The sequence below is a fragment of the Nocardioides sp. P5_E3 genome (assembly GCF_054049275.1).
This window is the reverse complement of sequence record NZ_JBFUMR010000012.1, coordinates 1-109533: the sequence shown is the minus strand read 5'-3', so window position 1 is coordinate 109533 and position 109533 is coordinate 1. Positions and strand designations below refer to the sequence as shown.

The window sequence follows — 109533 nt, the reverse complement described above, 5'->3', positions numbered from 1 at the left end:
GAGGCCGCGCTCCAGTGGGAGGCCCTCGCCCAGCCGATGACGCTCGCGACCGCCGACCTGCAGGAGGGCATCGCGGCCGCGAAGGAGAAGCGGTCCCCGGAGTTCCGCGGACGCTGACCCGCGCGAGGCCCCCGGCGGGGGAACGAAGAAGGGGCCCCGCAGCCCTCCGACGCCTGCCTTCCCCAGCTGGCGTCGAGGAGCCGTGGGGCCCTTCTGGCCGCAAACCTAGGGCCGGCCACCCGCGCGGTCAACGGGTGGGTGTCCACCCCTGTGGACAGGCCTGTGGAGACGGTGTGCACCGCGGTCCCTCGGGCGTGGACGAAGCCGTCGCGCGTGGGGAGGACCCTGTGCGCGACACGCCCGGCGCGATCGCCGTACTGTGCGGGTGACCAGCGGTTTCACCCGCGACGGGGCTGTGGAGGAGAAGAAGTTGGGCGAGGAGTCGACGGCGGGCACCCACCGCGGCCCCGTGGCGACCCTGCGACGCATCGCGTTCCTGATGGAGCGCCAGCGCGAGGAGACCCGCCGGATCGAGGCCTTCCGCAAGGCGGCGCGCACGATCCTGCCGCTGCCCGAGGACGAGGTACGCCGTCGCGCGGCCGACGGGACGCTCACCGAGCTGACCGGCATCGGCCCCAGCACCGCCGCCGCCATCACCGACGCGTGCAACGGGGTCGTCCCCGAGCGCCTCGTGAAGCTCGAGGCGACCGCCGGGCCCCTGGCGCGTGGCGGGGAGGAGCTGCGGGCGAGGCTGCGGGGCGACCTGCACTCCCACTCCGACTGGTCCGACGGCGGCTCGCCGCTGGAGGAGATGGCGATGACGGCCATGGAGCTGGGCCACGACTACCTCGTGCTCACCGACCACAGCCCACGGCTGCGGGTGGCCAACGGGCTGAGCGCCGAGCGGCTGACGCGCCAGCTCGGGGTCGTGGACGCCGTCAACGAGCACCTCGGCGGGTCGTTCACCCTGCTGAAGGGGATCGAGGTGGACATCCTCGACGACGGGTCGCTCGACCAGACCCCGGAGATGCTGGGCCGGCTCGACGTCCGCGTCGCCTCGGTGCACTCCAAGCTCAAGATGGACGCCGCCCCGATGACGAAGCGGATGGTCGCCGCCGTCCGCAATCCGCACACCAACGTCCTCGGCCACTGCACCGGCCGCCTGGTGACCGGCAACCGGGGCGTGCGGCCGCAGAGCCAGTTCGACGCGAAGGCGGTGTTCACCGCCTGCGCGGAGGAGGGCGTGGCCGTGGAGATCAACTCGCGGCCCGAGCGCCGCGACCCGCCCACCAGGCTGCTCGAGCTCGCCCGCGACCTCGGGTGCCTGTTCTCCATCGACTCCGACGCCCATGCGCCCGGCCAGCTCGACATGCTCGACTACGGCGCCGTCCGCGCCACCGAGGCCGGGATCGACCCCGATCGGATCGTCACCACCTGGGAGCGCGACCGGCTGCTGGAGTGGGCCGCGGCCCGGCTCTGAGCGTGGCTCCGCCCCCGCGAGTCCACCCCCGGGTGTGGGTGGCGGGGGCTAGGTTCGGCACATGAGCACCCCGGCCAGCCCGCCCGACGTGGAGGTGCGCCGCTCGCGCCGCCGCCGCCGGACGGTCTCGGCCTACCGCGACGGCGACCGCATCGTCGTGCTCATCCCGGCCGCCATGAGCAAGCGCGACGAGGCGACGTGGGTCGCCGACATGGTCGCGCGCATCGAGCGGCAGGAGAAGCGCCGGCTGCGCTCCGACGACGACCTGGTGGCCCGCGCCGCCAAGCTCAACGACCTCTACCTCGGGGGCCTCGCGGTCCCTGCCTCGGTGCGCTGGGTGACCAACCAGAACGCCCGCTGGGGCTCGTGCACCCCCGGCGACCGCACCATCCGGCTCAGCGACCGGCTGCAGAGGGTGCCCGGCTGGGTCGTGGACTACGTGCTGGTGCACGAGCTGGCCCACCTGCTGGAGTCGGGCCACACGCCGGCGTTCTGGGCGTGGGTCGACCGCTACCCCCGTGCGGACAAGGCCAAGGGCTACCTCGAGGGCTACTCCGCAGCCGCCCGGCTCGAGCCGCCCCCGGGCGTCGACGAGGACTGAGCCGAGGACTGACGCACCCGCGCGACTGCGGCCTCGATGAGGACGTACATGTCGTCGAACGTCGCCGGCAACGCGTCGACCGGCCACCAGCGCACGTCGAGCGACTCCTCGCTCGTGGCGTGTGCGGCGTCCGGCTCGGCGGTGGCCAGGAACCGCACGTCGAGGTGGTGGACGGTGCCGCGGTCGGAGCAGAACTCGACCGCGTGCTCGTCGAGCGACAGCGGCGCCTCGTCGAAGTCGAACGACGTCAGCCCGGACTCCTCGACCAGCTCGCGCCGGGCGCCGCCGGCCAGCGAGGCGTCGCCGGGCTCGAGGTGGCCGCCGAAGGCCAGCCACGCGTCGGCCTTGCGGTGGTGGTTGAGGAGCACCGCGCCTGCGTCGGGGGAGACGACGATCGCGCCAGCGGTGAGGTGGTCGGGGAAGCACGCCTTGGCCAGGCCGTCGGGGTGCGCGGCCAGGTGGGCGAGGTAGCGGTCGCGGAGTGCGCCCTGCTCAGGCGTCGGCGCGACCCAGTCCGACAGCGTGGCGACGGCGTTCGCGTGGAGCGTCACTCGGCGGGGCGGGTGCCGCTGTCGCCGCCGTCGAGCAGGTCGCGCAGGCCGGCGTCGAACTCCTCCTCGGACAGCTCGCCGGGCGTCACCGAGTCCTCCCGGAAGCCCAGCGGGTCGTCGAGGTCGGCGGCGGTGGGCAGCAGGTGCGGCGACATCCAGACGCCGTCGCGAGCCTCGGCGCCCTGGCGCGTGCGGAGCGAGCCCCAGAGGACCGACGCGTCCCGGAGTCGGCGGGGCCGCAGCTCGAGGCCGACGAGGGTGGCGAAGGTCTGCTCGGCCGGTCCGCCCGCGGCGCGCCGGCGGCGTACGGTCTCCTGCAGCTTGGCCGCGGCGGGCATCCGCTCGGCCGTGGCCTGGCTGACGACCTCGTCGACCCAGCCCTCCACGAGCGCGAGGGTCACCTCGAGCTTCTCCAGCGCGGCCTTCTGCGCGGCCGACGGCTCGGGGTCGAAGAGCCCGCCCGCGAGGGCGTCCTGCATGGCCTCGGGGTTGGTCATGTCGACCTCGCGCAGCTTGGTCTCCATCCCGGAGGTGTCGAAGTCCATGCCTGCGCCGTACTCCGATACCGCCCCGATGAGGTGGTCGCGCAGCCACGGCACGCCGGCGAACAGCCGCTGGTGGGCGGCCTCGCGGAGCGCGAGGTAGAGCAGCACGTCGTCGGCGGAGACATCGGGCAGCTCCTCGGCGAACGCCGCGACGTTGGTGGGGAGCAGTGCGGCCTTCCCGGTCGGGCCGAGGGGCAGGCCGATGTCGGAGGCGCTGAGCACGTCACCGGCGAGCGCGCCCAGGCCGCTGCCGACCTGGGAGGCGACCATCGCGCCGCTCGCCTTGCCGAGCATCGCCATGAGGGGGCCGGCGAGCTGCTTCATCTCCTCGGGCATCGCCTGGCCCAGGGCCTGGGTGGCGGAGCCGGCGATCGGCTCCACGAGCACCTTCCAGACCGGGATCGTCTCGACGATCCACTCGGCCCGCGACCACGCGGCGGTGGTGGTCACGCCCGAGGGGAACTCGGTGGTGGTGTCGAGCCAGTGGTCGGCGAGGCGCACGGCGTCGGCGACCGCGCCCGACTGCGCGGGGCTGACGGTCGGGTCGGGCTCCTGGGCCGCGGCCCGGCGGGCCAGGTCGGTGACCGTCTCCCAGTTGACCGGTCCGTCGTGCGGCGCGAAGAAGGACTGCATCTGCGCCATCAGCGAGTTGAGGTCGGGCAGCCCGCCTCCCGGGCCGAACCCGCCCATCTGGGAGAAGATCTGCTCGAAGGGCGTGCCCTTGAAGGGGTTGTTGTCGTCGGGACCCTGACCGGACGATCCGGGACCACCGGGGGTGTCACTCATGGCGTCCACGGTACCCACCGCGCCCAGCAGCGGCACCCCTAGACTCGGCCGGGTGAGCCACCCCTCGTCCGATGCCGTGCGCCTCGTCGCCATCCGCGACACCCCGCTCGACGTGACCGAGGTCCTCGACGCGCTCGGCGACGACGGTGCCGGTGGCCTCACCCTGTTCGTGGGCCAGGTCCGCGACCACGACGGCGGGAAGGGCGTCACGGCGCTCGACTACTCCGCGCACCCGACCGCTCTGGCCCGGCTCGAGGACGTCTGCCGGCAGGTGGCCGCCGACCACGACGTCCGGGGCGTCGCGGCCGTGCACCGGGTGGGCGAGCTGCGGATCGGGGACCTCGCGGTCGTCGTCGCCACGACCGCGGCCCACCGCGGCGACGCCTTCGCGGCCTCGCGCGCCCTCATCGACACGTTGAAGGCCGAGGTGCCGATCTGGAAGCACCAGGTCTTCGACGACAAGACAGAGGAGTGGGTCGGCACGCCGTAGGGCCTCCCGGTCCGGACCCTTCGCGGCCCCTACCCTCGACGTGTGGAGATCCTGCTGTGGCTCGTGCCGTCGGCCGTCGTGGCCGTCGCGGCGATGGTGTGGGTGTCGTGGGCCGGGCGGGACGGCCGCGGCGAGGTCGACCGCGACGTCGCCGTCGAGCGCCTCGGCCGGGCCCTCACCAAGGAGCCGCCGGCGGGCACACGTCGTACGTCGGCACGGGTGCGCGACCGCAGCACCGGCATCGCTGTGCGGCCCAGCCACGGGGCCGGCCCGGGCGACGGCGCCACCCGACGCGCCTCCTGAGCGACGCGCGTTGCCGCGGAGTTGCCGCCGTTTGAGAGAGTTGCGCCCATGACTCAGCGGACCAGGGCGGGATTGCTCGCGCTGTGCCTGCTGGCAGTGCTCTGGGCGACGGCTGCGTTCGTGCCCCTGCCATACGTCACCTACTACCCAGGACCGACCGTCGACATACTCGCCAAGAACGCCGGCAACGAGATCGTCGAGGTCGCCGGCCACAAGGCCTACTACGACGACGGCGAGCTGCGGATGACGACCGTATACGTCAGCACGCCGCAGGAGGACGTGAGCCTCCCCGAGCTCCTGCGCGCCTACTTCGACCCCGACGCCGCGGTCTGGCCGCGCTCCTCGATCTATGCCCCCGAGGAGACCGACGAGTCGAGCGACCGCCAGTCCGAGGCCGCGATGGTGTCCTCCCAGGACACCGCGGTCGCAGCGGCGCTGACCCAGCTCGGCGAGAAGGTCGACCCGCTCGTGGAGGTCCTCGACGTGACCCCGGGCCTGCCGGCCGACGGCAAGCTCGAGGTGCGCGACGTGCTGCTGCGGGTGGGTGGCACCAAGGTCACCGGGCCCGAGGACGTCGTCGACGCCGTCGACGCCGCGTCGCCCGGTGAGCCGGTCGCGTTCGTCGTACGCCGTGGGAAGAAGGAGGTGGCCGTCGACGTGACCCCTGAGAAGGTCGACGGTGACCTCCGCATCGGCATCACGCCGGGCGTCGGCTTCGACTTCCCCTTCCAGGTCAGCGTCGACATCGCCGACAACATCGGCGGGCCCAGCGCCGGGCTGATGATGTCGCTGGCCATCTACGACACCCTCACCCCGGGCTCGCTGACCGGTGGCGCCGACATCGCCGGCACCGGCACCATCACGCCGGCCGGCAAGGTCGGACCGATCGGCGGCATCCAGCAAAAGATCGCCGCCGCCCGCGACGCCGGCGCGGAGCTGTTCCTCGTCCCGGCCGACAACTGCGACGCCATCGGGGGAGTGGATCCCGGCGACATGCGCCTGGCGAAGGCCACCACGATGGACGGTGCCGTGAAGACCCTGGACGACTGGGTCGCCGACCCCGACGCCGTCCTCCCCAGCTGCGAGGAGACCGCCTCATGACGAGCCCCACCGACCCGACCCCCGACGCCGTCCCCGACCCCGGCGCTCCCGACGCGCTCCCCGAGGACCCGGCCCTGGCGGCGGCGGTCCTCGAGATCGAGGCGCACGTCGCCCAGGAGGGGTGGGACCAGCCGGCCCGGCTGTACGCCCTCGTCGACACCGCGACGCTCGTGGCCCAGGAGCCGGCGCTCGCCGCCGCGATGGCGATCGACGGCCCCGGCGCCGACGGGTCGTTCACGCCCATCGAGCAGGACGGGCTGCCACCCGGCCAGGTGCTCGAGGACGCGCTGCACACCATCGCCTGGCCCGAGAGCGTCGCCGGGTGCGCCGCCGTCATCGAGCGGCTCGTGCTCCCGCCCGCCATCGATGACGAGATCCCCGACGAGCCCACCGCGGCGGAGCTGTTCGCACGCGAGCACCCCGATCGCCAGGAGGTGCGGATGGTCGCCGGCGTGACCCGCGCCGGGGCGTCGTACTGCGCCCTGCGCCTGCGCGCTCACGACGACGAGCAGTCGGTGGTCAACGGCACCGAGCTGGTCCCCGGTCTCCTCGACCTCCTCCACGCGACGTTGCACGACCCGTCCCACGACCTCGCGCACGACACCCAGCCCCGCCCCGACGAGAACCCCTGAGGCCATGAGCAATCCCTTCGACCGACCCAGCGGACCCACCGGACCCGACGGCCCCCAGCGGCCCGGGGGCAACGGAGGATCGGGCGGCGCGCGTCCGGCGACCGCGTCACGCCGACCCGGCGCGCTGGTCATCACCGCCATCGTCCTCGTCCTCGCCTTCATGCTGCTCAGCGCCTTCGCGTCCTTCTGGACCGAGCGGCTGTGGTTCGGTTCCGTCGGCTACCAGGAGGTCTTCACGACGCTCCTGCTCACCCGCATCGGGCTGTTCTTCGTCTTCGCCGGGCTGATGGCCGCCGTCGTCGCGGTGGCGATGGCGATGGCCTACCGCTACCGGCCCGTCCTGTGGCCCGGCATGCCGGGGATGCCCGACGACGGGATGGACCGGTACCGCCAGCTCCTCGCGCCGCGCATGGGCTGGGTCATCGGTGTGGCTGCCGCCGTGATGGGCCTCTTCGCCGGTGCGTCGGCGTCGGGTCAGTGGCGCAGCTACTCCCTGTGGCGGCACAGCAAGGAGTTCGGCACGACCGACCCCTACTTCAACAAGGACGTCGGCTTCTACGTCTTCGACCTGCCGTTCTGGCACTACCTCATCGACTTCGTGATGGCCCTGGCCGTCGTCGGCCTCATCGCCTCGCTGCTGATGAACTACCTGTTCGGCGGCATCCGGCTCTCCGCCCGTCCCGGCGAGCGGCTCACCAGCGCCGCGCAGATCCAGGTCTCCGCGCTGCTGGCGCTCTTCGTGCTGGCCAAGGCCGTGGACTACTGGCTCGACCGCTTCGACCTGGTCACCAACTCCGGCTCGATCTTCACCGGCATGGGCTACACCGACGACAAGGCCGTGCTGCCCGCCAAGGAGATCCTCGCCGGCATCGCGATCGTCTGCGCCCTGCTGTTCCTCGCCAACATCTGGCGGCGCACGTGGCTGCTGCCGTCGGTCGGCGTCGCCCTGTTCGCGCTCTCCGCGATCATCCTCGGCCTGATCGTCCCGACGCTCGTCCAGGCGATCCGGGTCAACCCCAACGTGCCGGACCGCGAGGGCCCCTACATCAAGGCCAACATCGACGCGACCCGCGCGGCCTACCAGCTCGACCAGATCGATGTCCGCGACGTGGGCGGCACGGCCGTCACCGGTGACGACGAGCTCGAGGTGCTCGACGACACGACGGACGGCATCCCCCTGGTCGACCCGCAGATCGTGAGCGAGATCTTCGAGCAGCAGCAGCAGGTCCGCGCGTACTACTCGGTTCCCAACGTGCTCGACGTGGACCGCTACGAGTTCGACGGCAAGGACCGCGCCGTGGTGCTGGGCGTGCGCGAGCTCGACCAGAGCGGACTCGCCGAGGGCGACCAGAACTGGTCGAACCTCCACACCGCCTACACCCACGGCAACGGTGTGATCGCGGCCTACGCCAACCAGCGACCCGAGGACGACTCGGTCCAGCAGACCGGTATCCAGTGGGCCGAGGGCCAGGAGGCCGACGAGGACGCGCTGACCCGCCTCGCGGGCGAGGACGGCTACGAGACGCGCGTCTACTTCGGCGAGCAGAGCCCCAGCTACAGCATCGTCGGCCAACGTCCTGGCGGGGCGCCGGTCGAGTTCGACCTGCCGCGCGGGGACCGCAGCGAGGACGAGGTCGCGACGACGTACGACGGCAAGGCCGGCGTCCCGATCGGCAACATCTTCAGCCAGCTGCTCTACGCGGTGCGCTTCAGCGAGCCCAACCTGCTGCTGTCGAGCCGCGTGCACGAGAACTCGAAGATCCTCTATGACCGCAACCCGCGCCAGATGGTCGAGAAGGTCGCCCCGTGGCTGACCGTCGACTCCGACCCCTACCCGGCCGTGGTGGACGGGCGGATCCAGTGGATCCTCGACGGCTACACGGTCACCGACAAGTACCCGCTCTCCCAGCGCGAGTCGCTGGAGGAGATGACCGACGACTCCCTGCAGGAGAACACCGGCTTCCAGACGCTGCCGACCGACGAGATCAACTACCTCCGCAACTCGGTGAAGGCCACGGTCGACGCCTACGACGGCACGGTGACGCTCTACGAGTGGGACGAGGAGGACCCGATCCTGCAGGCGTGGGAGGAGGTCTTCCCCGACGTCGTCCAGCCGAAGGAGGACATCCCCGACGCGCTGACCGAGCACCTGCGCTACCCCGAGGACTTCTTCAAGGCCCAGCGCTTCCAGTTCCAGCGCTACCACGAGACCTCGGCGTCGGCGTGGTTCGAGGGCTCGAGCCGCTGGGAGGTCCCGAGCGACCCGCAGCGCACCACCCGCCTGCAGCCGCCGTACCGCCTCTTCACCGACACCGGCGACGGCGAGACGTGGTCGCTGACGTCCGTCTACGTGCCGCGGCGCAAGGAGAACAACCTCGCGGCCTACATGGCGGTCAACAGCGACGCGACCAGCTCCGACTACGGCAAGGTCTCGGTGCTGCAGCTGCCCAACGAGCCGTCGGGTGGTCCGCTGCAGATCGCCAACACGTTCGCCACCAACGAGGACGTCAGCCAGGCGCTCCTGCCCTACACGACCGGCGACGCCGACCGCGTGCCCGGCAACCTGCTGACGCTGCCGATCGGCGACACGTTCATGTACGTGCAACCGGTCTACACGCGCCGAGCCGGCGAGTCGAACTTCCCGATCCTGCGCTTCGTGCTGGTCTCCTACGAGGGCAACGTCGGCATCGGCGAGACCCTGCGCGGAGCAATTGCCGACTCGCTGATCTTCGCCGACGACGGCGGACGGGACCAGAACCAGTCCCCGCAACCCACGGACGAGCCCAGCCCGACCGACGGGCCCAGCGCCGAGCCGTCGCAGTCGCCGGGCTCGCAGCCGACACAACAGCCCGGGGGAGAGGCCACCGTCGCGGAGCTGCTGCAGGAGGCGAAGGACAAGTTCGCCCAGGCTGACGAGGCCCAGCGCCAGGGGGACACGGTGCGGTGGGCCCGGCTGATGGAGCAGGGACGCCGGCTCGTCGACCAGGCTGTGCGCCAGATCGGCTGACCCCGATTTGGGCGCGGCCGCCCACCCCTGTAATGTTCTGTTCACCGACGCGGGGTGGAGCAGCTCGGTAGCTCGCTGGGCTCATAACCCAGAGGTCGCAGGTTCAAATCCTGCCCCCGCTACAAAGTTTCAGGCTCGGAGATCAATGATCTCCGAGCCTGAAAGCATTTGAGACTTGATCCAGCTGGCACAAGCCCGCCAGAAACCCCTCGGCCAGGCACTGGTGAGCCGCCACAGCGAGCAGCACGCTCAACTGGCGCACCGACGGCAGGGGCCCATGCGCATGAGAGCGTGCGTGCAGCGGGAATGAGTGCAGGTGGGGTGTCGTTGCGCGAGCATCGACCCTAGGAGTGATGAAGATGGCTTCGGACCCGCAGCGGAACAAGGAGAACGTCCAGGCGTTCTACGACCTCATGTTCAATCAGTGCCGTCCACGCGAGGCCATCGAGCGGTACGCGGGCGAGGACTACCGGCAGCACAACCCTCACGTTGCGGACGGCAAGGAAGCGTTCATCGAATACTTCGAGCGCATGGCCGAGGAGTATCCCGGCAAGCACGTTGACTTCGTTCGGTCCGTCGCAGAAGGCGATCACGTAGTGCTTCACTGCCACCAGACTTGGCCGGGCTCGGATGACTACGCGGGCATCGACATCTTCAGGCTCGACGCAGACGGCAAGGTCGTCGAGCACTGGGATGTACTGCAGGTGCTTCCCGACGCATCAGCCAACGACAACGGAATGTTCTGACGACCGCCATGTCTGATCCGAACCAGCTGAACTGCCTCTGCTATTGGACTGGGGAGCCTGGGGCCTCCTGGCGTCGCCGGGCGTGGCAGACATTGAGAGCGCGGGCTCACCGCCTCAGGCATGACCGGCAGCGCCGTCACGACGCCTAGATCTACCCGCTCATCGACAGGTCCGGATGTCCCCTCCCGACAGGCGGCGCGATGACGCAGCCCGGTCAGTAGCCCCCGCCGCCCGTTCCGCCGCCACCATTGCCTCCGCTGTAAACCGCCAGCAGCACGATGACGACGGCGACGAGAACTGCCGCCGCGACCACGATCCATCGAGTGCTCGACTTCATAGGCTCCCTCCATCGCGAAGAGCGTAGGTCGATCCGAGCTGAAACAGCGGACTGCTCTTCACCTTCCTTGAGCCACTTACGCGTGCCTCAGTGTGCCCACTCAGCCCCTCGCCTCCCCGGTGCTGTGCCGTCGCCAAGATGCCGTCGCCGCAAGGTCAGCGCCGGGAGGCGGCGGTGTGGCTCAACTTCAAGCGCGCGGATCGAGTCAGCGGAGATCAGTTGCTAGCCAATTTCTTGCCGCTACGTGGCCCGCGCCCTCCGTCGCCTGATGGAAACACGGCCGCAGCTGCTTGGCGGAGCATGGGAGCGATGCCCAGCGGATGTTCGCCCTGGAGCCTCTACTGCAAGAGGAGATGGTGCAATTCTGCGGCGAACCGTTCAGGGGCGCTCTCATCCGGCGCGTTGTGATCGGCATCCTTCAGCGTGAGATGGCGCGCCTGCGGGATGACCGCACTCAACTGTTCCAAGACGCCGGTGAGATAGCCGGGCGACACTGTCCCCGAGACCAGGAACGTGTTCGCTGTGATCGTGGCGAAGTCCGAGCCGTCGCCGTCCGAGAGAGCGACCTCGTCCAGCTCGGCTGGGGTGGTCGACATCAGGTCCCGCATCTCGCTACGGCGGCCGACCAGTAGCCAGGCGAGGACCCAGCACACCGGGTAGGGCGTCCACGGGAGCGGGATCAACCGCGTTGCATGGAGAAACAATGCCATCGCCCGGACGTGCTTGCCCCGCGTGAGCAGACTCCGGAACTCCGAACGGAAGGAAAGGTCAAACGACCCGTTGATAGAGATCCCCGGTTCGTAGACCACTAGCCGGTCGATGTCGGGGTTCGACCGTGCGGCGGTGAGCGCGATGAGGCCGCCGTAGCTGTGTCCGAACAACATCCGTGCGCCAACGGCGTCCGCGACCGCTTGGAGGTCATCGACTTCCCGGTCCATCGAATACCCAGGCCCTTGAGGACCGCTGTTCCCCCTGCCGCGGCGCTCGATGACGCAGACCGAGAACCCGTCCACCAACGCTGCGGCCAGCCGGTCGTAGTTGTGCGCCATGCGGTTGTTGCCCGGCACGATCACCAGCGCGGGACCCGTCCCCGTCAAGCGGTACTCGATGGTGGTGCCGTCTGCAGAGTCGATGATGTGCGTGACGGCGCTCATGCCCTCGATAGTCCATCATGGCGCCTTCACGACGCGACAGAGCCCGCAGCGCACTTCTGGCCCCGACTCCGCGCGGGGTCGAGGCCAGAAGTACCGCTTCAGGCGCCGTGGTCAGGCGTGGTGGTCAGGTGCCGTGGTCAGGCGACTGATGGGTGCCTGGTGCGGTCGAGCTCACCTTCCGCGTCGCTGCGGGTGCTGTGCTGGGCGGCGTCGAGTCCGGCGAGGTAGCCGAAGACCAGGCCGAGGGAGATGGTCCCGCCGGCGCCTCCGTAGAAGCCCTTGGTGGGGGCACCGCCGGCGTTGCCGGCCGCGTAGAGCCCGGCGATGGCGCGGCCGTCGGTGCTGAGTGCGCGGCCGCGGGCATCGGTCCGGGGCCCGCCGACCGTGCCGAGCGCGCTGGCGTGGACCTCCAGGGAGTAGAAGGGCGCCTCGTCGACGGGGCCGAGGACGCTGGACCTCGGGCTGTCGAGCACGGGGCGGATGATCCGCGCCAGCGGCCCGACCACGACCGAGCGCAGCTTCTCGGGGTTGTTGCTCCGCGCGGCGCGCCCGGCGAGCTTGTTGACGACGGGACCGATCAGTGCGGCGAGCCGCTGGCGGGCCTTCGCGGTGGCGGCGGGGAACCGTGCGTCGGGCGAGTAGCTGCCCAGGCGGGGGTAGTAGGCGCCGAAGTAGCGGTCGAACAGGGTCTCGCCGCGCTGGAACTCAGGGTCGTGGCCCTGCCGTGCGCTGGAGTTGAAGCGCTTGACGCTCGCCCGCAGCGCTGCCTCGTCCACGCCGATGTCGTTCGCGAGCTCGGACAGGGTGTCGGCTCGGTGGAGGTAGTCCGGCGCCTCGCCTCCGGGGGTGATGCCGAAGATGCCGAACTTGTCCCAGTAGGTCTGGTCGAAGATCAGCCACGCCGTGGCGTTGGGCATGGTCCCGGTCTCGGGGTCGACCTCGCGCATGATGGCGCCGAACTGGTCGTAGGCCAGGGCCTCGTTGGCGAACCGCTCGCCCTTGCTGTTGACCATGATGCTGTGCGGGAGGGCGCGTTCGCCGAGGAACACGCGGCTCAGCGGCCGGCCTTCGAGCTCCTCGCCCGGCAGCTGCACTCCGGGCATCCACCACGCGTCCTGCATGCCGGTCAGGTCGGCACCGATCTCCTCCGCGAGCTGGACGGCGATGCCGTCGTGACCGTCGGGCGAGACCTGCACGCCGAAGGGCGCCTGGAGGTGGGTGGTGGTCAGCTCGGTCGAGCTCTCGAACCCGCCGCTGGCCAGGACGACACCGCGCGCAGCGCGCACGGTGTGCTCGACCCCGTCGGCGCGTACGACGACACCGCTCACCATGCTGTCGTCGGCGAGCAGTCGTACGGCAGGGGCCTCGACGCGAACGTCAACTCCGGCGCGCAGACCTGCTTCGAGCAGCGCTCCGACGAGGGCGGGGCCGGCGAGCCAGGCCTGGTCGATGCCCATGCCACCGAGCAGCCAGAACGGCAGGGGGTTCTTGGCCATGCCGGTGGTCAGGGCCGGACGGACGAACTTCGCGGCCTCGCCGAGCCCTTCGGGGGAGTACGGGCCGGGGAAGAGGGCGCGGCCGATGGAGGCTCCGTCGATGTCGGAGCGGTAATCGGGCCAGATGGTGGGGATCCAACCGAAGGCGGTGTGCTCCTCGATGTAGCGGGCGACGTGGGGGCCGGTCTCGAGAAACTTCTCGACGAGGGCGTGGTCGAGGACCTGGTCCCTGCCCTGGCCGTAGATGTAGCGCCGCGCTTGGTCGAGGTCGTCGCGGACCTTGAGCTGCTTGGTCGAGAAACCGTGGTTGGGGATCCACGCTGCTCCGGCGGAGATGCCGGTCGCGCCTCCGACGAGCTCGCGCGACTCCACGACCAGGACGCGCGCACCCTGCTTGGCAGCGGTGAGCGCTGCCATCAGACCGGCACCTCCCGATCCGACGACGACGACGTCCACCTCGTCCGGGATGCCCTTCTCGGACACCGTCCCGATGGAGCCGGTGAACTGGCTGGATGTGCTGGTCATGTTCTCCTCCTGTGGTGAAATGCCTACTTCTTGTCGGCCGCTACCAGTTCGCAGGTGCGTCACTGGCGGGAAAGGAGTCCTGCCCCCACGTGTCGACGATGTCCGACGCGGACGACTCGACGGCCGGGGCGGGGACGACGGGGGATGTGGTGGTCACGTCTGCTCCTTCGGTTGGCGGCTTCACCTGGCCCAACCACGAGAGTGGTTGGGCTAATCCAACCAAAATGGTGAGGCTAGTCTCACTACATGGAGCGCTCGAGGCAGGAACTGACAACAGACGCGGCATCCGCCCTCGAACGTGCGGTGCCCATGCTGGTGCGCTGGTTCACCCGCGGCGAGGTGAAGCGGTCGATGCTGGCCAACGTGGAGCCGTCACTGTCGTGGACCGACGCGTGGCTGCTGGGGCGCATCGCCGACACGGGTCCCGTACGGCTCTCCTCCCTCGCGGCTTGGCAGGAGGTGGACCGGTCCACCATGACCACCGAGGTACGGCGCCTCGAAAAGCTGGGTCTCGTCGAGAGGACCACCGACCCGTCGGACGGTCGGGCGGTCCTTCTGCGCGCCACCAGGGCGGGCACCGCCCGGCACCGGCAGACGAAGTCCACGGCACGGTCGGTCTACGAGTCCCTGCTCCAGGACTGGTCGCCGGAGGACCTCGCTGCCGCGGAGCGGGTCGCTCGGCGCCTCACCGCCGCCCTGGAACCCAGGTAGGCAGGTAGGCCGCTTCAAGACGAGGTCGTCGCCGGCGCTCGGGTGCGAGGCGCGCTTGCCCGACGACGTGTCAGCGACCTCGGGGTCGCGCTCTTCGTGCTCGCCGGTGAGGCGGCAGGTCGTGGGAGACTCCCGGCATGGAGACCGCGGCACCCTGGCTGCGCTGGACCCGCGCCGGGACAGTCGCGACGGTCGCGACCCTCCTGGCTGTCGGGGCACACGTCCAGGCGGGAGGTCCCGCCCCCTCGCTTCCGGTGCTGGCGTTCCTCGTCCTCGGCCTCACCGCGGCCAGCGCGACGCTCCTGGCCGGGCCGGCGTCCACCGTGCGCGTCGTGCTGCTGACGGCGGGCGGTCAGCTGGTCGCCCACCACGTCCTCACCGCAGCGTCTGCGCCCGCAGTGGATGGCTCGGCCACCGGAGGCAGGGGGGGCATGGCGGGCATGGCGGGACATCATGCCGGCCACGTGCTCGAGCACGGAGCGCCCGGCGCGGTGCCGGAAGTCGCCCCGCTGTTCCCGCACCTGCTGCCCGCTGATGCACGGATGATGGCCGCCCACCTCGCCGCGGCTGTCGTCGTCGGCCTGTGGCTCGCCGCAGGGGAGCGGGCTCTGTGGACCCTGCTCACGCACATCTGGCGCTCGCTCCGCCTCCCCGTCTCGACGGCACCGTCGACGCCGGTGCCCGGCCGCGCCCCGGCCCCGCAGCTGGCAGGGACCACGCTGGCCCGCATCGCGGCCGGCAGCGTCGTCCGACGCGGGCCACCGGCCATCCTCGCCATCTGACAAGTCCCACCCGCCACCCGGCTGGACGCGATCCCCGCGCACCGCCCCCGGGGTATCGGCGCGTTCCGTCCTGCCCGGCCCCACCGAGGGTGGCCCGGGCTCATCGAGGAGACCCATGACCCAGCTCGACGCCCGTCCACCGACCGACCCCGACGACCCCCGGCCCGCCCGCCGTACGACACCACGAACAGGGTCCCGGCCGGGTTCCGGCGGATGGTTCCGCGCGGTGTGGCGATGGCACTTCTTCGCCAGCATCGTCATCGTCCCGGTGCTGCTCGTGCTGGCCACCACCGGCCTCATCTACCTCTTCCGGTTCCAGCTCGAACCGCTGCTCCACCCCGACCTGCTGAAGGTCGAACAACGCGCCGGGATGGACTTCCAGCAGCCGTACAGCGCCCAGCTCGACGCGGCGCAGCGCGCCTACCCCGACGCCACCCTCACCTCGGTGGCCGAACCCCGCTCCGCCGAGCGGCCGACCGTCATCAACGCCGAGATGCCCGACGGGACGGTCCGTGAGATCTACGTCAACCCCTGGGGCGCCGAGGTGCTGGGCTCGATGAACCCGGACACCACCCTCAGCGGCTACGCCGTTCGGCTGCATGCCGACCTGATGTCCGGCGTCTGGGGCGACCGGCTCATGGAGCTCGGTGCGTGCTGGGCGCTGGTCAGCGCCCTCATGGGCTACTACCTGTTCTGGCGGGGACGACGCGCCCGCGCCCGGAAGCCCGCGTCCCTACGCTCCTGGCACGCCCGCATCGGCGCAGTGGCCGGCGTCGGCCTGCTCACCCTCCTCGTCTCCGGCCTCCCGTGGACCGGCTTCTGGGGAGCGCAGGTCCAGGAGCTCGCCACCAAGCAGGGCACCTCGATGTGGAGCCTCGACCACGGCGCCGAGTCAGACCCCGCATCCACGCTGGACGAGTCCCTGCCGCACAGCCACGCCGTGCCCTGGGGCGCCGGCAGGACCGAGGTCCCGCGCTCGGACGCAGAAGGGCACGAAGGAGCGGTCGCCAACGTCGACACCGCCATCGACGTCGCCGCCGGCGAAGGACTCAGGCACCCGATGACGGTCGCGCTCCCCGACGGCGAGGACGGCGTGTACTCCGCCATCGGCTACGCCTTCGACGCCCCGTCGGACGAGCGGACCGTGCACGTCGACCGCTTCGGCGGGCAGGTCGTCTCCACCTACGGGTACGACGACTACCCGCTCCTGGCGAAGGTCGTCTCCCAGGGAATCGGGTGGCACGAAGGCCGCTCGCTCGGCCTCGTCTCGTTCTGGGCAGCGGCCGCCATGTGCGCCCTCGTCATTGCTTCCTGTGTCACCGGGCCACTGATGTGGTGGCGACGGCGTCGCCGTGGCGCCGGACTGGGAGCCCCGCGCGGACGGATGCCGATCGCGGCGTCTCCGTGGCTGCTGGTGGGGCTGATCGCCCTCGGCGTCCTCCTGCCCTTCTTCGGCGTCACCCTGCTCGTCGTGCTCCTGCTCGACCAGCTCGTCGTACGTCGTGTCCCGTTCCTCGGCAGGTGGTTCAGCGCTCAGTAGCGGGACCGCGGGAGGCGGTGCCGGCGATGCGGAGGGCAGCCAACGCCGTGTGCGGGTCGGGAACCGTGACGGTGACCGTGCGGCCGTTGACCAGCTGGAGGCGCAGGGCCGGGCCTGTCCGCACGGTGCAGACGGTCCGTCCGGGGGTCCACCAGAAGCCGTAGCTCACGGCCCACCACGGAACGTCGACGACCGAGGCGTTCGCGATGGCGGCGAGGGGGTACTTCGCCCGTGGCCAGCCGAGGACCCCCCAGTGGATGCTGACGCCGTGGGGACCGCAGGAGGCGCGGACGTCGGAGGCGGTCACCACCTCGCCCAGGAGTCCCACGAGCGCGATCACGGTGAAGGCGACGACGGTCTCGGGGACCGATCCGCTGCTGGCGGCCAGGCCGATCAGGGGGACCAGCAGGAGTCCGCTGACGATCACGCTCGGCCAGTTGGTCGCGCGTCCGGTGTAGGCAGTCGTGCTCATGACAGCTCCTTGACGAGGGTGATGACGTCGGCCGAGTCCAGTCCGTAGCGCTTGGCGAGGTCGATGGCTTCCTGGACGGCGTGCCGGACCGGGGCGAGGTCGCCTGTCTCGGCGGTGGCTGCGATGCGCGCTCCGCGGCCGCGGCGGAACTCGAGGATCCCGGCCTCGCGGAGCTGTCGGTAGGCAGCCAGCACGGTGTTGCGGTCCACGGACAGCGCTTCTGCCAGCTCGGCCGCGGGGGGCAGCTGCTCGCCGACCGACAGCTCCCCGCTGTGCAGGCCGCGTACGACGCAGGCGGCCACCTGGTCCTGCAGCCGCTGCGTCGAGGAATGGTCCAACGTCCAGTGCATGGTGCTAATCGTACTAGCACTATTCAGGATTGCCTACCCCATGCCCGACGCAGGGACCTGCTCGGGCCCACCCGCCTCCGCACGGGGAGCAGGAAGCATCGTGATCACCAGGAAGGCGGCGACCACGGCCACCACGACCTGCGGGGTCACCGAGACGCCGTCGGCGCCGAGCAGCAGCGTCGCCAGGAGTGTCGAGGTGAGGGGAAGTCGCAGCATGGCGGTGCACATCGCGCCGATCCCCATGCCGATCGCCGGCGCCAGGGCCATCCCGGGCAGCTCGGAGACGGCGATGCCGAGGACGGCACCGATGAACATCGCCGGAAAGACCGGCCCGCCACGGAAGGCACTCAACGACAGTCCGTAGGCCAGGGTCTTGCAGGCAGCCAGGAGGACCAGGACCCCGGTCGAGTACGCGGTGGCGTGCTCCACCAGTGCGGGCATGGCGTCCTGGCCGGAGAACAGGACCTGCGTGAAGCTGTGGTCGGAGACGAGCTGGTAGACCATCGCGGTCGCGCCGATGGCCAGGCCGAGCACCGTCGTCACCAGCACCCGGTTGAGGTGCACCAGCGGTCGCAGCGACAGGCCGATCCAGCGGATGAGCCAGCCGAGCAGCGCGCAGGCGACGCCGATCGGCAGCGCCCACAGCATGGTGGCGACGGTCGGGTCCGTGGCCGGCGGCACGGACGTCAGTGCCAGTGAGAAGCTCCCGAGCCCGGTCCAGCTGTTCATGCCGACGAAGACCAGTGCGCCGACGCCGGACGCCAGCAGCCCCGGAAGTGCCACCAGGGTCAGCGTCGCGCCGCCGATGCCGGCCGCCTCCATGATCAGGAACGCGGCGAGCAGCGGTGACCCGAGCAGCGTGCTGATCGCGGCGAAGCTGCCGGCCGACGCCATGATCGTGAGCGCCATCGGGGGCGCGTCCTTCTTCGTGAGGTGCACGGTCAGCGCCGCGAGCCCGCCACCGATGGCGATCAGCGGTGCCTCGGGTCCGAGGACGGCGCCGAGGCTCAAGGTGGTGAAGGCGGCCAGGATGACGCCGGGGAGCTCCTTGGGTGTGGGCGGACCTCCACCTGCGTGGAAGCCGAAGGCGGGGGAGTGTCCGCCCGTGCCGGGCAGGTACCGGATGGTCAGCCCGGTCAGCAACCCACACACGGCCAACCAGGGCACCGGCCACCAGGCGGGCGCCCCGCCGTCGAGCACCGCGTCGGGCAGGTCGACGAACACGAGCTCCTGGACCTGGGCGACGAGCGCCAGGAAGCCGTAGGCGACGGCGGAGATGGGCACGCCCAGGGCCGCCGACAGCAGCAGGGCCGTCAGGTACGGTCGCGAACGAACGACCGCCGCGGGGTCCATGGTTGCCGTGTCACCCTCGGTGGCCATCGCCTCACTCCGTGCTGCTCGTGCTCGGGCGTCGTCAGCAGCCCGACGAGCAGGCGCGAGGCGCAGGCCCCAGGCTGGGGAAGAGCCCGCCGACCACGTACGTGGTGTGCCAGTAGGTCACGAACCGTGGCCCTGCGGCCTCATCCGCAGCGGGTGACTCCACGCGCCCCCGTCGCCCCTAGGGTCCGACAATCCTTTTCCCCCCGCGCGTAGGAGACCCCATGTCCAGACGGTTCTACCTAGCCGTGTCCGCGGCCGCAACAGCGGCCCTGATCGGTGCCATGACCAGCCCACCGGCGTACGCCGACCCGAACAACAACACGGTCCGCAAGCTGACGAAGGCCGTGACGGTGGACGGGGTGGTGGACCACCTGGAGGCGCTCCAGGACATCGCCGACGAGAACGGCGACCGGGCCGCGGGCCGCCCCGGCTACAAGGCGTCCGTCGACTACGTCGTCGAGCAGCTGAGGGCGGCCGGCTACACGCCGACGGTCCAGGAGTTCCCGTTCACCTACGCCGAGGAGTTCTCCGAGCTCGCGCGCATCACGCCGAGCCCCCGCGTGTTCGTGCAGGGGAGCGAGTTCCTCCGCAACACCTTCGACTCCGGGACCCCGGAGGGCACCGCGACCGGCACCCTCTTCGTCATCCCCGCCGCCGATGCGACCGACGGCTGCGAGGCCGGCGACTTCACCGGCATGGCGGCCGGCCAGGTTGCGCTGATCCAGCGTGGAGGGTGCGGGTTCGCCATCAAGGCGCTGGCCGCCCAGAACGCGGGTGCGGCAGGCGTGATCATCTACAACAACGCCGCCGGGATGATCAACATGATCGGCGACGCCACCGGGTTGAGGATCCCGGCGGTCTTCGCGAGCCAGGTCGCCGGCGAGAACCTCGCGACCACGCCCGGAGCGACCGTCCGGGTGAAGGTGGACTTCACGGCCGAGACCCGCACGGCGTACAACGTGCTGGCCGAGACCAGGACCGGCAACGACGACAACACGGTCATGGCCGGCGCCCACCTCGACAGCGTCCAGGACGGTGCGGGCATCAACGACAACGGATCCGGCAGCGCCGCACTCCTCGAGACCGCCATCCAGATGGCGAAGGTGAAGCCCACCAACACGGTGCGGTTCGCCTGGTGGGGTGCTGAGGAGGAAGGCCTTCTCGGCTCGGAGTACTACGTCGGCCAGCTGACCGACGCGCAGGCCGAGGACATCGCCCTCTACCTGAACTTCGACATGGTCGCCTCGCCCAACTACATGTTCGGTGTCTACGACGGGGACAACTCCGGCGGGACTGCGGCAGCCGGTTTCATCCCGGAGGGCAGCGCCCAGATCGAGGACGTCTTCGAGAAGTTCTACGCCGACCGCGGGGAGCCTTCGCAGGACAGCGAGTTCTCGGGGCGCTCCGACTACGGGCCGTTCATCGCGGTGGGCATCCCTGCCGGTGGCCTCTTCACCGGCGCGGAGGTGGCCAAGACGGCGGCCGAGGCGGCCCTGTACGGCGGCGTGGCGGGCGCGTCGTACGACCCGTGCTACCACCAGGCGTGCGACAACCTGACCGGGGCCGGGCAGAACACAGCGCTCTACGACCAGCTGCGCGCGGACTACACCCTCATCGGGAACATCAACGTGCACGCGCTGGACGTCAACTCCGACGCCATCGCCACCGCGGTGCTGACGTTCGCCTACGACACGTCCACGGTCAACGGCGCGCCGGGGCACCCGGGTCGGGGCCAGGTCAAGACCGATGGGTCCGAGCGGACCCTCGCCACGATCAGGGACCAGCGCACCCGCTGACGACGACGGACGGTGAGGGCGGGTCGCTCGTGCGGCCCGCCCTTGCCGTCCCCCGACGGCGCCCGGGCGGTCAGGCCGAGACCAGACCCGGCCCATCCACGGGGGCTGGTGCGTCGGCCCGGGCCCCGGTGCGCTCGGCGCCGATGCCGGCCGCCACGACGAGCAGGATGCCGACGACGGCGACGCCGTTGGGCACCTGGCTCAGCACGAGGAAGCCGATCACCAGGGCGAAGGCGGGCTCGAGGGCCATCAGCGTCCCGAAGGCGCCGGTGGTGAGCCGGCGCAGTGCGAGCAGCTCCAGGGCGAACGGCACGACGGGCAGCAGGATCGCCAGGCCCAGGCCGTACAGCAGGAGCTGGGGCGTGAGCTGTCCGACGACACCCGGACCCGCGACCAGGGTTGCGACGACCGCGGCGACGGGCATCGAGATCGCCAGGCCGCCCAGCCCGCTCACGGCGTCGCCGACGCGCTGGGTCAGCAGGATGTACGCCGCCCAGCACACGGCAGCGCCGAGCGCACAGGCCACGCCCACCGGGTCGGCCGCGCCGGTCCACGGCTGGGTCAGGAGGAGCACGCCGACGGCAGCCAGCGCCGCCCACCACCGTCCCACGCCGCGGCTGCGCCACACGGCGATCGTCAGGGGCCCGAGGAACTCGAGCGCGCTGGCGGTGCCGAGGGGGAGGCGTGCGACAGCCGCCATGAAGAGCAGGGTGACCCCTGCCGTGACCACGCCGAGCGCGGCACCCGACCACAGCGCCTCGCGCGAGTAGAACGACAGCCGGGGGCGGACGATGACCAGCAGGAGGATCCCCGCCCAGAAGAGCCGGATCCAGGCCGCGCCGGACGCACCCAGGTCGTCGATGAACCCGACGGAGGCGGCCAGGCCGAGCTGCACGCAGAGCATCGACGCCACAGCCATGGAGGCGCCTGCGCGAGCGCCGGAGGGGAGGGTGGTGGAAGCCATGTCCCCAGTAGACGGTGCTCGGATCGTTCGTGTCCACGTGACTTTGTTGGACGTTCTGTTCGTCGTGGCGACACAATGGCGACATGGACGTCCGCCGCCTCCGCATGCTGCTCGAGCTCTCCCGCCTCGGGTCGATGCACGAGGTCGCTGACGCGCTCGGGACGACGACGTCGAGCGTCTCGCAGGGCATCGCCGCGCTGGCCCGCGACGTGGGCAGCCCGCTGCTCGAGCCAGACGGCCGGCGGGTGCGGCTGACGCCGGCCGGGCGGCGGCTGGCCGACCACGCCGTCACGATCCTCGCCGCGGTGGAGGCCGCGCGCCTCGACCTCGACCCGACCGCGGAGCCGGCCGGGGTGGTGCGTGTCGCCGGGTTCGCCTCCGCGATCCGGCGGTCGCTGCTGCCGGCGATCGACGACCTGCGCTCGACCCACCCCCGCATCGAGGTGCGCATCCACGAGTACGAGCCGCTCGAGTCGCTCGACCTGCTGGCCCGCGACGACGTCGACCTCGCCCTCGTCTACGACTACGACCTCGCCCCGGCGGAGTGGCGCGACGACCACGTGGTCTCGCCGCTCTGGGACCTGGAGTGGGGGATCGGGGTGCCGACGGCCGACCGGCACCTGGAGCTCGCCGACCTCGCCGACCGCGACTGGATCGTGAACTCGCGCCACACCGCCGACGAGGACGCGTTGCGCACGCTGGCCTCGCGGGCCGGCTTCGTGCCGCACGTCGTGCACCGGATCGACTCGCTCGAGCTCGTCGACGACCTCGTGGTGGCCGGACGGGGGGTCGCCCTCCTGCCGCGGGGGCGGTCGTCGCGGCGCGGCGTGAGCGTCGTACGCCTGCGGGACCCGGAGGTGCGCCTGCGCGCCTACGCGGTGACCCGGCGCGGGCGGGGAGGCTGGCCGCCGCTGCAGGCGGTCACCGACCGGCTGGTCACCGGCTGAGCACGCTCAGCCCCGGAGCACCTTCGCCATGGGGCGACCCTTGGCGAGCTCGTCGACCAGCTTGTCGAGATAGCGGATCTGCCGCATGAGCGGATCCTCCACCTCCTGCACCTTGACGCCGCACACCGAGCCGGTGATCTGGTCGGAACGCGGATTGAGGTGCGCCGCGGCGAAGAACTCCTCGAACGTGGTGCCGTCGTCGAGGTGGGCCTGGAGCTGCGCGTCGTCGAAGCCGGTCAGCCACTCGATGACCTCGTCGACCTCCTCGCGGGTGCGCCCCTTGCGCTCCGCCTTGGCGACGTAGTGGGGATAGACCGAGGCCACGCTCGTGGTGAAGATCCGGTGCACGGTCCGAGGATAGGACGGACCGCCGACATCCGCCCCGGCGTGCGCCGGCTCAGCCCTTGTCGGTGTCGGCCGCCCGGCGCAGCGTCGCGGACTCGCTGGCCACGGCCTTGACCGTGGCCGGGTCCATCAGCGGCTCGGTGCCCGGCTGGTGCAGGTCGGTCTCGGTGGTGTCGGGGTTGATCCCCTCCCCGGCAGCAGGGATGCCCGACGGCGTGGTGATGTCGTCGGTGCCCGCTGCGTCGAGCTGCTCCACCTCGGCCTCGCTCAGCCCGAGGGCCGGAGCGAGGACGGCAGCCTGCTTGGACGGCGCCTTCTTCGCGGCGGCCTTCCTGGCGGGCGCCTTCCGGGCTGCAGTCTTCTTGGCGGGCGACTTCTTTGCGGCCGGCTTCGTCACGGCCGGGGTCGGGGCCGGGGCAGCTGACTGAGCGTCGGCGGTGGGCCGCTGCGCGCCCAGCACCGGGTCGACCTCGGTGGGGACGGGACGGTCGGTGGGCCACGGCGCCGACGGTGCCGGACCCGCGCCCGACACCTGCTCGATGACCCGCGCGACGACGCGGGCCGTCGTGCGCACCCCGGTCGTCGCGATGCCGACGGACGTCCCGATGACGGCTGCGGCGGCGTGGGCGGGGAGCGTGACGGCTCCGGAGACCAGGCGGATGGGGTTCACCAGCGATCCTCTCGTCGAAGTTCTAGAGCGCGTCAGTACCCCGTTCGGCGCCGTCCCAGACCGTGACCTGCGCCACGAGCTGCGGCACCCCCCACCCCGGGGGCGGGCTCGACGTGTGCGGCAACGGTCGCGGGGTACCGAGCGGCCATGACTGAGAACACCCGCCTCCGGTCCCGGTCCACCGCGTCCGGGACGCCCGTGCAGGCAGCGGCCACCCTCGTCGGTGTCGTGTTCCTGCTCGTCGGCGTGCTGGGGTTCATCCCCGGCATCACCACCGACCGCGGCAGCCTCGAGGCGGCCGGGCACGAGTCCCACGCCGAGCTGCTCGGCATCTTCCAGGTGTCGGTGCTGCACAACGTCGTGCACCTCCTCCTCGGCGCCGCCGGGGTCGCGCTGGCGCGGAGGCCGTCGAGCGGCCGGGCGTTCCTCGTCGGCGGTGGGGCGATCTACCTCGTGCTGTTCCTCTACGGGCTGGTCGTCGACAAGCACTCGCAGGCCAACTTCGTGCCGCTCGACCGGGCCGACGACTGGCTGCACCTCGTGCTGGGTGCGGGCATGATCGCCCTCGGCGTCGTGCTGGCCAAGCGGCCCGGAACCGTCTGACGGACCCGGTCCCGCCGCGCCGACTGGCGTCGGGCCCCCGCGCAGCGAAACCGGCCCGCCCCCGATGGGGGCGGGCCGGCTGTGCTGCGGGGTGGAACGGGGTCAGGACTGGGTCTGCGAGCGGACCTCGTCCACTCCCGACTGACCCTCGGACTTCACCTTGCCGGCGCTGTCGGAGGCGGTGTCCTTGACCTCCTGCGCGGCCTCGGCAGCCGTCGCCTTGACGCTGTCGGCGACGTCCTGCGCCACCGACTTCGCCTGGTCCACGACCGGCTGGCCGTGCTCCTTGGCGGCGTCGACCACGTGACCGGCAGCCACGGCCTCCTTCTCGGAGGCGGGGATCAGCGCCGCGACGATGACGCCGGCACCGAAGGCGACCAGGCCGGCCGCGAGCGGAGCGCCCTGCACCTTGTCCTGGGCGCCGCTGACGGCGCCAGAGGCCGTGTCCTTGACGGAGTCGACGGCCCCGCCGGCGGAACCCTTGGCAGATCCTGCGGTGCCGGATGCCGACGACTTCACGCCGTGGGCGGTGCCCATCACCTTGTCACGGACGCCGAGCACGCGGCTGCGGGCCGCCTGCTTGCGCCGCTCGACGATGGCGGTCGGGCTCACCCGGTCCTGCAGGGCGTCGACGTCGGCGGTCATCGACTGCCGCGTCTGCTCGATCTCTGACCTCAGTTCTTCTGTGCTTTGACCCATGCTGCGTCCTCCTTGAGTGTCTGCTGCGTCTCCGGCAGCTGCGGGTTTGCGTTCTTGAGCTCCTTGCGGCCCCTCGCCGCGAGGACGGCGCCGACGATCGCCCACAGGACGGTGACGATCAGGAACGCCAGCTCGACGGGCATCCAGTTGTCGAGCAGGTAGGCCAGGGCGAACGAGGCCAGGATGAGGGCGAGCAGGCCGGACACGCCGGCACCGCCGAGCATCCCGGCGCCCTTCCCGGCCTTGGTCGCCTCCTCCTTGAGCTCGGTACGTGCCAGCTCGAGCTCCTGCTTGACCAGCGTCGTCAGGTCGGTGCTCAGGTCGCCCACGATCTGCCCGAGGCTGCGCTCGTCCTCCACGCCGGCCACGTGCGAGCCCATCGGGCTCGTCGCGGTCGTCGCGGTCGTCGTGGGAAGGGGATCCACGCCCGGAGCCCCTGTCACGGGGTGTCCTGGGTGCGCGCGCCCGGGAGCCCGGACGAGGTGGAGTCGAAGCCGGACGGCATCGTCTGCGTCGCCGGGGTGTCGTACCCCGTCGTGCCCGGGCTGTCGGTGCTCGACTGGCCCGCGAGGGGCACTGCGCCGCCGGCCGTGCCCATCGGACCGGACTCGGCGAGCGACGCGGCGGCCGCACCGTCGGCGGTCGCGCGGAACATCCGCCCGGCCACGACGCCTGCGGCGAGCGCACCCACGAGGAACGTCCCGGGGCGTCGTCGCGCGAAGTCGCGGGCGTCGTCGAGGAGCTGTCCGGGGTCGCGGTTCTCGAGGTGGCTCCCGAAGGCCCGGACCCGGTCCGAGACCTCCTGGGCCAGGTCGGTCGCCAGGCCCTGCGACGGGCCCTGTCCCTGGGCCATCTGCTGCAGGTCGTCGCCCAGGGCCCGCAAGGTCTGCGACAGCTTGTCGCGGCCGGTGGTGGCCTGGTCGCTCAGCTGGCTGCTGACCTGCTGCTTCGCCTCGCCGACGACGTTGCGGGCCTGCTCGGCCGCGGTGCCGGCGACGTTGAGTGCCTCGTCCTTCGCTGTGCCGGCCACCTGCTTGCCCTGGTCGGCGGCGGTGGACGCGGTGTCCTTGGCCTTGTCGGTCGTGCTGGTGCCGTTGCTGCCCGAGTCGTAGCCGCTCGAGTCGTAGCCACCGGTGGCGGTGCCACTGGTGGCGGTGCCACTCGTGCCGCTGGTGCTCAGGGGGTCATTTCCGTAGGTCGTCATGCGTCCTCCTCGGAGTGGGGGTGGGTGGTGCCTGTGTCCGGATCCGCGTCCTGGTCGTGGTGGGATTGCTCGGTCATGGGCGCTCGGTACCCCCCGGTTCGCGCCCCAACTCCACCCGTGGGGAGGCAATTCACAGATGCATGTGAGCACCGGCGTCGGGGCACTGGGAGCGATGGCCGCCTTCCTCCAGCACTCCCCGCGCGAGCGGACCTACGACGACCTGACCGACGCCGAGGTCGAGGCCATCGGTCGCACCCTGGACGCCCTGCGCGAGGAGGTCCTCGCCGACCGCGGCGCCCGCGACGCCGCGTACATCCGACGCGTGATCGCCGTCCAGCGCTGCCTGGAGGTGGCGGGTCGGGTGGTCCTCCTCGGCAGCCGCAGCCGCACCGCGTGGTGGCTGGGAACGGCGTCGCTGACCCTGTCGAAGGTGCTCGACAACATGGAGATCGGGCACAACGTGCTCCACGGGCAGTGGGACTGGATGCGCGACCCGCGCATCCACTCCTCGACGTGGGAGTGGGACCACGCCTCGGCGCCCGAGCAGTGGCGACGCGCCCACAACGACCGGCACCACGTCAACACCAACGTGCTGGGCAAGGACAACGACCTCGGCTACGGCATCCTGCGCGTCGACGAGGCGCAGGAGTGGCAGCCGCGTTTCCTGGCCCAGCCGCTGTGGAACCTCGTCAACGCGTGCATCTTCGAGTACGGCATCGCGATGTACGACCTCGACCTCGGGGAGTCGCTCCGCTCCGGCGACGGCTTCTCGTCAGAACAGAAGGCGGAGATGCGTACGACGGCGCGACGGGCCGCACGCAGCGCGCTGCGCGACTACGTCCTGCACCCGCTGCTCTCGGCGCCCACCGGGTCGGCCCGCACCACCCTGACCGCCAACCTCGCCGCCAACCTGGCCCGCAACGTGTGGAGCCACTCGGTGATCATGTGCGGGCACTTCCCCGAGGGCGTCGAGACGTTCGAGGTGGCCGAGCTCGACGAGAACGAGACGCGCGGGCGGTGGTACGTCCGCCAGATGCTCGGCTCCGCCGATGTCTCGGGCCCGCCGCTGCTCCACGTGCTGTGCGGCAACCTCTCGCACCAGATCGAGCACCACCTCTTCCCGGACCTGCCCAGCAACCGCTACCGCGAGATCGCGGGACCCGTCCGTGAGCTCTTCGAGCGCCACGGGCTGTCCTACAACACCGCGCCGCTGTGGCGGCAGGTCGCCAGCGCCTGGAAGAAGGTCGTCCGGCTGTCGGTGCCGCCCCGGCGCTGACCCGACACCGGCCTGCGCATGAGGCGGTGTCCGGAGGGGCACCTGTGCGCATGACGAGCGGGATGCCGGCGGTGCCGTCGCACGTGCCGGGCGGTGAGTTCTCCGTCGGCGTGGAGGATGAGCTCCTGCTCGTCGACGACCGCAACGAGCTGCTGGGCGCCGCGGCCGCTCCGCTCGTGGAGGCGATGTCGCAGACCGTGCCCGGCGCCGGCGTCGTGACCGGGGAGATCTACGTCGACCAGGTCGAGCTCAACACCCCGGTGTGCAGGAGTGCCGAGGACGCCTGGCGATCACTGCGCGACCTCCGGGCCCTCGTCGACAAGGAGGGCGGACGGATCCTCGCCGCGGGGGTGCACCCGACCGCGTCCATGGGGGTCCCGCACATCGCCACGTCGCCGCGCTACGACCGCATCATCGACGAGTACGCCGGCCTGCTGCGCACGCCGACCGCGGCCCTGCAGGTCCACGTCGGGCTGCCCGACGCGCGCACGACGATGCTGGCCTACCGCGGGCTGCGCAACCGGCTGCCGCTCCTGCGTGCCCTTGCCGCGGGATCGCCGTACTGGCACGGGCTGGACTCGGGCCAGGCCACGTCCCGGGCAGCCATCATCCGCTCCTACCCCCGCACCACGATGCCGCCGCTGCTGCGGTCGTGGGACGACTACGTCGAGCGCACGGAGGCACTGATGGAGGCGGCCGAGGCGTCCGACCACACCTACGTGTGGTGGGAGATGCGTCCGCGACCACTGCTCGGCACCCTCGAGGTGCGGGTGATGGACGCCGTCCCGTCGCTGTCGACGGTCGCCGCGCTGACCGCCCTGGTGCAGGGCATCGCCCGCCGCGCCGTCGAGTCGCCCGACGAGGTCGACCTCGAGGACGACGTGCTGGCCGTCAACGACCACCGCGCGGCTCGCTACGGCCTCGACACGCGGGTCGTGGACGTCGACCGGTCGCTGCGGCCCCTGCGCGAGATCGCCGCCCGGGTGGTCGCGGAGGCGCGGACCGTGCTGGCCGCCGACCGGATGGAGGCGCCGCTCGACCCGCTCGACGCCGCGCTCGCCCGGGAGACCGAGCCGAACCGTCAGCGACGCGTCGTCGCAGCCGGTGGGATGCCGGCCCTCCTGGCCGACCTCGTCGCCCGCACCGCGGACCTGGACGGCTGAGCGGACGTGCGGACGATCAGCGCCGAACTGGCTCACTCGGAGCCGGAGTCCTCGGAGTCGTCCTCGACGACGACGACGCCGTAGTTCTCGTCGAGGCGTACGTCGACCGTGGTTCCGTCGGGCTTGGTCACCTCGACCTCGTAGGTCGCGCCGTTCTCGTTGTCGGTCTCGACGCTGTTGGCGGTGCCTCCGCCCGTGGCCTCGAGGGCCGCCTTGGTGGCGGCGTCGGCCTGCTCCTGCGTGTAGTGGTGGCTGGCGGGGCCGTCGTCACCGCCGTCTCCGGCCACTGCCACGCCGGCGACGACGGCGGCTCCTGCTGTCCCCAGCGCCAGGCCCGCTGCCCAGATCCGCTTGCGCATCTCGACTCCTCCATCACTCGTGTGCTCGTGCCTCCACTGTGCGCCAGAGGTGCTGAAGCGGCGCTGAACGGGCCCTTCAGCCCGCCTTCAGCCGGCGTACAGGTGGGGTGTGGGACTCTCGCACGGTGCGGGTCCTGGTGGTCGAAGACGACAAGCAGCTGGCCGCAGCCCTGCGTCGCGGACTGGAGGCGGAGGGGTACGCCGTCGACACCGCCCTCGACGGGCGAGAGGGTGCCTGGCTCGCCGGCGAGAACTCCTACGACACGATCGTGCTCGACGTGATGCTGCCGCACGTGTCGGGTGACGAGATCTGTGCGCGTCGTCGCGAGCAGGGCGACTGGACGCCGATCCTCATGCTGACCGCGCGTGCCGGTCCGGACCAGGAGGTGCGGGCCCTGGACGCGGGGGCGGACGACTTCCTCGCCAAGCCGTTCTCCCTGGCGGTGCTCCTCGCGCGGCTGCGGGCGCTCGTGCGACGGGGGAGTGGCGAGCGACCGACCGTGCTGGTGGTCGGCGACCTCGAGCTCGACCCGGCCGCACACCGCGTCTCGCGAGCGGGGACCAGCATCGACCTCACGCCGCGCCAGTTCTCCATGCTGGAGTTCCTCATGCGGCGCTCCGACGAGGTCGTGTCCAAGGCCACGATCCTCGACCACGTGTGGGACTTCGCCTTCGAGGGTGACCCCAACATCGTCGAGGTGTACGCGCGCCACCTGCGCCAGCGGATCGACCACCCGTTCGGCAGGGCGAGCCTCGAGACGGTGCGGCTGGTGGGCTACCGGGTGGTCGACGACAGGTGAGTCGCCTGGACACCCTCTCCCTGCGGAGCCGTACGACGTCCACAGCGGTCGTGATCGTCGCCGTGCTCCTGGGCGCGGGTGCCTGGGTGCTCCTGACGACGCTGGACCGGCAGCTGGTCGCTGCCACCGACCGTGCCTCCCAGACCACCGCGCACGACCTGGTCGCGATGGTGCAGACGGACCGGTTGCCAGACGTGCTGACCCAGGTGGGCGACGACGGGGTCGCCCAGGTCTTCGCGGCGGACGGCACGGTGCTCGCCGCCTCCGCCAACATCACCGGCCGCGGACCCATCACGCAACCGGCCGGCCCCGCGGCGCGGCAGCGCACGTTCGACGGCCCGGACGACCAGGAGACGGAGACCTACCGGGCGTGGGTCGTGCCGGGCGCCTCCCCTGGTGGCGACGTGACCGTCGTGGTCGGCAGCAGCCTCGAGGCGGCGCACGAGGCCTCCCGGCGCCTGCGCACGCTGCTGCTCCTCGGCGTGCCGCTGGCCGTGCTCCTGCTCGGCGCCGTGGTGTGGGTGCTGGTCGGGCGCGCCCTCGGCCGACTCGACCGCATCCGTGCCGAGGTCGACGCCATCGGCCCCCATCAGCTCGACCGGAGGCTGGTCGTGACCGGACCGCGCGACGAGGTCAGGCGGCTCGCCGCGACGATGAACCGGATGCTGGACAGGGTCGAGTCGGCCGTGACCAGGCAGCGCCGGCTCGTCGCCGACGTCTCCCACGACCTCCAGAGTCCGTTGGCGACGCAGCGCCTGTCCCTCGAGGTGGCCCTGCGCGAGCCGGGGGCGGTCGATGCCGACGAGCTCCGGTCGGGTGTGCTCGGTCCGGCGCAGGCGATGGAGCGGCTCGTCGACGACCTGCTCGTCCTCGCGGCGGCCGACGAGCACGCACCTGCGGCCATGAGCAGCGTGGACCTCGACAGCCTCGTGCTCGAGGAGGCGGAGCGTGCCCGCGGCCACAGCCGCGTGAGCATCGACACTGCGCGCGTCTCGGCGGGCCCGATCCGCGCCAACCCCTCGGAGATCAGGCGCGCGGTCCGCAACCTCATCGACAACGCCGTCGCCTATGCGTCGTCCGGCGTCGAGCTGGCCGTGGTGACCACCGGGCACGAGGTCGTGCTCGACGTGCTCGACGACGGCCCCGGCATCCCCGCCGGCGAGCGCGAGCGCATCTTCGACCGGTTCCACCGAGGAGACAGGTCACGGAGCGCCGGGGTGTCCGGCAGCGGCCTGGGCCTGTCCATCGCCCGGACCGCGGCCGAGCGTGCCGGCGGGCGGCTCGACCTCGTCGAGGGCTCGGAGGGAGCGCACTTCCAGATGGTGCTCCCGGTCCTGCCCCTCGAGTGAGACAGCATCGTGAGCGCGATGCCGGCGACGTCAGCGGTGTCCCGGAGCGTCCCCGCATCGCGGACCCGGCTCGCGCAGCAGCCACCAGCCGGCGGTCCACGCGGCGGCCCCGGCGACGAGCTCCACGTGGAGGTCGACGATCGCCAGGGTGATCATCGTGGTCACCGCGACCGAGCTGAACCCGTCGAGCGCCATCAGCTGCTGACCGACTCGCTCGACGTGGCCACCGCGGCGCGACGCCGTGCGTCGAGCGCGGAGGAGCGACGGGAGAGGCGCTGGTCGAGCAGGTGGGCGGCCTCGGTGGTGCGCCCGGCCATCGCCAGGGCGTGCACGAGGGTGTCCTCGACGACCTCGCGCTGCGCCCGGCTCCCGCCCAGCGGGGCCATCGTGCCGACGACGGCTGTCAACGTCGCGGCGGCGGCGTTCCAGCGCTCCTCGACGACCTGGACGAGGCCGGTGCACAGGGGAGCCACGACGTCGCGGAAGACGCGGTCGTCGCTCCGCTCTGCGTGGGCCGTCAGCTCGGTCAGCGCGGAGGCGTCGCCGTCGGCGGCGAGCAGGACGGCGCTGTGCATCGCGGCGAACGGCGTCGGGGGTGCGGTCAGCCACTCGGCCGGCGCCTGCGCCCGCACCTCGGCGACGGGCAGGTCGTCGGTCCACGCGCCGGTCACCCGGCCGCGCCAGAGCAGCGACCCGCTGTCGACCACGACCCTGCTGCCGCTGACGACCGACGGATCGAGCTCGCGGGCGAAGCGGCGGCGTACGGCCTCGACGTCGTCCTGCATCAGCTCGTGGAGAGCGGCGTGCCAGGAGAAGTGGGAGCGGTGGTTGGCCTCGGGCCCCCGGGAGCGGAGCCACTCGTCGAGCCACGCCAGCCCGGTCGTGTGGTCGCCGGTCTCGTAGTAGACGTGGGCCCGCGCGTGGACGGCGTGGCCCGAGGCGGGCTCGACCGAGAGGGCGTAGGAGGAGAGGTCCTCGGCCTCGGCCCAGCGCTCCTGGTCCTGGCGGACGAACGCCAGCTGGCCGGCGTACCACCAGTCGTCGCCGTAGGAGCGGCCGAGCGACTCGACGAGCTCGGCGGTCTGGGTGCCGCTGGTCAGGCCGCCGAAGGCGACGGTCGGCACGGCGACGCTGACGGCGAGGGCGTCGCGCGGGAAGAGGCGTACGTGCCGGAGCAGGGCCGCGGCGCCCGTGGCCTCGTCGGTGCGCAGCCGGGTGGTGACGGCGTCGAGGAAGGAGGACTCGCGGTCGTCGAGGTGGCGGTCGGCAGCGGCCCGGTGGGCGGCGCGCAGCGATGCGCGCCAGTGGGTGTTGGCTCCCCACTCGTGCCCGAGCAGCGCGAGGGCGGCGTGGGCCTGCACGAAGCCCTCGTCGGCGGCGACCGCGTCGGCGAGGCCCTCCTCGACGCCGTCCTGGAGGCGCAGCAGCCGGCCGAGCGCTGCGTTGTAGCGCTCGGCGGCGTCCTGGCTGGTGGAGAGCGTGAGGCCGTATGGGTCGACCGGGCGGCGTCGGGCCTCGCCGTGCAGCGACCGGCTCACGATGCGCGCCACGTCGTAGGCCTGCTCGCGGATCTCCGGCATCGCCGTCGACTCCCACAGGTTGCCGCGGCGCAGCGAGCCGACGGCGAGGAAGGGGAGCGTGTCGGGCAGGGTGCCGAGGATGCGACCGTCGTCGGCCGTGTCGATGCCCAGGCCGGCCGGGCCGGGACGGACCAGGCCCGACTGGGCCAGGCGGGTGAGCAGCGGGTCGGCGGCGATGGAGCCGACCGGACCGGTGCAGTTGACCACCGCCGCGACGCGCAGGGTCGTCCCGTCGTCGAGGGTGACGTGGAGGGCGGACCGGTCGGCGCGCACGGCGGCGAGGGTGCCGCGGTGGCGCACGAGCCTGCCCTCCGCCGCGACCGCGTCGAGGCGTCGCGAGGTGGCCGGCGCCATCCGGTGCCGGTGCACGTCCCACGAGCGGGCGTCCTCGGCGATGAAGCGTCGCTTGTCGGCCTCCGACAGCCCTCGCCACAGCTGGGAGGTGACGGGACGCAGCCCGTCGATCGCGGCCCGCCAGTCGCCGGTGCTCGCGACGGTCTCCGCCACGTGTGCGGTGAGGGTGGACCGGAGCGTGTCGAGGTCCTGGGTCCGGGTGATGCCGGGCGGCGGTGGCACCGGGGGAGTCGTGGGCAGCACGTGGGGCTGCGGCACCGCGTCGGTGCGCGAGACCACGTGGATGGTGCGGTCGGGCCGGTCGGCGCTGATCGCGAGGTCGACCATGGTCAGGCCCGAGCCCAGCATCAGCACGTCGCCGACCTCGGGGATCGCCTGCGTCCATGGGTCGGCGACCAGGCGGGCGTCGGCCGCGAGCTCGGGCGGTGCCCACCCGGTGCCTGGGCTGCTGCTGGTGGCCAGCACGACCGCCCGCGCCTCGAGCTGCTCGCCGTCGGAGAGCTCGACGACGAACCCGTCGCCGGACCGGCTGACGTCGGCGACCTCCGCGTGGCGGCGTACGAGCCGGGCGTTGCCGGGGAACTCGGTCGCGGTGGTCAGCAGGCCCTCGATGTAGCGGCCGAACGCCGCGCGCGGTGCGAAGTCGTGGGGCTGGAACTTCGGGTCGTGGTGGTTGCGCAGCCAGCGGAGGAAGTGCTCGGGGTCGCGCGGGAACGCGCTCATGCCCGAGGCCGGGACGTTGAGGAGGTGGCGCTCGTCCGTCGTGGAGTAGGCCTGGCCGCGGCCGGTGCTCGGCGCCGGGTCGACCAGCTCGACGCGGAAGCGCGAGGAGAGCGCCGTCACCAGGTGGGTGGCCACCAGGGTGCCGCCGGCACCGGCTCCCACCACGACGACCCGACAGTCACCCTCGTTCGTCTCCACGCCAGCTCCTCCTTTAGTCCACTGAGTTACTGCACAAACGGTATCAGCGAAGCGCTCCCGGACCGAGTCGGGGGAGCGGCGGGCGAGTCGCGGCGCACGGCGGTCACACCTCCCGACGCATGACGACGCGCGGGAACCCCGCCGAGGTGGCCTCGGTGGTCGCGGCCATCTCGAAGCCGGCGTCCTCGAACAGCTTGCGGGTGCCGACGTAGGCCATCGTCAGGTCGACCTTCCGGCCCTCGTTGTGCACCGGGTAGCCCTCGACGACCGGTGCGCCGCGCTGCGCGGCGTAGGCCACCGCGCCGTCGAGGAGCACGTGGGAGATGCCGCGGCCCCGGTGCCCGGGGCGGACCCGGACGCACCACACCGACCACGCGGGCTGGTCGTCGACGTGCGGGATCTTCGTGGACCGGGCGAAGGGCAGGTCCGCTCGCGGCGCGACGGCCGCCCACCCGACGACCTCCGTGCCGTCGTAGGCGAGCACGCCCGGCTTGGTGCGCTTGCGCGTCAACGCCTCGACGTGTGCCCCGCGGTCTGGCCCGGCCAGCTCGCGGTTGTCCTTCGCCGGGATGCGGTGGCTCAGGCACCAGCACACGTTGGACGTCGGGTTCTTCGGGCCGACCATCGTGCGCACGTCGTCGAACCGCGCGTGCGTCGCCGGGTGGACGACGAACCCGCCGGAGCTCACCAGGGGCGTGCTGGCCATGCCGTCACGGTAGACCCAGCGGGTTGAATGGGGGCATGGACGCTGCTGCACCGACGATGCGCAAGATCGGCCTGCTCGGCGGGATGAGCTGGGAGAGCTCCGCGCTCTACTACGAGATCCTCAACGAGGCGGTGCGCAAGCGTCTCGGTGGCTACCACTCGGCGCGGGTGCTGATGTCCTCCGTCGACTTCGCCGAGGTCGAGGCCATGCAGGCCGCGGGGGAGTGGGAGGCCGCCGGCCGGCTCCTCGCCGCCGAGGCCGTTGCGCTCGAGGCGGCCGGCGCGGAGTGCGTGGTGCTCTGCACCAACACGATGCACAAGGTCGCCGACGCGATCGAGGCCGCGACGGGTGTGCCGCTGATCCACATCGCCGACGTGACAGCTGCGGCCGTCCGCGGCGCTGGGCTCTCGCGGGTCGCGCTGCTCGGCACGAGGTTCACCATGGAGCAGGCCTTCCTGCGCGACCGGCTCGCCACCCACGGCGTCGAGGTGCTCGTCCCGCCCGGCGAGGACCGCGAGCTCGTGCACGAGGTGATCTACGGCGAGCTCGTCCACGGCGTCGTGCGCGACGACTCGCGGGCGGCCTATGTCGACGTGGTGGAGCGGCTGGTCGCCGACGGCGCCGAGGGGGTCGTCCTCGGGTGCACCGAGATCGAGCTGCTGCTCGGCCCCGACGACGTCGAGGTGCCCGTCTTCGCCACCACCCGCCTGCACGCGCTGGCGGCGGTGGACTTCGCCCTCAGCTGAGGAGCGTCTCGCGCACGACCAGGTCGAGCCAGTCGTCGAGCCGGCCGAGCTGGTCGGTGCGGCCGAACAGCGGCCGCTTCCCGGGTGGCGGCAGGTAGCCCACGGCATCCATGACGAGCCAGTGTGCATCGGCGTCGGTGCTGCTGGCTGCGGCGTAGCGGCGCAGGAAGTACTGCGCCGGGCCGGTGCCGTGTGCCAGCGCGAGGTTGGACGCCGCGTGGGCCGCGTCGAGCCACGCCGGTCCGGTCGAGGTCTCCACCCAGTCGACCACCCCGGTGACCGCGTCGCCCGACCACAGCAGGTTGCGGTGGCCGAAGTCGCGGTGCAGGAGCGTCGGCTCGTACGCCGGTGCGGGGCCGGCCAGCACCTCGAAGGCACGCCGCCACGAGTCCGGGTGCCGGGACCACGTCGGGACCACCCACTTCTCCTCCCACGCCCAGGACTGGAAGGTGCGGAACGGCTCGGCTGGACGCTGCGCGTGGATCGTCACCAGCAGGTCGGCCATCGCCTGCAGCCGGTGCTCGCCCAGCGCCTCGTCCTCCTCGAGCGGTGCACCGGGGAGCCGGGACATGAGGTGCGCGGCGGCACCCGCGACCGCCCCCTCGGCGTCGAGCGCAACGCTGGTCGGGGCCGGGACGGGCGTCCCCGCCATCGCCAGCTGCGCCTCCCGCTCGCGGGTCGTCAGCTCGGCGCCGTGCGTGCGCCACGGCTCGACCGTCATCAGCCGCAGCACGGACTCGGCGCCGCCGTCGTGCCGGAGGACGAGCATCGTCGACGTCAGGCCGCCGTCGAGGGCGTCGTACGACGTGACCGGCGACCCGAGGGCGGAGCYCGCCCAGGCGAGGGCGGCGGCGATGTCGACGTCTGGATCCGGCACGCGGCGACGGTAGCGGGCTCAGCCGCACGTGTCCGGGTGTCGTCAGCCCTGCGCGGGCCAGAGCGAGTGGTAGGCGTTGATCGCCGGCTGCCCGCCGAGGTGGGCGTAGAGCACGTGCGAGTCGCGGGGGATGTCGCCCTCGGTGACGAGGTCGATGAGGCCGGCGAGCGACTTCCCCTCGTAGACCGGGTCGGTGATCATCGCCTCGAGCTGCGCGCCGAGCGCCATCGCCTCCATGGTCGAGTCGACCGGCAGGCCGTAGAGCTCGCCGGCCCAGCCGTCGAGCACGGTGATCTCGTCGTCGCGCAGGTCGCGGCCCAGCTCGATCAGCTCCGCGGTGTGCCGGGCGATGCGCGCCACCTGGTCGCGGGTCTTCTCGAGCGTCGCGCTGGCGTCGATGCCGAGCACGCGGCGGCGTACGCCGGTGAGGTCCTCGAGCGCCGCGAAGCCGGCGATCATCCCCGCGTGGGTCGAGCCGGTGACCGTGCAGACCACGATCGTGTCGAAGGTGATGCCGAGGACCTTCTCCTGCTCGGCCACCTCGAAGGCCCAGTTGGCGAAGCCGAGGCCGCCGAGCCGGTGCTCGCTGGCACCCGCCGGGATGGCGTACGGCGTGCCGCCGGCCTCCTCGACCTCGCGGATCGCGTCCTTCCATGAGTCGCGGATGCCGATGTCGAAGCCGTGCGGGTCGAGGCGGGAGTCGGCGCCCATCATCCGGCTGAGCAGGATGTTGCCCACCTGGGTGTTGGTCGGGTCGTCCCACGGCACCCACTTCTCCTGCACGAGCCGGCACTTCAGGCCGAGGTGGGCGGCGACGGCGGCCACCTGGCGGGTGTGGTTGGACTGGAAGCCGCCGATGGAGACGAGCGTGTCGGCGCCGCTGGCCAGCACGTCGGGGACGATGTACTCGAGCTTGCGGACCTTGTTGCCACCGAAGGCGAGACCGCTGTTGACGTCCTCGCGCTTGGCCCACACCTGGGCGCCGCCGCCCTTCGCCGCGAGGTGGTCGGAGAGCCGCTTCAGGTGGTGGACGGGCGAGGGGCCGAAGGTGAGCGGGTGGCGCTCGAACTGCTCGAGGTTCATGAGATCTCCTGCTGGTCGGTCTGGGCCGGTTGGTCGGGGTCGGGGATGAGGTCGGCGAGGTTCTGCCAGGTGCGGAAGGCGACGTCGGCGGCGGCCTGAGCGTCGCGGCCGGCGCACGCCTCGACGAGGCGCTCGTGCAGCGCCACCGACTGCTCCCCGGCGTGGGAGGCGAAGCGGCGGCGCTCGAGGCGGCGTACGACGGGGCCGAGCTGGTCGAGGACGGTGGCGAGGGCCCGGTTGCCCGAGACCTCGACCGCGACCCGGTGGAAGTCGTCGTCGGCGGTCAGCGCCGCGTCGGTGTCGTGGGCCTCGATCGCGGCGGCGAAGCGGTGGTTGGCGGCACGCATCCGCTCGACGTCGTCGTCGGTGAGCCGCGCGACCGCCTCCGCGACCGCGAGGCGGTGCATGGCGACGACGACGGCATGGGCCTCGCGCACCTCGGCCAGGTCGATCTCCGCGACCACGGTCGAGCGGCCGGGCGCCGACCGCACGAGCCCGGTCTCGCCGAGCCGCAGCAGCGCCTCGCGCACCGGCGTACGGCTCACGCCGAGCCAGGTGGCGAGCTCGGTGTCGCGCACCACCTCGCCCGGCGCGAGGGTGCCGTCGACGATCGCGTCGCGCAGCCGGTCGTGCACCGAGTCGCGCAGCAGCACCGTGCGGAGTGGGGCGGGGGAGTCCGGAACCGGCATGCAATATATTGCACATCGCGGCAGTCGTCAGGTCAAGTGGTAGTCCAGTGGCAGGTGGCGGTCGGGAACGCGCTCGGACAGCCGTCCGCGACTGGACTACCCGGCCGGGGCTGGTTGGGCCCACCCGGTTCGGGCAGGGTGGGCGGGTGCTCACTGTCATCGTCGCGCTGACCGCCAACACGATCCTGGCGATCCTCAAGAGCATCGTCGCCGTCGCCACGGGCTCGGCGTCGATGGTGGCCGAGGCGGCCCACTCCTGGGCCGACGCCGGCAACGAGGTCTTCCTCGTGGTGGCGGAGCGCCGGTCCGAGAAGCCGGCCGACGACGGACACCCGCTGGGCTACGGCCGGGAGGCGTACGTCTGGTCCATGATCGCGGCCTTCGGTCTCTTCGGTGTGGGCGCCGCGGTGTCGGTGTGGCACGGCATCCAGTCGCTGACGGCGGAGGAGGTGGAAGCCGACTACCTGTGGGCCTACCTCGTCCTCGGCGCGGCCTTCGTCCTGGAGAGCATCTCGTTCTTCCAGGCCCGGCGGGAGGTACGACGGGGCGCGCGCAAGGCCGACGTGAGCCGAGTCACGTTCCTGGACAAGACGTCCAACCCCACGCTGCGTGCGGTCTACTTCGAGGACGCGGCGGCCCTGGTCGGCATCGCGATCGCGGTCACCGGCCTCGCCCTGCACCAGGCCACCCACCAGCCGGTCTGGGACGCCATCGGGTCGATCCTCGTCGGCCTGCTGCTCGGCTGGGTGGCGATCTACCTCCTGCGCCGCAACATGGCCTTCCTCGTCGGCCAGGTCGCCGACCCGCGCATCTACGACACGGTGCTCGGCTGGCTGCGCGAGCGGCCCGAGGTGCAGACGGTCAACACGCTGCACCTCGAGTACGTCGGCCCGGAGCGGCTCTTCCTCGTCGGGTCGGTCGACCTCGTCGGCGACGACGTGGAGAGCGCGGCCGCCGAGGAGCTGCAACGCCTCGAGGACCACCTCGAGGAGCGGCCCGAGATCGCGCGGGCCGTCCTCTCGCTGGCCGCGCCGGGGCGCCCGCCGAGCGTCGGCCACGTCTACGGGAACAACGCCGATGGTTGAGCGTTGAACCAGTCATGAAGAAGATCGGGTTCCTGAACTTCGGCCACTGGACCGACTCGCCGCAGTCCGCGGTCCGGACGGCGTCCGACACGCTCCTGCAGTCCATCGACCTCGCCGTCGCCGCCGAGGAGCTCGGTGCCGACGGTGCGTACTTCCGGGTGCACCACTTCGCCCGGCAGCTCGCCTCGCCGTTCCCGCTGCTCGCCGCCGTCGGCGCGCGCACCAGCCGGATCGAGATCGGCACCGGCGTGATCGACATGCGCTACGAGAACCCGCTCTACATGGCCGAGGACGCCGGGTCGGCCGACCTCATCGCCGGCGGCCGGCTGCAGCTCGGCATCAGCCGGGGATCACCGGAGCAGGTGATCGAGGGCTGGCGCTACTTCGGCTACGCCCCCGCCGAGGGTGAGGACCAGGCCGACATGGCCCGACGCCACACCGAGGTGCTGCTGCAGGTGCTGGAGGGGGAGGGGTTCGCCCAGCCCAACCCGCGCCCGATGTTCCCCAACCCGCCCGGCCTGCTGCGCATCGAGCCGCACTCCGAGGGCCTGCGCGACCGGATCTGGTGGGGTGCTGCCTCCGACGCCACTGCCCGCTGGGCCGCCGAGAAGGGCATGCACCTGATGAGCTCGACGCTCAAGGCCGACGAGACGGGCGAGCCGTTCCACGTCCAGCAGCGCAAGCAGATCGAGGTCTTCCGCGAGGCGTGGCGCGAGGCCGGGCACGAGGCCGAGCCCCGCGTGTCGGTGAGCCGTTCGATCATGCCGATCACCACCGACCTCGACCGGATGTACTTCGGGCACGAGGGCACCAGCTCCGACCAGTTCGGCCAGATCGAGGCCAACCTGCGCGCGGTCTTCGGCAAGACGTACGCCGCCGAGCCCGACGTGCTGGTCAAGGAGCTCGCGGAGGACGAGGCCGTCGCCACGGCCGACACCCTGGTCCTCACCGTGCCCAACCAGCTCGGCGTGGACTACAACGCCCACATCCTCGAGACCGTGCTCACCGACGTGGCGCCCGCCCTCGGCTGGCGCTGACCCCCACCCCCTCACACGAAGGAACTGAGCTCATGGCACGCATCACCGTCCTCGGCGGCAACGGATACGTAGGCGCGGCGGTCGTCGCGGAGGCGCGCAAGCGCGGGCACGAGGTGACGGCCGTGAGTCGTACGGCACCGTCCTCGCCGGTCGCCGGCGCCGACTACGTCGAGGGCTCGGTGCTCGACGCCGACGTCCTCGAGCGCACCACCGCCGGCCGTGACGTCGTCCTCGTCGCGCTGTCACCGCGCGGCGACATGGCCGGCAAGGTCGAGGGCGTCGTCGAGCAGCTCATCGCACGCCTGGCCGGCACGTCGACGCGCCTCGGCTACGTCGGCGGCGCGTCGTCCCTGCTCGCCGAGGAGGGCGGACCGCGCCTGTGGGACGTCACCAAGGACCACGTCCCCGACGACGTGAAGCCCGAGGTGCAGACCGGTCTCGACACGTTCGCGCTGTGCCAGGAGAGCCCGGAGTCGCTCGACTGGTTCTACGTCAGCCCGCCTGCGGACTTCGGGTCGTGGCTCGGCACGGAGTCGAAGGGTGCCTACGTCCTCGGCGGCGACGTGCTGCTGCGCGACGCCGACGGTGCGTCGACGATCTCGGCCGACGACCTCGCGCTGGCGATCCTCGACGAGATCGAGACGCCGACGCATCACCGGAGCCGGTTCACCGCGATCAGCTGACGCACAGCCAGGCAGGACTCAGGGGGCGGCCGCCCGCAGCTTCTCGAGCAGCGGGCCGGCCGCCTCGCTGATGAACCGGTCCTGGCCCTCGTCGCCGACCTGCACGAGGGCGACGTCGGTGAACCCGGCCTCCCAGTAGGCCGAGACTGCCTCGACGACCTTGTCGAGGTCGGGTCCGCACGGGATGGACTCGGCGACGTCCTCGGGCCGGACGTACGTCGTCGCGCCGGAGAAGCCGGCGGGGGTGGGCAGGTCGGCGTTGACCGACCAGCCGCCACCGAACCAGCGGAACTGCTCGTGCGCCCGCACGACCGCGGCGTCCTCGTCGGGGTCCCAGCAGATCGGGATCTGGCCCACTGCGCGCGCGTCCCGGCCGATGCGCGGGGCGCCGTCGACGCCGTTCCAGGACTCGATGATGTCGGCCTCGGGCTCGGTGGCCACGAGGTGGTCGGCCAGCGGGGCGAACCGCTCGATCGCGCGCTTGCCGCCGACGGCGACCCCGATGTCGACGCCCTCCTCGGGCAGGTCCCAGATGCGGGCGGAGTCGACCTGGAAGAAGTCGCCGCGATGGTCGACGAGCTCACCGGTGTGCAGCGCCCGGATGACCTCGATCGCCTCGGCGAGCATGTCCTGCCGCTCGGCGATCGCGGGCCAACCCTCGCCCACGACGTGCTCGTTGAGGTTCTCGCCGCTGCCGAGGCCGAGGGTGAACCGACCCTCGGCGAGGATCTGCAGCGTCGCGGCCTTCTGCGCGACCACGGCCGGGTGGTAGCGCAGCGTCGGGCACGTCACGTAGGTCATCAGGCCCACGCGCTCGGTCGCCTGCGCCACGGCACCCAGCGTCGTCCAGGCGTACGGCGCGTGCCCCTGCTCGGTGAGCCACGGCGAGAAGTGGTCGCTCATCACCTCGAAGTCGAAGCCGGCCTGCTCGGCGGCGACGGCGTACGACACCAGCTCCCGCGGGCCGCTCTGCTCGGTCATCAGGGTGTATCCGAAGCGCGTCATCACTCGACCGTAGCCAGCCGGATCGGCACGCCCACCACCCGGCGAGGTGAGGTGTCCCTGGGGGTGCACTGGTTGTGTGGAAGGTCCCCGACGACGCAGGAGGTTGCTCATGAGCGGCACGGACGGCACGGACGAGAAGAGCAAGGACCAGCAGGACGGGCAGGTCTCGGAGATGGTGCCGGACGCCCCCGAGCCGATCAGCTCGGGCGACTCGGTCGCCGGCCAGCCGGACCCGCACCCCGRCGGGGTCGACGAAGGCGCCCAGGGTCCCGACGCGATCCCGGACGACCCCACCGGCAAGCACCCCCACCAGCCCTGAGGCGCGAGCACTCAAGGACGCCATCGGCGCCTCGCAGGCGGTGCTGTTCGTGACGCCGGAGTACAACCGCTCGATCCCGGGTGCCCTGAAGAACGCGATCGACTGGGCGTCGCGGCCGTGGGGCCAGAACTCCTTCGACCACATGCCGGCGGCGGTGATCGGCGCGTCCATCGGCTCGATCGGCACCGCGGTCGCACAGCAGAGCCTCCGCGCCGTGCTCAGCTTCTGCAACGCACGCCAGATGACCGCGCCGGAGGCCTACATCTGGCTCGAGGAGGGCGCGATCTCCGACGACGGCACGGTCAACGACGAGTCGCTGCGCCAGGTCCTCACCGAGTTCATGCAGGAGTTCCGCACCCACACCGAGCGGGTGCTGACCGTCCTGCCGCGCTCCACCTGACCGCATTCGCCCGGCTCCGGTAGAAACGACGACATGAGACCAGTGATTGTCGTCGTGGGTGCCGGGCCGGGCGTGAGCGGGTCGGTCGCGCGCCGCTTCGCCGACGAGGGCTACGACGTGGGGCTCCTCGGCCAGGACCAGCAGGTGCTCGACCAGCTGGTGACGGATCTCGGCGCCCGCGGTGCGACCGTCGGCCACGCGTGCGTCGACGTCACCGACGAGCAGGCGGCGCGCGACGCCGTACGCCGCTTCGGTGAGCACACCGGGCGCATCGACGTCCTGCACTTCAACCCGAGCGCCTACCGCGAGAAGGACCCGCTGACCCTCACGGTCGCCGAGCTGGTCGAGGACGTCGCGCTCGGGGTGGGCGCCCTGCTGACCGCCGTGCAGGCAGCGCGGCCCTTCATGTCCGCCGGCGGGCGGATCAGCGTCACCGGCAGCATGGCGGCCGACGAGCCGTCGGAACGCGCCGCGTCGCTGGGGGTGCAGAAGGCGGGCGTGCGCAACCTCGTCCACAGCATCGACCAGACGCTGGCCGGCGAGGGGATCCGCGCCGTCTCCGTCACCGTGCGCGGGGCGCTGGCGCGCGAGGGTGCGTTCACCCCCGACCGGGTCGCCGACGCGATCTGGGACGCGGTCGCGACCGACGACGCCGACTGGCGCAGCGAGGTGCCCTACAGCGGCTGACCGGCTCAGTCCGACATCGGCTTCTGGAGGTTGAGCACCACGACCGCGACCGCGATCAGCGGCACCACCAGGGTCCACCCCGTCGCCAGGACGCCCATCATGCTGCCCACGCAGATGAGGGTGCGCCCGACGTTGGGGTGACGGGAGGAGACGGCCATGCCCGAGAGCACCAGCGCGCCGCCGGCGACCAGCGAGCCCAACCAGAACCACAGCCCTCCGTCACCGGACGTCACGGCGCGGACGGACTCCGCGATGCCCGCAGCGACGTACAGCAGACCGAGTCCCAGCGTCAGCCAGAACCTGAGGCGGGGTCGGTCCATGGATCAGCGTAGGGCTGGCGACGGCCCTCCTGCCCCGTGATCCAGACCAGTGCCGGTCAGTGCATCCACGGACGCCGAACCAGTCGCGCGACGCCAAACGTGCGTCAGCGCTTGCGGCCCACCAGCAGGTAGGCGAGCGGGCCGACCGGCTGCACCGACAGCGCCGGCGCCCACAGGAGCTTGGGTCCGCGCACGAGCTCGGCGGGGCGCTGCTTGAGGTCCTTGGCGCACCAGGCGGTGACGGCGACCTCGACGATCCCGGCCACGGCGACGATCTTCTTCTGCGTGGGCGTCATGTCGCCCCAGGACTTCTTCTGTGCCATGACCGCAACCTACCGGGAGGGCGCCGGACCCTCACGCACCACCGAAGCCGCTGAGCAGCAGCCAGAAGACGACCACTCCCACGGCCGCGGCCAGCAGGCCCCACCACGCACCGGTCATCGCCCGGCGCCCGGTGGTCGCGTCCTCGCGGGCCAGCCCGGGAAGCGCGATCGTCACCGCGGCGCCGATCGCCGCCATCGCCACGAGCTGCACCGGGACGATCCAGTTCTCCGTGCCCTCGCCGTCGAGGACGGACGCCGCCGCCGGCAGGCTGACGATGCCGAGGACGAGCAGGACGACGATCCCGACGACGCGCTGGGCGGCTCTGGTCATGGCGTGCTCAGGCCTCCTTGGCGACCAGCGTCAGCACGTCGTACGTCGCGACCGGCTCGTCGTCCTGGTTGGTCACCAGCGCGTCCCAGCGGACCTCGCCGTAGTCGGCCGAGGAGCGCGGGGTGATCTGCTTGACCGTCAGCGTCACGCGGATCGAGTCACCGGCCTTGACCGGGGTCAGGAAGCGGAGGTTGTCCACGCCGAAGTTGGCGAGCACCGGGCCAGGAGCGGGGTCGACGAACAGCCCGGCCGCCATCGACACGATGAGGTAGCCGTGGGCGACGATCCCGCCGAAGAGCGGGTTCTGCGCGGCAGCCTCGGGGTCGGTGTGGGCATAGAAGGTGTCGCCGGTGAAGTCGGAGAAGTGGTCGATGTCCGCGCGTGAGATCACCCGCGACTCCGAGGCGATCGTGTCGCCGACCCTCAGCGTCGCGAGCGAGTGGCGGAAGGGGTGCTCGGGCGTCTCGTTGCGCCGCGAGCCGCGCGTCCAGCGGCCGGTGATCGCGGTCAGCATGTCGGGGGAGGCCTGGATCGCGGAGCGCTGCATGTGGTGGAGCACGCCGCGTACGCCGCCGAGCTCCTCGCCGCCGCCGGCGCGACCGGGGCCGCCGTGCACGAGCATCGGCAGGGGAGAGCCGTGGCCCGTCGACTCGGGTGCGTCGTCGCGGTCGAGCACGAGGATCCGTCCGTGCCACGGCGCGAGGCCGAGCACCAGGGTGCGGGCGACCTCCGGGTCGTGGGTGACGACCGAGCCGACCAGCGAGCCCTTGCCGCGCGCGGCGAGCGTGACCGCCTCGTCGAGGCTGTCGTACGACATCACGGTCGACACCGGTCCGAAGGGCTCCACGTCGTGGGGCTCGACCGCGCCGGCGCGGGCCTTGAGCAGGACGGGCGACATGAACGCGCCGCGCTCGCCGTCACCGGCGAACCCGGTGGTCGCGGCCGGGTCGCCGAGGACGACCTCGGCCGAGGAGCGCAGGGCCTCGACGGCCTTGCGGACCTCCTCGCGCTGCCCGAGCGAGGCGAGCGGGCCCATCCGCACGGACTCGTCGCCGGGATCGCCGACCGTGATCGTCGCGAGCTTCGCTGCGATCGCGTCGGTCATCTCGTCGGCCACCGCCGACGGCACGATGACGCGACGGATGGCCGTGCACTTCTGTCCCGCCTTGGCGGTCATCTCGGTGACGACGCCCTTGACGAACAGGTCCCACTCCGGGTCGCTCGACGTGACGTCGGGCCCGAGCACCGAGCAGTTGAGCGAGTCGGCCTCGACCTGGAGCTGGACGCCGCCGTGGAGCACCGATGGGTGCTGGCGCAGGATCCCAGCGGTGTGCGCGGAGCCGGTGAAGGCCACCGAGTCCTGGACGCCGAGGTGGTCGAGCAGGTCGCCCGCCGATCCGGCGAGCAGCTGGAGCGAGCCCTCCGGCAGGATCCCCGACTCGACGATGCGGCGCACCACGAGCTCGGTCAGGTAGGCCGTCTGGCTGGCGGGCTTCACGATCGTCGGGAGGCCGGCGATGAAGGCCGGCGCGAGCTTCTCGAGCATGCCCCAGACGGGGAAGTTGAAGGCGTTGATCTGCACGGCGACGCCGGGTCGCGAGGTGTAGACGTGCTGGCCGAGGAAGACGCCGGTGCGGCCGAGCTGCTCGAGGTCGCCGTCGCACGCCACGTGGGCGTTGGGCAGCTCGCGGCGGCCCTTGGAGGAATAGCTGAACACCGTGCCGAAGCCGCCGTCGATGTCGATCATCGAGTCGCGTCGGGTCGCGCCGGTGGCCAGCGACAGCTCGTAGAACTCGTCCTTGAGCCCGGTCAGGTGCGTGGCCAGCTCCTTGAGGAGCAGCGCGCGCTCGTGGAACGTCAGCTCGCGGATCGCCGGTCCGCCGACCGTGCGCGCGTGGTGGGCCATCGCGCCGAGGTCGAGGCCGGCGCTGGAGATCCGCGCGACCTCCTCGCCGGTGGCCGCGTCCAGGAGTGGGTGGCCCTCGGTGGAGGCGGCGTACCACCGTCCGGCGGCGTAGCTCTCGAGCAGTCGGGTCACGGGGGTCTCCCTCGGATCGGGGTGCGGTTCGTCAGGGCAGCCGGTGTTTGCGCGCCGGAGTGACTGGTGACACACTAATAGCAGACCGATCGGTCAGTAAATGCGGTCGAAACCCCCACGTCGCCCCTGCCGGAGGACGGATGACACTCACCGAGACGCCCACCGAGCGTGACCTCGAGGCCGGGTTCGAGGCCACGGTCGCGCGCAACGAGCGGATCGAGCCGCGCGACTGGATGCCGGAGGGCTATCGCAAGACCCTCGTGCGCCAGATCGCCCAGCACGCCCACAGCGAGATCATCGGCATGCAGCCCGAGGGCAACTGGATCGGCCGCGCGCCGAGCCTGCGGCGCAAGGCCATCCTGCTCGCCAAGGTGCAGGACGAGGCCGGCCACGGGCTCTACCTCTACTCGGCCGCCGAGACCCTCGGCGTCTCCCGTCTCGAGCTCACCGAGCTGCTGATCGCGGGCAGGCAGAAGTACTCCTCGATCTTCAACTACCCGACGCTGTCCTACGCCGACGTCGGCACGATCGGCTGGCTCGTCGACGGCGCCGCCATCTGCAACCAGGTGCCGCTGTGCCGCACCTCCTACGGTCCCTACGGCCGCGCAATGATCCGCGTCTGCAAGGAGGAGTCGTTCCACCAGCGCCAGGGCTACGAGCTGCTCGCGACGATGATGCGCGGCACCGAGGAGCAGCGCGCGATGGTGCAGGAGTCGGTCGACCGGTTCTGGTGGCCGGCGCTGATGATGTTCGGCCCGCCCGACGACGCCTCGCCCAACACCGCCCAGTCGATGGCGTGGGGCATCAAGCGCCACACCAACGACGAGCTGCGGCAGAAGTTCGTCGACATGTCCGTGCCGCAGGCCGAGGCCCTCGGCGTCACCCTCCCCGACCCGGAGCTGCGCTGGAACGAGGAGCGTGGCCACCACGACTTCGGCCAGCCCGACTGGGACGAGTTCATGGAGGGCGTGAAGGGCAACGGTCCCTGCAACGCCCAGCGGATGGCCCACCGTCGCCGCGCCCACGAGGACGGCGCCTGGGTGCGCGAGGCCGCGACGGCGTACGCCGCCAAGCAGGTGTCGGCATGAGCGAGCTCAGCGCCGAGGGCGGCCACGGTGCCGTACCCCTGAAGGATGTACCGACGGGAGAGGGCGTCACGTCGCCCGAGCCCGAGTGGCCGCTCTACGAGGTCTTCGTCCGTGGCAAGCGCGGGCTCAACCACGTCCATGTCGGGTCGCTCCACGCCGCCGACGACCGGATGGCCCTGCTCCACGCACGCGACGTCTACACCCGTCGCAACGAGGGCGTGAGCATCTGGGTGGTGCGCGCCGACGCGATCACCGCCTCGAGCCCCGACGAGAAGGACCCGATGTTCGCCCCGAGCGGCGACAAGGTCTACCGCCACCCGACCTTCTACGACATCCCCGACAACGTCCCGCATATGTGATGAACGAACACATCCACACCTCTCCCGAGGACGAGCACGACAACGCCTACGCCGGCCTGCTCGTCAACGACGCCCACTGGGCCTTCGGCACCGACTTCGAGGACCCGCTCGCGGGCGTCGACACGACGATCCCGGAGGGCGTCGACGCGCCGACCCTGGCGGCGTACGCCCTGATGCTGGGCGACGACGCGCTCGTGATGTCGCACCGGATCTCGGAATGGACGAGCAACGCGCCCGACCTCGAGGACGACATCGCGCTGTCCAACATCGCGCTCGACCTGCTCGGCCAGGCACGGCTGCTGCTCGCCCGTGCCGCGAAGGCGGACGAGTCGGTCGTGCCGGTGCTGCCCGAGGGCTCGCCGGCGCCGCCGGAGGACGCGATCGCGTACTTCCGTGAGGCCCACCAGTTCCGCAACGTGCGGCTCACCGAGCTCGTCAACGGCGACTTCGCCGACGCGATCGTGCGGGTGCTGCTGTTCTCGGTCTGGCGGCTCGCGACCTTCGAGCGCCTCCGCGCCAGCCGCGACCACGTGCTGGCTGCTGTCGCGACCAAGGGCGTCAAGGAGCTGGCCTACCACCGCGACTACTCGGCGCGGTGGTTCGTCACCCTCGCCCAGGGCACCGACGAGTCCCGCCGCCGGCTGCTGGTCGCGCTCGACGCACTCTGGCCGCTGTGGCCCGAGCTGTTCGACACCCACCCGGTCGAGGCGGCCGCTGCGAGGTCCGGCGTCGGCGTCGACCCCGCCGCGGTCCGCGAGGCCGCCGAGGGCGTGCTCGACCAGGTGCTCGAAGCAGCAGGCGTGCCCCGCCCCGAGGCGCCCCGACGTGCCGGGGTGCTGGGCCGCACCGGCCGCGACGGGATGCACGGCGAGGCGCTCGGGCGGATGCTGGCCGAGATGCAGTCCGTGGCCCGTGCCCACCCGATGGGTCAGTGGTGAGTGGAGTGAGGCTGATGAGTCGTACGACGGAGCGCGCGCGTCGCGTCGCTGAGCGGGTCACCGACCCCGAGCTGCCCATGCTCACCCTGGTCGACCTCGGCGTGCTGCGCGACGTCGACGTGGTCGGTGACTCCCACGTGGTCGTCGACATCACGCCGACCTACTCGGGCTGCCCGGCGATGGCGACGATGCGCGACGACCTGGTGCGCGAGCTGCAGGGGGCCGGCTTCGACCGCGTCGAGGTGCGCGTCAGCCTCGACCCGGCCTGGACCACCGACTGGATCACCCCGCAGGGTCGCGCCGCGCTCGCGGCAGCCGGCATCTCCCCGCCCGGCCCGGCGCCCTCGACGTCCGGGCCGATCCCGTTGACGCTCCAGCCGACCGCGCGCCAGGTCCGCTGCCCGCAGTGCGACTCGCCCGCGACCGAGCTGGTCTCGGAGTTCGGCTCGACGGCCTGCAAGGCGCAGTACCGCTGCACCTCCTGCCTCGAGCCCTTTGACCACGTGAAGGAGATCTGAGCCGTGGCGCCCAGTCCCAGCCAGACCTTCCACCACCTGACGGTGCGCGACGTCGAGCCCCTGACCGACGACTCCGCCGCCGTCACCTTCGACGTGCCCGACGACCTGCGCGAGCTGTTCGCCTTCGAGCCGGGGGAGTCGCTGACGTTGCGTCGCGTCGTCGACGGCGTCGAGCACCGCCGCTCCTACTCCATCTGCGCGCCCGCCGGCGGTGCGCCGCGCATCGGTGTCCGCGAGATCCCCGGCGGGATGTTCTCGTCGTGGCTCATCCGCGAGGTCGGCCCGGGGGAGCCCGTCGAGGTGGCCCCGCCCACGGGCAGCTTCCGCGCCGACCCGGCGAGCCCGGGCCGCCACCTGTGCATCGCCGCCGGCTCCGGCATCACGCCGATGGTCTCGATCGCGGCCTCCGTCCTCGCCAACCCGGCCAGCACCGTCACGCTGCTCTACGGCAACCGCGAGACGACCTCGGTCATGTTCGCCGAGGAGCTCAGCGACCTGAAGAACCTCCACGGGCCGCGCTTCGACCTCGTCCACGTGCTGTCCCGCGAGCCCCGCGACGTCGAGCTGTTCTCCGGCCGCCTCGACGCCGACCGGCTCCGGCGGCTGCTGCCGCTGAAGGTGCACCTCGCCTCGGTCGACCACGTCTGGCTGTGCGGGCCGCACGGCCTCATCGAGGACGCACGCACCGTCCTCGCCGAGCTCGGCGTGCCGAAGGAGAAGGTGCACTTCGAGCTGTTCTACGTCGACGAGCCGCCGCCGGAGCTGCGTCACGCCGACCGGGTGGTCGAGGGCGTGACCAGCGACGTGACGGTCGTGCTCGACGGACGTACGACGACCACGCCGATGCCGCGCGACGCGACCGTGCTCGACTCGGCCCAGGCCGTGCGCAGCGACCTGCCGTTCGCGTGCAAGGGCGGCGTCTGCGGCACGTGCCGGGCGAAGGTCGTCGACGGCGAGGTCGAGATGGTGCGCAACTACGCCCTCGAGCCCGAGGAGGTCGAGCAGCAGTTCGTGCTGACCTGCCAGACCTTCCCGGTCAGCGACGCCGTCACCGTCGACTTCGATGCCTGACGCCGCACCGCTCGACGCGACGTCGGAGCAGGCCCGCGCGATGTGGGCCGCCGATGCCGCCAGCGCCGCGCTCGGGATGCGGCTCGTCGAGCTCGGCCCGGGCGAGGCGCGGGTGTCGATGGTCGTGCGAGCCGACATGGTCAACGGCCACGACCTGTGCCACGGCGGCCTCATCGCGAGCCTCGCCGACTCGGCGTTCGCGCTGGCCTGCAACTCCCGCGGACCCGTGACCGTCGCCGCTGGCTTCGAGGTCGACTTCCTCGAGCCCGCCCGGCTGGGCCAGGTGCTCGACGCCCACGCGCGCGAGGTGGCGCTGCGCGGCCGCAGCGGCCTGTACGACGTCACCGTGCGGGTCGAGGACACGGTCGTGGCCGAGTTCCGCGGCCGCAGCCGCTCGTTGGTTCCCCGCACCTGACCGGACCGCGCGTCGGGGCACTTCCCGCGCTCGTCGTTCAGCTCTACCGTGGGACGGGTCCGTGCGTGCCGGGAGGTCGGTCATGAAGGTCCGGTGGTTGTTGTCGTCGCTGGTGGCACTCGTGCTCGCCGTGCCGCTCGTCCTGGCGCTGGGTCCTGCGTCCTCCGGCGCCGAGCGGGCGTCGTCCGCACCCACGACACCGGTGCTCGTCGCCGTGCGGGCGGCCCATCGCGACGGCGTCGACCGGGTCGTCTTCGAGTTCAGGGGCGGCCTGCCCGCGAAGCGTGAGGTCGACTACGTCGACCGGCTGTTCGCCGACGGCTCCGGCCGCCGCGTCCGCGTCGCCGGCCAGGCGCTGCTCCGGGTGCGCTTCGAGCGCGCCCAGGCGCACACCGACGACGGCTCGCCGACCGCGGCGCCTCGCCGCGTCGCGTACGCCCTGCCCAACGTGATGACCGCCGTCCGGGCGGGCGACTTCGAGGCGGTCACGACGTACGGCCTCGGGCTGGCGAGGCGCACGCCCGTCCGCGTCACGACGTTGCAGGCGCCGCCGCGGGTGGTCGTCGAGGTGGGCGCCGGGTTCGCCACCGTGCAGCGCAAGGTGTGGTTCCTCGACCGGGACCGGTTCGTCGAGGACCAGGAGCCGTTCTTCGTCGCCGTCCGTCGCCCGGTGGTCCCCGGCGCACCCGCCACGGGGCTGATGGACCGCCTCTTCGCCGGCCCGCTGGCGGCGGAGCGGTCGCGCGGCCTGCGGCTGCTGCGCTCCGGCACCACCGGGTACGACGACCTCACGGTCGCCGGCGGCACGGCCGACCTGCGGCTCACGGGCCGCTGCCGCAGCGGCGGCGCCACGGTGAGCATCGCCGGCGAGGTGCTGCCGACCCTCGAGCAGCTGCCGACCGTCGACCGCGTCGTGCTGCGCGACGCGGCCGGGAGCACGCTCGACCCCGACGGGCCGGGTGACTCGACCCCCGCCTGCCTCGAGCCCTGAGTGGACAGGGCCGTCAGGCGCGGTGTCGGACCAGGCCGTCGAAGGCGAGCGTGGTGATGGTGTCGGCGAGCGCGTCGACGTCGCTGCCGTCGCGGAGCCACTCCGTCATCGAGTTGACCATCCCGAACAGCAGCCGGCTGGCGAGCAGCGGGTCGATGTCGGCGCGGATGGCGCCGGTGTCGGCGGCCTCGCGCACCATCTCGGCGAGCCGGTGGTCGATGTCGCGGCGGCGGGCGAGGGCGTTCTGCTCCGCGGGGGTGTTGCCGCGGACGCGCAGCAGCAGGGTGACGGCGGGCAGGTGCTCCGCCAGCACGACGACGCTGCTGCGCACGGCGGCGCGCAGCCGCTCCTCGGGCGTGTGGGACGTGTCGGCGTGCACGGTGTCGAGCGCGGTCGTCAGCTCGTCGAGCGCCTCGTCCAGCGCCCGCTCGAGCAGGTGCTCCTTGCTCGGCACGTGGTGGTAGATCGCCGACTTCGTCAGCCCGAGCTCGCGAGCCAGGTCGCCCATGCTCGCGGCGTCGTAGCCTTGCCGGTTGAAGAGCTCGATCGCGACGCGCAGGACCGTCTGCTGGTCGTGGCCGGGCCGGCCCCGTCGTACGGGCTCTGACATGGATGAACGTTCTCACGACCCACCACGCGCGACCGGAGGACCACACCGTGATCGACCTGACTCCCCAGCCCGGCGACCTGGACCCGATCGAGACCGCCCCTGTCGAGGAGCTGCGCGCGCTGCAGCTCGAGCGGCTCCAGTGGTCGGTGCGGCACGCTTACGACCACGTCACGCACTACCGCCGCGCCTTCGACGAGGCCGGCGTCTCACCCGACGACGTACGGTCGCTGGAGGACCTGGCGAGGCTGCCGTTCACCACCAAGGCCACGCTGCGCGACAACTACCCCTTCGGCATGTTCGCGGTCCCGCGCGAGGACGTCGTACGCCTGCACGCCTCCAGCGGGACGACCGGCAAGCCGACCGTCGTCGGCTACACGCGCGACGACCTCGCGATGTGGGCCGACGTGGTGGCGCGGTCGATCCGGGCCGCGGGCGGGCGGCGCGGGATGGTGCTGCACAACGCCTACGGCTACGGGCTCTTCACCGGCGGCCTGGGCGCGCACGCCGGGGCCGAGCGGCTCGGGTGCACGGTCGTGCCGGTCTCCGGCGGCATGACGCAGCGCCAGGTGCAGCTGATCCGGGACTTCGAGCCCGACATCATCATGGTGACGCCGTCCTACATGCTCTCGATCCTCGACGAGCTCGAGGCGCAGGGCGTCGACCCGCGCTCGACCTCGCTCAAGGTCGGCATCTTCGGCGCCGAGCCGTGGACCAACGACATGCGCCGCGAGATGGAGCAGCGCACCGACATGCACGCGGTCGACATCTACGGCCTGTCCGAGGTGATCGGCCCCGGCGTGGCGAGCGAGTGCGTCGAGACCAAGGACGGCCTGCACGTGTGGGAGGACCACTTCTACCCCGAGGTCATCGACCCCGTGACCGGCGAGGTGCTGCCAGACGGCGAGGAGGGCGAGCTGGTCTTCACCACCCTCACCAAGCAGGCGATGCCGGTGATCCGCTACCGCACCCGCGACCTGACCCGGCTGCTGCCCGGCACCGCGCGCAGCATGCGCCGGATGGAGAAGATCACCGGTCGCACCGACGACATGATCATCCTGCGCGGGGTCAACCTCTTCCCCACGCAGATCGAGGAGATCGTGCTCGGGATCCCGACCCTGTCCCCGCACTTCCAGTGCCACCTCGACCGCAGCGGCAACCTCGACACGCTGACGGTCCGCGTCGAGCGACGCGACGCCACGACCGACGCGGAGGCAGCCGCCGCGCAGACCGAGCTGGCGCAGCGGATCAAGGCGTCCATCGGAGTCAGCGTCGGGGTCGACGTCGTCGACGTGGCGTCGATCGAGCGCTCGGTCGGCAAGATGCGGCGGATCGTCGACCACCGCGCGGCGCGCTGACCGGGGATATTTACCGGCAACGGGCCGGCGGGGGCTACAGTGGTCGCAGCGTTTCAGACGCCGTGCCGCTGTGATCACCCCCGATCCGCCGGACACCGCGCACCTGGCGCCCGCTCCACACCTCCACGCCGTGGCGTGCAGGCAGAGCCGCACGGGCTCGCCTGCTCCACGACGCGTACCCCAGTCCGGGAGGACCACCTTGGCCCAGCGCCAGCGTCAACGCGGCAGCCGCCGCACCCCTGCGCACGCCCGCCACAAGGACAACGAGGGCATCGTCCCCGTCCTTGCCCGGGCCGTGCGTGAGCTCGAGTCGGCCGTCCAGCGTGGCCCGCTCGCCCCCGGGCAGCGGGTGCGCTTCCAGGTGGTCGCGCTGCTGGTGCGCGAGCACCGCACCGACGTCCGCGCCTCGACCGAGCTGACCGACGCCCAGAAGGCCGACGAGCTCAAGCGCCTCGACGGCATCGCGACGATCCTCGCCAAGACCGCGACCCGCGACCCCTCTCTCTTCGGCCTGCTCTCCGAGGAGTCCGTCGTCACCGACTCCGCCCGCGACCTGCGCCTGGAGATGCTGCGCAAGGCGGGCGTCGAGGTCGCCCCCGAGGAGCCGAAGCCCGACGACGAGGCCGGCCCGGGGCTCGGCGAGCGCCGCGTCGTGCCGCAGTCCGTCCTCCAGCACCAGCTGGCCAACCCGTTCCTCGTCCCCGACTTCGGCATCGGCCGCGAGCGCCGCAGCGTCCACGGCCGGCTGTCGTCGTGGGAGCTGCTCGGCCCCCTGTTCCGCTCCTTCGAGCTCGGCGGCTCCTCCTCGTGCATGGACCTGCCGGAGGCCACCTCGCTCAACGCCCCCGGCAAGCTCGAGCTGATGCCGCACCAGGCGCGCATGATCGCCGCCGCGGCCGAGGGGCACCGCACCTTCCTCCTGGCCGACGAGCCCGGCCTCGGCAAGACCGCACAGGCGCTGCTCGCCGCGCAGGCCGCCGACGCCTACCCGCTGCTCGTCGTGTGCCCCAACGTCGTCAAGACCAACTGGGCCCGCGAGACCGAGCGCTGGACGCCCCGCCGCCGCGCCACCGTGATCCACGGTGACGGCGGCCAGGTCGACGCCTTCGCCGACGTCATCATCGTCAACTACGAGATCCTCGACCGGCACGCCGGCTGGCTGGGCTCGTTCGGCTTCCGCAGCATGGTGGTCGACGAGGCCCACTTCATCAAGAACAAGACGTCGCAGCGCTCGCGCCACGTGCTCGAGCTCTCCGAGCGGCTCCGCGCCCGGACCGCCCGCCCGCTGCTGATGGCGCTGACCGGCACCCCGCTGATCAACGACATCGAGGACTTCCGCGCGATCTGGCAGTTCCTCGGCTGGGTCGACGACACCAAGCCGCTGGCGCGGCTGATGGAGTCGCTGGAGGAGACCGACCTGACCCCCGCGGACCACGCGTTCTACCCCGCGGCGCGCAAGGCCGTCATCGACATGGGCATCGTGCGGCGTCGCAAGGTCGACGTCGCCGAGGACATCCCGGCCCGCCGCATCGCCGACATCCCGGTCGAGCTCGACGACGAGGACACCCGCTCGATCCGGGCGGCCGAGGAGGACCTCGCCCGGCGCCTGGTCCAGCGCTACAAGGCCGCGCTGGAGACCCGTCGTACGGGCTCCGTCGTCGACGGTGTCGACCACGAGCTCGTGCGCCGCGTCGCGACGTGGGAGCGCGAGGAGATGGACCAGGGCACGGGCGGCGAGAACGTCTTCTCGATGTTCCGCCGCATCGGCCGCGCCAAGGCCGGTCTGTCCGCCGACTACGCTGCCCAGCTCGCGCGCAACGTCGGCAAGGTGGTCTTCTTCGCCCGCCACGTCGACGTCATGGACATCGCCGAGGACACCTTCACCCGCCGCGGCCTCAAGCACACCTCGATCCGTGGCGACCAGACCCCGCGCGCCCGCGAGCGCGCGATCGAGTCGTTCGTCAACGACCCCGACGTCCAGGTCATCGTCTGCTCGCTGGCCGCCGCCGGCGTCGGCGTGAACCTGCAGGTCGCGTCCAACGTCGTGCTCTCGGAGCTGTCGTGGACCGACGCCGAGCAGACCCAGGCGATCGACCGCGTGCACCGCATCGGCCAGAGCGACCCGGTGACCGCGTGGCGCATCATCGCCGCGCAGACCATCGACACCCGCATCGCCGAGCTGATCGACTCCAAGGCCGGCCTCGCCGCCCGCGCCCTCGACGGCTCGGACGAGGAGGTCGGGTCCTCGGCCAACATCCAGACCGAGGCCCTGGTCGCCCTGCTCACCGACGCGCTGGAGCGCGAGCTCGGCTGATCAGGGACAACGGCCCTTGTCCGAGCGGGTCGGCTCCGGTAGGTCTTGAGTCATGAGTGAGGACCGCGAGACGTATCTCGACATGTCCATCGACGACGAGGACCAGCTCCAGCCCGGTGACACGCTGGACGACGGCGACCTGGAAGACGTGCTCGACCGGGGCTACTCGCCGCCCGACCGCCCCCCGAAGGGCTACGAGGACTACCCGACCGAGGCGGAGACGCGCCAGGGCGAGTCGCTCGACGAGCGGCTGGCCGAGGAGGAGCCCGACGTCGATCCCTATGCCGAGGACGACCGGGACGACGACCGCGAGGACGAGAACGCCCTCGACGAGCAGCTCGGCCTCGACGAGGCCGACGAGCGCACCGGCCGCCTGGTCGCGCCCGACTCCGGGCAGGGGGAGGACGTCGACAAGCAGGAGCTCGCCCACGACGTCGGCATCGACGGTGCCGGCGCCTCCGCCGAGGAGGCGGCCATGCACATCACCCGCGAGCCGGAGCCGCCGGAGGACGACGACTTCTGAGCGGCGACACCGTCTCCTTCCGGCTCTGGCCGCCGGTCGCGATCGGCGTACCCCTCCTCTTCGGGCTCCTCGCCACGGCGAGGTGGGGTGACCCGGTCGGGCTCGGCAGCTGGCGGGTGCCGCTGGGCTGGGCGCTGCTGACGGCCTTCGCCGTCTGGAACGGCTGGTCGCTGTGGCTCTTCGCCCGCCACGAGACGGGGCTGCTGCCCGGCGGGGCGACGATGTCGCTCATCGAGGAGGGGCCCTACCGGCTCTCCCGGAACCCGTTGTACGTAGGCCTGCTGGCGCTGCACCTCGCCATCGCCCTGCTCGTGCCGAGCTTCTGGGCCGTCGTGGCGCTGCCGGTCTCGTGGCTGCTCGTGTGGTGGGGCGCCGTGCGCCCGGAGGAGCGGTTCCTCCGCGAGCGCTTCGGCGAGGAGTACGACGCCTACGCCCGCCGGGTGCGCCGCTGGCTGTGAATCGGGCCCGTGCTGTGAACGCGGCACCTCGTCGTCACGTGGCGAGTGCGGGGAAGCTCCACGCTCCGGTGAGGATCTCCGGTCGCGGGCGGTACAGGCGGACCAGGTAGTTCCAGCCGTCGGTGATCGGCAGCGAGTTGCGTGCGGGGTCGCCGTCGCCCCCGAAGCGGACCGTGACGCTGCCGTCGTCGTTGCGAGCGGCGGTGATGCTGTTGACGCTGTAGGCGTCGCGCTCGTTGGGCTCGAAGTAGCCCTCGGCGTTGTAGACCGAGATCGACCAGAACCCGTCGACCGGCACGTCGGCACCGACGGTGAGCTCGTACTCGTCGACCGGCAGGCCGGGCGAGACCCCGACGTAGGTGGCCTCCGCGTCGGGGAGTCCACCCCAGCCGGCGGCAGACCCGATCAGGTGGTGCACCGGGTCGACGTCCGGTCGCCTCCCGAAGCTCGACTCGAAGCTCGTCATGTCGGCGGCCAGGGCCAGGAGGGCCCGGCGGGTGCGGTCCAGGCTCGCGGTGTCGTAGTCCGGCGGAACGAAGGTCCGGCCGGCTGCGACGTCGAGGAGGAGCTGGTCCTGCAGGGAGGCCACCGCTGCCAGGTCGTCCGGGTCCTGCGGGTCGACCAACGTGCGGGCGGCGAGCACCACGTGGGCGCTGCCGAGGTCCTCGGCCGTGAGCTCGTAGGTGCCGGCGTCGTGGAGGACCTGGTTGATGTGGTGGTCCTCGTTGACCGCCATCACCGACAGGTACCGAGCCCCGGCGTCCGGGACCGTGAGCGTCGCTCCAGCGGCGACGTCGACCACCGCGAAGCTGTAGAGCGTGTCGCGGTTCATCCGGATGACGGTCTGCTTGTCGACCGACGCGGGTGCGCGGTTGTGCGCGAACCGGTTGATGCCGCCGGCGTCACGCTGGAGGTCGGCCATCATGCGGTGCGTCTCGGCCCGGGCGAAGTTGTCGACGTTCACGTGGATCGCAGTCACGTCGCGATCCTCGACGACCCGCTGCGTCACCTGCTCACCCGTGCCGGGGGAGGCCGCACCACGGCGCACCGACCTAGGTTCCGAGGGCGTCGGACTGGGCGCGCCCTGTGGAAGGAAGCCATGACCCCGGACAGCCACGCACGCTCGATGTTGCCGATCCCGGATCGTCCGGCGGCGGGGCTGACGACGTACGACGCGAAGGACCCCGACACGTCGTACCCGCCGATCGAGCCGCTGCACCCGCCGGCCGGGGCTCCGAACGTGCTGGTCATCCTGCTCGACGACGTCGGCTTCGGTGCTTCGAGCGCGTTCGGTGGGCCGTGCCGGACGCCGACGGCTGAGCGCCTGGCCTCGGGCGGGCTGACGTACAACCGGTTCCACACGACCGCCCTGTGCGCGCCGACGCGGCAGGCCCTGCTGACCGGGCGCAACCACCACTCGGTCGGGATGGGGAGCATCACCGAAACCGCGACGTCGGCTCCCGGCCAGAGCTCGTTGCGCCCGAACACCAAGGCGCCCCTGGCACTGACGCTGAAGCTCAACGGCTACTCAACCGCCCAGTTCGGCAAGTGCCACGAGGTGCCGGTCTGGCAGACCTCGCCGATGGGACCGTTCGACGCCTGGCCGTCGGGCGGCGGTGGCTTCGAGACCTTCTACGGCTTCATCGGTGGCGAGAACAACCAGTACGACCCGGCTCTGTACGACGGGACGACTCCCGTCGAGCCGCCGGCGACTGCCGAGGAGGGCTACCACCTGACCGAGGACCTCACCGACCATGCGGTGAGCTGGATGCGGCAGCAGAAGGCGCTGATGCCCGACAAGCCGTTCTTCGTCTACTACGCGCCCGGTGCCACCCACGCGCCGCACCACGTGCCGAAGGAGTGGGCGGACAAGTACGCCGGGCAGTTCGACGACGGGTGGGACGTCCAACGTGAGCGCACCTTCGCGCGGCAGCAGGAGCTCGGCGTGGTCCCGGCCGACACCGAGCTCACCGCCCGCCACGACGAGATCACGGCGTGGGACGACATGCCCGACGAGCTCAAGCCGGTGCTGGCTCGGCAGATGGAGGTGTACGCCGGGTTCCTCGAGCACACCGACCACCAGGTCGGACGGTTGATCGACGCCCTGGAGGACCTCGAGGTCCTCGACGACACGATCGTCTACTACATCATCGGCGACAACGGTGCTTCTGCCGAAGGAACGATGAACGGTGCCTTCAACGAGATGGCCAACTTCAACGGGATGGCCGCGCTCGAGACGCCGGAGTTCCTGCTCTCGAAGATCGACGCGCTCGGCCTGCCGGAGTCCTACAACCACTACTCGGTCGGGTGGGCGTGGGCGATGAACACGCCCCTCCAGTGGACCAAGCAGGTCGCGTCGCACTGGGGTGGCACCCGCAACGGGACCATCGTGCACTGGCCCCGCGGCATCGAGGAGCGAGGTGGTCTGCGCTCGCAGTTCGCCCACGTCATCGACGTCGCCCCCACCATCCTGGAGGCGGCCGGGCTGCCCGAGCCGACGATGGTCAACGGTGTGCTGCAGGCGCCGATCGAGGGCACCAGCATGCTCTACAGCTTCAACGAGCCCGAGACCCCGGAGCGTCACGACCTGCAGTACTTCGAGATGTTCGGCAACCGTGGCATCTACCACCGGGGCTGGAGCGCGGTCACGAAGCACAAGACCCCGTGGATCATGGTCGGTGGCGAGATGCCGGCCTTCGACGACGACGTCTGGGAGCTCTACGACGGCAACCACGACTTCAGCCAGGCCCGTGACCTCGCTGCAGACGACCCCGAGATGCTGGCGAAGCTCCAGCGGCTGTGGCTGATCGAGGCCGCGAAGTACGACGTACTGCCTCTCGACGACCGCGGTGCCGAACGCCTCGACTCCGAGACGGCGGGGCGCCCGACCCTGATCCGGGGCAGCTCGCAGCTGTTCTTCCCCGGGATGGGCCGGCTGTCGGAGAACAGCGTCGTCAGCATCAAGAACAAGTCGTTCTCGGTCACCGCGGACGTCGAGGTCGGCGACCGCGGCGCCGAGGGCGTGCTGATCGCTCAGGGGGGACGCTTCGGCGGCTGGGCGTTCTACGTCAAGGACGGCCGGTTGAAGTTCGTCTACAACGTCCTCGGGATCCACGAGTTCGCGACCACGGCGGACCCCCCGGTCCCGTCGGGCAGGCATCAGCTGCGCGTGGAGTTCGCGTACGACGGGGGAGGACTCGCCAAGGGCGGCGACGTCACGCTCTACTGCGACGGCACCGCCGTCGGCACCGGCCGGGTCGAGGCCACCCAGGCGATCATCTTCTCCGCCGACGAGACCACCGACATCGGCCACGAGACCGGCACCTGCGTCACACCTGACTACACGCCGGCCACCAGTCGCTTCACGGGTCGGATCAGCTGGGTCCAGATCGACCTCGGCGACGACGACCACGACCACTTCATCGATCCCTCGGAACGCCTGCGCGTGGCGCTGTCGCGTCAGTAGGCGACGTCCTGACCCTCTCGACGGGCCGGGTCCGAGGTCAGCAACAGCTCAGAGCTGGGCGACAACGGCCGCGACCGGCCCCATGACGTCGGGCCGGAACGTCATGGGTTCTGGTCGTCTCAGCAGCCGCACACCATGACGTTGCCCGACGAGTGCATGACGTGGGCGGGCGACTCGTCCGAGAAGGCTCGGTTGCTTCGTCGACTGCGAGATGGGCTGCCGCCGTCGATCACGGTCGAGGACTCTCCCGGCTGAGCGCGACGTCCGGACCTGCTGCGACGCGAGCGCCCGTGGATCACCTCGTTCCCCCTCGCGCTCCTATCGCTGGTGCGCGCGAAGGGGTTCACGGTCCGGGCTGGTCGCCATGCTCGCGACGGTCGCCGACGGTGCGGTGCGGGGCCAGGTCCAGGCGAACCGCACGATGAGCGCGAGGACGACCAGCTCGAGTGCGACGCCGAGTCCGTAGAAGTAGAGGTAGAACCCGCCTGCCACGTTGAAGACCGTGAAGGGGACGAAGAGCGCGGCGACGACGAGGTTCGTGATGCGGTTCGCCCTGGCCGGCAGCGTGGTCGACAGCACGATCATGAACATCGGGATGGCCAGGACGGTCAGGACCGTGGTCGAGAATGTCTGGGAGAGGTCGAACTCGTAGACCTTGCCGTCGAGGATGTCGTCGACGACGCCGGGGGTGTAGAAGCCGAGGATGTCCACGTAGGCGTACAGGAACATGAAGCTCGTCCACGCTGCGGCGAGCTTGGCTCGCACCGGGATCGGCTGGTCGTCCAGTGTGGCGGTGGTGGTGGGTTGACGTGTTGTCATCGTGGGCTCCGTCGTTGTGGTGAGGATCGGTAGGTCCACGATTGCGGTGCCCGGCGGCGGGCGCCTCGGCTCGGAGGCCGGAGCTCGCCCGGCCGATCGGCGCGGTCTCTCGGTCTTTCGGCCGGTACGCCGAGGTGCGCCGTTCCCTGGCGGGAGCCGGGATCACCCAGGTTCCACCCGCTCGCGGAGACCTCCGGCCAGCCACGAGATCGTGACGAGATCGATCGCCTCGCCAGCCACGGCGACCAGCCACTTCCTCCGGACGGGTCCCATCCGCAGTCGCAGGCGGACCCGCGACGACCGTGGGTCCAGGGGCGCGACCGTGATCGCCCACGTGACCTCCATCCGGCCCCGACGTGAGGTGTGGACGAGCGCGTGTGGCGGGTCGATCTCAGCCACGGTGAAGGTCTCGTCCCGGCCGCCGTAGTCGGGGATCACCGACCCCACGACGAGGTGCTGCCAGCGCTGATCGACGTGCCGCGACGCGCGCCGTGCTCTGGGCACGAATCGCTCGACGCGGTGCGTCATGTACCAGCCGGCCCGACCTTTGCCGAGCTGCACCAACCACGGCCACACGTCCTCAGGCGGCGCGCGGAGAGTGAACGCTCGGTCCATGACTGCGTCGGGACGCGGGATCAGCACGTCCCCGGGCATCGGTGAGTCGACCTCCGCAGCGGTCGGTCGAACCTGGTCCAGTCCCCACGCTTGTGTGATCAGGAAGCCCATCTCGTCTCCCTCGTCCCAGGGCCCGTCGAGCCATCACCATGTCACCTTCCGGGGATGCTGTTCGTCCGCGGCAGAACCGATCTGGTCCAGGGTGCGTATGTACGGGCAACACTGATCACAGGTACGGAAGGGGCGCTGATGGCCGGGCGAGACCTGGAGTTCGACGACTTCGCGCACGCAGCCTGGCCGAAGCTCCACCGTTCGGCGTACCTGCTCACCGGCGACCACCACCTCGCCGAGGACCTCGCCCAGACGGCGCTGGAGCGCACGTACGCCAAGTGGCGCACGGTCCGGAGCAGCGATGCCCTGGCGTACTGCCGACGGGTCCTGGTCAACCTCAACGTGGACCGCATCCGACGCCGCCGGTTCTTCGAGGTCGGGGGCGGGGCCCTGGCTCACGCCGACCCCGGAGCGGCCGACCCCGGGCCTGACGACCGTGACCAGATCGTCCGGCTGCTGGCGCAGCTGACGGAGCGGGAACGCCGCGTGGTCGTGCTTCGCCACTACTACGACCTTTCGGAGGCGAACGTCGCGCGCGAGCTCGGCATCGCTCCCGGCACTGTGAAGAGCACCTTGGCGCGCGCCCTCGCGAAGCTGCGCGTGTTCGGGGATGCGCCCGTCGAAGAGGAGATGTACCGATGAAGCAGACCACGCTGGAGCGCTTCGCCGAAGACCTGAAGGGCGATGCTGCGGAGCGCCTGGATCCTCGGCGTCTGGCTGAGGCGAAGAGTCGCGGAGCCCGACGCCGGCGCACGCGCGCGGCGCTCGTCGTGGTGGCGGCGACGATCGCGGTGGGCGGGGCCGCAACCCTGCTCGTGCCAGGACTCGATGGCGGCGGCAGCGGACGCGACACTGTGGCGCGCGACGTCGCCACTCGTCCCACCGGCCTCAGCAAGCTGCAGGAGCGGGTGCTCCGCGACGTGCCGGGGGCGGAGCGGATCTCGCCCTGGCAGGTCGCCGTCCCCGAACCGCTCGGAGCCGTCGACGGGATGGAGATCCCGGGCGACGAGTTCGAGGTGCAGGGCGACGCGTTCCCCACCGGTGTCCCCAGCTACACCGGGGTGACGATGTACGACCGCGCGGCCTTCCCCGGCTGGCTGTACGACGGAGTCCTCGCGATCGAGACGGCCGCCGGTGACGAGGACGGACAACCGGTCGGCTCCACGGACATGGGGATCGCAGTCGTCAACGGCACGCTCGAGCTCGCCTGCGTGTCCTTCCAGGGCGCAGCTTGCGTGCCGGCGGTGATCCGCAACGAGGACGGCCAGCGGCACTACGAGTGGGGGTTCGGCACCGACGACTTCCTCGATCCGGGGACGGGTCTGGAGGTCTTCGCCGGCGACGCCGGGTCCGAGGACGCGCCGTCCCTGGCCGTGGCCGGTCTGCCCGACGACTCGGTCACCCGGGTCGAGTTCGTCAACACGGCCGGCACGATCGTCGAGGGGACGGTCGACCACACGATGGCACCGGGGTCGAGCATCCTGTGGGCGAGCGTGCCCGGGGCCCTGGCCCGCGTGGTCACCTACGACTCCCGCGGCTCAGTGGTCGATGACCACTCCCTGCGCGACTGCGCGGGTGGCGTCGACTGCGAGGTTCGCTAGGAGCCAGACCGGTGAGTCGCGTCTCCCGGCATCAGGTCGACCTGCTGCTCAGCGAGCGGGGTCGATGAGCGTGATGCCGGCCGCGGTCGACCTGTCGAAGGAGGGCAGGAGCGTGGCGGCCTCCTCGAGCCCGATGGTGCGCTGGACCAGCTGGTCGGGCCGGAGCAGGCCTTGCTCGACCAGGGCGAGCATGTCCGGGTAGTCCACCGCGGCCATCCCGTGGCTGCCCAGCAGGTCGAGCTCCCAGCCGATCACCCGATCCATCGGCACCCGCGGGTGACCATCGACCGGCGGGAGCAGTCCCACCTGCACGTGGCGTCCGCGGCGGCGGAGGCTGAGGATCGCGTCGGCGCAGGTCTGCTCGCTGCCCACGGCGTCCACCGCGACGTGGCTGCCGCCTCCCGTGAGGTCGGCGACGGCGGCCGGGACGTCCGAGCCGTCGGCGAGCAGCACGTGGTCCACGCCGAGGTCGGCGGCCAGGGCGAGCGCCTCGGGGTTGCGGTCCACCGCGACCACCCGACATCCGAGGGCGCGCGCGATCATCACCGTGCTGAGTCCCACGCCGCCGGCGCCGACGACGGTCACCCACTCGCCTTCGCTGACGCGTGCGCGTCCGACGAGGGCGCGGTACGCCGTGGCGAACCGGCAGCCGAGGCCGGCGGCGGTGGCGAAGTCGATCGACTCGGGAAGGCCGATCAGGTTGGTGTCGGCGGCGTGCAGGGCGACGAGCTCGGCGAAGGATCCCCAGTGGGTGAAGCCCGGCTGCTGCTGGTCGGGGCACACCTGCGCGTTCCCGGACAGGCACCACTCGCAGCGACCGCACCCGCAGACGAACGGGACGGTCACGCGGTCGCCGACCGCCCACCGGTCGACACCCGCAGCGACCTCCACGACCACGCCGGCCAGCTCGTGACCCGGCACGTGCGGGAACGCGATGTCGTCGTGGCCCGCCCACGCGTGCCAGTCGCTCCGGCACAGCCCGGTGGCCAGCACGCGGACCACCACACCGCCGACCGGGCACGCCGGATCGGCGACCTCGTGGACCTCGGGTCGGCCCCGGACCTCGTGGATGACCATGGCGCGCATCCGGGCATCCTGTCAGCCGACCGTCGAGTCGGGCACCTCACCTGCCGGAAGCCACAGCTCACCGAGCGGACGGCCGCCGGCTCGCCCGATCGCCGCGACCAGAGGCTCGGCCCACAGATGCTCGAGGAGCGCGACGGCGGCGACACCGCCCGGTGGGACCGCGTCTGCCAGCGACCAGGTCTCGTCGAGCGAGACGTCGCCGTCGGACTCCCCACCTCCGCCGAGGACCTCTGCTGCGATCCGGCCCAGGTCCGGATCGCTGCCGGGGGGCGGGTCCAGGACCTCGAAGGTCCCGTCGTCGCCACGCTCGACCAGCAGGACGTCGACGAGCCGCACGACACCGCGCTCGCGGAGCCCGGCGAGCTCGGCCAGCACCTCACCCGAGAACGACGGCGCCTCGAACCCGATCACCAGGACCTGGACCGGCCCGGTCACCGCTCGACCCGCTCCCGCAGCTCGTCGAACTCCTCCTGCGTCAGGACGCCGGCGTCGAGCAGGTGCTGCAGGGCCTCGACCGGGTCCTGGGAGGGCTGGGATGGCCGGGAGGCCCTGGAGGGCCGGGCCGGCCGGGCCGGCGGCTGCACGGCTGGAGGCGTGGCCTGCGGACGTGGCGGGTGCGCCGCGGCGTACGCCTGCGCCGGGGTGAGGCGGCCCCCGTAGTAGGGCACGCTGCCGGTCATCCCGGTCATCCGGATCTGTCGCGGTACCAGTACGACCACAGGTCGATCATGCCGCACGGGACGGCCCCTCCTCCAGACCCTCGCCGATCTGCCGCCCCTGCAGCCGACTACTGCTCGAGCGCCCTCAGGTCTCGGCCCTGCGAGCCGAAGAGCTGCCCCGTCGTCCGCGCCAGCTCGGCGACGTCGGCGTCACGCAGGCTGGTGAGCTGGTGGGGGTCGCGATCGAGGTCGTAGAGCTCCCACTCCGCCGAGTCGTGGTGCTCGATGTAGGCGGTCGAGCCCTCCCGGAGCATCGACCAGTCCAGGTTCGTGTTCTCGACCAGCAGCCGTCGTCGCCAGCCAGACCAGTCGCCGGACCTGAGCGGCCCGAGCATCGAGCGGCCGTCGAGGTCGCGTCCGGCGTCGGGGTCGAGGCCCGCCACGTCGAGCGCGGTGGGCATCAGGTCGACCTGTGAGACCAGTGCGTCCACGGTGCGCGGCTCCGCGCCGGGGCCGCGGACGGCGAACGGGATGCCCGCCGCCTCCTCGTAGGGCTGCGACTTGTGGAGCAGCCGGTGCTCGCCGAGCAGGTAACCGTTGTCGGAGACGAAGAAGATCCAGGTCCGCCTGAGCTGGCCGCTGCGCCTCAGGACGTCCAGCACGCTCGCGATCTGGTCGTCGACGTCCTGCAGCTCCTCGAGCTTTCCCTCGTAGATCTTTCGCATCCGTTCACGGTCCTGCGGAGGAAGGTCCTGCAACCACGTCGGCTTGTCGCTCATGTCGGCCTCGTTGGACGCCGGTGGGTTCCAGGCCACCCCGTCGAAGTCGTCGGCGTGCTCCGGGCTCGGTGTGTAGGGGCCGTGCGGCGCTGTCGGCGCGAACACCGCGAACCACGGCCCGGAGTCCTCGTGGCGGCGGATGAAGCGGCGCAGCCGCTTCGCAGCGAAACGGTCGAACGCGCGCTGCGAGGGGACCTGCCGGATGGCTCCGTCGACGTTGACCCGCGGGTCGTCGATCATGCCGTCGAGCAGCGCGACCCAGCGGTCCCAGCCCGGGGCGACGTACGACGGCTGCTGGGCGAGCCCGTTCATGTACTTGCCGAAGTAGCCGGTGTCGTAGCCGGCCGCGTGGAGCCGTGTCGCCACGGTGTCCTGGTCGTGCCCCTGTGCCACGAACGGCGCGTGGGTCATGTTGCTGCTGCACCCGTGGTTGTGGGGGTAACGACTGGTGAGGATCGAGGCGCGCGCCGGGCCGCACAGCGGCATCGCGCTGTAGCCCCGGGGGAAGTGCACGCCCTTGCGGACGAGCCGGCGCCACGTCCGGTCCATCGACCTCAGCGTCGAGCGCATCTGGTCGTCCGTGATGATCCACAACACGTTGTCGGCCATGCTCTGCACCCTACGCACGGCCGGTGACCGGGCTGCGCCGCGACGAGTGGCGGCTATGCCATCCGGCGCAGCAGCGCGACCGGCACCCGCTTGACCACGAACCCGAGGGGCACCCAGGGCCAGGCGGGGAGGACGGCCGACTTCTTCTCCTTCTCGATGGCCTCGACCATGGCGCGCACGCCCTTCTCGGTCGACGTCATGAGGGGCGTCCTCGCCGACGTCCCGGACATCTCCGAGACGATGTAGCCGGGATAGAGCACGGTCACCTTGATCGGCGTGCCGTGCACGTCGGCGCGGAACCCCTCGGCGAGGTGGGCCACCGCGGCCTTGGTCGCGGCGTACGTCGTGATGTTCCCCGGCATCCCGCGGAGCGCCGAGAACGACGAGACCATCACGAGGTGCCCCGAGCCCTGGGCGCGGAAGATCGCGGCGGCCGCCTCGATCTGGGCGAGCGCGCCGATGAAGTTGGTCTCGGCCGTCTGCCTGTTGGCGTCGAAGCGCCCCGTGCCGAGCGGCTGGCCCTTGCCGAGGCCGGCGTTGACGACGACGCGGTCGAGGCCGCCGAGCTCGTCACGGAACTCGTCGAACACCCGGAAGACGGCGTCGTGGTCGGTGACGTCGAGCGCCTTGACGACGACGCGGCGGTCGGGGTGGGCGGTGGTGATCTCGGTGGCGAGCTCGGCGAGGCGGTCCGTACGACGCGCGCAGAGGGCGAGGTCGTGGCCCCGCGCGGCGAGCTGGCGGGCCATCTCGGCCCCGAGCCCGCTGCTGGCACCGGTGATGAGGGTCGTCGACATGGGAGTCCTAGCGGTAGGTGATCAGGTCGGGGGAGAGGTGGTCGGCCGCGTTGAAGGTGACCAGGGTGGTGCCGCGGGAACCCCGCACGATCGTCGAGGTGCCCGTGTTGATCGACACCGGGTTGAGCCGGAGCCACAGGTCGGTGCGGGCACGGTCGGTGTCGGCGAGGAGCGACGCGGCGGCCCAGGCCACGGGCCCACCGCTGGTGAGCACCACGGCCGTGCCGCTGCGGGGAAGCGCGTCTGCCAGCCGCGCGAGCGCGGCGCCGACGCGTGTCGTGAAGGCGGCGAAGGACTCGTCGTACGACTCGTCGTGCTCGCCCGACGTCCAGCGCTGCGTCGCCTCCTCGAACCACCGCTGGAAGGCGGCCTTCTCCGACTCGCCCTCCGCGGTCGTGGGCTGGTCGTGGACGGCGAGCACCTGCAGGTGGTCGAACTCGTTCCAGCCGGCGTCGACCTCGACGTCCGCCGTCCATCCGGCACCGTCGAGGACCCCGGCCGCCGTCTGGCCGTGCCGTCGCATCTCGCCGGCGACCAGCAGGTCGGGCACGACCCCGCGGGCAGCGAGCGCGGCGCCGAGCACCCGCGACTGCTCGTGGCCGGTGGGGGAGAGGTCGTCGTAGTCGGCGGCGCCGAACGAGGCCTGTCCGTGCCGCACCAGGAGGATCCGGCTCACGGCGCCCCGGGCGCTTCGATGAGCCCGTCGAGGCGGCGGCCGATGATCTGCACGGCCGGCCCGAAGAGGGCGTACATCTCGTTGGTCGTCTGCCCGTGGAAGTACCGGTAGTAGATCTGCTGGGCGATGACGGCCATCCGGAACAGCCCGAAGACCTCGTAGAACCGCCATTGCTGGGGCGTGACCGAACGACCGGTGCGCTCGGCGTACGCCGCCACGAACTCGTCGCGGGTCAGCATGCCGGGCAGGTGCGTCGGCACCCGCCGCATCATCTGGAACTCCTCGGTGTCGTCGGCCTGCACCCAGTAGGCCATCGAGCCGGCGAGGTCCATCAGCGGGTCGCCGAGGGTGGCCATCTCCCAGTCGAGCACCCCGACGACCCGGGTCACGTCGTCCTCGGCGACCACGAGGTTGTCGAGCTTGAAGTCGTTGTGGATCACGCAGGTGGCCACGTCGTCGGGCTGGTGCGCGTCGAGCCACGCCATCACCGACTCGAGGTCGGGCACGTCGTCGGTGCGGGCGTTGCGGTAGCGGGTCGACCACCCGTCGACCTGGCGCCGGACGTAGCCGTGCCCCTTGCCGAGGTCGGCGAGCCCGGCGGCCGCCGGGTCGATGCCGTGCAGCTCGGCCAGCACGTCGACCGCGTGCAGGCACAGCTCGTGCGCCTGCTCGGCGGACAACGGCACGTCGGCGGGCCACTCGCTGCGGGGGATCACGCCGGGGATGCGGTCCATGGCGTAGAAGTCGCCGCCGATGACGTCGGCGTCGTCGCAGAAGGCGACCATCGACGCGACGTGGTCGAAGACCGGTGCGAGCGCCGACTGGATGACGTACTCCCGGTGCATGTCGTGCGCACCCCGCGCCTTCGTGCCGGCCGGCGCCCGCCGCACGATGAGGTCGCGGCCGGAGGGGTAGCGCAGCAGGTAGGTGAGGTTCGAGGCGCCGCCGGTGAACTGCCGGACCTCCGGTTCGCCGTCGAGCCCGTCGGGTGTGCCGGCATGGGCGCGGAGCCACGCCGCGACCCGCGCCACGTCGAACGCGTCCTCCTCGCGCACCTCGCGCGCGCCGGGGACGGCGGTCATGCGGTTTCCTCGAGCTTGCGGGCCTGGTCGCGCATCACGGCGTCGTACGCGGGTCGGTCGGCCCACTTGAGGAAGTACGCCTGTCGCGCCGCCTCGTCGGGCACGATCACGTCGTCACCGGCGTCGATCCCGGCCAGCACGGCGGCGGCGATGTCGTCGGCGGTGATCCGGGAGCGCTCGACCAGCCCGCCGATCACCTGGCCGACGAGCTCGTCGCTGCCCTGCATCGAGTCCATCAGGTTGGTGCGGAAGTAGGACGGGCACACCACGCTCGCCCGGATGCCGTACGACGCCAGCTCGTGGCCGCAGGTCTCGGTGAACGCCACGACCGCGGCCTTCACCGCGTTGTAGGAGCCCATCCCGCCCGGGTGCACGAGGCCGGCGAGCGAGGCGACGTTGACCAGGTGGCCGGAGCCCTGCTCCTTGAGCATCGGCACGAAGGTCCGCGTGCCGCGCACCAGCCCGAAGAGGTTGATGTCGGTGATCCACTGCCACTCCTCGAGCGTGCAGCGGTCGACCCGGCCGCCACCGGCGACGCCGGCGTTGTTGACCACGACGTCGAGCCCGCCCCAGCGCTCGCGCACTGCCTCGAGGGCCGCGGCCCAGTCGTCGTCGGAGGTGATGTCGAGGACCAGGTCGATGCCGTCAGCGCCGACGCGGTCCGTGGCGAGCACGTCGTCACCCCGGGCGCGGAAGGCGGAGACGAGGGCGGCGCCCAGCCCGGAGGCGGCACCCGTGACCAGCACTCTGCTCATGCGGTGTACTTCCCGAGCTCGATCTTCGCGATCACGTTGCGGTGCACCTCGTCGGGTCCGTCGGCGAGCCGCAGCGACCGGGCGCCCACCCACGCGTTGGCGAGCGGGAAGTCGTCCGACAGTCCGCCACCGCCGTGCAGCTGGATCGCCATGTCGATGACGTCGAGGGCCATGTTGGGCACCTCCACCTTGATCTCGCTGACCGCTGAGTAGGCCTCGCGGCTCATGCCCTGGTCGAGCAGCCACGCGGCGTGCATGACCAGCAGGCGCGAGCGGTTGATCGCGATGCGGGCGTCGGCGATCCGCTCGCGGTTGCCGCCGAGGCTGGCGATCGGCTTGCCGAACGCGGTGCGCGACACCGCGCGGGCACACGCCAGCTCGAGGGCGCGCTCGGCGAGGCCGATGGCGCGCATGCAGTGGTGGACCCGGCCGGGGCCGAGCCGCCCCTGGGCGATCTCGAAGGCGCGACCCGGGCCGAGCAGGACGCTGGACGCGGGCACGCGCACGTTGTCGAAGGAGACCTCGCCGTGGCCCAGCGGCTCGTCGTAGTAGCCCATCGTGGTGAGCATCCGCTCGACCTTCACCCCCGCCGCGTCGCGCGGCACCAGGACCATCGTGTGGCGCGAGTGCCGGTCGGCCTCGGGGTCGGAGAGACCCATGAAGACGAGCACCTTGCAGTCGGGGTTGCCGACGCCGGTGGACCACCACTTGCGGCCGTTGATGACGATCTCGTCGCCGTCGACCTCCGCGGTGGCGGCCATGTTGGTCGCGTCGGAGGACGCGACCGCGGGCTCGGTCATGCAGAAGGCGCTGCGGATCTCCCCGCGCAGCAGCGGCTCGAGCCACTGCTCGCGCTGCTCGTCGGTGCCGTACTTGAGCAGCACCTCCATGTTGCCCGTGTCGGGCGCGTTGGAGTTGAAGACGAGGGGAGCGAGGAACGAGCGCCCCATCGCCTCGGCGACCGGTGCGTAGTCGACGTTGGTGAGGCCCTCGCCGCCGTCGGTGCCGAAGTCCGCGGCGTAGGGACCGGCGTGAGCGGCCGGGAGGAAGAGGTTCCACAGGCCCTGGGCGCGCGCCTTGGCCTGCAGCTCGCCGATGACCGGGTCGGGGGTCCAGCTGTCGCCGCCCGACTCCCGCAGCCGGGTGATGCGCCGGTGCGCCTCGGCCTCGATCGGCTCGATCTCGTCGGCGACCAACGCACGCACGCGGTCGCGGAGGTCGGCGGCGCGCGGGGAGAGGGAGAAGTCCATGTCGTTGACCTTCGCACACTGTTGAGCAATGCTCAACAGCATGTCCGACGCCGAGCAGACCGTGTCCGCAGGAGCCCCGGTCGTACGCCGCCGGCTGAGCGCGGACGAGCGACGGCGACAGCTCGTGGCCATCGGGCTCGCCAAGATCGTCGAGACGCCGATCCAGGACCTGTCGATGGACGACATCGCCACTGAGGCGGGCATCTCGCGCGGCCTGCTGTTCCACTACTTCCCCACGAAGACCGACTTCTACCTGGCCTGCATCGCGGCCGCCGGGCGCCGGATGCTGCGCACCACCGCGCCCGACGAGGGCGCGACGGGGGAGGAGCAGGTGGAGACCGTGACCCGGCTGATGATCGAGCAGATCGAGCGGCGGCGCGGGTTCTACCTCGCGCTCGTCCACGGCCACGGCGTCGCCGACCCGCGCGTCAGCGAGGTCATGGACTCGGTCCGCGACGGCAGCACCGAGCGCGTCATGACCGCGCTCGACGTGCCGGAGGCCCGCCGCGACGTCGTACGCGCGTGGTGGGCCTACACAGAGGACCGGGCGCTCACCTGGTCGGCAGTGCCGACCGGCGAACGCCCGGTCCCGTTGTCGCAGCTGGTCGAGGAGTGCGTCGCCGCGCTCCACGCCCTGCTGCGGATCAGCTCGTGATCAAGCTCCCGAGCAGCTCCTGGTCGAGGTGGCCCGTCACTTGGTGACGCGCCCCTTGACGGCGAACCGCAGCTTGTCGTCGAGAGGCTTGCCCTTGCAGGCCAGCAGGGTGCCGCGGCCGCACTGGTAGCGGGTCGAGGCGTTGACCAGCGTCACCGTGACGGCGCCGACCTTGCGGTTGTCGAAGGGCACCTTGATGCTCCCGTCGCCACCACCGTTGAGCTTGACCCTCTTGACCTTGCGCTTGCCGTCGAGCTGGTGAATGACCACCACCGCGGCCGGCGAGGTGCGCTTGGCGGGACCGGAGATCCGCAGGCTCAGCTTCCACTTCTTGCCGTCCAGGCCCTTGCCGGGGCCGTAGACGTAGGACGCGGAGGCCAGGTGGTTGACCTTGGTGCCGAAGCGCTTGGCGCGCTTGCGCTTGCTCAGCAGCTTGGCGCCGCGGACCTTGGGGCCGGGGTACTCGGCGCCCTCGGGGAAGTTGGCGGCCGGGGTCAGGTTGCCGGCGGCGAACTGGGCGTAGTTCTTGGTGAAGCCGCCCTTGCGCTTGAGCACCTTCTGCAGCGCCGGGAGGCTGTTCTTGCCGCCGTCCTTCTTGAGGCTGCCGGCCTGCTTCCAGGTCTTGAGCACCAGCCCGTTGCCGTAGCGCGCGGTGAGGTACTCCCAGAACACCCAGTTGCCGTACTGGAAGCCGTTGGTGCGGCTGAAGGCGTCGAGCGGGATATTGGGCGCGTAGATCTGGCTGACGGGGAGATACTGGCGGTTGTCGTTGACCGCGGTCGCGATCCGCTCCTCCATCCAGGTCGCCGTGGACTCCATCATCCACGGGTCCTCGGCGTAGTCGTAGGCGTACTGGACGGCGTGGAAGAACTCGTGCCCGGCGGTCACGACCAGGTTGTCGAGGGGCGTGCCGTTGGGGAACTGGGCGGCGGCGAAGTCGTTGTCGAGCACGCAGTAGCCCGACGCGGTGCGCTTCTTGGCCTTGTCCTCACCGGCGCAGAAGCCGTAGAGGTCGCCGCCGAGGTCCTTGAGGTAGACGTCGAAGAGCGGGCTGCCGCCCTGCGACCCGTCGCGCACCGGCGCGCGGTAGCCCATCTGGTCGACGATGGTGGTCCACACGGAGTCCATCACCGCGAGGTTCTGGGCGGGCCAGTCGGGCGACGGCGGGGCGTCGGCCCCGGTCGGCACGTAGTGGACGCACAGGCGGGTGTTGCACAGCGGCGGAGCCTCGGCGGTGGTGTAGCCGAAGCCCTGCGGGTCGGTCACGCCGTCGGTCGGGCGGGCCAGCATGGCGTCCGCCGTGCGGCGCTCGGCCCCGGTCAGCCTGGACCGCTTCATCCAGAGGTCCCGCAGCACGAGCGTCGCGGACGGGTCGCTCGGGCGGGCGTCGCCCGCGAGGACACGGCGCGCGGTCGCGAGGGCCTCGGAGGCCGTCGGCTCGATCTGCGACTCGAGGACCGGCAGGGCCGGCTCGGGCGTGAGCTCGAGCAGGTCGGAGGGGTCGAGGACCCCGAAGGACCCGGGCGTGCCCGGGCGGTCGGCGTCGGCAGCGACGGCCGGGGCGCCGAGCGCCCCACCCACCAGTGCGATGGCCACAGCGGTGGTGACGATTCTGCGCATGGTTCCCCTCGTGTCGGTCATGTCCGGGACGACCCTAACCCGGCGACCCTGCCGGGGGCGGGTCACAGATCCGCGATGTGCTCGATGATCGCGGTGGTGGAGATCGCCGGGGTGCGGGCGAGGTAGACGACCTCGCAGACGTCCCCGAGCTCGTCGAACTTGCCGGCCCAGTCGTCACCCATCACGAGGACGTCCGCGCCGTGCTCGACGACGTAGTCGCGCTTCTGCTCCAGGCTCTCCTCGACGAAGACGGCGTCGACGACCTTGAGCGCGCCGACGATCGCCAGACGCTCGCGCTCGCTGAAGATGGGCGCGCGGCCCTTCTTGCGCTCGTTGAGAGCGTCCGCGGACACACCCACGACCAGCCGGTCGCCCAGTGCGGCGGCGCGCTCGAGGACGCGCAGGTGCCCGACGTGGAAGACGTCGAACGTGCCGAAGGTGATGACGGTGCGAGGCATGCGCGGCATTCTGGCACGGTCGGGGAGGATGGCTGGCATGGCCGCCACCTCCGCCACCTCCTCCGCTCGCTCGTCGTCGGGCTCCCCGTCGAGCCCGCCTCCGATCTCCCTGATCACGCCCGATCCAGGGATGGACGAGGCCCGTCGCCGCGGGCTGCGTCAGATGCGGACGGTGGCCGTGGGCCTGCTGCTGCTCGCTGCCTGCGTGTACGCCGCCACGCTGGGCCGCGACGGGTTCTGGGGGTTCGTCAACGCGGGCGCCGAGGCGTCGATGGTCGGTGCGATCGCCGACTGGTTCGCGGTGACGGCGCTGTTCAAGCACCCGCTCGGCCTGCCGATCCCGCACACCGCGCTCGTGCCCAAGCGCAAGGACGAGCTGGGCAAGGGGCTCGAGGAGTTCGTGGGCGAGAACTTCCTCCAGGAGGACATCATCCGCGAGCGGGTGGCCGCCGCGACGATCTCCGCCCGGGTCGGGACCTGGCTGGCGGAGCCGGCCCACGCCCGGCGCGTGGTCGACGAGGTGGCCGAGGTGGCGGTGATCGCGCTCGGCAAGGTCCGCGACGACCACGTCGCCGACCTCGTCACGCACGCCCTCGTGCCGCGGTTCCGCGAGGAGCCGATCTCGCCGCTCCTGGGGACGACGCTGATGGAAGTGCTGCGCGACGACCTCCACCACGGCCTGGTCGACCTCGCGGTCGACGAGCTGCACAGCTGGCTGGTCGACAACCCCGAGACGTTCACCCGGGTGCTGGAGGAGCGGGCGCCGTGGTGGGCGCCGCCCAAGCTCAACGACGCCGTCACCTCACGGCTGCACGTGCAGGCCCTCGCGTGGCTCGAGGACATCCGCGACGACCCGCACCACCGCGCCCGCGAGGCGTTGGACTCGATGCTGGGGCAGCTGGCCCACGACCTGCTCAACGACGAGGAGACGGTCCGCCGCACCGAGGCGCTCAAGGAGCGCCTGCTGGAGCACCCCCAGGTCGTGACCACCGCGATCTCGCTGTGGAAGGCGATGCGCTCGGCGCTCCTCGGCTCGATCCGCGATCCCGAGGGGGCCGTGCGCCAGCGGCTCCTGGCCGAGCTGAGCGCGTTCGCGGAGCAGCTGCGCGACGACGCCGCGCTGCGCGAGCGCCTCGACCGGATGGCCGCCGACCTCACCGTCTTCGCAGTCGAGCGCTACGGCGCCGAGGTGACCACGGTCATCACCTCGACGATCGAGCGCTGGGACGGCAAGGAGGCGGCACGTCGCATCGAGCTGCACGTCGGTCGCGACCTGCAGTTCATCCGGATCAACGGCACGATCGTCGGTGGCCTGGTCGGCGTGCTGATCCACGCGGTCAGCGTCCTGGTGGGCTGACGCGCACGCTTCGGGTCAGCGGCGACAGGGCTTCATCACGGGCATGACCCGCGACCGGCTCTGGTGTGCGCGGGAGTACGCGTCGTCGAAGTGCGCGAGGTACTGGTCGTGCAGCCAGCGGTTGTCCACCACACGGAGCATCACCTCGTCGTTGTAGAGCAGGCCGCCGCACGTGGTGTTGGAGGTGCCGGTGACCACGACATGCGTCGCCTTGCCGCGGAACCGGGCGTGGGCCACCAGCATCTTGTCGTGGGTCAGCACGGTGCGGACCTGCCGGTCCGGGATGTCGCCGCTGGGCAGCTCGCGCTGCACCCAGTTCTCCACCGTGTCGCGTGAGGTGACGATCCGCACCCGGCACCCCCGGTCGGAGAGCCGCGCCAGCTGGGCGCGTACGTCGGCGCGCTGGATCACCGCGAACATCGCCGAGACGTCCCGGGCGCCGCGCGTGCAGGTGATGTCCTTCAGCGTCGAGAGCAGCAGGTCGTTGCGGTTGGGGTAGACGGCCGCCGTGACCGACCCGCTCTTCCACACCTTGCGGCGGTCGTCCCACCGCTCGCCGCCGACCGTCAGGCTCTGTGCCTCCATCCGGGAGAAGTACTCCACACCGAAGTCGTAGAGGGCCGGGTCGTCGATCTTGATGAACGAGTTGTACTGGCGGTACTGCCGGTCCTCGAGGTTGGCCGACGAGGTCATGAACGACTGCACGCCGCCGATGTCGGTGACGTAGAACTTCAGGTGCTGCACGTCCTGGCTGTCGGGGTAGGGGCCGGGTGCGCGCCACGGCAGGCAGGCGCCGTCGCAGATGGTGACGTTGCGTCGCGCCGAGTCCTGCTCCTCCAGCGTGGTGATCAGCCGGCGTCCCTGCTTGTTGAGGCGGAGGTCGTCGTCGCCGACCAGGAGCACCGTGGCGCCGCGGCGCTGGGCCGCGAGGATCGCGTCGGTGGGCGGCTGGATGTCCCAGCGGAACATCGCGATCCGGATCGTGTCGCCGGGACCGGCCGTGTCGAAGAGCCGGCTCGGGCGGTCGAGCACGGTCGGGTCGGACGTGACCGTGGGCGGGGAGGTGAAGCACACCTCGACCCCGGCCTGCCCCTGGCACCCGCTCTTGCCCGCCACCTTTCCCGCCGTCTCGGCGGGACGTGCGCTGGCCGGGGCGCCGGGGGTGGTGACGGCCAGCAGGGGCGTCGCGAGGCACAGCGACGCCGCGGCGAGGAGGAGGCTTCGGATGCGCACGGACACCTACCCTAGAGACATGTCACCGACCAGCGAGCCCGTCGACGTCCCGATCCGCGACGAGTCGATCCGGCTGGGCCAGTTCCTCAAGCTCGCCAACCTCGTCGAGAGCGGCGCCGAGGCCAAGCCGGTGATCGCGGACGGCGCGGTGCAGGTCAACGACGAGGTCGAGACGCGACGGGGCCGCCAGCTCGTCCCCGGTGACGTGGTCACGCTGGGCGGGCTGGCGGCCCGTGTCGCCACCGGGGAGATCGAGATCGACGTCCCGTGGTGAGGGTGGCGACGGGATGAGGTGAAGGCCCCCCGGCTACTTCACCTCACGTGTGAGGACCCGCCAGGTGCCGACCGCCAGGGGCAGCAGCACCCACACGCCGACGCCGGTGCCGAGCTGGGCCCAGTCCTGGCCCGCCATCTCCCCGGCGAACAGCGGACGGGTGACCGAGTCCAGGTCGATCCAGCGGCCGACGTCGGCGAGCGAGCTGAAGACCTGTGTGGCGATGGTCCAGGCCGTGGGCAGGACCAGGACCGTGACGATGGCGACCGGCGTGTTGAGGAACAGCAGCCCGAACGCGACGCCCTGCAGGACGTAGATGAGCAGCGCCAGCACCAGACCGGCACCGGCCGCGGCGTCGAGGTCCCACGTCCCGGTGCCGGCGAGGTTGGCGAGGGCTGCGGCCGCGAAGGCGACCGCCGTGACGACCAGGCCCAGTGCGAGGGCGCCCAGCGCCTTGGCGAGCACGACGCGGCCGCGCCGCGGCTCGAGCGTGAAGGTGACCAGCCCGGTGCGCTGGGTCCACTCCGCGGTCGCCGCCATGATGCCGATGACCGGCAGCAGCATCGCGAGCGGCAGCGTGGCGATCTGCAGCAGGTTGTCGAAGGTCGCGTCCTCGGCAGGGCCCCAGAGGACGAACGCGGCCAGGATGAAGACGACCAGGGCGGCCATGACGATGACCATCCAGCGGCCCGCGCGGGTGTCGACCATCTTGCGCACCTCGGCCTGCAGGGTGCGCCCGAACGGAACTCCCGGACGCCCCTCCAGCGCGGAGGCGGTGCCGGCCGTGCCGCCGCCGACGACGGGTGCGGTGCCGGTCTGGGTCTCGGTGCTCGTCTCGGTGCTCATGCTGCGTCTCCTTCACGGGAAGTGGCGGCCGTGAGGCCGAGGAACATCTCCTCCAGGCCCTCCGAGCCGCCGGAGCGCAGCTCGAGCAGGACGAGGGACTCGCGGGCGGCGATCTCGCCGACCACGCGGGGCTCGGCCTCGACGACGAGGCCCGAACCGGTGCGGGTGACGGGCACGTCGGCGGCCTGGAGCAGCTGGGCGAGCCGCGCGTCGTCCGTAGAGGACACCGAGGTGCCGCCGCGGCTGAGCAGCTCCTCCTTGGAGCCCATCGCGACGATCTTCCCCCGGCCGATCATGACCAGGTCGTCGGCGACGATCTGCACCTCGTGCAGCAGGTGGCTCGACAGGAGCACGGTCCCGCCGCCGTCGGCGAAGCGTCGCAGCAGGCCGCGCATCCAGTGGATGCCCTGCGGGTCGAGGCCGTTGGCGGGCTCGTCGAGTACGAGGACCTGCGGCTCGCCGAGGAGCGCCGCGGCGATGCCGAGACGCTGGCGCATGCCGAGGGAGTAGTTGCGGACGCGGCGCCCGGCCTCCTCGTCGTTGAGGCCGACGAGCGCGAGCGCCTCCTCGACGCGGGTCTTGGAGACCCCGATCGAGATGGCGGCGACCCGGAGCACCTCGCGGCCGGTGCGGCCGGGGTGCTGGGCGGACGCGTCGAGCATGACGCCGACCTGGCGGCCGGGGTTGTGCAGGTCGCGGTAGGGCTGGCCCAGGAGGGTCGCGCGGCCCGAGGTGGGCGGCGTCAGCCCGGTCATCATCCGCATGGCGGTCGACTTGCCGGCACCGTTGGGTCCGAGGAAGCCGACGACGCTCCCCGGGCGGACCTCGAAGGAGATGTCGTCGACGGCGGTGAACCCGCCGTAGCGCTTGGTGAGGTTCTCGACTGTGATCATGGCTCCAGCCTCGTCCCGCCGGGGGTGCCGGGGCATCGGGCGCAGGGCTCGGCAGGGTCCGACCTCGGTATCGGCCTGCACCCCGGGGACGCCACCTGGGTCTGACGCGGGCGTGCCGGCCGTGCGCCTAGGGTCGGTGCCATGGTGAGGACGGGTCGGCTCGCAGCGACCTGGCGCTACGCACTCGCGGCCTTCATCAGCCTGGTCACGTGGGGCGTCCCGCTGGTCAGTGCCACGGACCGCACGGCCGAGCCCATCGTCCTGTGGTGGCTGATCGGCGACCCGATCCTCGGGCTGCTGTCCTTCGTGCTCATCCGTTGGCGGCACCGCCGGCCGGCGCTCGTCGCCGGCCTGCTGATGGCCTTCTCCTTCGTCTCCGCGTCCAGCGCCGGGCCGGCGTCGTGGATCATCGGCTCCCTCGCCTCCCACCGCCGCTGGCGGCTGCTGGCGGTCGTCGCGCCCTTCAACGTGCTCGCCGGGATCGTGCAGGAGCGGGTGGGAGTCACCGAGGACGCCCTGCCCCTGTGGGTCTCCACCGCCTTCGGCTGCCTCGTCGTGGGCATCCTGACTGCCACCGGCTACGCGATGGGTGCCCAGCGCCAGCTCGTCGACTCCTACCGGGAGCGTGCGCTGACCGCCGAGCGTGAGCAGCAGGCGCGCGTGGCGCAGGCCCGGGCCGCCGAGCGCACCCGCATCGCGCGCGAGATGCACGACGTGCTCGCCCACCGCATCTCCCTGGTGGCGATGCACGCCGGTGCCCTCGGCTACCGCTCCGACCTGAGCGAGGAGGAGCGGGGGAGCGCCGCGAAGTCGATCGAGGACAACGCGCACCGTGCCCTCTCGGACCTCCGGGCCGTGCTCGGTGTGCTCCGCGACCCGACGCAGCCCGCCGACGTCGCTCCCGAGCGACCCCAGCCCGGGCTCGACGACATCGCGGCGCTGGTGGCGGAGGAGCAGGCAGGCGGGATGCGCGTACGCCTGTCCGACCGGGTCGAGGACGACGTGCCCGCCGCCACCGGCCGGACGGCGTACCGGATCGTGCAGGAGGCCCTGACCAACGTGCGCAAGCACGCACCGGGCACCGCCGTCACGGTGGACGTGGCCGGGTCGACCGCCGACGGCCTCGTCATCGGCGTGCGCAACGCGGCGCCGGTCGGTCGGGCCGCAGCCCCGTCGCTCCCCGCGTCCGGCCTCGGCCTGCTGGGCCTGGCCGAGCGGGCTGCCCTGGCGGGCGGCCGGATCAGCCACGGCGCCGACCCGGGCGGCGGCTACGCGGTGCGGGCGTGGATACCGTGGGACACGTGATGGGGGCGAGCAGCATGGGCGTGGTGCGGCTCGCCGTCGTCGACGACGACCCCATGGTGCGGGCGGCCCTGCGCATGATGCTCGGCGGCGACTCGGGCCTGGACGTCGTGGCGGAGGCGGGTGACGGCGAGGAGGCCCTGCGCGTCGTGCCGGCCTCGGACGCCGACGTGGTGCTGATGGACATCCGGATGCCGGTGCGCGACGGGCTCAGCGCCACGGAGGAGCTGCTGGCGGCCGACCCGGGACTCAAGGTGATCGTGCTGACGACCTTCGACACCGACGACATGGTGCTGCGCGCCCTGCGGATCGGTGCGGCGGGCTTCCTGCTGAAGGACACCCCACCGGTCCGGCTCGTCGAGGCGATCCGCACAGTGGCGTCGGGCCAGCCGATGCTGTCGCCCAGCGTCACCGCCCAGCTGATCGCCGCCGTCACCCGCACCGACCGGGCGGCCGAGGAGCAGGACCGGACGCGGTCGGCGCGCGACGCCCTCGACACCCTCACCGAGCGTGAGCGCGACGTGGCCGACGCGGTCGCGCGCGGCCTGAGCAACGCCGACATCGCGGCCGAGCTCTACATGGGCGTGCCGACCGTGAAGACGCACGTCGGACGGCTGTTCACCAAGCTGGGCGTCGAGAACCGGGTGCAGGTCGCGATCCTGGTCCACGACGCCCAGGCGTAGGTGATCCTCAGCAGGCGCCTCAGCGGACCTCGAGCAGGTCGACCACGAAGATCAGCGTCTCGCCCGGCTTGATGGCGCCACCGGCGCCGCGGTCGCCGTAGCCGAGGTGCGGCGGGATGACCAGCCGGCGGCGGCCGCCGACCTTCATCCCCTGCACGCCGGTGTCCCAGCCGGAGATGACCTGGCCGATGCCGAGGCGGAACTGCAGCGGGGTGCCGCGGTTGTAGGACGCGTCGAACTCCTCGCCCGAGGAGTGGGCGACGCCGACGTAGTGGACCGAGACGGTGGAGCCGGACGTGGCCTCGGCACCGTCTCCCTCGACGAGGTCGGTGACCTCGAGGTCGGCGGGCGCGTCGCCCATGTGCGGGTCGACGTCGGGCTTCTCGCTCACAAGTGTCTCCAATCGATGGGGGGTGTCAGGTCTGGTGCACGTAGTGGTCGAGCTGGTCGCGCTCGAACTCGAGCTCACCGATCCGGTTCTTGACCACGTCACCGATGCTGATGATGCCGGTCAGCCGTCCGTCGGCCACCACCGGGACGTGTCGGATGCGGTGCTCGGTCATGGTCTGCATCAGCTCGGTGAGGCCGTCGTCGCCCCCGCAGGTCCGCACCTCGGCGGTCATGATGGAGCTGACGGCGTGGTCGAGGACCGTGGCGTCCCGGTGCAGGCGGCGTACGACGTCGCGCTCGCTCACGATCCCGTCGACCCGCTCGCCGTCCTCGCTCACCACCAGCGCGCCGACGTTGTGCTCGGCGAGCAGCGCCACCAGCTCGCGCACGGTGGCCTCCGGACCGATGGTCACGACCGCCTGGTTGCCCTTGTGGTGGATGACGTCCTTGATCTTCATGGTGCCGCCTCTCGTCCCGCAGAACTGGTGAGAAGTCACCGTAGCCAAGCCGGACTGTGAGGGACAGGGGCGAACGACCCGCCTCAGTCGAGCACCGGCGGGGCCTGCCGGGCCCGCAGGCTGCTGACCGAGCCCGGCCCGCGGCGCGGCACGTCGGGATCGGTGCCGTCGTCGTCCATCGCGCCGAGGAAGGACAGCGCGGCGTCGTGCAGGTGGCCGTTGGAGGCGAGCGCGTTGCCGCCCCACGGACCGTCGGTGCCGTCGAGGGAGGAGAACCGCCCGCCGGCCTCGCGCACGATGACGTCCAGGGCGGCCATGTCGTAGACCGCGAGCTCGGGCTCGGCGGCGATGTCGACGGCGCCCTCGGCGAGCAGCATGTAGGACCAGAAGTCCCCGTAGGCGCGGGTGCGCCAGCACCGGCGCGACAGCGAGACGAAGTCGTCGAGCCGGTCGCGCTCGTCCCAGCCGGACAGGGACGAGTAGCTCAGCGACGCGTCCTCGAGACGGCGTACGTCGCTCACCTCGCACTTGGTGGCCTTGAGCAGCGAGCGGCCCGTCCAGGCGCCGTTGCCCACCGAGGCCCACCACCGGCGCTGCAGCTGCGGTGCGGAGACCACGCCCAGCACGACCTCGTCGTCGACGGCGAGCGCGATGAGGGTCGCCCAGACCGGCACCCCGCGCACGTAGTTCTTGGTGCCGTCGATCGGGTCGACGATCCACCGGCGCTGGCTGTGCCCGGTCGTGCCCTGCTCCTCGCCGATGACCGCGTCGCGGGACCGGACGCGCGACAGCGTGCGGCGGATGCCCTCCTCGACGGCCTTGTCGGCGTCGGTGACCGGCGTCAGGTCGGGCTTGCTCATGACGTGCAGGTCGAGCGCCTTGAAGCGGGCCTGGGTCAGCGAGTCCGCGTCGTCGGCCAGGACGTGGGCCAGCCGCAGGTCGTCGGTGTAGTCGGTGGAGCCGGTGATGGGCATGTCCACAGGCTATTCCCAGCATCGCCCCCTAACCTGCACGCATGGAGCTCAACGGTGTGCCGCTTCACCCCCTCGTCGTGCACGCGGTCGTCGTCCTCGGGCCCTTGGCAGCCCTGACCGGCCTGGTCTACGCGGCGGTGCCGAAGTGGCGCTGGCTGCTGCGGTGGCCGCTGGTCGTGCTCGCCGTCGTGGCGGCCGGCGCTTCCGTGCTGGCCGCCCAGTCCGGGGAGGCGCTGCTCGAGTCGCGGCCCGAGCTCGCCCCGATCGTGGAGGAGCACGAGGAGTCGGGTGAGCTGATGCGCAACGCGGCGCTCGGCTTCGCGGTGGTGTCCGCGCTCGCGGCCTGGGCGCTGGGCGGCGTCTCCGCGCTGGCGTCCGGGAAGGGTGCTCGCGAGACGCGCTTCGGCATCCCGGTCGCCGTGCTCCTGGCGGTCGGCGCGGTCGCGCTCCTCGTCACCGCCTACCTCGCCGGCGACTCCGGCGCGAGGGCCGTCTGGGGCTGACCCCAGCCGGCCCGGTCACCAGTCGGTGGCCGAGCGGGCGGCGAGCAGGCGGCGGAACGACTCGACCCGGTCGGGGTCGGCCTCGCCCGCCTCGATCGCCTCGTCGAGCCCGCACTCCGGCTCGTCGCTGCCGTGGGTGCAGCCGCGGGGGCACGTCTCGGTCATCTCGTCGAGGTCGGGGAACGCCTCGATGAGGTTCTCCGGCTGCACGTGGGCGAGCCCGAACGACCGGATCCCGGGGGTGTCGATGATCCAGCCGGCCGTGTCGGGCAGCTCGAGGAGGTAGGCGCTCGTCGAGGTGTGGCGACCGCGTCCGGTGACGGCGTTGACGATCCCGACCTCCCGGTGGGCGTCGGGCACGAGCGCGTTGACGAGGGTGGACTTCCCGACGCCGCTGTGCCCGACGAGGACGCTGGTGCGGCCGTGCAGCCGCTCGCGCAGCTCGGCGAGGTCGCCGGCGGCCTCGCCCTTGAGCTGGGTGACGACCCAGGGCACCCCCAGCGAGCGGTAGGTCGACAGCAGTGTCTCGGGGTCGGCGAGGTCGGCCTTGGTGAGGCACAGCAGCGGCGCCATCCCAGCGTCGTACGCCGCCACGAGCGCGCGGTCGATCAGGCGCGGGCGCGGCTCGGGATCGGCCAGCGCGGTCACCACGACCAGCTGGTCGGCGTTGGAGACGATCACCCGCTCGACCGGGTCGTCGTCGTCGGCCGTGCGGCGCAGCGTCGTGGTGCGGGGAACCACCTCGACGATCCGGGCGAGCGACCCGTCGTCGCCGCTGGTGTCGCCGACCACGCGGACGTGGTCGCCGACCACGACTCCCTTGCGGCCCAGGGGGCGCGACTTCATCGCCATCACCCGGTGGCCGTCGACGAGCAGGGTGAAGCGGCCGCGGTCGACGGTGACGACGCGACCCGCGACGGCGTCGTCGTAGGTCGGGCGGTCCTTGGTGCGGGGGCGGGTGCGGCGGCGTGGGCGCTCGTAGTGCTCGTGGTCCTGGTCCGAGTAGCGCCCGGTCGTCACGGGGTCGTCCCCGTCGACGCGCCGACACCGCTCGGTGTCCCGTGCACGGCCCGGCTCCACGCGCTCGCGAAGTCGGGGAAGGTCTTGGCCGTGGTGCCGATGTCCTCGACGAGCACGTCGTCGACGGCGAGCCCGAGGATGACGCCCGCGTGGGCCATGCGGTGGTCGGCATAGGTGCGGAACGAGCCGCCGTGCAGGGTCGCCGGCCGGATCGTGAGCCCGTCCTCGCGCTCGGTGACGTCGGCCCCCAGCCGGCCGAGCTCGGTGGCCAGCGCGGTGATGCGGTCGGTCTCGTGGCCGCGGATGTGCGCGACCCCCCGGAGGTGGGAGGGGGAGTCGGCCAGGGCGCAGAGGGCGGCGACCGCCGGGGTCAGCTCGCCCACGTCGTGCAGGTCGAGGTCGACCCCGGAGAGCCGCGGCGGTCCCACCACGGTGAGGTCCCCGTCGGCCAGGCTCACCTCGCAGCCCATGAGGCTGAGGATCTCGCGCAGCTCGTCGCCGGGCTGCGTGGTGGCGGCGGGCCAGTCGGTGACGGTGACCCGACCGCCGGTGGCGGCCGCGAGTGCGAGGAACGGGGCCGCGTTGGACAGGTCGGGCTCGATGTCGTGGTCGACGGCCCGGACCGGGCCGGGCGCGACCGACCAGCGGTTGGCGTCGCTGTCGTCGACAGCGACCCCGTGCTGGCGGAGCATCTGCACCGTCATCTCGATGTGGGGGAGCGACGGCACCGGCTTGCCGACGTGGCGCACGTCGACGCCGTGGTCGTAGCGGGCGCCCGCGAGCAGCAGCGCGGAGACGAACTGCGACGAGGCGCTGGCGTCGATGGTGACGGTGCCTCCGGGCACGGAGCCCGTGCCGTGCACGGCGAAGGGGAGCGCGCCCCGGCCGCCGTCGTCGACCCGGACGCCGAGCGCGCCCAGAGCGGTCAGCATCTGGCCGACGGGGCGCAGCCGCATGTGGGGGTCGCCGTCGAAGCGGACCGTGCCGTCCGCCAGCCCGACGACCGGCGGGACGAAGCGCATCACCGTGCCGGCGAGGCCGCAGTCGACGTCGGCGTCGCGGTCCCAGGCGGCGGGCGTGACCGCCCAGTCCCCGGAGCCGGTGTCGTCGATGCCCGTGCCGAGCGAGGTGAGGGCGGCGGCCATGAGCAGCGTGTCGCGCGAGCGCAGGGGACGTCGTACGACGCTCGGGCCGTCGGAGATCGCGGCCAGCACGAGGGCGCGGTTGGTCAGGGACTTGCTGCCGGGCAGCGAGACGACCCGGTCGACGGTGTCGGTGGGGCGCGGGGCCGGCCAGAGGTCACTCACCCGCGCACCCTATCGAGGTCAGGTCAGCTGGGCCTTGGCGAGCTTTGCCTCGCGGCGGGCGGTCTTGGCGACCTGCTTGGCCTCGCGGCGCACGTCGGTAGCGGCGCGGCGGGCCCGCCACGCCAGGCCGGGCTTGCCCTCGGTGTCGACCGCGGCGAGGAGCAGGCCGCCGAGGACGGAGGTGTTCTTGTAGAACTGCAGGCGCTGGGCGTTCTTGGCCTGGGGGTCGGTCTCGTTCCAGAAGGCATGGCCGGCGAGGGTCGTCGGCACGAGGGAGGCCGCCAGCACGGTCGCGCTGAGACGCGGAGCGCGTCCGGTGGCCAGCGCGGCGGCGGCCAGGATCTGGGCGCCGGCGTTGATCCGGACCAGCGTGGCCGGATCGGTGGGGATCGGGGCCTTGGGCACGGCCTGCTGGGCGACCGGCACGACCTTGTCGGTCAGCTTCTTCGCCTTCGCCGCGTGACCCTCCGTGTTGCGGAGGGCGTTGATGCCGCCGGCGACGAAGATCGTGGCCAGCATGGGACGTGCGAGCAACCGGGTGATCGTCATGCGTCCTTGTCTACACGATGCGCGGGGAGGGCGCTCCGTCCACAGGGGTGCTGCCCCGGGTCGGGGCCGCCGGGCGGTCAGCCGAGGGCCGCGCGCCAGGTGTTGTTGCCGGTGTCGGCGTCGCTCCCGGGCGGGGTCAGCGTTGCCACCACGGCGCCGCCCTGGGGGATGACCACCTCGACGGTGACGGACGTGTCGCCGGAGACCTGGCAGGTGGCGACCGTCCTGACGGCGGTGCACCGACCGTCGGCGGTGCGGACGACCTGGGCGTCGATGCCCTCGATCCGCAGCTGGGCGGTCGTCCCGCCGAGGCCGGCCACCCGCACCACGACGGCGTACGTCGGACGTGCCCCGCCGACCGTCCCGGACACCGAGGCGTCGGCGGGCGGAGGCGTCGGGCTCGGGTCCTGGGTGGGGGTGGGGTTCGAGGTCGGGTTCGACGTCGGGTTGGACGTCGGGTTGGACGTCGGGTTCGAGGTCGGGTTGGACGTCGGGTTCGACGTCGGGTTGGACGTCGGGTTGGACGTCGGGTTGGACGTCGGGTTCGAGGTCGGGTTCGAGGTCGGGTTCGAGGTCGGGTTGGACGTCGGGTTGGACGTCGGGTTCGAGGTCGGGTTGGACGTGGGGTTCGACGTCGGCGTCTGGCCCGGGACGGTGTCCTGCGTGTCGTCGCTGTCGAGCGTCGGGTCGGTGCCCTGGGTGGGGTCGGATCCGGGGACGGTGTCGGTGGCGGGGACGGAGCCCGGGGTGACGTCGACGTCACCCGGCGGGAGGACGCGCGCCGGCGGGCCGCTTCGGAGCCGCAGGCTCCTCGGCGACCGGTCGCCGTTGGTCGTGGAGGCGTCTCCGCCGGCGCTCGTCGTGGAGCTGTCCGAGGTCGCAGCACGTGTTGGTGCGGCGGTGGGGGTGGTGGGGCCTCGCAGCCCGAGGGCGATCCCGCCGGCGACAACGACGGTGCTCACCGCCACCCCCGCGACCGCGGCGACACCGGCGTTGCCGGTCAGGAGGTCGCGGACGCGGCCCAGCACCACTCCGATGCCGACCGGCGCAGCGGCGGTCACGGCGGTGGCGCCGAGGTAGGCGGTCGCGACGCCACCGAGGAGCAGCGGGGCGAGGAGGGCGCCGAGGTTGGAGTTGACCTCGGTGAGCTCGAGGTAGATCGCCATGCACGAGCGGCACTCCTCGAGGTGGTGCTCGACCTTCGTCGCGTCGCGACGTGACGACGCGCCACGGACGTAGGCCCCGAGCTGGCCGTGGGTCCACCGGCAGGAGTCCTCGTCGAGCTCCGCGGCGTGCTGGGTCAGGAAGGCCTGGCGGAGTCCCTCGCGGGCGCGGTAGGCGAGCGCGGAGACCGAGTTGGCGCTCATCCCGAGCATCGGCGCGATGTCCGCGGGCTTGTCCCCCTCCACCTCGGTGTGCCACAGCACGAGCTGCCAGCGCTCGGGGAGGCTCGCGAACGCAGCTGCGGCTGCGGCGCTCTCGAAGCCCTCGACGGCCGTGTCGCGGAACGGCACGCCCGGGTCGAAGGCCTCCATGTCGTCGGTCGTGTGCAGCCGGGACCCGGCCCGGAAGCGGTCGACCTGGAGCCGCCGCACCGCGGTCAGCAGGTAGGCGCGGAAGGCGAGGTCGGGGCCGCCGCCGCGCTGGAGCACCCCCAGCACCTTGACGAACGCCTCGGACACGAGGTCCTCGGCGTCCCCCCCGGGGACGAGCTGGCGCGCGAGGCGACGGGCCGCGTCGACGTGGCGCTCGAAGAGCGTGCCGTAGGCGTCGAGGTCCCCGCCGCGCACCGCCGAGATCAGCTCGGCGTCGCTGGGCGCCTCGACGCTGGTGGTCACGCTCATGGTTGGACGCTCATGTTGGACGCTTCCGGGAACCCCACCCGACGGTCGTCGGTCCATCCGACTGTATCCCCGCCGGGGCGTCGACGGCCCCGGAAAGTGAAGAAACGGAAACGTCGGTCAGGTCCGCGTCATGGGTCGTCATGAGCACCGTCACATCCATAGAGCATGGCTGGAACTTGGCCAGAGCATGACCTGGGGGACCCGGGAGGGGGTATGCCGTGAAGATCTTCGCCACGCTGGGGCGTCGACTCGCGGCTGCCGATCCTGGGGTGAGCGAGCCGGAGCCCACCGTCGAGCGGTCGGGGTTGCCGCACCGGTTCGAGGCTGTCGGAGAAGCGCTCACCTCAGGATCGGACGTCATCGACGTCTGTTCCGTCGCGGGCCAGGAGCTGGCCCGCGACGGGGCGTCCGTCGAGGAGACGCTCGCCGGGCTGCGTGCCACGTGGCGGGGGGTGACCGGCGGCGATCCGTCGTACGACGTCGTCACGGCGCTGCTCACGGCGTGGAGCGAGACCACGCTGGGCTACCTCAACCAGCTCTCCTGCGAGGACCCGCTCACCGGGCTGTCCAGCCAGGCCCACCTGCGCAGCCGGCTCTCGGAGCTCTACCGCCTCGGTGGTGCCGGGACGGACAGCGGCATCGGCGGCTACGCGCTCGTCGTCTTCGAGATGCCGTCGGGCGACCCGTCCGACGAGCCCGGCGACCACTTCACCCGCGCGATGCGCGTGGCGCGGTCCGGCGAGCTGGCGCGCACGGCGTTCGCCCGCGACGAGACGGTCGCGCGCCTCGGCATGCGCCGCGTGGGGATCCTGACCCGGCGCGACGACCACCTCGGACGGCGGGTCCGGGTGTTGCGCACCCTGCTCGACGGCACCGAGCCGCACGGCCTGGTGCGGGTGTGGATCGAGGGGCTCCCGTCCACGGACGCGGTGGCCGGCATGCTGCTCGACGAGCTGGCCCGCGGCTGAGCCGACCCCGGCGCCGGGCTCCCCTAGGGTGGGTCCTGTGTGCGGTCGCTATGCCTCGTCCCGGAACGCGGACGACCTCGTCGAGGAGTTCGAGGTCGTCGACACCCGGATCGCCGCGCCACTGGCGGCCGACTACAACGTCGCGCCGACCAAGGAGGTCTACGCCGTCGTGGAGCGCCCGCCGTCGCGGGAGTCGGGGCGGGACGCGACCGAGCCTCCGCAGCGCCAGCTCCGCGTCCTGACGTGGGGGCTGGTGCCGTCCTGGGCCAAGGACCCGTCGATCGGCAACCGGATGATCAACGCCCGGATGGAGACCGTCGCGGAGAAGCCCGCCTACCGCAAGGCCTTCGCCACCCGGCGGGCGCTGCTGCCGGCCGACGGCTACTTCGAGTGGTACCCGACGTCGCGCACCAACGCCAAGGGCAAGCCGGTCAAGCAGCCGTTCTTCATCCGCCCCAAGGACGGCGGCGTGCTCGCGATGGCCGGGCTCTACGAGATCTGGCGCGACCCGACGAGAGCCGAGGACGACCCCGCCCGGTTCCGCTGGACCTGCACGGTGCTCACGACGCAGGCCGAGGACTCGCTCGGCCACATCCACGACCGGATGCCGCTGATGGTCGAGCGCGAGCGCTGGCACGAGTGGCTCGACCCGACCACGCCCGGTGACACCTCGCTCCTCGTGCCCGCGGCCCCGGGTCGCCTCGAGGCCTACGCCGTGCCCACGCTGGTCAGCAACGTGCGCAACAACGGACCCGAGCTGGTCGAGCCGCTGCCCCTGGAGGACGTCGAGTGAAGAAGGCTTCTGTCCGTACGGTCGCCACGCCCCACGGTGAGGGCCGGCTGCACACGCGTCGTGCCACGAGCCCGATGGCGACGATGTTGCTGAGCCACGGCGCCGGCGGGGGCGTGGACGCCCGGGACCTGTGGGCACTGGCCGACGCCCTGCCCGCCCAGGGCGTCTCGGTCGTCCTCTTCGAGCAGCCGTGGCGGGTCGCGGGCCGCAAGATCGCGACCGCCCCGCCGACCCTCGACGCCGCCCTCCGGTGCGCGGCCGACGTGATGCGCGTGCGTACGCCCCTCGTCGTGGGCGGCCGGTCCGCGGGCGCCCGCTCCGCGGCTCGTACGGCGCGCACGCTGGGTGCCTCGGGCTGCCTGGCCCTGTCCTTCCCGCTGCACGCGCCGGGCAAGACCGAGCCGACCAGGATGCCGGAGCTGCAGGGCGTCGGTCTGCCGACGCTCGTGGTGCAGGGGGAGCGCGACCCGATGGGGCGGCCCGAGGAGTTCCCCGGCGACCTCGACGGGCTCGACGTGGTGGTGATCCCGGGCGGTGACCACGGCCTCAAGGTGCCCGCGCGGGGCGAGGTGAGCCAGGACGAGGCGATGGGGATCGTCGTCGAGTCGACGCTCGAGTGGCTGGTCCGCGAGGTCGTCGGGAATCCCCGGCGGGGGTGAGGTGTTGAGGCCGGTGTGACTGCACTGACCCTCGATCGACCCACGGCGGTACTGTGGGAGGCGATGACTGAATCGCTCCGGGACGAGATGTCCCCACCTGCAGAGATCGCCGTCGAGGACGAGACCTCCGACCAGCGCACCGCGCGCTTCGAGCGTGACGCGCTTCCCTTCCTCGACCAGCTCTACGGCGCGGCGATGCGGATGACCCGCAACCCCGCCGACGCCGAGGACCTCGTGCAGGAGACGTTCGCGAAGGCCTACAGCGCCTTCCACCAGTTCAGGCCCGGCACCAACCTCAAGGCCTGGCTCTACCGGATCCTGACGAACACCTACATCAACTCCTACCGCAAGAAGCAGCGTCAGCCGCAGCAGTCGATGTCCGAGGACGTCGAGGACTGGCAGCTCGCCCGCGCGGAGTCGCACTCCTCGACCGGTCTCCGGTCCGCGGAGATGGAGGCGCTCGAGCACCTGCCCGACTCCGAGGTGAAGGACGCGCTGCAGCGCCTGCCCGAGGAGTTCCGCCTCGCGGTCTACCTCGCCGACGTCGAGGGGTTCCCCTACAAGGAGATCGCCGAGATCATGGACACCCCGATCGGCACCGTGATGTCGCGCCTGCACCGCGGCCGCCGCCAGCTCCGCGACATGCTGGCCGACTACGTGCGGGCCAACGACCTGCTGCCGGCGTCCACCGTGCCCGGCCAGGGAGAGGGGAACGAGTCGTGAGCAGCCACGAGCACGGCATGGAGGACGGCAAGGAAGACTGCGTCGACTACATCGAGCGCATCGTCTACTTCATCGACAACGAGCTCGACCAGGCCGACTGCGCCGTCGTCGAGATGCACCTGCGCGAGTGCGGTCCGTGCCTCGAGCGCCATGACCTCCAGAAGGCCGTCAAGCAGCTCGTCGCCCGCTCCTGCTCCGAGTCCGCGCCGGAGTCCCTCCGCGACCGCGTACGCCTGCAGCTCCGCGAGGTGCGGGTGCAGATCACCGAGGGCAACGCCTGAGCCTCGGCTCGACCCGATTGGCCGCCTCCGGGCGGATTTGAGACACTGCTCCGAGCACCGACTCCAGGAGGACCACCATGGGCAAGACCGGACGCAAGCGCCGCGCTCGCAAGAAGAAGGGCGCGAACCACGGCAAGCGCCCCAACGCCTGACGCGCACCCGCGCCGTCATCTCGTAGAAGTCCCCGCCACGGCGGGGACTTTTGCATGTCCCGGGGCCCCCACCTGCCGCCTTGTACGTTGACCCGATGAGCGAGAAGAGCATGCGGGAGCGGATGCTGGCGGGGGAGCCCTACATCTCGGACGACCCGGTCCTGGCCCAGGAGTCGCAGCGCGCCCAAGGGCTCGCGCACCGGATCAACACCATGGACCCCAACGACGCGAGCGGTCGGCGCGCACTGCTCGAGGAGCTGCTGGGCGGCTTCGGCGAGCACAGCGAGGTCCGGCCGCCCCTCCAGTGCGACTACGGCTACCAGACCACGATCGGCGCCCGCACCTTCGTCAACTGGGGCGTGACCTTCCTCGACGTCGCCGCGATCACGATCGGCGACGACGTCCAGATCGGCCCGAACGTGCAGCTGCTCACGGCGACCCACCCGCTCGAGCCCCAGCCGAGGCGCGACAAGTGGGAGGCCGCCGAGCCCATCACGATCGGCGACAACGTGTGGCTCGGTGGCGGTGTCATCGTCTGCCCCGGCGTCACCATCGGTGCCGACACCGTCGTGGGTGCGGGGTCGGTCGTCACCCGCGACCTGCCGGCCGGGGTCGTCGCCGTCGGGTCCCCGGCCCGGGTGCTCCGCGAGCTCTGACCCTGACCCCGGTCCGGCGCCCGGGTCACCCGAGCCTGGGCCGTCCCCGCCACGGCGGGGGCTCTTGCATGTCCGGGGTCGATCTAGGCGAAGTAGAGCTCGACGCCGTCCTCGATCGCCTCGGCCATCGCTGTGCCCTGTTGCTCGGTCAGCCTGGTCGTGCCGGTGTGGTCGACGAGGAACGCCTGGCCGTGGGGTGCGCGCCAGAGGTGCCGCCCGGGCCCGACGACGCGGGTGGTGAACCCGCCGTGGGTCTTGGTGCGGTGGTGGCGCCGGCGTAGGGGGCCGGAGTTGTGGGGGCCGGTCTGGCCGGGTGGGCCGGTGTCGTCATAGGGGATGGCGTGGTCGTAGTCGACGCCGTCGCGGGTGGCCGAGCGTGGGGTGTAGGGGAAGCAGTCGCCGCCTGTCTGGACCCAGGCGTGGTCCTTGACCACCTCGGGGTGCTCGTAGGCGTCGACGCGACGACGCATCCGCAGGTCGAGGACCGGGGTGAGGGTGACGTCGGCATTGCCGAGGACCTCGTGGAGCTGTCGTACGTCGATGGGGCCGACACCTTCGACCCGGGCGACCCCCTGCCCGGTGTGGAGGGCGTCGTCGGTGAGGTGGACGAAGAGTCGTCCGCGGCCGCGGAGCCTCGCCAGCTTGCGGGCGGGGAGTGAACAGAGCCGGTCCACGGTGTCGGCCAGGTGGTCGGGTGCCCACGCGGGCTGCTCGGGCTCGCCGGAGTCCGTGCCTGCACCATCGTTGGTGTGCTCGAGGAGCAGCTTGAGGAGGTCGACCGGCCGGGCGAGCCAGCCCATCGCGAGGGAGCGGAGCTCGTCGTGGTTGTGGTCGCGGCCCATCGTCTCGGCGAGGATCTCGGCCACGCGCTCGACCATGGCGTCGATCCAGGCGGCGTCGCCGGCGGTGACGCGGGCGATGATGTGGCGGTAGCCGAACTCGTCGGTGCGGGAGAGGCGGACGTAGCGCTCGTGGCGGGACCGCTCGCGCTCGGCGCGGTGGGTCTCGGGATCGGCCTCGATGACCTTGGCCCGAGCGATCTCGAGGACCGTCGACGGGGCGTGGCCGCCGATCGCCTTCGCCACGGCGCGGTCCACGCGGTCGACCTGCTCGGACAGCAGCGCACGTGAGATGACGGCCACCTTGCGCGCCACCCACGGCTCGCAGTCGCCAGCCTCGACGACCGCCCAGGTGAGCGGCAGGCGGTGGGCCAGGTCGAGCCCGTCGGCGACGAGGGCGCGGGTCGTGGCGGGGTGGGTCTCGCGCGACATGGCCAGCTCAGGGATGGCGTGCTCGCGGACCGGGGGAGTGCCGTCACCGCCGGGCGTCACCATGGGATCGCGGACATCGCGCGGGTGACCGCTGACGACGGCCCACTGGATCGCGAGCCGGATCTCCTCCACCTCCGCCAGGCGGCGCGACCGGAGCGCCCCGGCAGCCAGCTCCAGTAGCTCCCTCGCCGATGCCTCATCGGCCGCCTGTGGCGGCTGGTGGGGGAGGAGGGAGTTGGGCATGGCTCATTCTATCGAACACGTGTTCGATCGACAATGAGTTGCGGCAACCGTTTGGAGAGACTTCCTGACGGTGAGGCATTAGCGGCGATATGACGCGCCCACGCCTAGCTAGCGCCTTGTGGCGAGAAAGCCTTCGAGGGTTTCGACGACGAGGTGGTGGTCCTCGAGTTCGGGGAGGCCCGAGACCGCGACGGTGCCGACACAGCCGGTGCCTCGCACCAGGATGGGGAAGGCGCCGCCGTGGGCGGCGTAGTCCGACGGGTGCAGTCGGGCGTCTGCGTCGAAGGACCCGCCATCGACCCGGAACTGTTCGCCAACGCGGAGCGAGGAACGTCCGTAGCGGTCGACCACGGCGCTCTTGCGTTCAAGCCAGCCGTCGTTGTCCGCTGACGAGCCCGCGAGCGCAGCGTGGAACAGGCGTTGGCCGTTGCGGCGGATCGAGATGGCAACCGGGAGCGCAGCGGCGAGGGCGGCCTCTCGCAGGGCGACTCCGAGTGCCCAGGCGGTGTCTTCGTCGAAGTGGTCGAAGATCAAGCGCGACTCCTGCTCCGCGAGCGCGTCGAGCAGCTCTCGGCCGGTCACAGCCCGGCTCCCAAACCTCGCATCGAATGCCGTTCGAGGCTGACTCGGGTGGCTTCGGGGACGTCGAGGGCCGTGATCAGTGGGGCAACGGCGTACCTGCCGTAGCCGACCAGTCCGATCGGATTCACGTGATCACATCTCCTCAACGACGACGCTCGCGCCAGTCTGCCTCGGTCCAAGTGCCAGCGGTCAAGCCATCCGCTCACCTGCATACAACAGAGGCCTGTAAAGGCAGCGGATAGACGCACTCATCGCGGCAGATCCGGGCGTTGCATCCCCCACGTGGCACGGGCGCTACTGCAAGGGTCTCCGGCACAGGGTCAATCAGACCCCGGTTTAGGAGCCGCTATCACGAGGGAAGGCAGAGTTGGCTTCCAGAATCTCTAGGCCGGTCATGCCAGCATCACGCAATGTTTCCCGAACCTCCCCGCTGATCACCACTCGGCCCGTGCGTCGCCCTCGGCGCAGGCTGTGCACCGGGCCGGGAGCATCGACCTAGCGTCGCAGCTGGGAGGCGTACAGCGTGTGGGTGTGCCCGGAGTAGCGGGCGAGGTAGGAGACAGCCGCGAGCTGGGCTGGCGTCATCGCGTCGGGTTGGAACGGCAGGAGGGTGTTCATTGGTCTCACCTGGCGGAGTCGGGAATCCCCGACCTGGTCCGCCGACTGAGGACGAGGCGCTTGCCTGCGGGGCCGCGGCAGGTATCGCGGCGGTCTGACGCACCTATCGCATGAGCTCCTGCAGGTGCGCGGCCGGCGCGCTGGCGCGGACGGGGGCTTCAGCGCCGGCCGCGCGAGTCGGTGTCCGCGAGCTCGGCTCGCACGACATGGAACTGACGCCCACTGCGCGGCATCCATCCGACCGCCGCGTGGCCGCCTTCTCCAAGCGCGATGGTGAATGCGTCGGGAGGACTGCCCGCTCGCGTCACGTTCACCGGCGCGGTCCACCGCTGTCCGGCTCGCTTGTACCTGGCACGCAGCTGCGGCTCCTCGCCTTTGGCCGCCCACACCACCAGCGCATCCCCACGTCGGTTCACTGCGAGCTGCGCGTCGGGGTTGACCGAACGCGGGCGCGTGACGTTGGGGGCAAGGATGCAGGGCCGGCGCCACTCGCCGTCCGCGCGACTCCACCTGACCAACAGGTCTCCGCCGTCCCACCACCCCAGCAGCGCTCGCCCCTTGGCATCCGTGCCTACGGGGTTCCAGAAGAACCCATCAGTCGGTGCCGGGTGCCGGGCCGGAGACTGCCAGCGGCCCGAAGGGGTCATGCGCACGGTGAACTGCGACCCAGGCACTGGGTCCCCTTCGTACCCAGTGCGATCACGCAGGACCACCGCGGAACCGTCGGCGCTGACAGTCAAGTCGTGACTCAGGAATCCGCCACCAGGGAGACGTTCTGGGGAACCCCACCCACCCTCGACAGGGCGGCGGACTGCATACAGGCGTTCGCGGGCGTTGTTCCCCCGACTGAACAGCAACACGACCCGTCCCGCATCGTCGATACCCGCCTCTTGCAGCGACGCGTCCTTCGCGACCAGCTCCGCAGGCCCCCACCCTGCGCCGGCGGTCGGCCGGTAGGAGGCGTACAGGCGCTGGCGTCGCCCCTCGAACTGACTCCAGGCCACCACAGCAGCGCCGGACGGATTCACTCCAAGCGCATGACCCGAGACGAAGCCGGCTCCCAGCACCGCCGGCAAACTCGACCACGCGCCGCCGGACGARCCTCGGTCGGCGACCGTGACCTCGAAGATCTCGTTGAAGTGCGACGGTCCGCCGGTGTACCCAAGGCCATCCGAGAACCACACCAGCGTCTGCACACCTGCCGCATCCGCCGCCAGGACGTCGTGCAATCCCGACCCGCTGAACACCTGGCGGTGCTCGGGGTCCGGAGGACCCGCGGGTGACTGAGGGTCGCCGGGTCCGGGCGGGACGTCCAGAGTGCGAATCTCCCCAGCGTCCAACGAGACGGTCCACGCGACCGTCGCCGTGCCGGTGCGACTCACGAACACATCGTCGAGCGTCCCGTACACGGGTAGACGGTGAGTCATGGTTTCGCCCAAGCGCCGCAGGCGCTTCGGCTCCGACGGGCACGGCGCCGGCCCCTCGTCAGCAGTTCCTCGAACCGTGCCGACCTCGGTCGCCGTCTCGGTGGTAGCCGCTGCTTCTGCCGATAGCACGCCTTGGGAGCCAGACGAATCCTCTGCCGCACACGCAACTGCGCTGCCCAGCAGCAGCGACACCACCGCCAAGCGCTGAGCGGTGCTCAGTCTGTGGGTGCCCATGCGTCGAGTGTGCGCCGCCCATCGCGTTTCCGCCCAGGGCTGCCGTCCCGATCAGGCCGGGAACTTCAGGCACATGCTCATCGGCACGAGCGTCGCTCCGCGGGCGACGGTACGCGGCGCAATGTGGCGCCCCGGGCGGTACGCGTCGAAAAGACGCGCAGGTGTGTTCGGGCGGCACCCCCGGGTGGTCGACTCCGAAGTGGTGCGCTCGACGACAGACGTGGTCTCGGCTCCAGCCGCGTCTTGGGGTCACGCGTCTGTGCCGCACCGCGCCCGTCTGACGGCGTTCTGGCGCCGCTGCCTGTCGACGACTGGTTGCCTAGCGCCTGACGTCGCATCCGGCGGTTGCCGTCAGCCTCGCCTCGTGCTGTTTAGACTCCTGCAACTGATGTCATGGCATCACCTCGAGCCGAATCCTGAGTACAGGCCCCACTCCTACGCGCCGCCACGGGCAGGGTCTTGCTCGCGAGTGGTGGTGCGTCGCGGAACCTGTCGTCAGTTGCTTCGCCAACGGTCGACAATGAACGCATGACCGACCCCCGCACGGATGTGGCCGATCGACTTTTGGATATCGCCTACCAGATGACAGCCGCGACAGGACCCGCGGCACTTTCAGTCCGCGCAGTGCAGCGAGAGGCTGGCGTGTCGGCAGCAACGGCGTACTGGCACTTCAAGGATCGCGCCGACCTGTTGCTGGCAGTCGGTCGAAGAGCGACTGCGGACCTCGCAAACGCACTCGACGAAGCGATTCATGGTCCTCGCCAAGGGATTGACTCCGACCTCGCAGCGATTTGCTTGGCCTACATGCACTTCGCGAAGGACCATCCGGGCCTGTTCCGAGCCGTGGTGTGGAGCTCGTCGATCGAGGAGCTTCTACAGCCCTCGGCGGCGGCCAGGGGTCGCTCGGGGCTTGCGGCGTTCGAGATCCTCCAGCAAGCGGTCCGGGACGCCATCGGGGATGGGGCCGGCGGGCTGTCGGTGGACGACGTCTCGATTCACGTCTGGGCGGCCTCTCACGGACTGGCTGTCCTGCTGATGGACAGTCCACTCGCTGACCTGCCCGAAGCGGAACAGGAACGGCTACGTCGCCAGCACGCCTGCGTCGTCCTGCAGTCGATCGTGGGGTCTCAACAGCGAACCGGGGAATGAATCTATCACCGCTAAAGTTGTGCCGTGGGTGACGTCGCGATCGTCGTCGCGCCACCGACAACGAAGCGAGGAATCATGACCGTCAAGCTCAGCCACCCCGAAGGCCTGCTGCGGCAGAGCGACTACGCCCCCGTCGCGACCGCGACCGGGACCCGCACCGTCCTGCTCGCGGGACAGGCTGCGGCGACCCCTGCAGGGGAGCCGACCTCGAACGACCTCGCGGAGCAGGTTCACTCAGCGTTGAAGAACGTCGCGGTGGGCGTGCGCGGCGCCGGTGGAGACGTCGACGACATCGCCCGCTTGACGATCTACATCGTCAACTGGAACGCCGACATGGCCACCGCGCTCTTCGACGGCATCTCACGGGCACAGGAACTCGAGGGCTACCCGGCCCCGATGCCTCCCCTGACTGTGATCGGCGTCCAGGCCCTCTGGACGCCCGATTTCCTTGTCGAGATAGAGGCAACCGCGGTCCTGGCCTGACCGAGCCCACGACCGGTCAGCGAGGCGCGGATCACGGGCACCTGTCGGGCGCAAGCCATCAAGCATCACCGAGCAACCCGTGTTCGCCCCCTTTAGAGCACCTCCGTCTGGCTCCGCATCGAACCGGACGGATGGCCGTGCCCACACCCCGATCCCTCGTCGCCATGACACTGGCTGATAGTCGAGCTGCGCCGGCAGGCGGCGGAATTACTCACTTATCGCGACCGATGCGGACGTCTAGTCCAAGAATCCGGTCGCGGGGGCGATGTGCTCCAGGAATTCCCGGAACTTCGGAATCAGCTGCGCATCGGTCAAGTCGGCTCCGGGGCTCGACGTGTTGGAGCACCCGCCCGCCCCGAGCCCGAGCGGAGCGCCGCCCAACTGCGCACGTCGAGGCGAGCGACTCGCGACACGTGAATCAAGACGGATTCCAAATGGATTGTTAGTGGTTGGCGTGAGCATGGCTGGCAGTGACCCACCACACGACGAACGGTCACGACCCTTCCGGCGCGCCTCGAGACAGCACTACCGTGCCAAGCGTGAAGCCTCATGGCGGATTCGCTTTCGTGGCGCTGGTCGTCTTAGCGCTCTCCGGCTGCGGCGGGTCGGACGACGACAAGAGGCACGCTGACCAGAATCCTCCAGTCTCGCCCTCGACCTCTTTGGAGGCGGCGTTGCCGAAGACCTCCGTGTGTGAGGACAAGGATGGCGACGGCGGCGCGGTAGACCTCCTGTCGGCCAGGATCGGCATCCAAGACGACGAAGTCCTCTTGAGCGCCGAGCTCGCCGGACCAGTTCCACAGACAGATGACGTCTGGGTGGGATTTCACGTACAGAGCGCCGACTTCCAAATCATCCGGCAGGTTGCCATGAGGTGGACGGACGGACGCATGGTCAAGCCGTACGTCTACGAGGACAGCACAAGAAAGAGGGCCAACCTCCGCCTGTCCCCATCCGACGTTGAGGTCGACGGAAACACGGTCACCATGACGGTTCCTGGGTCACTGGTCGGCGACCTAAAACCGGGTCGTTCGGGGTGGTTTGCGTTCACCGATTGGACCGGCCAAGCCGACCGGAAATCGGATGGTTGCCCGGGCCAGGGCATGAGGAGGCAGCCCTTCTAACCCGACGCGGCGAGGGATCTCGACGTCACGGCCGCAAACGCCCGCCGGCGCGCCTACCCGTCTCGCGGCGGAAGGACGCGGCCCCTCCCGGCACATGGCCGGCGCTTGCTTGAACAGACGCCCCGCGGGATCGTGACAGGGTCCGTTCCCACGACCGGGGAGGGAGAGGTGTCAGGACGCATCGAGCTGCTGTCGCTGATCTCGCTGGCTGTGTTCGCCGTGGGATGCAGCGCCGATGACCGTGCCTTGCCTGTGGAGCGGGGGCCGTCAGCAAGCGAGACCGCAGCCTCCGAGTCTGTGACGCGAGACCGCGCACCGACGGTCGATCGCGACGATCTCGCCGCGTTCATGAAGAAGGCCGAGCTCGTCGACCGCGTCGGTGCTCAGTTCGAGCTGAGAGATGTCCAGTACACCTCTCCCACCGATGCGGTGGCATGGTTCGACGGCCGGGAGTCTGGCGACACGGTCATCTCGACCACCGACGACAACTGGGTCAACGCATCCCATCTCCTGATCCGGTACGGCCTTGCGCAGAACCTTTCCTACCTTCCTCTGGGACGCGGGGCTGTCGCGATCAAGCCCCAAGGTGGTTCTTCCCGCGGGGCGGCTCCACCATTCGTCCTGTACGCAAGCGGCGAAGCGGAGCCTTTGCGGATCGTGGAGCCGCGGGCACCCGACACCAACAGCGACCTCCTCGAGATCGACAGCTACCACTTCTTCTGGGCCATCGATGCACCAGTGCGCACCCTGGCCCCGGATGACAGCATGATGTTGGAGAGCCTGTGGGCGACCGATGTCGAGGCCGGAGAGATCTTCCCGCTCGCTGGCCCCCCTCCCGGTGACGTTCAGATGTCAGTGCCGGGGCGCGACGGTGCAGCGTTGATCATTGACGGGTACCGCGGTAGCGACGAGGCCTGGCGGTTCCACACCAGCACGGATCGTGGCCAGACGTGGCAACGGACAGACGTGAAGCTTCCCCTCGGTCGGCAACGAATTTTGCCCGACGCCCCGGCATCTCCCTATGCAATCGGACCCGGGGCCTCCCAGGCCCTCGCCCTGGCTGACTACGGAATCGACACGCCGCACCACCTTCGGCAACTGTGGCGGACCGATGACGAGGAGCAGTTCCGTCGCGTGCGGCTGCCACGGGATCAGATGCCCTTCGCTGGTATGGCGTTCGCTCCCGATGGATCGCTCCTCCTTGCCGAGGTCGACGACACCGAGTGCCTCATCTCGACGCCTGTATGCACTCGAGGAGGACAGATCTGGCGTCTGCCGCCGAACGGGAGCGACCCCGTCCCTCTTGAAGGCGGACCCGCCCTGTTCGGCCACCACGGGATGGACTTGCTCGACGCAAGTGGGGGCGTCATCGTCGCGCGCACCGGATACGACACGCTCGCCATCTCGACCGACGGGTACACATGGTCCGAGGTCGCTCCAGGTCGTTGAGCGCCCAATTGGAGAGGAGTTGGTCGACGCCTGTGCGGGGCATGGGCGGCGGAATGACACGGCTCCTCGGGCGTCCGCCGAGAGAGCGGAGATGCTGGCACTTGGCGTAGCCGCATCGTTGTCACCGCGGCTCCCGTCGTACAGGCTGGGTCGCACGAGCCCTCGATCGCGAGGCGCACGGTGCGGGCGAGGGAGGTCATTTTATGGCTGACGGTCAGGATGCGCTCGAGGGGCCACTCGCTGGCCTTGCTGCTTACCAAGCGCGCACGCCTGTGGCGTCCCTCAGCCGCGCAGCCCAGCTCGGAGTTCTTGGTCAGTTCGCGGTCGGTTCCCGCGAGCAGGCCGCTGACTTGCGTGAGGACGCCGCCGCCCTTCGTGTCCCTCACGGGCTCTCCGATGGCGGTCGCGGTCCGGGGGAAGGAATAGTGCGGGGAGACGCTGAGGCCTACTTGCGAGACCACGTCCCGCAAGCTCTCGACGCTCGGCGGTCGGAGCCGGCCACACAAATCCGCGCAGTGCGTGAAGCAGTTGAAGACGATCCCGGAAAATCGTCGACGCTCGCCCTTGCTTGGGTTTCTATGAGGTCTCGCTCGCCGGTCGAGCGGGCCATGGGTGCTGCGGTCGTGGCCAGCTATGCCCTCAATCCGGTGATTGAGCAGGCCACGACGCCCGACACACTGCCCCTGCTCTGGGAATCCAATGCACCACAGACGTTCGGCGTACTCCGAGCTTCCCTGCAGTCACGCAACGTGATCGCCTCGCGCGTCGCCGCCGCGCGATTGGGGTTTGGACTAGGCGCCGACGGAGATTCGGCTACAAGATTGTCCGCGGTCGAGACCGCGCGGGGGGACTCGATAACGGTGCAAGGCACGTGGAGTCGGATATCCGAGGAATCTTGGCACCGACCTGGGGACCCAACCCATTCGCACATCAAAGGTTCCTGCACGCCTGGGCTGTATGACGATCCTGACTATTTTCGGTGGTCCGGTGCCTACTCCCAGATCGAGCGCGAGCAGGCGAGTGCTGATCTGGCCACTTGGCTCCAGACCCGCGAAACTGCTCTAGACACCGCGTTTGGACATAGCCACGGCGGAAACGTCCTAATGGACGTGGAACTGGAACAGCCCGGTGAACTGCTGGTCCTTATGCATACACCCGTGCTACCGCGTTCGGAAGAGGCGTGGGCCCGCATCCGGGCGACCTGGCATCGAGTCCTGGTGATGAGAGCCCGGGCTGATCCAGTGGTCATCGCCGATGGACTCAGGACGGGAAGCACGGGAGAGCCAGATCGTACGAAGCTCCCGTTCCGGTTGATCCGGCCGCACATCAAGGACCGCCGTGGCTGGTTCACTCATGGGCTGTTCGTGCAGGAGCCGGCATGGATCAGGTATCGGCTCAGTAATGAGGTGTCGTACGAGAGGCGGGAACCTTCACGTCTGCAACTAGCGGCGGTTCCTCGCAGCAGTAGCAGCCTCGTTTGGTGATCGAGTGAGGCGCGATCGCTGAACGAGCGCGGCGCCGGCCGGCGCAGTGCGCTGCTACGCGGCGGAGAGACCAGCTCGCGGCTGCATCGCGCGCGCCGCTTATCTGTCCGATCTTCTTCTTGGACACCCAACGGGCCGGTTACGGCTGCCGTGACGCCCGAGACCCCGAACCACCCGGTCCGGTGCCCCAACTTGGGTATGTAGTCACCCCTTCCGTCGCTGCGCTTCTCCGCCGCCCCAACGATGACCTCCGCCAGCTCGTGCGTTCAGTGGAGGTTCGATGCCGTTCCGCAAAGCCGCTCCGTTCGCGGCCACATCCCTGGCGGGGGCCGTCTTTGCTGCGGGCGGAGTCGCGGTAGCGACTGGTCCCAGCACACCAGCCGCCACAATCACGGCATGCGTCGCCAAGTCTGGGAGTGTCCGCATCCCTGCAATCGGAAGGGGCTGCGCTAACGGGGAACGCAGACTGGCATGGAACGTTCGAGGCCCAGCTGGTGCGACGGGTGCAACTGGCCCTACCGGCACCAACGGTACGAACGGCCGCGATGGCCTTCCGGGCGCCGCTGGGCCGGCCGGACCCACCGGTCCGGCAGGAACGCGAGGCGAGACAGGCTTGCAGGGCAGCATCGGCCCGGCGGGTGAACCGGGCAAGGCCGGTGCTCCCGGTGCTCCTGGTGCCGATGGTCAGACGGGGCCGGCCGGGCACCAAGGGCCGATGGGACCGGCCGGACCGGCTGGACCGGCTGGACCCCAAGGTCCGAGTGGACCATCAGGGCCGGCAGGGGCGAGTGGATCCCGGCCGGTGTTGATCGACATCGGTCCCTACGGGGCCAACTTGTCCGACCCGGACACGACCCACCTTCTGTCGGTCACGAAGCATCCTGGCGATGGACTGTACTTTGTCACGTTTGACGTCGACGTTTCGCGGTGTGCCAAGTGGGTCAACTTCGGGACCGCGCTCGTCAGGTTTGCAGCACTCTCGCAAGGCGAGACCACCAGCGAGATTCGGGTGCAAGTCCTCAACAACACGAACACCCCAGTCAACGAAGGTTTCACATTGCAGATGCTGTCGTCGCCCCAATGCGCAATCTAGGACGACCACTCCCCATCCGTGAGCCGGTTTGCTCTCACCAGTTCGTTTCCGTTCCGGTGACGAACGAGCTGGGGAGCTGCGAGCTCGATGCGAGCTCCACGCGCTCAGCGCCAGACCGGAAGCCCGTCACGCGGCGGTTTGACGCACTCGTCGCGGCTAATCCGGACGTTCCGGTCCGGCGGGCCGATCCGTCGCGAGGACGTCCTTGCGACTCTCCTCCAGGGAGCCCGGGGCCGGATCGAGGTACCCCGCGGACTGTCTAGACATGGACGGCAGACCTGCTTAGCGAGGCATACGCTGGAGGTCGCTTGGAGGTGGTCGCCGTGGCTCCGTTCGTAATCGGTATCGCGCTTCTTGTCCTGTTCTTCGTCTGGGCGGGATGGAAGTTGCGCGGCAGGGACAACCGGATGGGTCCTGAACTCGAGGGTGAGCGTGACCGCCGCACCACGAGGGCTGGGTGGGGATGACTTTGCGGCCAATTTATGGACGTCACAACTAGTGACTATCCGCAGATAGCCCCTCCTGGCCCCGCGGTCGCACCGGCAAGATCCCGATGTCCAGGTGCGGCGCCAACAGGCGGCGATATGACGCGGCTGATACCGGCGGCCACATCCATCCGTCGCCTAGCCGCAAACAGCATCCCAGCGAGTGACGTGAGCGTGGCTGGCATTGACAGACACGCATGTCTGCCAGTGCGCTCACACTGGTACTAGCGTGCCGACCATGCGGCTTGTCCTTGGGTTCTCAATGCTGACCGTTGTCGCAGTTCTGTTGGTGGGTTGCGGCCATCCGAACCTAGAGGAAAAGCCTAGGAGTCGCGCCGAGACCACCCCGCGAGTCCCATCCACAGCCCCTTCGGTATCGGTGTCGGCGAAGACCTCGGTCTGCAAGGACAAGAAGGGCGATGCCAGCCCGATGGACCTCGTGACGGCCAGCATCGGCACCCGAGACGACGACGTCTTCCTGAGCGCTGGCCTTGCCGGACCCATTCCGCGCAAGGGTCGAGCTTGGGTGGGCTTCTACGTTATGCGCGACAGGGACATCTCAGGCTACCGGCAGATTGAGATGGTGTGGGTGGACGGACATGTGGCCCGCCCCGAGTCCTCTCGCGACCTTCGCCTCTCCACAGCCGACGTTGAGGTCGAAGGAAACAAAGTCACCCTCACGCTGCCTGTATCGACGATTGAACATTTGGGGGACCGTTGGTTTTGGGGTGCGTTCAGTGGTTGGAACGGCTTGGCCGGCATTGATGGTCAAGATGCCTGCCCGGGTGCTGCGGGGGATATGAAGGGGCAGCCATTCTGAGCCGGGCTGCGGCGGTGCCGGCCATCGTCGTGTTTCTAGCCGCGACCTAGTCACTCCTGCCGGCTCTGCGGGGCAGGAGCTCTCCAAAGTGGCGCGCAGATGTGTCGGGAACGCGGCGGTAGGACGCTTCGCCGTTCCAAGCCCGCGGCATCAGAACTCTGGTCGCCATTCCACCGCGAGGCGTACCGTCCACCTGGGAGGACATGCGCCATGAGGGTGAGGAACACGTCTCGACGACCACTGAGCAAGGCCGGTCGGAGACGTGCCTCAGGCATGGCCGTCGTCGGCTTGATGATCGGACCGGTCGCGGTGCCCGCTGCGGCACTTGCCCTCGCGCCGGCCGAAGGCGCGGCACCCACCTGCCGCGGGCTGAAGGCCACGATCGTCGGAACGCGCGCGACGCTTGACTTCGACTCCCCGCTGCGAGGAACGTCCGGAGACGACGTTGTGGTCACGAATGGTGCGAGCCTGGTGACCACGGGGGCAGGGAATGACACCATCTGCGTGACCACTGCACCCACTGGTGAGATCTCAGGACGATGGGCAGTCTTCCCGGGTACCGGCGACGACGTCGTCGACTCGAGCACTCTGCCGCGTTGGGCGTACCTGTCGACCGATGTCGGCGAAGGAAGCGACGTGGTAACCGGCGGCCCGGGGACCGAGCATGTCGACGCATGCCGCGGGTTGGCGCCAGACACGGTCTCCACGGCCGGCGGAAACGACTGGGTACGCGTGTGCGAGAAGCGATCGCCGGACGCCATCGACACCGGCGAGGACGACGACACACTCCTCATCCTCGACCCTCAGGCACCGCATGGGCACCTCACGGCCGGCCCCGGCGCCAACACCCTGATCTTCTCCGGTCCCTGGCTCATACGCTCCGACACGTGGGGGATCGACCTCGCCGCCAAGTCCAGCACGTTCAATACGACGAACGTCTCCACATGGGACGACGCAAGCGAAGTGATCGTCCTCGGCACGTCCGCGACGCTCACGGTACGAGGCACTGACGGACCCGACGACCTACGCCTGTTTGGAGACCTGCTCGGGGGTCAGCCTGCGGCACGGGCCACAGTCGACCTCGCCGGCGGCGACGACCGACTGCGCGTCGACATCGCGGCAGTAGCGGCCGGGAGCAGCATGGACGCCGGGATGGGCCGGGACCTCCTCGGCGCGTCCTCGTCCGGCAGGCTCGAGATCGACCTGCATGACGAGACGATCACAGGCGGACGTCGGACGCTTCCGCGATCAGTCACCGGGTTCGAGGACGTCCGCGGCCAAGCCACACGTCTCACCCTCACGGGCAACGAGCTTAACAACACGTTACGAGCCGACGCGTGTGTCGCGGTGACCCGTGGTCGTGGCGGAGACGACGACGTGACCCTGGGCCACCGCCCATGGCGCCGCTCCTGGTGCCCGGAAGGACCCCGACGAGCCGAAGGGGGCGTCGGGGACGACCGACTTACTGGCGGGCCCGACCGAGAGTATCTGAGCGGGGGGCCGGGCATCGACCAGATCAACGGCGGTGGCGGCGGCGATGTGTGCGTAGGCGAGCGTCGAGTCCAATGCAAAGCGCGACGACCTTCAAGCTGACTATCTGACCGCCCGTAGTGGCCTGCGAATTTCGGAATGACGGCGGTAATTGCTCGGCGACGACGGCAACATGAGCCGCGCCTGCGTGGGTCCGGCACAACCGTCTGTGGACTAGACGCGCTCGCGGCGGWATGACGCAYGYGCGTCACCGCTCCTTRACGGCTCCSCGCTCCCACCAGTCGATCGCCGGATCCTCSCGKATGTAMCGKGCGGCCACCTCGACGTTGCCGATGTTGCAGTACTTCCAKAGCTCTTTCGCCGCTCGCGAGTATTGGAACAGCACGCGGTCCATSTCGAAYGGGTCRAGMTCACCGTCGCGGAATTGATCGATCGCGCCRGCSACGTGYGYGACGAGWTCGGCGAGCTTCGCCTCGTGATASGCGGCCACTTGTTGGCGTGSTTGGCGACGCGCTGCCTTGTCGGACATCTACTCAGGCTAGTGCGAGTCTCCTTTGAGAGCCTGCGCGCTTCATCGCGGCAGATCCGGACGTTCGCATGAGACGCCTCCGACCGGTCCGCTAGGCAACTTGGCCGGGTGGCGGGGACCTGCGCCGGTCAGGAACCTGCACCCGTCATGGGTCGGCGGCCAGGGCGGCGCGGACGGAAGGCTCACGGGAGGTCCCCTCCAGTGGAATGCTGCGTGCATGTTCGAGCGACGGCACCGCAGGCGCGAGCAGGAACTTGCCAAGCAGGAGGACTTCCGCACGGCGCGACGGTTCATGCGTCAGGAGATCGTCGCTCTAGGGGAGGACCTCGCCGAGCTACGGGTTGGCGTCGCAGGGGCTGACGCCGGACACGAGGTACAGCACCATTGCGAGCAGGCCATCGCGTACCACGACAAGGCGAAGCATCTCTTGGCCGTCAGCACGACCACCGAGGAGGTCATCGCTGTTGAGCAGGTGCTGATTGATGCTCGGTGGCACCATGCCTCTGTGCGAGCGCTCTGCGACGGCGAGCAGGTGCCGCAACCCGGCACGCCGTGCTACTTCGATGCCCGGCACGGTCCCTCAACGACCTCGGTCGCGTGGAGTCCGCAGGCGGGTGCCGAGCTCACCGTCGCTGTCTGCGCGGCCGACGGCCGTCGGTTGACTTCTGGTGAGGCGCCGGAGACCCGCATGGTGCGAGTCGAGGATCGGTACATGCCGTGGCACGAGATTGGAGATCTAGCAGGGCTCCTCCGGCACGCGCGCGAGCTAGGGGAGGCGGGTTCGCTCAACACGGGACACCACTCCCACCTCACCAGTCATCCCAGTTTCGACGGCGCCGAGGGCCTCAGCTGAGCAACAGCCATGAGGCTCAGGGCGTGCTGGACCGCGTCGACCGCTGAGGAACCACACCCACGATTCAGGGACGAGCACGCCACCGTGTTCGGCGAGCATCAGCTCAACGGTCTGTCGGACGCACGAGTCACGGCAGATCCGGGCGAGCGTAGCCGCGCTCAATGCGGCAGATCCGGATGCCGGGAGACGCGAAGAAGCGGACCGGTACCAGCGCGGTACCTCTGGGCGCACCAACTTGATGTCGGCGGATGACCCATCTGACGTGGACGCCCCCGGTTGAGGGATGCGTCCGTGCGAGCTACGCCCTACGGTGGCAGAAGGAGCCGAAGTTCGAACGCGGGACGCCCCGTGACGGAGCGTGGCAGACCCGGCGACAGGGGCACGTGATGCGAATCCTTACAACCATCTCCGCTGTTGCCGCCGGGCTCGTTGCAGCGGGCGGGGTTGCCTCGAACGGAGCAGTTGGATTCGACGGCGCGGTCACTGAAACGGACCAGAGCGCGTCCGCAACGCCGGTGTGTCACGGTGAGCCGGCCACGATCGTTGGCACGGGCGCCCGGCTCGAGGGTACTCCGGACGACGACGTTGTGGTCACCAACGGTGCGCTTGAGATTTACACCTACGGTGGAGCCGACACAATCTGTGTCACCCTGCCCCCGCCTGGAGGTTACGTCGATTCGCCCTCGGTGAGTGCTGGTAGTGGCAGAGACCTGATCGACACCAGCGCTCTGCCGACCGGGAACAACGCGGTTTTCCCCTTCATCCGGCCTGGCGGCGAGGCTGATGTGGTGCTGGGCGGACCTACCGACGAGCGTGTCGAGACCTGCGAGCAGTACACCACCGGTGTCGTGTCAACGGACGCCCCAGACACGATCGTCCTGGCTGAGGGGGACGATTGGGTCACGTTGTGTCCTCGTACGTCTCCAGACGCGGTCGATCTCGGGGAGGGAGACGACATCGCTTTGCTGCGTGGGCCGCGCGGGCCGCACGGCGACCTCGTGGCCGGACCCGGGGACAACTCACTGTATTTCCTCGACGACCTAAACGCTTCCGACCGGTGGATCATGGACCTCGCACGGAAGACAAGCACCCTCAACGGCACGCCGACGTTCACCTGGGACAACGCCTCGCGATTTTTCTTCGACGTGAGTCCGGGCTTCTTGCGCATTGCGGGTAGCGACGAACGCGAGGAGATCTCCATCGACTCGGTCAATGAGGAGGGGCCGACATGGACCCTCGACCTCGACCTGGCCGGCGGCAACGACCGCATCTCCTTGGATGTCGAAGCCCTAGGACCGAACAGCCGTGTCGACGCCGGATCAGGACGCGACTCCATACACGTGTCGGCAATACTGTGGCGCCTCGCCATCAACCTGAACCGCAGCACTCTGATCAAGGGACGCGATGCAGCGCGTTTCCAAGTCGACGACGTGGAAAACGCGAGCGCATACGCTCGTCACCTTCGCATCGTCGGGACTGATGACCCCAACTACATTGACGCGGCCGGCTGCGACGCCGTGGTCCGCGCCCGTCGCGGCGCAGACACGGTCACCCTCAGTGGCTTCCAAGGACGACGTTTCAGGTGCCCTGACGCGGCCCATCATGCATACGGAGGAGCCGGACAGGACGAGCTGCGCGGGCGCAGGCACCGCGACACTCTCATCGGCGGTCGCGGACGTGACTGGGCAGATGGGCGCCAAGGATGGGACGTCTGCGACACCGAGCAACGAGTCCACTGTGAGGCCCGGTGAGTCCATTGCGCCGCTTGCCGCAGACGTAACCACCGATCAGATCGGCCAGTCGACTTCCCACTGGGTGTTCCGAGGATCTACGCCGTCGAATGATCGCTGACAACCCTATGGGCAGGGTCATCCGCTCATCGGCAGATCCGGTCGAGCGGATCGCCGCAGATCCGGTAGCCGCGCTAGACGGCTGCCTGAGATGCCGAGACCGTCGCGCGGACCATCCCGCGCCGTCGTCGGTGTTGCGGCCGGGCTGTCGGAGGTAGACGCTGGGGGAATGCACGTGCCGTGCATACGAGGTGGCCGCTCCGGAGCCAGCCTGGTCCTGGCGCTGGTGCTGCTCTCCGCCTGCACCTCCGGCTCAGACGACTCACCTCGCCCGTCGAGCGACACCTCGGACGCGGCTGCCGATGCTGCGGAGGAACCTCTCGTTCTCGACCGGATCGTCGAGTCGTGGCAGAGCCCCAGCGCCGACGTCTACCTCGAGGACCTCCCTGGGGCGATTCTCGTGGCCTCCGAGAAGGGTGAGACCCGCTCCCTCGCCGTCGGCAGCTCTCGACTCGAC

At 71.1% G+C, this 109533-nt stretch carries 118 protein-coding genes and 1 tRNA gene (1 of these 119 only partly in view); 63 read left to right on the top strand and 56 right to left on the bottom strand.

The window, feature by feature from the left end:
* From ACXJKB_RS09925 to ACXJKB_RS09915, 3 genes are all read left to right on the top strand, one after another.
* A protein-coding gene (locus ACXJKB_RS09925; RefSeq protein WP_457187852.1) for an enoyl-CoA hydratase/isomerase family protein crosses the window boundary here: on the top strand, positions 1 to 117 show its 3' end. It extends 690 nt beyond the left edge of the window; the window shows 117 of its 807 coding nt (coding positions 691-807); its start codon lies off the left edge, out of view; it ends in the stop codon at positions 115 to 117.
* A 268-nt stretch (positions 118 to 385) separates the two neighbouring features.
* A complete protein-coding gene (locus ACXJKB_RS09920) occupies positions 386 to 1480 on the top strand; it encodes a PHP domain-containing protein (protein ID WP_457187850.1) in 1095 nt (364 codons plus the stop codon).
* A gap of 61 nt (positions 1481 to 1541) precedes the next feature.
* Positions 1542 to 2081, top strand: coding sequence for a M48 metallopeptidase family protein (locus ACXJKB_RS09915; RefSeq protein WP_457187848.1), 540 nt, complete (start codon positions 1542 to 1544; stop codon positions 2079 to 2081).
* Here the strand turns inward: ACXJKB_RS09915 and ACXJKB_RS09910 are convergent.
* Positions 2030 to 2632: an NUDIX hydrolase gene (locus tag ACXJKB_RS09910; RefSeq protein ID WP_457187846.1), complete on the bottom strand. Its 603-nt coding sequence runs from the start codon at positions 2630 to 2632 to the stop codon at positions 2030 to 2032. The two genes, ACXJKB_RS09915 and ACXJKB_RS09910, sit on opposite strands and share 52 nt — an antisense overlap.
* The gene (locus tag ACXJKB_RS09905; RefSeq protein ID WP_457187844.1) at positions 2629 to 3963 is read right to left on the bottom strand and encodes a zinc-dependent metalloprotease; all 1335 of its coding nucleotides are present in this window, start codon (positions 3961 to 3963) and stop codon (positions 2629 to 2631) included. The genes ACXJKB_RS09910 and ACXJKB_RS09905 overlap by 4 nt, the downstream gene beginning before the upstream one ends.
* 52 nt (positions 3964 to 4015) lie before the next feature.
* Here ACXJKB_RS09905 and ACXJKB_RS09900 point away from each other — a divergent pair, with 52 nt between their 5' ends.
* From ACXJKB_RS09900 to ACXJKB_RS09870, 7 genes are all read left to right on the top strand, one after another.
* The gene (locus tag ACXJKB_RS09900; protein ID WP_457187842.1) at positions 4016 to 4453 is read left to right on the top strand and encodes a molybdenum cofactor biosynthesis protein MoaE; all 438 of its coding nucleotides are present in this window, start codon (positions 4016 to 4018) and stop codon (positions 4451 to 4453) included.
* Positions 4454 to 4495: 42 nt separating this feature from the next.
* Positions 4496 to 4756 carry a hypothetical protein gene (locus ACXJKB_RS09895; protein WP_457187841.1) on the top strand — a complete coding sequence of 87 codons (261 nt, stop codon included), beginning with the start codon at positions 4496 to 4498 and terminating at the stop codon, positions 4754 to 4756.
* A gap of 48 nt (positions 4757 to 4804) precedes the next feature.
* Positions 4805 to 5857 carry a YlbL family protein gene (locus tag ACXJKB_RS09890; RefSeq protein WP_457187840.1) on the top strand — a complete coding sequence of 351 codons (1053 nt, stop codon included), beginning with the start codon at positions 4805 to 4807 and terminating at the stop codon, positions 5855 to 5857.
* The gene (locus ACXJKB_RS09885; protein WP_457187838.1) at positions 5854 to 6489 is read left to right on the top strand and encodes a PPA1309 family protein; all 636 of its coding nucleotides are present in this window, start codon (positions 5854 to 5856) and stop codon (positions 6487 to 6489) included. Before ACXJKB_RS09890 ends, ACXJKB_RS09885 begins: the two co-directional genes overlap by 4 nt.
* A 4-nt stretch (positions 6490 to 6493) precedes the next feature.
* Positions 6494 to 9496, top strand: coding sequence for a UPF0182 family membrane protein (locus tag ACXJKB_RS09880; protein WP_457187836.1), 3003 nt, complete (start codon positions 6494 to 6496; stop codon positions 9494 to 9496).
* 48 nt (positions 9497 to 9544) lie between these two features.
* A tRNA-Met gene (locus ACXJKB_RS09875) sits at positions 9545 to 9618 on the top strand.
* Positions 9619 to 9849: 231 nt separating this feature from the next.
* Positions 9850 to 10242, top strand: coding sequence for a nuclear transport factor 2 family protein (locus ACXJKB_RS09870; protein ID WP_457187834.1), 393 nt, complete (start codon positions 9850 to 9852; stop codon positions 10240 to 10242).
* Positions 10243 to 10456: 214 nt separating this feature from the next.
* On the opposite strand, the gene ACXJKB_RS09865 is transcribed toward ACXJKB_RS09870, so the two are convergent.
* From ACXJKB_RS09865 to ACXJKB_RS09855, 3 genes are all read right to left on the bottom strand, one after another.
* Positions 10457 to 10579 carry a hypothetical protein gene (locus ACXJKB_RS09865; RefSeq protein WP_457187832.1) on the bottom strand — a complete coding sequence of 41 codons (123 nt, stop codon included), beginning with the start codon at positions 10577 to 10579 and terminating at the stop codon, positions 10457 to 10459.
* Between the two features lie 338 nt (positions 10580 to 10917).
* Positions 10918 to 11733: an alpha/beta fold hydrolase gene (locus ACXJKB_RS09860; protein WP_457187830.1), complete on the bottom strand. Its 816-nt coding sequence runs from the start codon at positions 11731 to 11733 to the stop codon at positions 10918 to 10920.
* Between the two features lie 137 nt (positions 11734 to 11870).
* Positions 11871 to 13754 (bottom strand): FAD-dependent oxidoreductase, encoded by a 1884-nt coding sequence (locus ACXJKB_RS09855; protein ID WP_457187828.1) that lies wholly within the window; start codon positions 13752 to 13754, stop codon positions 11871 to 11873.
* 309 nt (positions 13755 to 14063) lie between these two features.
* On the opposite strand from ACXJKB_RS09855, the gene ACXJKB_RS09850 reads away from it, so the two are divergent.
* The 3 genes from ACXJKB_RS09850 to ACXJKB_RS09840 all read left to right on the top strand — a co-directional run bounded on the left by ACXJKB_RS09850 (position 14064) and on the right by ACXJKB_RS09840 (position 16787).
* Positions 14064 to 14465, top strand: a complete 402-nt coding sequence (locus tag ACXJKB_RS09850; protein ID WP_457187827.1) for a MarR family winged helix-turn-helix transcriptional regulator — start codon at positions 14064 to 14066, stop codon at positions 14463 to 14465.
* Between the two features lie 137 nt (positions 14466 to 14602).
* On the top strand, positions 14603 to 15247 hold the full coding sequence (locus ACXJKB_RS09845; RefSeq protein WP_457187825.1) for a hypothetical protein: 645 nt from the start codon (positions 14603 to 14605) through the stop codon (positions 15245 to 15247).
* Positions 15248 to 15362: 115 nt separating this feature from the next.
* Positions 15363 to 16787, top strand: a complete 1425-nt coding sequence (locus ACXJKB_RS09840; RefSeq protein WP_457187823.1) for a PepSY-associated TM helix domain-containing protein — start codon at positions 15363 to 15365, stop codon at positions 16785 to 16787.
* Here ACXJKB_RS09840 and ACXJKB_RS09835 read toward each other — a convergent pair.
* Genes ACXJKB_RS09835 through ACXJKB_RS09825 form a run of 3 tightly spaced genes read right to left on the bottom strand, consistent with a single transcriptional unit; the run spans position 16774 to position 18989 of the window.
* Complete coding sequence (locus ACXJKB_RS09835) at positions 16774 to 17259, bottom strand: hypothetical protein (protein ID WP_457187821.1); 486 nt, start codon at positions 17257 to 17259, stop codon at positions 16774 to 16776. The two genes, ACXJKB_RS09840 and ACXJKB_RS09835, sit on opposite strands and share 14 nt — an antisense overlap.
* Positions 17256 to 17609 (bottom strand): GntR family transcriptional regulator, encoded by a 354-nt coding sequence (locus ACXJKB_RS09830; RefSeq protein WP_457187819.1) that lies wholly within the window; start codon positions 17607 to 17609, stop codon positions 17256 to 17258. The genes ACXJKB_RS09835 and ACXJKB_RS09830 overlap by 4 nt, the downstream gene beginning before the upstream one ends.
* 33 nt (positions 17610 to 17642) lie before the next feature.
* Positions 17643 to 18989, bottom strand: a complete 1347-nt coding sequence (locus tag ACXJKB_RS09825) for a chloride channel protein (protein WP_457187817.1) — start codon at positions 18987 to 18989, stop codon at positions 17643 to 17645.
* 221 nt (positions 18990 to 19210) lie between these two features.
* On the opposite strand from ACXJKB_RS09825, the gene ACXJKB_RS09820 reads away from it, so the two are divergent.
* Complete coding sequence (locus ACXJKB_RS09820) at positions 19211 to 20785, top strand: M28 family peptidase (RefSeq protein ID WP_457187815.1); 1575 nt, start codon at positions 19211 to 19213, stop codon at positions 20783 to 20785.
* Positions 20786 to 20855: 70 nt separating this feature from the next.
* Here ACXJKB_RS09820 and ACXJKB_RS09815 read toward each other — a convergent pair whose 3' ends face one another.
* Entirely contained in the window at positions 20856 to 21749 is an 894-nt protein-coding gene (locus tag ACXJKB_RS09815; RefSeq protein WP_457187813.1) for an EamA family transporter, read from the bottom strand.
* Positions 21750 to 21832: 83 nt separating this feature from the next.
* Between ACXJKB_RS09815 and ACXJKB_RS09810 the strand changes: the two genes are divergently transcribed.
* Complete coding sequence (locus tag ACXJKB_RS09810) at positions 21833 to 22696, top strand: LysR family transcriptional regulator (protein ID WP_457187811.1); 864 nt, start codon at positions 21833 to 21835, stop codon at positions 22694 to 22696.
* Positions 22697 to 22702: 6 nt separating this feature from the next.
* Here the strand turns inward: ACXJKB_RS09810 and ACXJKB_RS09805 are convergent, their stop codons facing one another.
* Positions 22703 to 23044, bottom strand: a complete 342-nt coding sequence (locus ACXJKB_RS09805) for a DUF2200 domain-containing protein (RefSeq protein WP_457187809.1) — start codon at positions 23042 to 23044, stop codon at positions 22703 to 22705.
* A gap of 49 nt (positions 23045 to 23093) precedes the next feature.
* Positions 23094 to 23711: a hypothetical protein gene (locus ACXJKB_RS09800; protein ID WP_457187807.1), complete on the bottom strand. Its 618-nt coding sequence runs from the start codon at positions 23709 to 23711 to the stop codon at positions 23094 to 23096.
* A gap of 147 nt (positions 23712 to 23858) precedes the next feature.
* Here ACXJKB_RS09800 and ACXJKB_RS09795 point away from each other — a divergent pair, with 147 nt between their 5' ends.
* On the top strand, positions 23859 to 24314 hold the full coding sequence (locus ACXJKB_RS09795) for a DUF4383 domain-containing protein (RefSeq protein WP_457187805.1): 456 nt from the start codon (positions 23859 to 23861) through the stop codon (positions 24312 to 24314).
* A 102-nt stretch (positions 24315 to 24416) separates the two neighbouring features.
* Here ACXJKB_RS09795 and ACXJKB_RS09790 read toward each other — a convergent pair whose 3' ends face one another.
* The 3 genes from ACXJKB_RS09790 to ACXJKB_RS09780 are packed head-to-tail and all read right to left on the bottom strand — an operon-like array spanning position 24417 to position 26217.
* A complete protein-coding gene (locus ACXJKB_RS09790) occupies positions 24417 to 24959 on the bottom strand; it encodes a DUF3618 domain-containing protein (protein ID WP_457187803.1) in 543 nt (180 codons plus the stop codon).
* 29 nt (positions 24960 to 24988) lie between these two features.
* Positions 24989 to 25438: a phage holin family protein gene (locus ACXJKB_RS09785; protein WP_457187801.1), complete on the bottom strand. Its 450-nt coding sequence runs from the start codon at positions 25436 to 25438 to the stop codon at positions 24989 to 24991.
* Positions 25439 to 25452: 14 nt separating this feature from the next.
* Positions 25453 to 26217 (bottom strand): hypothetical protein, encoded by a 765-nt coding sequence (locus ACXJKB_RS09780; protein ID WP_457187799.1) that lies wholly within the window; start codon positions 26215 to 26217, stop codon positions 25453 to 25455.
* 136 nt (positions 26218 to 26353) lie between these two features.
* On the opposite strand from ACXJKB_RS09780, the gene ACXJKB_RS09775 reads away from it, so the two are divergent.
* Both ACXJKB_RS09775 and ACXJKB_RS09770 read left to right on the top strand, forming a co-directional pair.
* Positions 26354 to 27493, top strand: coding sequence for a fatty acid desaturase family protein (locus ACXJKB_RS09775; RefSeq protein WP_457187797.1), 1140 nt, complete (start codon positions 26354 to 26356; stop codon positions 27491 to 27493).
* 50 nt (positions 27494 to 27543) lie between these two features.
* On the top strand, positions 27544 to 28656 hold the full coding sequence (locus ACXJKB_RS09770; protein ID WP_457187795.1) for a carboxylate-amine ligase: 1113 nt from the start codon (positions 27544 to 27546) through the stop codon (positions 28654 to 28656).
* Between the two features lie 32 nt (positions 28657 to 28688).
* Here ACXJKB_RS09770 and ACXJKB_RS09765 read toward each other — a convergent pair whose 3' ends face one another.
* Entirely contained in the window at positions 28689 to 29015 is a 327-nt protein-coding gene (locus ACXJKB_RS09765; protein WP_457187794.1) for a PepSY domain-containing protein, read from the bottom strand.
* Between the two features lie 125 nt (positions 29016 to 29140).
* On the opposite strand from ACXJKB_RS09765, the gene ACXJKB_RS09760 reads away from it, so the two are divergent.
* Together ACXJKB_RS09760 and ACXJKB_RS09755 are read left to right on the top strand one after the other, a co-directional pair.
* Entirely contained in the window at positions 29141 to 29815 is a 675-nt protein-coding gene (locus ACXJKB_RS09760; RefSeq protein WP_457187792.1) for a response regulator transcription factor, read from the top strand.
* Positions 29812 to 31164 (top strand): ATP-binding protein, encoded by a 1353-nt coding sequence (locus ACXJKB_RS09755; protein WP_457187790.1) that lies wholly within the window; start codon positions 29812 to 29814, stop codon positions 31162 to 31164. The genes ACXJKB_RS09760 and ACXJKB_RS09755 overlap by 4 nt, the downstream gene beginning before the upstream one ends.
* A 30-nt stretch (positions 31165 to 31194) precedes the next feature.
* Here ACXJKB_RS09755 and ACXJKB_RS09750 read toward each other — a convergent pair whose 3' ends face one another.
* From ACXJKB_RS09750 to ACXJKB_RS09740, 3 genes are all read right to left on the bottom strand, one after another.
* On the bottom strand, positions 31195 to 31359 hold the full coding sequence (locus ACXJKB_RS09750; protein ID WP_457187788.1) for a hypothetical protein: 165 nt from the start codon (positions 31357 to 31359) through the stop codon (positions 31195 to 31197).
* Positions 31359 to 34019, bottom strand: a complete 2661-nt coding sequence (locus tag ACXJKB_RS09745) for an FAD/NAD(P)-binding protein (RefSeq protein ID WP_457187786.1) — start codon at positions 34017 to 34019, stop codon at positions 31359 to 31361. Before ACXJKB_RS09745 ends, ACXJKB_RS09750 begins: the two co-directional genes overlap by 1 nt.
* Before the next feature lie 103 nt (positions 34020 to 34122).
* A complete protein-coding gene (locus tag ACXJKB_RS09740; RefSeq protein ID WP_457187784.1) occupies positions 34123 to 34725 on the bottom strand; it encodes an N-acetyltransferase family protein in 603 nt (200 codons plus the stop codon).
* 35 nt (positions 34726 to 34760) lie between these two features.
* On the opposite strand from ACXJKB_RS09740, the gene ACXJKB_RS09735 reads away from it, so the two are divergent.
* A complete protein-coding gene (locus ACXJKB_RS09735) occupies positions 34761 to 35471 on the top strand; it encodes an aspartate/glutamate racemase family protein (RefSeq protein ID WP_457187782.1) in 711 nt (236 codons plus the stop codon).
* Here the strand turns inward: ACXJKB_RS09735 and ACXJKB_RS09730 are convergent.
* From ACXJKB_RS09730 to ACXJKB_RS09720, 3 genes are read right to left on the bottom strand one after another with little or no spacing between them, the layout of a single operon-like run.
* Positions 35464 to 36348, bottom strand: a complete 885-nt coding sequence (locus ACXJKB_RS09730) for a phosphotransferase family protein (RefSeq protein WP_457187780.1) — start codon at positions 36346 to 36348, stop codon at positions 35464 to 35466. The two genes, ACXJKB_RS09735 and ACXJKB_RS09730, sit on opposite strands and share 8 nt — an antisense overlap.
* 42 nt (positions 36349 to 36390) lie before the next feature.
* Positions 36391 to 37431, bottom strand: coding sequence for a 1-aminocyclopropane-1-carboxylate deaminase (locus ACXJKB_RS09725; protein ID WP_457187778.1), 1041 nt, complete (start codon positions 37429 to 37431; stop codon positions 36391 to 36393).
* Positions 37428 to 38120: a GntR family transcriptional regulator gene (locus ACXJKB_RS09720; RefSeq protein ID WP_457187776.1), complete on the bottom strand. Its 693-nt coding sequence runs from the start codon at positions 38118 to 38120 to the stop codon at positions 37428 to 37430. Before ACXJKB_RS09720 ends, ACXJKB_RS09725 begins: the two co-directional genes overlap by 4 nt.
* A 146-nt stretch (positions 38121 to 38266) precedes the next feature.
* Between ACXJKB_RS09720 and ACXJKB_RS09715 the strand changes: the two genes are divergently transcribed.
* The 3 genes from ACXJKB_RS09715 to ACXJKB_RS09705 are packed head-to-tail and all read left to right on the top strand — an operon-like array spanning position 38267 to position 40925.
* A complete protein-coding gene (locus ACXJKB_RS09715; RefSeq protein ID WP_457187774.1) occupies positions 38267 to 39205 on the top strand; it encodes a cation diffusion facilitator family transporter in 939 nt (312 codons plus the stop codon).
* Between the two features lie 14 nt (positions 39206 to 39219).
* A complete protein-coding gene (locus ACXJKB_RS09710; RefSeq protein ID WP_457187772.1) occupies positions 39220 to 40242 on the top strand; it encodes an LLM class flavin-dependent oxidoreductase in 1023 nt (340 codons plus the stop codon).
* A 32-nt stretch (positions 40243 to 40274) separates the two neighbouring features.
* Positions 40275 to 40925 carry an NAD(P)-dependent oxidoreductase gene (locus tag ACXJKB_RS09705; protein ID WP_457187770.1) on the top strand — a complete coding sequence of 217 codons (651 nt, stop codon included), beginning with the start codon at positions 40275 to 40277 and terminating at the stop codon, positions 40923 to 40925.
* 18 nt (positions 40926 to 40943) lie between these two features.
* Here ACXJKB_RS09705 and ACXJKB_RS09700 read toward each other — a convergent pair whose 3' ends face one another.
* Positions 40944 to 41930 carry an LLM class F420-dependent oxidoreductase gene (locus tag ACXJKB_RS09700; protein WP_457187768.1) on the bottom strand — a complete coding sequence of 329 codons (987 nt, stop codon included), beginning with the start codon at positions 41928 to 41930 and terminating at the stop codon, positions 40944 to 40946.
* A gap of 109 nt (positions 41931 to 42039) precedes the next feature.
* On the opposite strand from ACXJKB_RS09700, the gene ACXJKB_RS09695 reads away from it, so the two are divergent.
* The 3 genes from ACXJKB_RS09695 to ACXJKB_RS09685 are packed head-to-tail and all read left to right on the top strand — an operon-like array spanning position 42040 to position 43336.
* Complete coding sequence (locus ACXJKB_RS09695) at positions 42040 to 42249, top strand: hypothetical protein (RefSeq protein WP_457187766.1); 210 nt, start codon at positions 42040 to 42042, stop codon at positions 42247 to 42249.
* Between the two features lie 40 nt (positions 42250 to 42289).
* Positions 42290 to 42649 (top strand): NADPH-dependent FMN reductase, encoded by a 360-nt coding sequence (locus ACXJKB_RS09690; protein WP_457187764.1) that lies wholly within the window; start codon positions 42290 to 42292, stop codon positions 42647 to 42649.
* 33 nt (positions 42650 to 42682) lie between these two features.
* Complete coding sequence (locus tag ACXJKB_RS09685) at positions 42683 to 43336, top strand: SDR family oxidoreductase (protein WP_457187762.1); 654 nt, start codon at positions 42683 to 42685, stop codon at positions 43334 to 43336.
* A gap of 5 nt (positions 43337 to 43341) precedes the next feature.
* On the opposite strand, the gene ACXJKB_RS09680 is transcribed toward ACXJKB_RS09685, so the two are convergent.
* The 4 genes from ACXJKB_RS09680 to paaZ all read right to left on the bottom strand — a co-directional run bounded on the left by ACXJKB_RS09680 (position 43342) and on the right by paaZ (position 46348).
* Positions 43342 to 43656, bottom strand: coding sequence for a hypothetical protein (locus ACXJKB_RS09680; protein WP_457187760.1), 315 nt, complete (start codon positions 43654 to 43656; stop codon positions 43342 to 43344).
* Between the two features lie 104 nt (positions 43657 to 43760).
* Complete coding sequence (locus ACXJKB_RS09675; protein ID WP_457187759.1) at positions 43761 to 43979, bottom strand: hypothetical protein; 219 nt, start codon at positions 43977 to 43979, stop codon at positions 43761 to 43763.
* 31 nt (positions 43980 to 44010) lie between these two features.
* Complete coding sequence (locus ACXJKB_RS09670; RefSeq protein ID WP_457187758.1) at positions 44011 to 44310, bottom strand: hypothetical protein; 300 nt, start codon at positions 44308 to 44310, stop codon at positions 44011 to 44013.
* Positions 44311 to 44317: 7 nt separating this feature from the next.
* Positions 44318 to 46348: a phenylacetic acid degradation bifunctional protein PaaZ gene (paaZ, locus tag ACXJKB_RS09665; RefSeq protein ID WP_457187756.1), complete on the bottom strand. Its 2031-nt coding sequence runs from the start codon at positions 46346 to 46348 to the stop codon at positions 44318 to 44320.
* 140 nt (positions 46349 to 46488) lie between these two features.
* Between paaZ and paaA the strand changes: the two genes are divergently transcribed.
* The 7 genes from paaA (at position 46489) to ACXJKB_RS09630 (ending at position 51728) form a co-directional block, all read left to right on the top strand.
* Entirely contained in the window at positions 46489 to 47436 is a 948-nt protein-coding gene (paaA, locus tag ACXJKB_RS09660) for a 1,2-phenylacetyl-CoA epoxidase subunit PaaA (protein ID WP_457187754.1), read from the top strand.
* On the top strand, positions 47433 to 47795 hold the full coding sequence (paaB, locus tag ACXJKB_RS09655) for a 1,2-phenylacetyl-CoA epoxidase subunit PaaB (RefSeq protein WP_457187752.1): 363 nt from the start codon (positions 47433 to 47435) through the stop codon (positions 47793 to 47795). Before paaA ends, paaB begins: the two co-directional genes overlap by 4 nt.
* Complete coding sequence (paaC, locus tag ACXJKB_RS09650) at positions 47795 to 48733, top strand: 1,2-phenylacetyl-CoA epoxidase subunit PaaC (RefSeq protein ID WP_457187750.1); 939 nt, start codon at positions 47795 to 47797, stop codon at positions 48731 to 48733. Before paaB ends, paaC begins: the two co-directional genes overlap by 1 nt.
* A complete protein-coding gene (paaD, locus tag ACXJKB_RS09645; protein WP_457187748.1) occupies positions 48730 to 49251 on the top strand; it encodes a 1,2-phenylacetyl-CoA epoxidase subunit PaaD in 522 nt (173 codons plus the stop codon). The genes paaC and paaD overlap by 4 nt, the downstream gene beginning before the upstream one ends.
* Before the next feature lie 3 nt (positions 49252 to 49254).
* The gene (gene paaE / locus ACXJKB_RS09640; RefSeq protein ID WP_457187746.1) at positions 49255 to 50322 is read left to right on the top strand and encodes a 1,2-phenylacetyl-CoA epoxidase subunit PaaE; all 1068 of its coding nucleotides are present in this window, start codon (positions 49255 to 49257) and stop codon (positions 50320 to 50322) included.
* Complete coding sequence (gene paaI, locus ACXJKB_RS09635; RefSeq protein ID WP_457187744.1) at positions 50315 to 50737, top strand: hydroxyphenylacetyl-CoA thioesterase PaaI; 423 nt, start codon at positions 50315 to 50317, stop codon at positions 50735 to 50737. Before paaE ends, paaI begins: the two co-directional genes overlap by 8 nt.
* Positions 50738 to 50819: 82 nt before the next feature.
* Positions 50820 to 51728, top strand: a complete 909-nt coding sequence (locus tag ACXJKB_RS09630; RefSeq protein ID WP_457187742.1) for an AMIN-like domain-containing (lipo)protein — start codon at positions 50820 to 50822, stop codon at positions 51726 to 51728.
* A 13-nt stretch (positions 51729 to 51741) separates the two neighbouring features.
* On the opposite strand, the gene ACXJKB_RS09625 is transcribed toward ACXJKB_RS09630, so the two are convergent.
* A complete protein-coding gene (locus tag ACXJKB_RS09625) occupies positions 51742 to 52338 on the bottom strand; it encodes a TetR/AcrR family transcriptional regulator (protein ID WP_457187740.1) in 597 nt (198 codons plus the stop codon).
* Between the two features lie 47 nt (positions 52339 to 52385).
* Between ACXJKB_RS09625 and paaK the strand changes: the two genes are divergently transcribed.
* The 4 genes from paaK to ACXJKB_RS09605 all read left to right on the top strand — a co-directional run bounded on the left by paaK (position 52386) and on the right by ACXJKB_RS09605 (position 56988).
* Entirely contained in the window at positions 52386 to 53693 is a 1308-nt protein-coding gene (gene paaK / locus ACXJKB_RS09620) for a phenylacetate--CoA ligase PaaK (protein WP_457187738.1), read from the top strand.
* Between the two features lie 199 nt (positions 53694 to 53892).
* Positions 53893 to 56007, top strand: coding sequence for a DEAD/DEAH box helicase (locus ACXJKB_RS09615; RefSeq protein ID WP_457187737.1), 2115 nt, complete (start codon positions 53893 to 53895; stop codon positions 56005 to 56007).
* Between the two features lie 52 nt (positions 56008 to 56059).
* Positions 56060 to 56530 (top strand): DUF5709 domain-containing protein, encoded by a 471-nt coding sequence (locus ACXJKB_RS09610; RefSeq protein WP_457187735.1) that lies wholly within the window; start codon positions 56060 to 56062, stop codon positions 56528 to 56530.
* A gap of 116 nt (positions 56531 to 56646) precedes the next feature.
* Positions 56647 to 56988: a methyltransferase family protein gene (locus ACXJKB_RS09605; RefSeq protein WP_457187733.1), complete on the top strand. Its 342-nt coding sequence runs from the start codon at positions 56647 to 56649 to the stop codon at positions 56986 to 56988.
* Between the two features lie 34 nt (positions 56989 to 57022).
* Here ACXJKB_RS09605 and ACXJKB_RS09600 read toward each other — a convergent pair whose 3' ends face one another.
* Positions 57023 to 57967: a DUF1214 domain-containing protein gene (locus ACXJKB_RS09600; RefSeq protein WP_457187731.1), complete on the bottom strand. Its 945-nt coding sequence runs from the start codon at positions 57965 to 57967 to the stop codon at positions 57023 to 57025.
* Positions 57968 to 58087: 120 nt separating this feature from the next.
* On the opposite strand from ACXJKB_RS09600, the gene ACXJKB_RS09595 reads away from it, so the two are divergent.
* Entirely contained in the window at positions 58088 to 60454 is a 2367-nt protein-coding gene (locus ACXJKB_RS09595) for a sulfatase-like hydrolase/transferase (RefSeq protein WP_457187729.1), read from the top strand.
* A 318-nt stretch (positions 60455 to 60772) separates the two neighbouring features.
* Here the strand turns inward: ACXJKB_RS09595 and ACXJKB_RS09590 are convergent, their stop codons facing one another.
* The gene (locus tag ACXJKB_RS09590; protein ID WP_457187727.1) at positions 60773 to 61273 is read right to left on the bottom strand and encodes a DUF6326 family protein; all 501 of its coding nucleotides are present in this window, start codon (positions 61271 to 61273) and stop codon (positions 60773 to 60775) included.
* A 162-nt stretch (positions 61274 to 61435) separates the two neighbouring features.
* Positions 61436 to 61777 (bottom strand): hypothetical protein, encoded by a 342-nt coding sequence (locus tag ACXJKB_RS09585; protein ID WP_457187725.1) that lies wholly within the window; start codon positions 61775 to 61777, stop codon positions 61436 to 61438.
* A 276-nt stretch (positions 61778 to 62053) separates the two neighbouring features.
* On the opposite strand from ACXJKB_RS09585, the gene ACXJKB_RS09580 reads away from it, so the two are divergent.
* Both ACXJKB_RS09580 and ACXJKB_RS09575 read left to right on the top strand, forming a co-directional pair.
* Positions 62054 to 62641 carry a SigE family RNA polymerase sigma factor gene (locus ACXJKB_RS09580; protein WP_457187723.1) on the top strand — a complete coding sequence of 196 codons (588 nt, stop codon included), beginning with the start codon at positions 62054 to 62056 and terminating at the stop codon, positions 62639 to 62641.
* On the top strand, positions 62638 to 63600 hold the full coding sequence (locus tag ACXJKB_RS09575; RefSeq protein WP_457187721.1) for a hypothetical protein: 963 nt from the start codon (positions 62638 to 62640) through the stop codon (positions 63598 to 63600). Before ACXJKB_RS09580 ends, ACXJKB_RS09575 begins: the two co-directional genes overlap by 4 nt.
* Positions 63601 to 63648: 48 nt before the next feature.
* Here the strand turns inward: ACXJKB_RS09575 and ACXJKB_RS09570 are convergent, their stop codons facing one another.
* From ACXJKB_RS09570 to ACXJKB_RS09530, 9 genes are all read right to left on the bottom strand, one after another.
* Complete coding sequence (locus ACXJKB_RS09570; protein WP_457187719.1) at positions 63649 to 64686, bottom strand: zinc-binding dehydrogenase; 1038 nt, start codon at positions 64684 to 64686, stop codon at positions 63649 to 63651.
* A gap of 12 nt (positions 64687 to 64698) precedes the next feature.
* Entirely contained in the window at positions 64699 to 65121 is a 423-nt protein-coding gene (locus tag ACXJKB_RS09565; RefSeq protein WP_457187717.1) for a hypothetical protein, read from the bottom strand.
* Positions 65118 to 65405: an SHOCT domain-containing protein gene (locus ACXJKB_RS09560; protein WP_457187715.1), complete on the bottom strand. Its 288-nt coding sequence runs from the start codon at positions 65403 to 65405 to the stop codon at positions 65118 to 65120. The genes ACXJKB_RS09565 and ACXJKB_RS09560 overlap by 4 nt, the downstream gene beginning before the upstream one ends.
* A 68-nt stretch (positions 65406 to 65473) precedes the next feature.
* Positions 65474 to 66733 carry a sulfatase family protein gene (locus ACXJKB_RS09555; protein WP_457187713.1) on the bottom strand — a complete coding sequence of 420 codons (1260 nt, stop codon included), beginning with the start codon at positions 66731 to 66733 and terminating at the stop codon, positions 65474 to 65476.
* A gap of 53 nt (positions 66734 to 66786) precedes the next feature.
* The gene (locus ACXJKB_RS09550; RefSeq protein ID WP_457187711.1) at positions 66787 to 67530 is read right to left on the bottom strand and encodes an SDR family oxidoreductase; all 744 of its coding nucleotides are present in this window, start codon (positions 67528 to 67530) and stop codon (positions 66787 to 66789) included.
* Positions 67531 to 67537: 7 nt separating this feature from the next.
* Complete coding sequence (locus ACXJKB_RS09545; RefSeq protein ID WP_457187709.1) at positions 67538 to 68206, bottom strand: histidine phosphatase family protein; 669 nt, start codon at positions 68204 to 68206, stop codon at positions 67538 to 67540.
* On the bottom strand, positions 68203 to 69288 hold the full coding sequence (locus tag ACXJKB_RS09540; RefSeq protein WP_457187707.1) for a phosphotransferase family protein: 1086 nt from the start codon (positions 69286 to 69288) through the stop codon (positions 68203 to 68205). The genes ACXJKB_RS09545 and ACXJKB_RS09540 overlap by 4 nt, the downstream gene beginning before the upstream one ends.
* On the bottom strand, positions 69285 to 70043 hold the full coding sequence (locus tag ACXJKB_RS09535) for an SDR family NAD(P)-dependent oxidoreductase (protein WP_457187705.1): 759 nt from the start codon (positions 70041 to 70043) through the stop codon (positions 69285 to 69287). Before ACXJKB_RS09535 ends, ACXJKB_RS09540 begins: the two co-directional genes overlap by 4 nt.
* Complete coding sequence (locus tag ACXJKB_RS09530; protein WP_457187703.1) at positions 70040 to 71293, bottom strand: acyl-CoA dehydrogenase family protein; 1254 nt, start codon at positions 71291 to 71293, stop codon at positions 70040 to 70042. Before ACXJKB_RS09530 ends, ACXJKB_RS09535 begins: the two co-directional genes overlap by 4 nt.
* Positions 71294 to 71321: 28 nt before the next feature.
* Between ACXJKB_RS09530 and ACXJKB_RS09525 the strand changes: the two genes are divergently transcribed.
* Positions 71322 to 71948 (top strand): TetR/AcrR family transcriptional regulator, encoded by a 627-nt coding sequence (locus ACXJKB_RS09525; protein WP_457187701.1) that lies wholly within the window; start codon positions 71322 to 71324, stop codon positions 71946 to 71948.
* A gap of 36 nt (positions 71949 to 71984) precedes the next feature.
* On the opposite strand, the gene ACXJKB_RS09520 is transcribed toward ACXJKB_RS09525, so the two are convergent.
* Together ACXJKB_RS09520 and ACXJKB_RS09515 are read right to left on the bottom strand one after the other, a co-directional pair.
* Positions 71985 to 73568: an MXAN_6640 family putative metalloprotease gene (locus ACXJKB_RS09520; protein WP_457187699.1), complete on the bottom strand. Its 1584-nt coding sequence runs from the start codon at positions 73566 to 73568 to the stop codon at positions 71985 to 71987.
* 62 nt (positions 73569 to 73630) lie between these two features.
* Positions 73631 to 74026 carry an adenylyltransferase/cytidyltransferase family protein gene (locus tag ACXJKB_RS09515; RefSeq protein ID WP_191195075.1) on the bottom strand — a complete coding sequence of 132 codons (396 nt, stop codon included), beginning with the start codon at positions 74024 to 74026 and terminating at the stop codon, positions 73631 to 73633.
* 37 nt (positions 74027 to 74063) lie between these two features.
* Here ACXJKB_RS09515 and ACXJKB_RS09510 point away from each other — a divergent pair, with 37 nt between their 5' ends.
* Positions 74064 to 75383 carry a DUF445 domain-containing protein gene (locus tag ACXJKB_RS09510; RefSeq protein WP_457187697.1) on the top strand — a complete coding sequence of 440 codons (1320 nt, stop codon included), beginning with the start codon at positions 74064 to 74066 and terminating at the stop codon, positions 75381 to 75383.
* Between the two features lie 15 nt (positions 75384 to 75398).
* Here the strand turns inward: ACXJKB_RS09510 and ACXJKB_RS09505 are convergent, their stop codons facing one another.
* A complete protein-coding gene (locus ACXJKB_RS09505) occupies positions 75399 to 76616 on the bottom strand; it encodes a phospholipase D-like domain-containing protein (RefSeq protein WP_457187695.1) in 1218 nt (405 codons plus the stop codon).
* Positions 76617 to 76635: 19 nt separating this feature from the next.
* Here ACXJKB_RS09505 and ACXJKB_RS09500 point away from each other — a divergent pair, with 19 nt between their 5' ends.
* Positions 76636 to 76890, top strand: a complete 255-nt coding sequence (locus ACXJKB_RS09500) for an RNA-binding S4 domain-containing protein (protein ID WP_300051237.1) — start codon at positions 76636 to 76638, stop codon at positions 76888 to 76890.
* A 33-nt stretch (positions 76891 to 76923) separates the two neighbouring features.
* Here the strand turns inward: ACXJKB_RS09500 and ACXJKB_RS09495 are convergent, their stop codons facing one another.
* Positions 76924 to 77736, bottom strand: a complete 813-nt coding sequence (locus tag ACXJKB_RS09495; protein ID WP_457187693.1) for a hypothetical protein — start codon at positions 77734 to 77736, stop codon at positions 76924 to 76926.
* Positions 77733 to 78629 carry an ABC transporter ATP-binding protein gene (locus ACXJKB_RS09490; protein ID WP_457187691.1) on the bottom strand — a complete coding sequence of 299 codons (897 nt, stop codon included), beginning with the start codon at positions 78627 to 78629 and terminating at the stop codon, positions 77733 to 77735. The genes ACXJKB_RS09495 and ACXJKB_RS09490 overlap by 4 nt, the downstream gene beginning before the upstream one ends.
* A gap of 141 nt (positions 78630 to 78770) precedes the next feature.
* On the opposite strand from ACXJKB_RS09490, the gene ACXJKB_RS09485 reads away from it, so the two are divergent.
* Entirely contained in the window at positions 78771 to 79934 is a 1164-nt protein-coding gene (locus ACXJKB_RS09485; protein WP_457187689.1) for a sensor histidine kinase, read from the top strand.
* The gene (locus ACXJKB_RS09480; protein ID WP_457187873.1) at positions 79934 to 80614 is read left to right on the top strand and encodes a response regulator transcription factor; all 681 of its coding nucleotides are present in this window, start codon (positions 79934 to 79936) and stop codon (positions 80612 to 80614) included. The genes ACXJKB_RS09485 and ACXJKB_RS09480 overlap by 1 nt, the downstream gene beginning before the upstream one ends.
* A gap of 19 nt (positions 80615 to 80633) precedes the next feature.
* Here the strand turns inward: ACXJKB_RS09480 and ACXJKB_RS09475 are convergent, their stop codons facing one another.
* The 3 genes from ACXJKB_RS09475 to ACXJKB_RS09465 all read right to left on the bottom strand — a co-directional run bounded on the left by ACXJKB_RS09475 (position 80634) and on the right by ACXJKB_RS09465 (position 82436).
* The gene (locus ACXJKB_RS09475; RefSeq protein ID WP_091197981.1) at positions 80634 to 80975 is read right to left on the bottom strand and encodes an FKBP-type peptidyl-prolyl cis-trans isomerase; all 342 of its coding nucleotides are present in this window, start codon (positions 80973 to 80975) and stop codon (positions 80634 to 80636) included.
* Between the two features lie 55 nt (positions 80976 to 81030).
* The gene (locus ACXJKB_RS09470; protein WP_457187687.1) at positions 81031 to 81462 is read right to left on the bottom strand and encodes a CBS domain-containing protein; all 432 of its coding nucleotides are present in this window, start codon (positions 81460 to 81462) and stop codon (positions 81031 to 81033) included.
* A gap of 83 nt (positions 81463 to 81545) precedes the next feature.
* Complete coding sequence (locus ACXJKB_RS09465; RefSeq protein WP_457187685.1) at positions 81546 to 82436, bottom strand: inositol monophosphatase family protein; 891 nt, start codon at positions 82434 to 82436, stop codon at positions 81546 to 81548.
* Between the two features lie 41 nt (positions 82437 to 82477).
* On the opposite strand from ACXJKB_RS09465, the gene ACXJKB_RS09460 reads away from it, so the two are divergent.
* Positions 82478 to 82939, top strand: a complete 462-nt coding sequence (locus ACXJKB_RS09460; RefSeq protein WP_457187683.1) for a DUF2231 domain-containing protein — start codon at positions 82478 to 82480, stop codon at positions 82937 to 82939.
* Between the two features lie 15 nt (positions 82940 to 82954).
* On the opposite strand, the gene rsgA is transcribed toward ACXJKB_RS09460, so the two are convergent.
* From rsgA to ACXJKB_RS09440, 4 genes are all read right to left on the bottom strand, one after another.
* Positions 82955 to 83959, bottom strand: coding sequence for a ribosome small subunit-dependent GTPase A (gene rsgA / locus ACXJKB_RS09455; RefSeq protein ID WP_457187681.1), 1005 nt, complete (start codon positions 83957 to 83959; stop codon positions 82955 to 82957).
* Positions 83956 to 85266: a 3-phosphoshikimate 1-carboxyvinyltransferase gene (gene aroA, locus ACXJKB_RS09450; RefSeq protein ID WP_457187679.1), complete on the bottom strand. Its 1311-nt coding sequence runs from the start codon at positions 85264 to 85266 to the stop codon at positions 83956 to 83958. The genes rsgA and aroA overlap by 4 nt, the downstream gene beginning before the upstream one ends.
* Before the next feature lie 18 nt (positions 85267 to 85284).
* Positions 85285 to 85815, bottom strand: coding sequence for a DoxX family membrane protein (locus ACXJKB_RS09445; RefSeq protein ID WP_457187677.1), 531 nt, complete (start codon positions 85813 to 85815; stop codon positions 85285 to 85287).
* 77 nt (positions 85816 to 85892) lie between these two features.
* Positions 85893 to 87659, bottom strand: a complete 1767-nt coding sequence (locus ACXJKB_RS09440; RefSeq protein ID WP_457187675.1) for a sigma-70 family RNA polymerase sigma factor — start codon at positions 87657 to 87659, stop codon at positions 85893 to 85895.
* Positions 87660 to 87877: 218 nt separating this feature from the next.
* On the opposite strand from ACXJKB_RS09440, the gene ACXJKB_RS09435 reads away from it, so the two are divergent.
* The 7 genes from ACXJKB_RS09435 (at position 87878) to ACXJKB_RS09405 (ending at position 91891) form a co-directional block, all read left to right on the top strand.
* Positions 87878 to 88627, top strand: coding sequence for a hypothetical protein (locus ACXJKB_RS09435; RefSeq protein WP_457187673.1), 750 nt, complete (start codon positions 87878 to 87880; stop codon positions 88625 to 88627).
* A gap of 37 nt (positions 88628 to 88664) precedes the next feature.
* Positions 88665 to 89420: an SOS response-associated peptidase gene (locus ACXJKB_RS09430; RefSeq protein WP_457187671.1), complete on the top strand. Its 756-nt coding sequence runs from the start codon at positions 88665 to 88667 to the stop codon at positions 89418 to 89420.
* Positions 89417 to 90079: an alpha/beta hydrolase family protein gene (locus tag ACXJKB_RS09425; RefSeq protein ID WP_457187669.1), complete on the top strand. Its 663-nt coding sequence runs from the start codon at positions 89417 to 89419 to the stop codon at positions 90077 to 90079. The genes ACXJKB_RS09430 and ACXJKB_RS09425 overlap by 4 nt, the downstream gene beginning before the upstream one ends.
* 87 nt (positions 90080 to 90166) lie before the next feature.
* Positions 90167 to 90802: a sigma-70 family RNA polymerase sigma factor gene (locus tag ACXJKB_RS09420; protein WP_457187871.1), complete on the top strand. Its 636-nt coding sequence runs from the start codon at positions 90167 to 90169 to the stop codon at positions 90800 to 90802.
* Complete coding sequence (rsrA, locus tag ACXJKB_RS09415) at positions 90799 to 91083, top strand: mycothiol system anti-sigma-R factor (protein WP_457187667.1); 285 nt, start codon at positions 90799 to 90801, stop codon at positions 91081 to 91083. Before ACXJKB_RS09420 ends, rsrA begins: the two co-directional genes overlap by 4 nt.
* 77 nt (positions 91084 to 91160) lie before the next feature.
* On the top strand, positions 91161 to 91235 hold the full coding sequence (locus tag ACXJKB_RS09410) for a 50S ribosomal protein bL37 (protein WP_369759046.1): 75 nt from the start codon (positions 91161 to 91163) through the stop codon (positions 91233 to 91235).
* A 95-nt stretch (positions 91236 to 91330) separates the two neighbouring features.
* Positions 91331 to 91891 carry a sugar O-acetyltransferase gene (locus ACXJKB_RS09405; RefSeq protein ID WP_457187665.1) on the top strand — a complete coding sequence of 187 codons (561 nt, stop codon included), beginning with the start codon at positions 91331 to 91333 and terminating at the stop codon, positions 91889 to 91891.
* Between the two features lie 83 nt (positions 91892 to 91974).
* Here ACXJKB_RS09405 and ACXJKB_RS09400 read toward each other — a convergent pair whose 3' ends face one another.
* From ACXJKB_RS09400 to ACXJKB_RS09385, 4 genes are all read right to left on the bottom strand, one after another.
* Positions 91975 to 93405 (bottom strand): hypothetical protein, encoded by a 1431-nt coding sequence (locus ACXJKB_RS09400; protein ID WP_457187663.1) that lies wholly within the window; start codon positions 93403 to 93405, stop codon positions 91975 to 91977.
* Between the two features lie 108 nt (positions 93406 to 93513).
* Positions 93514 to 93987 (bottom strand): heme-degrading domain-containing protein, encoded by a 474-nt coding sequence (locus ACXJKB_RS09395; RefSeq protein WP_457187661.1) that lies wholly within the window; start codon positions 93985 to 93987, stop codon positions 93514 to 93516.
* Between the two features lie 495 nt (positions 93988 to 94482).
* Positions 94483 to 94605, bottom strand: a complete 123-nt coding sequence (locus ACXJKB_RS09390; protein ID WP_457187659.1) for a hypothetical protein — start codon at positions 94603 to 94605, stop codon at positions 94483 to 94485.
* A 158-nt stretch (positions 94606 to 94763) separates the two neighbouring features.
* Positions 94764 to 96266: a hypothetical protein gene (locus tag ACXJKB_RS09385; RefSeq protein ID WP_457187657.1), complete on the bottom strand. Its 1503-nt coding sequence runs from the start codon at positions 96264 to 96266 to the stop codon at positions 94764 to 94766.
* Positions 96267 to 96794: 528 nt separating this feature from the next.
* Here ACXJKB_RS09385 and ACXJKB_RS09380 point away from each other — a divergent pair.
* The 9 genes from ACXJKB_RS09380 (at position 96795) to ACXJKB_RS09340 (ending at position 108977) form a co-directional block, all read left to right on the top strand.
* Positions 96795 to 97415, top strand: a complete 621-nt coding sequence (locus tag ACXJKB_RS09380; protein WP_457187655.1) for a TetR/AcrR family transcriptional regulator — start codon at positions 96795 to 96797, stop codon at positions 97413 to 97415.
* 24 nt (positions 97416 to 97439) lie between these two features.
* Complete coding sequence (locus ACXJKB_RS09375; protein ID WP_457187653.1) at positions 97440 to 97898, top strand: RidA family protein; 459 nt, start codon at positions 97440 to 97442, stop codon at positions 97896 to 97898.
* Positions 97899 to 98437: 539 nt separating this feature from the next.
* Positions 98438 to 99022: a hypothetical protein gene (locus tag ACXJKB_RS09370; RefSeq protein WP_457187651.1), complete on the top strand. Its 585-nt coding sequence runs from the start codon at positions 98438 to 98440 to the stop codon at positions 99020 to 99022.
* Between the two features lie 168 nt (positions 99023 to 99190).
* Entirely contained in the window at positions 99191 to 100471 is a 1281-nt protein-coding gene (locus tag ACXJKB_RS09365; RefSeq protein ID WP_457187649.1) for a hypothetical protein, read from the top strand.
* Between the two features lie 2286 nt (positions 100472 to 102757).
* Entirely contained in the window at positions 102758 to 103048 is a 291-nt protein-coding gene (locus ACXJKB_RS09360) for a hypothetical protein (RefSeq protein ID WP_457187647.1), read from the top strand.
* A gap of 723 nt (positions 103049 to 103771) precedes the next feature.
* Positions 103772 to 104353, top strand: coding sequence for a hypothetical protein (locus ACXJKB_RS09355; RefSeq protein WP_457187645.1), 582 nt, complete (start codon positions 103772 to 103774; stop codon positions 104351 to 104353).
* A 273-nt stretch (positions 104354 to 104626) separates the two neighbouring features.
* Positions 104627 to 105946, top strand: a complete 1320-nt coding sequence (locus ACXJKB_RS09350) for a hypothetical protein (protein WP_457187643.1) — start codon at positions 104627 to 104629, stop codon at positions 105944 to 105946.
* A gap of 644 nt (positions 105947 to 106590) precedes the next feature.
* Entirely contained in the window at positions 106591 to 107226 is a 636-nt protein-coding gene (locus ACXJKB_RS09345) for a hypothetical protein (protein WP_457187641.1), read from the top strand.
* 248 nt (positions 107227 to 107474) lie between these two features.
* Complete coding sequence (locus ACXJKB_RS09340) at positions 107475 to 108977, top strand: hypothetical protein (protein WP_457187639.1); 1503 nt, start codon at positions 107475 to 107477, stop codon at positions 108975 to 108977.
* Between the two features lie 361 nt (positions 108978 to 109338).
* On the opposite strand, the gene ACXJKB_RS09335 is transcribed toward ACXJKB_RS09340, so the two are convergent.
* Positions 109339 to 109533 (bottom strand): hypothetical protein (locus ACXJKB_RS09335; protein WP_457187637.1); only part of this gene is annotated, 195 nt, incomplete at its 5' end.

What these genes read in the sequence shown, in the direction of transcription:
- ACXJKB_RS09915 (WP_457187848.1), top strand. Translation starts at nt 1,542, where the DNA reads ATGAGCACCCCGGCCAGCCCGCCCGACGTGGAGGTGCGCCGCTCGCGC.
- ACXJKB_RS09905 (WP_457187844.1), bottom strand. Translation starts at nt 3,963, where the DNA reads ATGAGTGACACCCCCGGTGGTCCCGGATCGTCCGGTCAGGGTCCCGAC.
- ACXJKB_RS09890 (WP_457187840.1), top strand. Translation starts at nt 4,805, where the DNA reads ATGACTCAGCGGACCAGGGCGGGATTGCTCGCGCTGTGCCTGCTGGCA.
- ACXJKB_RS09885 (WP_457187838.1), top strand. Translation starts at nt 5,854, where the DNA reads ATGACGAGCCCCACCGACCCGACCCCCGACGCCGTCCCCGACCCCGGC.
- ACXJKB_RS09880 (WP_457187836.1), top strand. Translation starts at nt 6,494, where the DNA reads ATGAGCAATCCCTTCGACCGACCCAGCGGACCCACCGGACCCGACGGC.
- ACXJKB_RS09870 (WP_457187834.1), top strand. Translation starts at nt 9,850, where the DNA reads ATGAAGATGGCTTCGGACCCGCAGCGGAACAAGGAGAACGTCCAGGCG.
- ACXJKB_RS09865 (WP_457187832.1), bottom strand. Translation starts at nt 10,579, where the DNA reads ATGAAGTCGAGCACTCGATGGATCGTGGTCGCGGCGGCAGTTCTCGTC.
- ACXJKB_RS09860 (WP_457187830.1), bottom strand. Translation starts at nt 11,733, where the DNA reads ATGAGCGCCGTCACGCACATCATCGACTCTGCAGACGGCACCACCATC.
- ACXJKB_RS09855 (WP_457187828.1), bottom strand. Translation starts at nt 13,754, where the DNA reads ATGACCAGCACATCCAGCCAGTTCACCGGCTCCATCGGGACGGTGTCC.
- ACXJKB_RS09850 (WP_457187827.1), top strand. Translation starts at nt 14,064, where the DNA reads ATGCTGGTGCGCTGGTTCACCCGCGGCGAGGTGAAGCGGTCGATGCTG.
- ACXJKB_RS09845 (WP_457187825.1), top strand. Translation starts at nt 14,603, where the DNA reads ATGGAGACCGCGGCACCCTGGCTGCGCTGGACCCGCGCCGGGACAGTC.
- ACXJKB_RS09840 (WP_457187823.1), top strand. Translation starts at nt 15,363, where the DNA reads ATGACCCAGCTCGACGCCCGTCCACCGACCGACCCCGACGACCCCCGG.
- ACXJKB_RS09835 (WP_457187821.1), bottom strand. Translation starts at nt 17,259, where the DNA reads ATGAGCACGACTGCCTACACCGGACGCGCGACCAACTGGCCGAGCGTG.
- ACXJKB_RS09830 (WP_457187819.1), bottom strand. Translation starts at nt 17,609, where the DNA reads ATGCACTGGACGTTGGACCATTCCTCGACGCAGCGGCTGCAGGACCAG.
- ACXJKB_RS09825 (WP_457187817.1), bottom strand. Translation starts at nt 18,989, where the DNA reads ATGGCCACCGAGGGTGACACGGCAACCATGGACCCCGCGGCGGTCGTT.
- ACXJKB_RS09820 (WP_457187815.1), top strand. Translation starts at nt 19,211, where the DNA reads ATGTCCAGACGGTTCTACCTAGCCGTGTCCGCGGCCGCAACAGCGGCC.
- ACXJKB_RS09815 (WP_457187813.1), bottom strand. Translation starts at nt 21,749, where the DNA reads ATGGCTTCCACCACCCTCCCCTCCGGCGCTCGCGCAGGCGCCTCCATG.
- ACXJKB_RS09810 (WP_457187811.1), top strand. Translation starts at nt 21,833, where the DNA reads ATGGACGTCCGCCGCCTCCGCATGCTGCTCGAGCTCTCCCGCCTCGGG.
- ACXJKB_RS09795 (WP_457187805.1), top strand. Translation starts at nt 23,859, where the DNA reads ATGACTGAGAACACCCGCCTCCGGTCCCGGTCCACCGCGTCCGGGACG.
- ACXJKB_RS09790 (WP_457187803.1), bottom strand. Translation starts at nt 24,959, where the DNA reads ATGACCGCCGACGTCGACGCCCTGCAGGACCGGGTGAGCCCGACCGCC.
- ACXJKB_RS09780 (WP_457187799.1), bottom strand. Translation starts at nt 26,217, where the DNA reads ATGACGACCTACGGAAATGACCCCCTGAGCACCAGCGGCACGAGTGGC.
- ACXJKB_RS09775 (WP_457187797.1), top strand. Translation starts at nt 26,354, where the DNA reads ATGCATGTGAGCACCGGCGTCGGGGCACTGGGAGCGATGGCCGCCTTC.
- ACXJKB_RS09770 (WP_457187795.1), top strand. Translation starts at nt 27,544, where the DNA reads ATGACGAGCGGGATGCCGGCGGTGCCGTCGCACGTGCCGGGCGGTGAG.
- ACXJKB_RS09765 (WP_457187794.1), bottom strand. Translation starts at nt 29,015, where the DNA reads ATGCGCAAGCGGATCTGGGCAGCGGGCCTGGCGCTGGGGACAGCAGGA.
- ACXJKB_RS09750 (WP_457187788.1), bottom strand. Translation starts at nt 31,359, where the DNA reads ATGGCGCTCGACGGGTTCAGCTCGGTCGCGGTGACCACGATGATCACC.
- ACXJKB_RS09740 (WP_457187784.1), bottom strand. Translation starts at nt 34,725, where the DNA reads ATGGCCAGCACGCCCCTGGTGAGCTCCGGCGGGTTCGTCGTCCACCCG.
- ACXJKB_RS09735 (WP_457187782.1), top strand. Translation starts at nt 34,761, where the DNA reads ATGGACGCTGCTGCACCGACGATGCGCAAGATCGGCCTGCTCGGCGGG.
- ACXJKB_RS09725 (WP_457187778.1), bottom strand. Translation starts at nt 37,431, where the DNA reads ATGAACCTCGAGCAGTTCGAGCGCCACCCGCTCACCTTCGGCCCCTCG.
- ACXJKB_RS09720 (WP_457187776.1), bottom strand. Translation starts at nt 38,120, where the DNA reads ATGCCGGTTCCGGACTCCCCCGCCCCACTCCGCACGGTGCTGCTGCGC.
- ACXJKB_RS09710 (WP_457187772.1), top strand. Translation starts at nt 39,220, where the DNA reads ATGAAGAAGATCGGGTTCCTGAACTTCGGCCACTGGACCGACTCGCCG.
- ACXJKB_RS09705 (WP_457187770.1), top strand. Translation starts at nt 40,275, where the DNA reads ATGGCACGCATCACCGTCCTCGGCGGCAACGGATACGTAGGCGCGGCG.
- ACXJKB_RS09700 (WP_457187768.1), bottom strand. Translation starts at nt 41,930, where the DNA reads ATGACGCGCTTCGGATACACCCTGATGACCGAGCAGAGCGGCCCGCGG.
- ACXJKB_RS09685 (WP_457187762.1), top strand. Translation starts at nt 42,683, where the DNA reads ATGAGACCAGTGATTGTCGTCGTGGGTGCCGGGCCGGGCGTGAGCGGG.
- ACXJKB_RS09680 (WP_457187760.1), bottom strand. Translation starts at nt 43,656, where the DNA reads ATGGACCGACCCCGCCTCAGGTTCTGGCTGACGCTGGGACTCGGTCTG.
- ACXJKB_RS09675 (WP_457187759.1), bottom strand. Translation starts at nt 43,979, where the DNA reads ATGGCACAGAAGAAGTCCTGGGGCGACATGACGCCCACGCAGAAGAAG.
- ACXJKB_RS09670 (WP_457187758.1), bottom strand. Translation starts at nt 44,310, where the DNA reads ATGACCAGAGCCGCCCAGCGCGTCGTCGGGATCGTCGTCCTGCTCGTC.
- paaA (WP_457187754.1), top strand. Translation starts at nt 46,489, where the DNA reads ATGACACTCACCGAGACGCCCACCGAGCGTGACCTCGAGGCCGGGTTC.
- paaB (WP_457187752.1), top strand. Translation starts at nt 47,433, where the DNA reads ATGAGCGAGCTCAGCGCCGAGGGCGGCCACGGTGCCGTACCCCTGAAG.
- paaC (WP_457187750.1), top strand. Translation starts at nt 47,795, where the DNA reads ATGAACGAACACATCCACACCTCTCCCGAGGACGAGCACGACAACGCC.
- paaI (WP_457187744.1), top strand. Translation starts at nt 50,315, where the DNA reads ATGCCTGACGCCGCACCGCTCGACGCGACGTCGGAGCAGGCCCGCGCG.
- ACXJKB_RS09630 (WP_457187742.1), top strand. Translation starts at nt 50,820, where the DNA reads ATGAAGGTCCGGTGGTTGTTGTCGTCGCTGGTGGCACTCGTGCTCGCC.
- ACXJKB_RS09625 (WP_457187740.1), bottom strand. Translation starts at nt 52,338, where the DNA reads ATGTCAGAGCCCGTACGACGGGGCCGGCCCGGCCACGACCAGCAGACG.
- ACXJKB_RS09610 (WP_457187735.1), top strand. Translation starts at nt 56,060, where the DNA reads ATGAGTGAGGACCGCGAGACGTATCTCGACATGTCCATCGACGACGAG.
- ACXJKB_RS09595 (WP_457187729.1), top strand. Translation starts at nt 58,088, where the DNA reads ATGACCCCGGACAGCCACGCACGCTCGATGTTGCCGATCCCGGATCGT.
- ACXJKB_RS09590 (WP_457187727.1), bottom strand. Translation starts at nt 61,273, where the DNA reads ATGACAACACGTCAACCCACCACCACCGCCACACTGGACGACCAGCCG.
- ACXJKB_RS09580 (WP_457187723.1), top strand. Translation starts at nt 62,054, where the DNA reads ATGCTGTTCGTCCGCGGCAGAACCGATCTGGTCCAGGGTGCGTATGTA.
- ACXJKB_RS09575 (WP_457187721.1), top strand. Translation starts at nt 62,638, where the DNA reads ATGAAGCAGACCACGCTGGAGCGCTTCGCCGAAGACCTGAAGGGCGAT.
- ACXJKB_RS09570 (WP_457187719.1), bottom strand. Translation starts at nt 64,686, where the DNA reads ATGCGCGCCATGGTCATCCACGAGGTCCGGGGCCGACCCGAGGTCCAC.
- ACXJKB_RS09555 (WP_457187713.1), bottom strand. Translation starts at nt 66,733, where the DNA reads ATGGCCGACAACGTGTTGTGGATCATCACGGACGACCAGATGCGCTCG.
- ACXJKB_RS09550 (WP_457187711.1), bottom strand. Translation starts at nt 67,530, where the DNA reads ATGTCGACGACCCTCATCACCGGTGCCAGCAGCGGGCTCGGGGCCGAG.
- ACXJKB_RS09540 (WP_457187707.1), bottom strand. Translation starts at nt 69,288, where the DNA reads ATGACCGCCGTCCCCGGCGCGCGCGAGGTGCGCGAGGAGGACGCGTTC.
- ACXJKB_RS09535 (WP_457187705.1), bottom strand. Translation starts at nt 70,043, where the DNA reads ATGAGCAGAGTGCTGGTCACGGGTGCCGCCTCCGGGCTGGGCGCCGCC.
- ACXJKB_RS09530 (WP_457187703.1), bottom strand. Translation starts at nt 71,293, where the DNA reads ATGGACTTCTCCCTCTCCCCGCGCGCCGCCGACCTCCGCGACCGCGTG.
- ACXJKB_RS09525 (WP_457187701.1), top strand. Translation starts at nt 71,322, where the DNA reads ATGCTCAACAGCATGTCCGACGCCGAGCAGACCGTGTCCGCAGGAGCC.
- ACXJKB_RS09520 (WP_457187699.1), bottom strand. Translation starts at nt 73,568, where the DNA reads ATGCGCAGAATCGTCACCACCGCTGTGGCCATCGCACTGGTGGGTGGG.
- ACXJKB_RS09515 (WP_191195075.1), bottom strand. Translation starts at nt 74,026, where the DNA reads ATGCCTCGCACCGTCATCACCTTCGGCACGTTCGACGTCTTCCACGTC.
- ACXJKB_RS09510 (WP_457187697.1), top strand. Translation starts at nt 74,064, where the DNA reads ATGGCCGCCACCTCCGCCACCTCCTCCGCTCGCTCGTCGTCGGGCTCC.
- ACXJKB_RS09500 (WP_300051237.1), top strand. Translation starts at nt 76,636, where the DNA reads ATGTCACCGACCAGCGAGCCCGTCGACGTCCCGATCCGCGACGAGTCG.
- ACXJKB_RS09495 (WP_457187693.1), bottom strand. Translation starts at nt 77,736, where the DNA reads ATGAGCACCGAGACGAGCACCGAGACCCAGACCGGCACCGCACCCGTC.
- ACXJKB_RS09490 (WP_457187691.1), bottom strand. Translation starts at nt 78,629, where the DNA reads ATGATCACAGTCGAGAACCTCACCAAGCGCTACGGCGGGTTCACCGCC.
- ACXJKB_RS09485 (WP_457187689.1), top strand. Translation starts at nt 78,771, where the DNA reads ATGGTGAGGACGGGTCGGCTCGCAGCGACCTGGCGCTACGCACTCGCG.
- ACXJKB_RS09480 (WP_457187873.1), top strand. Translation starts at nt 79,934, where the DNA reads ATGGGGGCGAGCAGCATGGGCGTGGTGCGGCTCGCCGTCGTCGACGAC.
- ACXJKB_RS09475 (WP_091197981.1), bottom strand. Translation starts at nt 80,975, where the DNA reads ATGGGCGACGCGCCCGCCGACCTCGAGGTCACCGACCTCGTCGAGGGA.
- ACXJKB_RS09470 (WP_457187687.1), bottom strand. Translation starts at nt 81,462, where the DNA reads ATGAAGATCAAGGACGTCATCCACCACAAGGGCAACCAGGCGGTCGTG.
- ACXJKB_RS09465 (WP_457187685.1), bottom strand. Translation starts at nt 82,436, where the DNA reads ATGCCCATCACCGGCTCCACCGACTACACCGACGACCTGCGGCTGGCC.
- ACXJKB_RS09460 (WP_457187683.1), top strand. Translation starts at nt 82,478, where the DNA reads ATGGAGCTCAACGGTGTGCCGCTTCACCCCCTCGTCGTGCACGCGGTC.
- ACXJKB_RS09445 (WP_457187677.1), bottom strand. Translation starts at nt 85,815, where the DNA reads ATGACGATCACCCGGTTGCTCGCACGTCCCATGCTGGCCACGATCTTC.
- ACXJKB_RS09440 (WP_457187675.1), bottom strand. Translation starts at nt 87,659, where the DNA reads ATGAGCGTGACCACCAGCGTCGAGGCGCCCAGCGACGCCGAGCTGATC.
- ACXJKB_RS09420 (WP_457187871.1), top strand. Translation starts at nt 90,167, where the DNA reads ATGTCCCCACCTGCAGAGATCGCCGTCGAGGACGAGACCTCCGACCAG.
- ACXJKB_RS09405 (WP_457187665.1), top strand. Translation starts at nt 91,331, where the DNA reads ATGAGCGAGAAGAGCATGCGGGAGCGGATGCTGGCGGGGGAGCCCTAC.
- ACXJKB_RS09400 (WP_457187663.1), bottom strand. Translation starts at nt 93,405, where the DNA reads ATGCCCAACTCCCTCCTCCCCCACCAGCCGCCACAGGCGGCCGATGAG.
- ACXJKB_RS09390 (WP_457187659.1), bottom strand. Translation starts at nt 94,605, where the DNA reads ATGAACACCCTCCTGCCGTTCCAACCCGACGCGATGACGCCAGCCCAG.
- ACXJKB_RS09380 (WP_457187655.1), top strand. Translation starts at nt 96,795, where the DNA reads ATGACCGACCCCCGCACGGATGTGGCCGATCGACTTTTGGATATCGCC.
- ACXJKB_RS09355 (WP_457187645.1), top strand. Translation starts at nt 103,772, where the DNA reads ATGCGGCTTGTCCTTGGGTTCTCAATGCTGACCGTTGTCGCAGTTCTG.
- ACXJKB_RS09350 (WP_457187643.1), top strand. Translation starts at nt 104,627, where the DNA reads ATGGCCGTCGTCGGCTTGATGATCGGACCGGTCGCGGTGCCCGCTGCG.
- ACXJKB_RS09345 (WP_457187641.1), top strand. Translation starts at nt 106,591, where the DNA reads ATGTTCGAGCGACGGCACCGCAGGCGCGAGCAGGAACTTGCCAAGCAG.
- ACXJKB_RS09340 (WP_457187639.1), top strand. Translation starts at nt 107,475, where the DNA reads ATGACCCATCTGACGTGGACGCCCCCGGTTGAGGGATGCGTCCGTGCG.